Origin of the sequence: Methylosinus sp. LW3 (assembly GCF_000527115.1) — a bacterium.
Taxonomy (GTDB): Bacteria; Pseudomonadota; Alphaproteobacteria; order Rhizobiales; family Beijerinckiaceae; genus Methylosinus.
Window position 1 is genome coordinate 1 of sequence record NZ_AZUO01000001.1, and the last position, 112,478, is coordinate 112,478.

Genomic DNA, 112,478 nt, shown 5'->3' on the forward strand with positions numbered 1-112,478 from the left:
CCCGACTCGACTTCGTCGAGCCACCCTCTCCCGCAAGCGGGAGAGGGGAATCGCGCACATTGTTTCGGCTTGGCTTTTGAGCGTCGCGCTGCTCGCCCCCGCTCTCGCGGTGGAGCCGTCCGAAAAGCTCGCCGATCCCAAGCTCGAGGCGCGCGCGCGCGCCATCGCCAGCGAATTGCGCTGCCTCGTCTGCCAAAACCAATCCATCGACGATTCCGACGCGCCGCTCGCCAAGGACCTGCGCGTCATCGTGCGCGAGCGGCTGAAGGACGGCGCGAGCGACGCCGAGGTGCGCGATTATGTTGTGGCGCGCTACGGCGATTTCGTGCTGCTGCGCCCGCCGGTGAAGCGGGAGACTCTGCTGCTCTGGGCCGCTCCGGCGCTGGCGCTGATCGGCGGCGTCTGGGCGATCTTCGCCGCCGTGCGCCGCGGGCGTCGGCGCATCGATCCAGCGATGCTCACTGCGGAAGAACGCGCGCAATTGCAGGCGCTGGGCGTCGAGCCCCCTCCGTCCCCCGCTGACGCCGGACAGGGAAGCGGCAAAGGCGACGCGCAACCTTCATGAAGCGCCGAGTCCGCCCTCTCTCCCGCATAGCGGGGGAGGGCTGGGGAGGGGGCATGTCGCGGCCTCTCGAATCGCGCTAGACTCGCCGCATGGACAGACCGAGCTATTACGAATTCTTCGCTGGCGGCGGCATGGCGCGCGCCGGACTCGGCGCCGGCTGGCGATGCCTCTTCGCCAATGATTTCGACCTGAAGAAATGCGGGACCTATCGCGCCAATTGGGGCGGCGAGGAACTCTTCCCCGGCGACGTGCGCAAGGTGACGACCGCCGATCTGCCCGGCCGCGCCGATCTCGTCTGGGCCTCCTTCCCCTGTCAGGACCTCTCGCTCGCCGGCGCCGGCGCTGGGCTGAAGGGCGAGCGCTCGGGAACTTTCTGGCCCTTTTTCGAGATCGTCAAAGCGCTGCGCAAGGAAGGACGGCATCCGCCGCTGCTGGTGCTGGAGAATGTCTGCGGCGCGCTGACATCGCATGGGGGGAAGGATTTCGAATCGCTCTGCGGCGCGCTCGCCGGCGAAAACTATCGCTTCGGCGCGCTGGTCATAGACGCCGCGCTGTTCGTGCCACAATCGCGGCCACGCTTGTTCATCGTCGCGCTGCATGGCGATTTCGTCGCTCCCGCCGAGCTGACGACGGCGGAGCCCTCGCCGCTCTGGCATACGCGCGCGCTGCTCACGGCGCAGGAGCGCCTGCCGCGCGCGCTACGCGAGAACTGGATTTGGTGGCGCCTCGCCGCGCCCGCCGCGCGCAACACGCGCCTCGCCGATATTATCGACGACAGGCCGGAAGGCGTCGCCTGGCATGATCGAGAAGAAACGCAAGCGCTGCTCGCCAAGATGAGCGATCTCAATCGCGCCAAGGTGGAGGCGGCGAAGCGCGCCGGGCGGCGCATGGTGGGAACGCTCTATCGCCGCACGCGCTATGGCGCCGATGGCGAGAAGATGCAGCGCGCCGAGGCGCGTTTCGACGATCTCGCCGGCTGCCTGCGCACGCCCGCCGGCGGCTCCAGCCGACAAATCGTGCTGATCGTCGAAAAAGGCCGCGTGCGCTCGCGATTGATTTCCGCGCGCGAGACGGCGCGGCTGATGGGCCTGCCCGAGGATTACCAGCTGCCGCACAATTACAATGAGGCCTATCACCTCACCGGCGACGGCGTCGTCGCGCCCGTGGCGCGCCATATAGCGGCGCAAATTCTCGAGCCGCTGCTCATCGCGCTGCGCGGCCTCTCGAGAGCCGCCGCCTGACGGCGATGGCGGAAGACCCCGCCAAACGCTCCGCCATCATGCGCGCGGTGAAATCGCGCGACACCTCTCCCGAAAAAGCGGTGCGCGCGCTGCTACGCGGCTTCGCGCCGCATTATCGGCTGCATCGCAAGGATGTGCCGGGCAATCCCGATATCGCCTATGTCGGGAGAAAGCGCGCCATATTCGTGCATGGCTGCTTTTGGCACGGACATGATTGCGCGCGCGGCGCGCGAATGCCGAAAACCAACGCCGATTATTGGCGCGCCAAGATCGCCCGCAATCGCGCGCGCGACATTGCGCATCAGGAAAAGCTCGCGCGCCTCGGCTGGCGCGCGCTCATCGTGTGGGAATGCGAGCTGAAGGACCGCGCGGCGCTGGAAGCGAAGCTGCGGGAGTTCTTAGCGAATAGCGAATAGAAGGAAGCTCTATTCGCTACTCCCTACTCGCTATTCGCTCGAATCAATCCTTCGCACGCTCGACGTAAGAGCCGTCTTCCGTCTGGATGACGATGCGCGTGCCGGCCTGAATATGCGGCGGCACCATCACGCGGGCGCCATTGGAGGCGATGGCGGGCTTGTAGGAAGAGGAGGCCGTCTGGCCCTTCATCGCCGGCTCGGTCTCGGTGATCTCGAGCGTGACGCGCGCCGGGAGCTGGATTCCAACCGCCACGCCATTGAACAGCGACAGAATGCAGACCATGCCTTCCTGCAGCCATTGGGCCTGATCGCCGAGCACATCCTTGGGCACGATGACCTGGTCGTAGGTCGCGGTGTTCATGAAGGTGAAGCCATCGTCATCGCCGAAGAGATAGCTGAAATCCTGATCCTCGACGAAGGCGCGCTCGACCTGCTCGGTGGTCTTGTAGCGGTCGGCGACCTTCACCCCGTCGGAAAGGCGGCGCATGTCGATCTGCGTCGTGGGCGTGCCCTTGCCGGGGAAGAAGCTCTCGGCCTTCAGAACGACATAGAGATGGCCGTCCTCCTTCTCGATGATATTGCCCTTTCGGATCGAGCTGGCGATGACTTTCACGTGTTTTATCCTCGATTGCTGGCCGCGTTCGGCCGGTCTATGAACGGCTCGGACCCTTTTCTGATCCGGTCGGATCAAAAAAGGGTCCGATTCGCATTGGAGCGATCAGATCGCTCGAAAAAGGCTCGTCCGCGCCTCTCGCGCGGGACCCGGCCGCCGCCCTCGAACCCTATGGCTCGACGAATGACGCGAGTGTCGCCCTGGTGGGCCAGGGATGTTTACGCCGATCGCAAGCCATTTCTCAAGGCTCGCGCGCGGATCGCCGCAGCCCTGCGGCAGTTTTTCTCTGCCCAAGGCTTTGCCGAGGTGGAGACGGCGGCCCTTCAGCTCTCGCCCGGCAATGAGACCCATATTTCGGCTTTCGGCGTCGATCTCGTCTCCGACGCAGGTGAGGCGAGCCGGCTCTATCTCCATACGTCGCCGGAATTTTCCTGCAAAAAGCTGCTGGCGGCGGGGGAGGAGCGCATCTTCACCTTCGCCCGCGTGTTCCGCAACCGCGAGCGCAGCGCCCTCCACCATCCCGAATTCACCATGCTGGAATGGTATAGGGCGAATGAGCCGCCGGAGCGGCTGATGGAGGATTGCGCCGGCCTGCTCGCCGCCGCGGCCGAGGCGCTGGGCGTCGAGCGATTCGCCTATAGAGGCGCGAGCGTCGATCCTTATGAGGAGCCGGAGGCGATCTCCTGCCGCGAGGCCTTCGACCGCTACGCCGGCATAGACCTCGCCGCGCTGCTCGGCGACCGCGACGGCCTCGCCCGCGCCGCAGCGCTGGACGGGATCCGCGTCGCCGAGGACGATGATTGGTCCGACCTCTTCAGCAAGATCTTGTCCGAGAAAGTGGAGCCGCAGCTCGGCCGGGCGCGCGCGACGCTGCTCTGCGACTATCCGGCGAGCGAGGCGGCGCTGGCACGGCCCAAGGCCGACGACCCCCGCTTCGCCGAGCGTTTCGAGCTTTTCGCCTGCGGGGTGGAGCTCGCCAATGGCTTCGGCGAGCTGACCGACCCGGCCGAGCAGCGCCGCCGCTTCGAAGAGCAGATGGAAAAGCGCGCCCGCATCTATGGCGACCGCTATCCGGTGGACGAGGATTTCCTCGAAGCGCTGGCCCATATGCCGCCGGCGAGCGGCATAGCGCTCGGCTTCGATCGGCTGGTCATGCTGGCCAGCGGGGCGGAGCGCATCGAGCAGGTTTTATGGACGCCGGTGGCGGAAAAGGGGACGTAGCCGCCGCGCCTTTCGCGCTGCCGATCGATGGCGTGGAATGCGAGCAGCGCCGTCGCCAGCGCGAGAGCCAGCAGCGCCTCCGGCGCGCGAAGGCCGAAGATCGCATAGCCCATGATCATCGCCGGAAAATGGAAAAGATAGAGCGGATAGGAGAAGGCCCCGAGATAGGCGGCCACTCCGCGCAGCCGCTGCGGAAAGGCGATCCTGCCGCGAAGGAGAAGCGCGGCGAGCGGCGCGAGAAAAGTGACGACGGCCAAGGGCTCCGGCGTCATCGGCCCGAAGCGCACCGCCGCCGCGCCGAGGACGGCGAAGCCGAGCGTCGCGACGGACCGCTCCCACCACAAAAGAAAGCCGAGCAGCCAGCACCAGAGATAATCCAGCGCATTGGATTTGAGCAGCGCCCGATAGGCGAGGCCGAAATCGGCGCTACGCGGCAGCAGAAAGCAGAAGAGGGACAGAGCCATCAGCGCGAGCAGGCGCTTTTGCTCGAGGCGCCGGAAGAAGGGCGCGAGCAGATAATAGAAGACCTCTATCGCCAGCGACCACAGCGGCCCGTCGAATTGCAGAGGCCGCACGAAAAAAGCCTGCAGGAAAAATAGATTGCCGAGCGCGGCCGAATACTTCTCGCCCTCGATCGAGAAGGCGCCGATCTGGACATGGCCGTTCGTGGCGGCCTCGACCAGCAGCGACAGCGCCACCGCCCCGAGATAGAGCGGATAGATGCGCAGCAAGCGCCTCAGATAGAAGCCTTTTTCCTCGCGCTCCAGCGAGGCGGCGATGGAAAAGCCGGACATCAGCAAAAAGCCGAGCACCGCGGCCTTGCCGCCGAAATCGTCGAATGTCTCGACAAAGCCGCCGGAGGCCGCCGGATACCAGCTCAAATGCCCGGACAGGACCACGAAGGCGAGGAAGAAGCGCAGCAGCGCCAGAATCTCCCATGGCGCGTTTTGGGTGGTGACGGGCATAGGGGCTCGAGAACGAGGGGACGTGCTGCGACACTATAAGCGAATATCCCTCGTCACGGCGAACCGCCCGGGATAGCATCGCCGCCATGCGCGTCATCGACATCCGCGAAGCGAAACGACGCCTCTCACAGCTCGTCGACGAGGCGGCTCGCGGAGAATCCTTCGTCATTGCAAAAGACGGCGAGCCCCTCGTCGAGGTCTCGGCGTTCGCGGCGACGCCGTCTGGCCGAGTCGAAAGGCTCGGCTTCATGGCCGGCCATTTTCAGACGCCCGACGATTTCGATCGCATGGGCGCGCCGGAGATCGAGCGGCTCTTCGGCTCGCGCTCGCGAAATTGAGCGCGTCACGCCGCCGAAAGTCCCGTTGCCACGCGTGAATTCGGCCGTATAAGCGGCCCGATGACCGAGGACAGCGCCCGTTATCGCCTGGAGCGGAGCGACGAGACGATTCTGGTGCCGCAGGGCTCCGGCTCGCCGCGCGCCGCGACCGCGACCTCCGTGGCCGAGCTCGCCGCCGCCGGGCTGGTGGAGCCGGCGCGAGCGGCGGCGCTGGCGGCCGTCGAGGCGCGCTATAGCGTCGCCGTGACGCCGGAAATCGCCGCGCTGATCGACAGCGCCGATCCGGCGGACCCGATCGCCCGGCAATTTCTGCCCGACCTCCGCGAGCTGGAGACGCTCCCGGAGGAACGGGCCGATCCGATCGGCGACGACGCCTTCAGCCCGGCGGAAGGGCTGGTGCATCGCTATCCCGATCGCGTGCTGCTGAAGCTGCTCTCGGTCTGCCCGGTCTATTGCCGCTTCTGCTTTCGCCGCGAGACCGTCGGTCTCGGCAAGGGCGCCATGCTCTCCGACGAAGCCGTGGACAAAGCGCTCGCCTATGTCGCTGAGCGGCCGCAGATTTTCGAGGTCATTCTCACCGGCGGCGATCCGCTGGCGCTCTCGGCCCGGCGGCTGCGCATGGTCGCCGAAAAGCTCGCCGCCATTCCGCATGTCGCCGTGCTGCGCGTCCACACGCGCGTTCCGATCGCCGCGCCGCGCCTCGTCACGCAGGAGCGGCTGGCGGCGCTGAAGGCGAGCGGCAAGGCCGTCTATATGGTGCTGCACGTCAATCACGCCCGCGAGCTGTCGGCCGCGGCGCGCGAGGCCGTGGCCGGCATCCAGAGCGCGGGCGTTTCGACTCTGGCGCAGACCGTGCTGCTCGCCGGCGTCAACGACGCGGCCGACACGCTCGAGCAGCTGATGCGCGCTCTGGTGACGGCGCAGATCAAGCCCTACTATTTGCACCATCCCGATCTCGCGCCGGGCACCGGCCATTTCCGCCTCTCGCTGGAGCGCGGGCAGGCGCTCTATGCGGAGCTGGCGCGACGGGTCTCGGGCGTCGCGCTTCCCTCTTACGTTCTCGACATTCCCGGCGGCTACGGTAAGGTTCCGCTTCAGCAATCTCATCTCGAGCGCGATGCAGACGGCGGCTGGCTCGTCCGCGACCGCGCCGGAGAGCGAAGGCCCTATCCGGCGGGAGATCGCGGCCAATAGATGGCGCCCCGCCGTCGGCGTCGCCGCAAGATTGGCAAATTGTTCGTCTCATTGCGCGTATATGGCTCGTCTCATCAACGAAAGCTTCGCCTTGCGCCGTTTTCTCGCCCTCTGCCTCATCCTCTTCTTCGCCGGCGCCGCTGTCGCCGCGGAGCCCTCTTCCACGCTCGAGCAGTTCAACACGCGGCTCGACGCCGCCCGCGCGACGCTCGAGGAAGTGGAGACCGCCCTCGCCGATCCCTCGCTCAATGACGCCACGCTCAGGAGCCTGCGCGATCGGGTCGATGCGCTGCCGGCCGAGCTGCAGGATGTGATCGACCGGCTGACGCCGCGCCTCGCCGCCTTGCAGGCGCGGCTCGACGAGCTGTCCGGCCCGGCCAAGCCCGCCGGCGAGACGAAGGAGGCGCCCGCGGCCGCCCCGCCGCCGGCTCCGGCCGAGGCGCCGCCCAAGAAGGAGGAGCCCGCCCCCGGCAAAGGCGCGCGCGCGCCCGGCAATGGCAGAGCCATCATCGCCAAAGCCTCGGCCGAGACGCGCTCTCTGCCCACGGCCGTCCCCGCGCCCGCGCCTGCCCCCGCTCCGGCGGTGGATAGCGGCTCGCTGGCGACGGCGAGCGTCAACGCCGAATTCGCCGAGCAGAAAAAGCTCTACGAAGAGGTGGACGCGACGCTGAAGCGCGCGCGGGCGCTGTCGATCGAGACGCGGCAGACCGCTCTGGTGATCCGCGCGCGGCAGCGGTCGCTCTTCGCCAAGACGCTGTTCCTGCGCACCAGCGGTCTGTTCTCGCCCGCACTGTGGAGCGCCGCTCTGCAGGAGCTTCCCTATGACGCCAAGGTCTTCGGCCTGCTGCTGGAACAGCGCGGAGAGGCCGTCTCGGCGCGGCTGCGCAATGGGCAGATCGAGACTTTTCTGGCGACGATATTTTTCACGCTGCTGCTCGGCGTCCCGGCGATTCTCTTCGCCCGCCGCTTCTCGAAGCGCGAGGCGGCGGTCGAGGCGCCGGATCGGTTCCACAAGGCGGCGGCGGCGTTGACGACGACCATTGTGACCGCTGCGCTGCCGATCGCCATCGTCGCGGCCATCGCTTTGGCGCTCGACGGCTTTCAGCTCGAGGACGCCGTTCTCGCGCCCCTCGGCCGGCGACTGTCCGAATCCGTGACTTTCGTCGCCGTTTCCTATGGCCTCGCGCGCGGACTGCTGGCGCCGGGCCTGCCACAATGGCGGCTCGTCGGCTTGGGCGATCGGCTCTCGCGGCGGATGCTCTATCTCGCGGTTCTCATCGGCTTCGTCGCCGCGGCGACGCGTGTTCTGGAGCAGATCGCCGAATTCGTGCAGGCGAGCCTTCCGGTGATCGTGCTGACGCGCGGCGCCGGCGCCTTGTTCATCGCCATCGTCTTTCTCATCGTCACCGTCGCCACGCGCCATGAGACATGCGAGGGCGACCCCGGCGCCGATCTCGAGGGGCGCGACCGGATCTACGCCCTTCGTCTGCTCGCCTGGGTGGAGATCGTCGTCATCACGGGCGCGCTCGCGGCGGGCTATGTCGCCTTCGCCAACTTTCTGGTGTTGCAGCTCGCCTGGCTCGCGGCGGTCGGCACGGCGCTCTTTCTCCTGCTCGCCTTCGTCGAGACCGGCCTTCAGCGCCTCTTCCAGCCGGAGACGCCGCTCGGGCGGACCCTCGTCTCCGGTTTCGGTGCGAGGCAAGAATCGCTCTGCCAGCTCGCTGTGGTGTTGACCGGCGTCGCGACGCTCGGCCTCTACGCCTTCGCGCTCTTCGTCGCGCTGGTGCCATATGGATTCCAATCCGGCGATTTCTTCGGCAATCTGCAGACAGCCTATGCCGGCTTCAAGATCGGCGAAGTCACCATCTCGCCGGCCGGCATGGCGACGGCGCTCGCCCTCTTCGCGCTCACCTATGGGGCGACCAAGGCGCTGCGCCGCTGGCTCGATCAGCGCCTGCTGCCGCTGACGCGGCTCGACATGGGCCTGCGCCATTCCATCGGCGCCAGCCTCGGCTATGCCGGATTCATTCTCGCCGTCTCTGTGGCGCTGGCCGAGCTCGGCCTCAGCCTCGAGCGGCTCGCCATCGTCGCGGGCGCGCTGTCGGTCGGCATCGGCTTCGGCCTGCAGTCGATCGTCAATAATTTCGTCTCCGGCCTCATCCTGCTGTGGGAGCGGGCGATCCGCGTCGGCGATTGGGTCGTGCTCGGCGATGAGCAAGGCTATGTGAAGCGCATCAATGTGCGCTCCACCGAGATCGAGACCTTCGATCGCGCGACGATGATCGTGCCCAATTCCAATCTCGTTTCCGGCGTGGTTAAGAATTGGTTGCGCAACGATCGCATCGGCCGCATCAAAATCGCCATCGCCCCGCATTCGGGCGTCGATCCCGAGCAGATCCGCGAGCTTCTACTCGCCGCCGCCAAGGCGCAGGACGGGCTGCTGCGCATCCCGGCGCCGCAAGTGATGTTCCTCTCCATGGAGCAGACGGCCTTCCGTTTCGAGCTGTGGTGCTATGTCGAGGATGTCGAGCAGGCGACGCGGGTGAAGAGCGATCTGCTCTTCGACATTTATCGCCGCTTCGCCGAGGCGGAAGTGAAGATTTCCGCCCCCGCGCCGGCGCCGGCGGTGGTGCAGGTGATGGGGCTGGAGCCTTTCGCGCCCTCGCCGCGCGTGCTGGAGAGCGGGCGCGAGCGGGACTATGCGGTCGCCGGCGAATGAGTGTAGAAGGCGCGCGCGTTCCGCTTCCTTCCGCTCACAGACAAAAGCGCATGTCTCACTCCCTTCGCTTCCTCGCGCCGGCCGCGGCGCTGCTCGCGCTCGCATCCTGCACGAGCGAGAGCCGTCTGCCGAAAGAGCCCGAGCAGCCGAGCTTCTATCGCTCGCTCGCCGCGCCGAACGCGCGCGTCGACGCCGAGGCGGCGCGGGACATGATCTCGCTCTATCGCAGCAACAATGGGCTCTCGGCGCTGGCGCTGGACGCCTCGCTGCAAGAGGCCGCGCAGGCGCAGGCGAGCGCCATGGCCTCCGCCAATTCGCTGAGCCATGAGGTGCGCGGAACGCTGGACATGCGCCTCACCGCGCGCGGAATGCGCAGCGTCAGCGCGGCGGAGAATGTCTCGGCCGGCTATCACACGCTCGCCGAGGCGTTCTCGGGATGGCGGCAGTCGCCGCCGCACAATAAGAATTTGCTGATGAAGAAAGCGACGCGCATGGGCATTGCGACCGCCTATGCGCCCAATGCGAAATACAAGGTCTATTGGGCGCTGATCCTCGCCGACTGACGGCTCAGGCCCGGCGCTTGCGCTTGCGGCCGCCGCCCGTCGCCTTGCCGCCGCCCCCCGGCGTTTTCGTCGCCGCATCCTCCGGCCGCACATAACGCACGCCGAGAAAGAAAAGTATTTGCGCCTCGCCGACGGCGGGCGGCGCTTGCGGCGCCGGCCGCGCCTTCGAGGAGAAGGCTATGAGCTCGCCCATTTCATCGCCCCCGCAATGAACCGGCCCCCGCAATGAACCGCGCAAATCGCGCGATCGGTCGATAGGGCGATTAGGGGCCGCCGAGGGTTAATGTTGCGTCAATGTCCACGCGCTAAAATCGCTGTTCGTGTATTAAGTTTGCGATTGGTGCGTATATGCCACGAGGCGAAAGCGAAAATCGGAAGGCCGAGGCGGCTCTGTTCCGCGAGATCGTCGACCAGTTCGTCGCGCGTCCGCTGCATCCGGCGGCCGATATAGAGCAGTTCGAGACGCTCGTCGGAGGCTTCATCGATGTGCTCGACGCCGACGTGGTCGCCGAGCGGGCTTTGGAGTTGTGCCGCCATCCGGACACGCCGCGCGGAATCGTCGCGCGGCTGCTGGACAAAGGCGGGCGCGTCTCGCGCATCGCCATAGAATATGCGCCGGTCATTCACGCCGGCCTCGTGCGCGCGCTCGCCGAGCATGGCTCCGCGGAGCTCGCCGTCGCCATCGCCCGCCGCTCCTCGCTGGAGCGCAAGATTGTCGCCGGCCTCGCCTCGCGCGGCGAGAGCGAGGTGCTCTGCGCGCTCGCCGCCAACCGGCGCCTGCATCTCGATCAGGCGGCGCGGCGCTCGCTGCTGCAGGCGGCCCGCGACGACCTGCGGCTCGCCCGCATATTGCTGGACCGCGCCGATCTCGCGGTGGACCCGGAAGCGCTGTTCCTCGCCGCCGATTCCGGCGAGCGCTCACGCATTCTGCTGGAGGCGGCGACGCAGGCTCTCGTCTCGAATGGGCCGGAATATGTCGCGCGGCCCGCGCCCGCGCTGGCCGAGGAGATCGACGCCTGCGCCGTCGCGCGCGATTTCGAGGGTCTGGCCGAGGCGCTGGCGGAAGCGCTCGACTGCCGCAAGTCGCGCGCGCGCGCCATTCTCATGAACAAAAGCGGGGAGGCGCTGGCGCTCGCCCTGCTCGCGCTCGGCGTATGCGAGGACACGGCGATCCGCATTTTCCTCGGCTCCGAGCGCGCCTCGCCGGATGTGGAGCGCATACGCTCTCTCATCGCGCTGATGCGCTCGACGCCGCCGCGCGCCGCGCAAAGGCTCGTCGCCGCCATGACCGGCTCGCTGCGCCAGGAGAAGGAGCGCGCCGCCGCCGCTTCCGCACGCCCCGGCGCCGTAGAGCAGAAGCGCAGGCGCAGGCGCAGGCAGAAGAGCCAGGCCGCCAAAGCGCAGGCGTGACAGCTGCTCGAGAGCGAGCCTCTAAGGCTCGCTCTCGTCTGGCGCGCCCCTAAGGCCGCATCATGCCGCAGCGGCAATTCGTCCTTTATTGACGCTCATCAACGACGTGCGGCGACGCGCCCTTTACGCGACTCTTCGTTCGGTCGCGGCGCGCCTCGATCGAACCAATCATTCGATGGAGGAAAAGGCATGTCGCTCATCACCTGGACGCCAGAGCAATTCGCCACCAACGTCTCCAAGCATGACATAGAGCATCAGGAAATTTTCCGTCTGCTGAATGTTCTCGGCGATGCGGTCGCGAGCGGCGATCGCGACGCCGTCGGCCGCGATCTCGACGCGCTCATCGCTTATGTGGCCGAGCATTTCGCCTCGGAAGAAGCGAATTTCGAAGCCTATGGCTATCCGGCCTTTCCAGGCCACAAGGCCGAGCACGACAAGCTGGTCGCCGCAGCGCTCGATCTGCAGAAGAAGTTCCACGCCGGCGAGGCGGAAGTGACCGCCGATACGGCGGCGTTTCTCGTCGGCTGGCTGACCGATCATATTCCGAAAATCGACAAGCTCTACGGCTCCTTCCTCAATGAGAAGGGCGTCGCGTAAGACGCGCGCGGTTTTCCTCTCCCCGCGCCGACGGGGAGAGGACGAGATCGCCCGAGACGGCCCGGTTTCGGGAATCCGCCTCGCTATGTCATAAGACCCGCGCAATTCACAGATAAGCGCGCGGACATGATACGCCTCGAGAACATCAGCAAGCAGAACGGCCAGCAGCTCCTCTTCATCGAAACGTCGGCGGCGCTGCTTCCCGGCGAGAAGGTCGGACTGGTCGGCCCCAATGGCGCCGGCAAGACGACGCTCTTCCGCATGATCGCGGGCCAGGAGCGGCCGGATGAGGGCCAGGTGTCGGTCGATCGCGGCGTCACCATCGGCTATTTCAACCAGGATGTCGGCGAAATGGCCGGCCGCAGCGCCGTCGCCGAGGTGATGGACGGCGCAGGCCCGGTGAGCGCCGTCGCCGCCGAGCTGGCCGAGCTCGAGGCCGCCATGGCCGATCCCGACGCCGCAGAGAATTTCGACGCGATCCTCGAGCGCTATGGCGAGGTCCAGGCGCGTTTCGAGGAGCTGGACGGCTATGCGCTGGACGGTCGCGCGCGCGAGGTGCTGGCGGGTCTCGGCTTCAGCCAAGAGATGATGGACGGCGACGTCGGCGCGCTCTCCGGCGGCTGGAAGATGCGCGTCGCGCTGGCGCGCATTCTGCTGATGCGCCCGGACGCCATGCTGCTCGACGAGCCGAGCAACCATCTCGATATCGAAAGCCTGATCTGGCTCGAGGGATTTTTGAAAGGCTACCCCGGCGCGCTGCTGATGACCTCGCATGATCGCGAGTTCATGAATCGCATCGTCGGCAAGATCATCGAGATCGACGGCGGCTCGCTCAACTCCTATTCCGGCGATTATGAATTCTACGAGCGCCAGCGCGCGCAGAATGAATTGCAGCAGCAGGCGCAATTCGAGCGGCAGCAGGCCATGCTCGCCAAGGAGATCAAATTCATCGAGCGCTTCAAGGCGCGCGCCTCGCATGCCGCGCAGGTGCAGAGCCGCGTGAAGAAGCTCGACAAGATCGAGCGCGTCGAGCCGCCGCGCCGGCGCCAATCGGTCGCTTTCGAATTCGCGCCGGCGCCGCGCTCCGGCGAGGAGGTGGCGACGCTCTCGCGCGTCTCCAAGCGCTATGGCTCGCGCAGCATTTACGAGGGCCTCGATTTTCAGGTGCGGCGCAGGGAGCGCTGGTGCGTGATGGGCGTCAATGGCGCCGGAAAATCCACGCTATTGAAGCTCATCGCCGGCGCCGCCCAGCCGGACGAAGGCGCGGCGGCGCTCGGCGCCAATGTGAAGATGGGCTATTTCGCCCAGCACGCCATGGAGCTGCTGAACGGCGAGCACAGCGTCTTCGAGGCGCTGGAGGACGCATTTCCGCAAGCGGGACAAGGCGCGCTGCGCACGCTCGCCGGCTGCTTCGGCTTTTCCGGCGATGATGTGGAGAAGAAATGCCGCGTGCTCTCCGGCGGCGAGAAGGCGCGGCTGGTGATGGCGAAAATGCTCTATGACCCGCCGAATTTCCTGGTGCTGGACGAGCCGACGAACCATCTCGATCTCGGCACCAAGGAGATGCTGGTCGAGGCGCTCGCGGCCTATGAGGGCGCCATGCTGTTCGTCTCGCACGACCGGCGCTTTCTGGCGTCGCTCTCCAATCGCGTGCTGGAGGTGACGCCGGAGGGCGTGCATCAGTTCGGCGGCGGCTATACGGAATATGTCGCCCGCACCGGGCGCGAGGCGCCGGGCGTGCACGGGTGAGCATGGCCTCGCTCAGCGCGCGAGATGCCGGTCGAAAAAGGCTTTCATCTTGGCGACGGCGAGGCGCGATTCCGGCGCGTTCGGAATCTGCCCCTGGAACACATGCGGCATGCCTTCATAGACGTCGAGCTTGGCGGTTCCCCCCGCCGCTTCGATCGCCTGATACAGTCGCACCGAATCGCTGAGCAGAATTTCCCGCGTGCCCACCTGAATGAGAGCGGGCGGAAAGCCTTTCTCGAAATCGCCATGGACGGGCGAGACGTGAGGATGCGCCCAATCCTTCTCATCCGCATAGGCGAGCATGGCGTTTTTGATCTGGCGCTCATAGGACATGATCGGATCGGCGTCGCGCAGCGTGACGCGCGTGTCGGCGGCGTTGCGAAAATCGGCCGTCAGCGACCATGTCGCCACGGCGCCCGGCAGGCCGAGGCCTTCGTCGCGCATCTTCAGCGTCGTCGCGACAGCGAGATTGCCGCCGGCGGAATCGCCGAATAGGGCGATGCGCCGCATTTGCGCGCCGCCGGCCAGCAGGCGCTTGACGACGGCGACCACATCTCCCGTGATCTGCGGCCATTTCGCCGCCGGCGCGAGTCGATAATCGACGACGACGATGCGACGGCCGAAGACGCGCGCGAGCTTCGCCATTCCCTCGAGCGCGCCACGCGCGTCGAAATACACGAAGGCGCCGCCATGGAGATAGACGACGACCGATCCGTCATCGACGAGCCCGTTCGGCGCAATATCGAAATAGGAAACGCCGTCGGTCTCGATCCGCGACACGGCGACGCCCTTCGGCCGCACGGCGGCGAGATCGACCTCGCGCGCCGCAGCGGCCGCCGCCTGCAGCCGCGCCCAGCCATCATGATCGCCGGGCTCCGGCAGAGTGGGGATGATGGCGTGATCGCCGCCGATTTTCGCTAGCAGCCGCTTGCCGTCCGTCGAAATCGTTTCGGGAACCCAAGCATAGGCGGAAGTGTGGGCCGGATCGGCCGCCGACGTCGGCCGCAGCAGCGCGACCAGCAGCAATCCCGCCACAGCGCAATGCGCGAGCGATTCCTTCAAGCTTTCACCCCGATCGCAAGACGGGCGGCGCCACGTCTCGAGCGGAGCAGAATGCGCGAGACGCTTTTCTAATTCTTTGCTCGATCGCGATGACTATTTCTATCCGATGACTCGCTGGCGCCGAAAGGGAGGCGCTCGCTCTCCCTGCGAGGAAAACGCGCGGCGAGAGACCCTCGCCGCGCGCCGAATTGCGGAAAGATCACATCCGCCGCAGCACGTCCTTCTCGAAGCACTCGCGGATCGTCTCTTCCTTCAGCTTGCGGCCGATGAAGACGAGGCGCGCGCTGCGTTTCTCGTCGGGGCGCCAGTCGCGCTGCAGATCGCCGTCTAGAATCATATGCACGCCCTGGAAGACAAAGCGCTTCGGCTCGTTGGTGAAGGCGACGATGCCCTTGCAGCGCAGAATATCCGCGCCCTCGCGCTGAACGAACTCGTTGAGCCAGGGCACGAAGACATTGGGATCGAGCTCGCCCTCGTGGAGGATGGAGACCGAGCCCATCTCCTCATCGTGATAATGCTTCAGCCCATGGCCGTGATCGTCGTGATGCGCGTGCGCGTGATGGTCATCGTGCTCGTGATGATCGTGGCCGCAATCCGGCCCGCACTCGTGGTCATGGCCATGCTCATGTTGGCCGTGATCATGATCGTGATGATCGTGATCCTCCGCCTCGAGGAAGCGCGGCTCTATCTCCAATATGCGATCGAGATCGAAAGCATTGCGCTCCAGCACCGCCTCGATCGGCACCTGCGCCTTCACCGCATGATGCAGCGTCGCATAAGGATTGATGGCGCGAATTCGGCCCTCGACCTCGGCCAGCTCCTCGCGCGTGACGAGATCGGTCTTGTTCAGCACGATCACATCGGCGAAGGCGATCTGATTCTTCGCCTCCGGCGCATCGGCGAGGCGCTGCGCCAGAAATTTGGCGTCGGCGAGCGTCACCACAGCGTCGAGCCGCGCCGCCGCCTTCACATCCTGATCGACAAAGAATGTCTGCGCGACCGGCGCGGGATCGGCGACGCCGGTCGTCTCCACGATAATGGCGTCGAACTTGCCGCGGCGCTTCAGCAGACCTTCGATGATGCGGATGAGATCGCCGCGCACTGTGCAGCAGATGCAGCCATTGTTCATCTCGAAGATTTCCTCGTCCGCGCCGACGACGAGGTCATTGTCTATGCCGATCTCGCCGAACTCATTGACGATGACGGCGTAGCGCCGTCCGTGCTGCTCGGTGAGGATGCGGTTCAGCAGAGTCGTCTTGCCGGCGCCGAGATAGCCGGTGAGGACGGTGACGGGAATCTTGTCGGTCAAGGCGGTTCTCCTATTGCGCCCAGGGCAATCGGGTGAACGAGAAATGGCGCCGGAAACGGCGTTTCTACCTCCCCCTCGAGGGGGAGGTCGAGCGGGAGGGGGGACCGCCCGAGTCTTTCGTGTGGAACCCCATCCCGGACCGCTTCGCGGTCCGACCCTCCCCTAGAGGGGAGCGTGAATCGCCATTTCCAGCCTTCACCCGATTTGCGCCGTCTCCTATTGCGCGTTCTTGCGAAGCTGATCGCGCTTCTTCATGAGTTCCTGCATGTTCATTTGTCCGCCCTGCAGCCCCGGCATCACGATGTCGCCCGGCTTCTGGCCCGGCTTGCACGGACCGAGCCACTTCGCCTCGAGCACCATATCCGCGGAGGCGAGGTTATGGATCGGCGGCGTATAAGTGATGTGAAGCTCGCCGCGATAGGCGGAGTCGAAGCTCCCGGTGAAAACGCCTTCCGTCTTCGTCACCGACTTGTCGAGCTTGCAGACCGAGCTGACGCGATATTTATCGCCGTCGCGGGTGAAGCTCAGCTTCTCACATTTCGGCCCGTTTTCGCCGATGTTCTGGCGCAGAATGTCGTCCGTCTTCTCGTCGATGCACATTTCCACCTCGCCGCTCGGCGAGGGCGCGCCCTGCATGACATGCTCCATGCGCCAAAGGCCGGGCTTGCGGCGCGGCGTCTCATCCGCGGCGGCCGGAAGGACAGGCGAAAAGACAGGGAGACAGAGCACGCAAAAAGCGGCGCCGAGAGACAGGTGAAATCGCATGGGACAGGCTCCAGGGCGCGGGATCGCCAGCGCGCCTGAGAATAGTATAAACGAAAATCCGGCCGAAAATCGTCGGGCGACCGTGAGCCTCAGGACGCGAGCGCCTCGGTCAACTGCTTCACATTGAAGCGCATCAGCCGGAGATAGCTCGGCGCCGGGCCGTCCGGCGGAGAGAGCGCGTCCGAATAGAGCGTGCCGCCGACCTTGGCCCCCGTCTCCGCGGCGATGCGCTTGGCGAAGCGCGGATCGACGATATTCTCGAGGAACACGGCCGCGACCTTATGCGCCTTCACCGCATCGACGATGCGGGCGATGTCCCGCGCGCTCGTCTCGGCGTCGGTGGAGACGCCCTGCGGCGCGATGAACTCCACGCCATAGCGCGCCGCGAAATAGCCGAAAGCGTCGTGAGTGGAGACGACGCGGCGGCGCGCCCGCGGAATGGCGTCGATCGCCGCGACGATCTCGGCGTCGAGCGCGCCGAGCGCATGGAGATATTCCGCGGCATTGGCCTTGTAGCGCGCGGCGCCGTCCGGATCGGCCTCGACCAGCGCGTCTCTTATGTTGGCGACATAGATTTTGACATTGGCGACATCCTGCCAGGCGTGCGGATCGACGCCTTCACCCTCCTTGCGCGGCGTGACGGCTCGGCTCGCGGTGACGATGCGGGCTTTGGTCTTGGAGGCGGCGACGAGCCGGTCGATCCAGCCTTCGAAGCCGAGGCCGTTGACGAAAACGAGCTTGGCCGCGGCGAGGCGGCGCCCGTCCTGCGGGCTCGGCTGATAGACATGGGCGTCGCCGTTCGGCCCGACGATGGTCGTGACGTCGATGCGGTCGCCGCCGACGATGCGGGCGAGATCGCCGAGAATGGAAAAGCTGGCGACGACCGGCAGCCTCGGCGGCGGCAGCGGCGCAGGCTGGGCGCGAAGCGGCGAGGCGAGGAGCGCGAGCGTCGCCAGCACGGCGCGACGCGACAAAAGGCAAAAATGCGAGGACGTCGCGCGCGATGATTCCATGCGTCACCCCTCCAAATGTCGCTTGGGCCTCCGCAAGCGAATCACGCCGCCGGTCTTTCCGAAAATCAAAGAGAGGAAATAAGCGCCGCCCGCCATGAGGATGATCACGGGTCCCGCGGCGAGGCCCGTGCGGAAGGACAGGACGAGGCCGAAATAAGAAGAGGCCGCGCCGATCGCCGCCGCCAACGGCAGCGCCCCGGTGAGATCGCGCGTCCACAGACGCGCCGAGGCGGCCGGCAGCATGATGATTCCGACCGCCATCAGCGTGCCGAGCGCATGGAAGCCGGCCACCAGATTGAGCACCACCAGCGCCAGAAAGGCGAAGGGAATCCATTCCCCCAGCGGGCTGACGCGGCGGGCGAAGAGCGGATCGAAAGTGTCCAGCGCCAGCGCCCGATAGGCGAGCGCGAGCGCCGACAGAGTGAAGCTCGCAATGGCGGCGAGGAAGATCAGCGTGGCGTCGTCGAGCGCCAGCACCGAGCCGAACAGCACATGCAGGAGATCGACATTCGAGCCCTTGAGCGAGACGAGCGCGACGCCGAGCGCCAGCGAGACGAGATAGAAAGCCGCGAGCGAGGCGTCCTCGCGCAGGGCCGTCCAGCGCGCCGCCGCGCTCGACGCCACCGCGACGGCGAGGCCGGCGAGCAGGCCGCCGAAGGTCATGGCCGGCAGCGACAGGCCGCAGGCGAGATAGCCGAGCGCCGCGCCGGGCAGAATGGCGTGCGAGAGCGCGTCGCCGGCCAGCGACATGCGGCGCAGAATCAGGAAGACGCCGAGCGGGCAGCCGGAGATCGACAAAGCAATTGCGCCGACCAGCGCGCGGCGCATGAATTCGTAATCGACGAAAGGCGCGATGAAGAGCTCATGCAGCATGGGGAGTCTCGTCGCGCCGGCATTCCTCGGCCTCGCGATCGTACGCTTCGACCATGTGGCTCGCCTGCGCGAGATGCGCCTCGGACAGCGCCTCTCGCGTCGCGCCCCAGAAGATCGGCTCGCGCGCCAGCAGCAGCGCCTGCGGAAAGGCGCGGCGGGCGAGATCGAGCTCGTGCAGAACCGCGATGACGGTGCGGCCCTCCTCCCGCCAGCGGGCGATGATCTTCACCAGATCGTCGATGGTTCGGGCGTCTATGGCGCCGAAAGGCTCGTCGAGCAGAATGACCGGGCAATCCTCGACCAGCAGCCGCGCGAACAGCACGCGCTGCATCTGGCCGCCGGAGAGCGTGCCGATCGCACGGTCCTCGAAACCCGCGAGCCCGACCGCGGCCAGCGCCGCCGCTATGCGCGCGCGCTCCGCCGCGCCGACGCGGCCGAAAAGCCCGATGCGGCGCATCGCGCCCATGGAGACGAAATCCAGCACATCTATCGGAAAGGCGTGATCGATCTCGGCGGATTGCGGCAGATAGGCGATATCGCGCAATGCGAGGCCGTCATAGACGATGCGACCGCCGAGCGGCGTCAACAGGCCGGCGAGCGCTTTGAGCAGAGTGGATTTGCCGGCGCCGTTCGGCCCACAGACGGCGAGCCCCGCGCCGGCCTCGACGACGCCGGAAATGTGATGCACGGCCGGGCGACGCTCATAGCCGAGCGTCACATTCTCCAGCCGGATCGCGCCAGCGCTCATTCGTCGCGCCTTCAGCTCAGCGCCCAATAGACCGCGGCCCAGAGCAGCGCCAGCACGGCGGCCGCGGCGAGAAGCCGCTCGCCCGCCGAAAGGCGCAGCAGCGAGACGCGGCCGTCGGCGCGCTCGCCATGCGCATGAGCGGCGGGCGCGTCCTTTTGAAAAATCGCCGATTGCGGTCGGTTCATTTTCAAATGTTATATTATAACAGATGCGGCCGGCAAGCCCGGAATGCCCTCAACTCGCCCGACCGGGCACGAGAATGACGCGGAAGTCGTTCACATTGGTGCGCGTCGGGCCGGTGACGAGGAGATCGCCGAGCTTCTCGAAAGCCGTATAGGCGTCGTTATTGGCGAAGAGCGCCTTGAGATCGACGCCCTGCGCCGCCGCCCGCGCGAAGGAATCGGCGGTCATGATCGCGCCGGCGTTGTCCTCGCTGCCGTCGATTCCATCCGTATCGCAGGCGATGGCGGAAATGCCGCCGAAGCCCTCGAGCGCCAGCGTCAGCGCCAGCAGGAACTCCGCGTCGCGGCCGCCCTTGCCATTGCCGCGCACGGTGACGGTGGTCTCGCCGCCGGAGATGATGGCGACGGGCGGCGCGATCGGCTGCGCATGGCGGGCGATCTGCCGGGCGATGCCCGCGTGGACCAGCGCGACATCGCGCGATTCGCCCTCGAGATCGCCGAGGATGAGCGGCGTGAAGCCGGCCTTGCTCGCCACTGCGGCGGCGGCGTCCAGCGAGCCTTGCGGCGTCGCGATGAGAATGTTCTCGACGCGATCGAAAATCTTGTCGCCGGGCTTCGGCGTCTCGCAGGCGTCCGACGAAAGATAGCCCAGCACGGCGGCCGGCGCGTCGATCTTATATTTGGCGATGACGGCGAGCGCGTCCTCGCGCGTCGTCGGGTCCGGCACTGTGGGGCCGGAGGCGATGACGGAGAGATCGTCGTTCGGCACGTCGGAGATCATCAGCGCGACGACCTTGGCCGGCGCGGCGGCGCGGGCGAGACGTCCGCCCTTGATGGCGGAGAGGTGCTTGCGCACGCAATTCATCTCGGAAATGGTCGCGCCGCTCTTCAGCAGCGCCTTGTTGACGGCCTGCTTCTCCTCGAGGCTGACGCCGTCCGCGGGCAGCGCCATCAGCGCCGAGCCGCCGCCGGAAATCAGCGCGAGCACGAGATCGTCCTCAGTGAGGCCCTGGACCTTCGCGAGGATGCGTCCCGCGGCGGCGCGGCCGGCGGCGTCCGGCACCGGATGCGAGGCCTCGATCACCTCGATCTTGGAAGTGGGGGCGCCATGCTCGTAACGGGTGACGACGAGGCCCTCGATCGGATGCGGCCAATGCGCTTCGACCGCCGCGGCCATGGAGGCCGCCGCCTTGCCCGCGCCGACGACGATGGTGCGGCCTTTGGGCGGCGCGATCTTCTCGAGGAAGGCCGGCAGGCAGACGGACGGATGCGCCGCGCCGACAGCGGCGTCGAACATGGCGCGGAGAAGCGTGCGGTAGTCGTCAGACATAGACCAAATCCCTGAATCTCGACGTTCTCCCTTCTCCCGCTTGAGGGAGAAGGGAGAGAGCGCTACGACCGTCGTGTTCTCCCTTCTCCCACTTGTGGGAGAAGGATGCGCGCCCGACGATTCGGCTGCTTACGCAGCGCCGATCTGATCCGCCTTGTCGATCAGCGCCTGCGCCATGCGGATGCTGGCGATGTCGATCAGGCGGCCGTCGAGAGACACGGCGCCGCGGCCTTCCTTGGCCGCCTGCTCCATCGCCTCGAGAATGCGGCGGGCCTTCTTCACTTCCGCCTCGGAAGGCGTGAAGACCTGATTGGCCAAATCGATCTGCGAGGGATGAATCGCCCACTTGCCCTCGAAGCCGAGGACCGCGGCGCGCTTGGCGGCGGCGATATAGCCATCCGGATCGCCGAAGTCGCCGAACGGGCCGTCGATCGGACGCAGGCCATAGGCGCGCGCGGCGACGAGGAAGCGCGTCTGCGCCGCATGCCACTGGTCGGCCCAGAAATACTGGCGATTGCCCTCGGCGTCCTTGTCCGAGAGAACGCCATAATCCGGGTTCACGCCGCCGATGACGGTGGTGCGGGCGCGGGTCGAAGCGGCATAGTCGGCGACGCCGAAGGAGAGCGCCTCATTGCGCTTCGAAGCCTGAGCGATCGCCTCGACATTGGCCATGCCGAGCGCGGTCTCGATCAGCAGCTCGAAGCCGATGCGCTTGGTGCGCTTCTTGTAGCTCTCGATCTGCGTGACCAACATGTCGATGGCGTAGACGTCCTGCGGAACGCCGACCTTCGGAATGAGGATCACGTCGAGACGCGGGCAGGCCTCGACGACATCGACCACATCGCGATAGCAGAAATGCGTGTCGAGGCCGTTGATGCGCAGCGTCATGGTCTTGGAGCCCCAATCGATCTCATTGAGGCCCTGGATGATGTTCTTGCGCGCCTGCTCCTTGTCGTCCGGAGCGACCGCGTCCTCGAGGTCCAGGAAGACCTGGTCGGACTTGGAGGTCGCGGCCTTCTCGAACATGCCCGGGGCAGAGCCCGGAACGGCCAGCTCGGAGCGATGGAGACGCGGCGTCGCCTGCTCGATCAAAGTGAAACTCATGATGACTCCCTTTCCCTGTGTAAGAGCTTATCCGGTGGCGCCGAGGCCGGCGGCGATGCAGCTGATCGACAGCAGCAAAGCCGACTTGTATTCCTCCTTCAGCGCTTCCTCTTCGGTGGTGCGGAACAGGCGCAGCAATTCCACCTGCTCGCGGTTGACCTCGTTGATGGTGGCGAGGCGATGCGCGAGCCGCGCCTGATAGTCGGTGAAGCGCGCGCCGATCTCGCCGCCGCCGGTGATGCGCAGCACGCTCTCGCAAGTGAGGTGATATTCGGCCTCGATCGCCGAAAAGATTTTCTTGCGCACGGCTTCGTCGGCGACCAGCGAAGCGTATTGCCGGGCAATGCCGAGATCGACCATCGCCAGCGTTTTCTCCACCTCGTCGAGGATGAGGCGGAAGAGGCGCGAATCCTCGAACATGCGATGCAGCAGCTGCAGGCCGCGCTCGCCGCGCACCTCGATGAAGCTGGTGAGGCCGGAGCCGACGCCATACCAGCCGGTGATGGCGTGACGGTTCTGCGCCCAGGCGAAGACCCAAGGGATAGCGCGCAGATCCGCGAGGCTGCGCGCGCCGAAGCGACGCGCCGGCCGCGAGCCGATATTGAGCAGCGAGATTTCCTCGAGCGGGCTCGCCGCCTGGAAATAGGCGACGAGATCGGGATCGGCGATGAATTTGCCATAGGCCGCGAGCGAGGCGCCGGAGAGCGCCTCCAGCGCATCGTCGAACTCCGCGCGGGGAACGAGCGCATCCTCGCGCTCGGACTTCAGCGCATGGGCGAAGACGCTGCTCGCCAGCAGCTCCAGCTGATAGGAGGCCGTGCCGCGATTGGCGTATTTGAAGGAGACGACCTCGCCCTGCTCCGTCACGCGGAAGCGGCCGCGAATGGAGCCCGCCGGCTGCGCGGCGATGGCGTGTCCGGTCGGCGCGCCGCCGCGGCTGACCGAGCCGCCGCGGCCGTGGAAGAAGGCGATGGCGACGCCCAGCTCCTCGCCGAGGCGCGTCAGCTTGGATTGCGCTTTCGCCAGCTCCCAGTTCGACGACATGAAGCCGCCGTCCTTGTTGGAGTCGGAATAGCCGATCATCACCTCTTGCACATTGCCCTGCCAGCGCGTGCTGCGGCGCACGACGGGCACGCGCAGCAGCTCGCGCATGATGACGGGCGCGGCGCGCAGATCGGGAATCGTCTCGAACAATGGCACGATCGGCAGGGTGCACAGCTCGAGGCCGGCGTCATCGAGATAGAGCCCGCCATGCTTGGCCAGCACATAGGCGCCGAGAACATCGGCGACCGAATGCGTCATGGAGAGGATGAAGCTGCCGAAGGCCTCGCGATCGAGGCGCGAGCGCATGTCCGCGACCAGCGCGAACATGTCGAGCGTATCTTGCGACTCCGGCGCGAGGCCTGTGAGCGGAACGCCATTGCGCGGCTGCGCCAGCTCGGCGATGAGCCAGGCCTGCCACTCGGGCGAGTCGACGTCCGGCGCATCCTTGCCGGTCTTGATGCGATGAATGTCGCGCAGCGCATTATTGGTGCGCGTCGTGTTCTCGCGCAGATCGAGACGCACGGTGCTGAAGCGGAAAATCTCCACCGCGCGCCGCGCCGGCCGCACCATATCGGCGGCGAGCGACGGGCTGCGGCTCTCGATCAACGCCTGCTCCAGAATGCGCAGATCGCGGATCAGCTCGTCGGCGTTGCCGTAGCGCGCCTTGCCGCGACCTTCGCCCTTGGTGGTGAGGATCGTCTCGTCGAGCTTGCGCAGCACGCAGGTGAGATATTGGCGGAAGGCCTCGCCGTGATTGCGCGTCTTGATCCTGTCGGCGTCCTCGACCTGCGCCAGCTCCGCCTCGAGCGCGGCGCGGAACTCGGCCGGGATCGTCACCGAGCCTTCGCTGATCGACAGCACGCGCGCGAGATCGAGAATGCGCTGGCGATAATATTCGAGGCTGGCGAGCGCGTTGACGGTCATCGTCTCGCGCGTCACCGCATTGGTGACGAATGGATTGCCGTCGCGGTCGCCGCCGATCCAGGAGCCGAATTGGAAGAAGGGCGTGATATCGAAGCGCTCATTGGGATAATGAGCGGCGAGCGCGCTCTCGAAGGAGGCGAGCATCTCCGGCGCGAGATCGAAAAGATTTTCGGCGAAGAAATGCAGGCCCCAGGCGACCTCGTGCTCGACGGTCGGCTTCTCGAGATGCAATTCGCCGGTGAGCCACAAAAGCTCGATCTGATCGCCGACGGCGCCGATGCGGCTGGCGCGCTCGCGATCGGTCCAGCGCGAGGATTCGAGATCCTTCAGCAGCAGATAGATCTTGCGATTCTTCTCGAGGACGGTGACGCGCTTGGCCTCGGTCGGATGGGCGGTGATGACCGGGCGAATGCGCAGCGATTTGAGCTGCGCGCGAATCTCGTCGGCGGTGACGCCGGACTTGGCGGCGTCCGCCAGAACATGGGCGAAGGAGCCGAGCAATTCGTCGCGGCCCTTGGCGCGCTCTATGGTGCGGCGGCGGCGCATGGCCGAGGCCTGCTCGGCGATGGAGAGCAGCTGAAACCATATGCCCTGCGCCTGCAGAGCCCGCGCCATCAGCGCCGGCGGCAGGCCGGCGGAGGAGCCGAAGCCGCTCAGCACGGGCGCGATCTCCGGCTGATGGCGCTTCACCACGCCCACGAGCTGGTCGAGCAGAAAAGCCGCCGCCTCTTTGACCGATCGCGTCGCCAGCGCCGAAGGGGCGGCGGACGAGGTCGATTCGGACAAGACCTTCTGGTCGGCGGTCATGCAGTCTCCCTGGCTATGGTGAGGCGGATGGGAGCCTCTCCCCGCGGCGCGGGAAGAGGCGTTTCTCGTGTCACGCGCGCTTCAGCACGGCGGCGACGGCCGAGCCGAACTCGGCCGGGCTCGGCGCCACGGCGAGGCCGTAGGACTTCATGATCTCGGTCTTCTCCGCGGCGCTGTCGCCGGTCGCCGAGATGATGGCGCCCGCATGGCCCATGCGGCGACCCTTGGGCGCCGTGAGGCCGGCGACGAAGCCGACCACCGGCTTGGAGAAATTCTCCTTGATCCAGGCCGCTGCCTCGGCCTCCTGCGGACCGCCGATCTCGCCGATGATGAGCACGGCTTCCGTCTCCGGATCCTGATCGAACAGCACGAGATGATCCAGGAAGGACGAGCCGTTGATGGGATCGCCGCCGATGCCGACCGAGGTCGAGATGCCGAGCCCGAGCTCCTTCAGCTGCGAGGCCGCCTCATAGCCGAGCGTGCCGGAGCGCGAGATGAGGCCGACATTTCCCTGCTTGTAGATATGGCCGGGCATGATGCCGAGCATGGCCTTGCCGGGGCTGATGATGCCGGCGCAGTTCGGCCCGACCATCGTCGGACGCTTCTCGCGCGGATAGCGCAGGAAGTAGCGCTTCACGCGCATCATGTCCTGCGCCGGAATGCCGTCGGTGATGGAGCAGATGAGGCGAATGCCCGCGTCGGCCGCCTCCATGATCGCGTCGGCCGCATAGGGCGGCGCCACGAAGGTGATGCTGGTGGTCGCGCCGGTCTGCTTCACCGCCTCGCGCACCGTGTCGAAGATCGGCACGCCATGCACGGTCTTGCCGCCCTTGCCCGGAGTGACGCCGGCGACGACATTGGTGCCGTAGTCGATCATCTCCTTGGCGTGGAAGCTGCCCTTGTCGCCGGTGATGCCCTGGACGAGGATGGGCGTTTTTTCGTCGATGAGAATGCTCATTGTTTCCTCCCGGCCTCGCCGCTCACTTCACGGAGCGCCAAGCGGCGACGGCCTTTTGGGCGGCGTCGGCCAGCGAATCGGCGGTGATGACATTGATGCCGCTCTCGTCGAGCAGCTTGCGGCCGGCCTCGACATTGGTGCCGGCGAGACGCACGACGAGCGGCGCCGTGATGTTGGTCGCCTTCACCGCGTCGATGACGCCCTGCGCGACCCAGTCGCAGCGATTGATGCCGGCGAAGATGTTGACGAGCACCACCTTCACATTGGCGTCGGAGAGCACGAGACGAAACGCCGTCGCGACGCGCTCGGCCGAGGCGCCGCCGCCGACATCGAGGAAGTTCGCCGGATTGCCGCCCGCGTGCTTGATCATGTCCATCGTCGCCATCGCGAGGCCCGCGCCATTGACGATGCAGCCGATCTCGCCGTCGAGCCCGATGTAGTTTAGCGCATGCTCCAGCGCCTGCGCTTCGCGCGGGTCGGACTGCGAGGGATCATTCATGTCGACGATGTTGCGGCGACGGAACAGGGCGTTGTCGTCGAAGGACATTTTCGCGTCGAGCGCGAGCACCTTGTCGTCCTTGGTGACGACCAGCGGATTGATCTCCAGCATGGTCGCATCATTGTCGCGGAAGGCGCGATAGGCGCCGAGGATCGACTGAACCGCGCGCGACACCTGCTTGAGATTCAGGCCGAGCTGAAATGCCAACTCGCGCGCCTGGAACGGCAGCAGGCCGACGGCCGGCTCGACGATGACCTGAAGAATAGCGTCCGGATCGGTCTTGGCGATCTCCTCGATCTCCATGCCGCCATGCTTGGAGGCGATGACGCGCACGCGCTCGAGCTTACGGTCGAGGACGAAGCCGAGATAGAGCTCGCGCTCGTAAGGGTCGGCGAGCTCGACGTAGACGCGCTGCACCGGCTTGCCTTCCGGCCCGGTCTGCTTGGTGACGAGACGCTTGCCGAGCAATTCGCGCGCGGCCTGCTGAACCTCGTGATAGGTGCGGCACAGCTTGATGCCGCCCGCCTTGCCGCGCGCGCCGGCGTGAATCTGCGCCTTCACCACCCAATGCGAGCCGCCGAGCTCGGTCGCCGCGTAAACGGCCTGATCGGGGCTGAAAGCGACGGTGCCGGGGGGCACGGCGACGCCGCAGCTCGCCAATAATTCCTTGGCTTGATACTCATGGACGTCCATGTTTCCTCTCCCCTTGCAGTTTTATCGCCGGCTCGAGAGTGAAATTACGAGCCGATCTTGTCTCTCACGACCTTGTAGACGGCTTCGGTCTTCTCGGCGGCGGCGGCCAGCAGAGCCTCGACCTCGCCGATCTGTTTCTCTGCGAACTCGCGATCCTTGATCGCTTTTGCATTGATGTAGACGTTGAGCGCGGCGCTCCGCAATCCGGCATTGGCCGCGAGAACGGCGACGCCGGCGTCGCTGATAACGTTGAGATTGCCTTTGTCGGCGGCGGCCTCGGAGAGGACGATCACCTCGAAGCAGGCCTTCACGGCGCGCAGCGGCGCGAGCGTGGCGTCCTTCAGCGCGGCCTGAATGGCGGCCGAGCGCGCGGCCTTGTCCTCATCGGTGGCGCGCGGCAGGCCATAGGCCCCCATCACAGAATTGAAGGCGACGACATCTTCGTCGATCGCGGCGGTCAGCTCGGCGCGAACGCGCTCCGCCTCGGCCCGCGCGGCTTTGAGATCTTCCTCGACGGATTCGTAATTCTTCTTGCCGATGGTGAGATTGGCGACCATCGACACCAGCGCCGCGCCGATGGCGCCCATCACCGCAGCGGCGCCGCCGCCGCCCGGCGTCGGACGCTCGCTGGCGAGATCGTCGAGAAATTTGCCGATCGTTTCGTCCTTGGTCATTCTCGTCGATCCCTCGAAAGTCAGGCGTTCGCCTTGGCCTGCACGTAGATTTCCTCGGCGTCGAGCACCTTGTCGGCGCTCTCGAACAATTGCGCGATGCAGGCGCGATGCAGCTTCAGCTTCAAGCCGCCGACGCCGAGCGCGCCAATGACGATCTTGCCGTGACGCTCCTTCGCCTTGTCGATCGCCTCGACGCCGCCGATTCCGAGCGGCGGCTGCGCATTGACGTCCGCGAGCAGCTCGATCGTCGGATCATTCTGCCAATCCTGCTCTTCCAGCAGCTGCACGCCGATGGCGCCCGCCGCGAAGACGATATTGGTTCCCTTCACCGCCGCGGCGCGGGCGGCGTTATCCACCGCCTCGATCGCGGTGGGCGTGAAACCGAAACGCTCCTGCAGCGCGGCCGCCGCAGCGTCGGCGCGCGACTTCTGGCGCGAGGTGATGGCGACCTCGGCGCCCTCCGAATGCAGGAAGGCCGCGGCGCGCAGGCCGACCGGGCCGGTGCCGGCGAGCACGATGGCCTTCTTGCCGGCGAGCGGCTTGGCCTTGGCGAGCAGCGCCACGCCCGCGGCGGCCGTCGTGTTGGAGCCGTTGGAGTCGAGCATCACGGAGACGCGGAAATTCGAGAAGAAGCGCTTGCGCACCGCTTTGAACAAGGTCTCGCCGGCGACCATATCGCCGCCGCCCACGAAGAGCGCGGTGAACTGCTTCTCCTTCGGACCGCGCGTGTAGATCGCGCCATCGACCAGCGCGCCGACATTCGCAGGCGTCACATTGGCGTAGCCGATGACATGATCCGCGCCGCCGTCATAGGCGACGACCGTGTCGAACACGCTCGGGACCGCATCGGTGTCGAGAAGGAAGAGCAGCTTTTGAGTCATAGCAGTTCCTGTGAAAGGCTGTCCGTCATGGCCGGGCTCGTCCCGGCCATCCACGCCACGAGGCCACGCAAGGCGCCCGACATGCGCCGAGTCATTCCTGTTTCGTCTCGACCGCTCCACCGCCGTTCGGCGTGGATGGCCGGGACGAGCCCGGCCATGACGCCTGGTCGGGCGCGAGACTGCAACTGCGCTTACGCCGTCACCAGATTGCGCGGCGCGCCGGCGACGAAGGCGTCGACATTGTCGATCAGCTGATCGGCCAGCACCTGCATCGCCTCCTTGGAGGCCCAGGCGACATGCGGCGTGACGATGAGATTGGGAATCGTCGGATCGAGCAGAATATTGCCCTGCTTGGGCGGCTCGACGGTCAGCACGTCGAAGCCCGCGCCGGCGATGACGCCATTGCGCAGCGCATCGGCGAGCGCCTGCTCATCGACGATGCCGCCGCGCGCGGTGTTGATGATGATCGACGTCTTCTTCATCGAGGCGAGCTCTTTCGCGCCGATGAGATTCTTGGTCTGCGGCGTCAGGGGCAGATTGAGCGTGACGACATCGGCCTCGCGCAGAATGGTCGGAATGTCGACGATGCCGGGGCCGGGAACGACGTCATTGATGAGCAGCTTCATGCCCAGCGCCTCGGCGCGCGTCGCGATCGACTTGCCGAGCGCGCCATAGCCGATGATCCCGAGCGTCGAGCCGGCGATGTCATAGATCGGATAGTCGAAATAGCAGAACTGGTTCGACTCCTGCCAACGGCCGCGGCGCACCGAATCCACATAGTTCACGAGATTGCGGCGCAGCGCGAAGATCAGCGCGATCACATGCTCGGGAAGCGTGTTGAAGGCGTAATTGCGGATGTTGGAGACGGTGATTCCATTGGCCGTCGTATAGGCCTTGTCGATCACGTCGGTGCCGGTGGCGGCGACGGCGATCAGCTTGAGATCGGGAAGCTGCTTCAGCGCTTCCTCGCGCAGCGGAACCTTATTGGTGATGGCGATGGTCGCGCCCTTGAGGCGCTCGACCACATCGGCCGGAGAGGTCTGCGCATATTCCGTATAGTCGTGCGGGAAATTCGGCTTGCGCAAATTGGCGTCGAGCGTCTCGCGATCGAGAAAGACGATTTTGTGCGACATGTTTGCTGCTTCCCCCGAAGTCGCTCGGCCATTTCGGCTCGACATTTTGCGACGTCGAAACGTCGCGTCTCGTATTGAAGAAGCAGCCTCGCCCGCAATGGGGCGAGGCCGCGAATCATCAGGCCTGGAGGATCGGATTGGCGCGATAGACGGCCTGGGCTGCCGCGACGCCGCTGCCGGCCGTGACCGGAATGCCGACGTCGAGCATCGCCATTTCCGCGCCCGCGATGGCGCCGAGCAGCATCAGCTCGTTGAGATCGCCGAGATGGCCGATGCGGAACACCTTGCCGGCGACCTTGTTGAGGCCGGCACCGAGCGCGAGATTGTAGCGCTTATAGGCGATCTCGATGACCTTGGCTGCGTCGAAGCCTTCCGGCACCACGATCGCGGTCACAGTGTCGGAGTTCCACTTGGCTTCCTTGGCGCAGGGCTTGAGGCCCCAGGCCGCGACCGCGGCGCGCACGCCCTCGGCGAGATGGTGATGACGCGCATAGACCTGATCGAGGCCTTCCTCGAACAGAACATTGAGCGACTCGCGCAGGCCGTAGAGCAGCGGCAGCGCCGGCGTGTAGGGGAAGTAGCCGGTGGCGTTCGCCTTCACATGATCCTGGAAGTCGAAATAGGCGCGATGCAGCTTGGCGGTCTCGCCGGCCTTCAGCGCCTTCTGGCTGACGCTCATGATGGCGAGGCCGGCCGGCAGCATGAAGCCTTTCTGCGAGCCGGAGACGGCGACGTCGACGCCCCACTCGTCCTGCTTGAAGTCCAGCGAGCCGACGGAGGACACGCCATCGACGAAGAGCATGGCGGGATGCTTGGCGTTGTCGATCGCCTTGCGCACGGCGCCGATGTCCGAGGTCACGCCCGTGGCTGTCTCGTTATGGGTGGCGAAGACGGCCTTGATCTCGTGATTCTTGTCGGCCTTCAGCGTCTCTTCGATGCGGTCGGGATTGTTGCCGACGCCCCACTCCTCGTCCTGCTCGATCACATCGAGACCGATGCGCTTGGCAAGGTCGATCCACAGATGGGTGAACTGGCCGAAGCGCTGCGCGATGACCTTGTCGCCGGGCGACAGAGTGTTGGTGATCGCCGCTTCCCAGCCGCCGGTGCCCGAAGCCGGGAAGATGAAGGCCTGAGCGCTCTCGGTCTTGAAGACCTTCTTGAGCTGGGTGAACAGCGGCAGCGTCAACTCGGGGAACTTCGGCGAACGATGGTCCTCGGAAACGACATTCATCGCGCGCAGGATACGGTCCGGAATATTGGTCGGGCCGGGAACGAACAGAAAATTGCGGCCCGGAATTCTGGAATTCGACATGTCTTGGGCTCCCTTCGAGCTCATCGGTTCGAGTTTGTTTTCGTCGGACGCGGGGAACGAGGCCCGGCGCCCGTTGCTTCTTCCCGCGGCGGCCGCGCTCAGAGCGGGCTCTGATCGCTCGAACGAGATCGTTCGAGCGAAGAGCGCTCTAGAACAGGCCGGCGATCCGCCCGTCCGCGCCGACCTCGATATTGTTGGCGGCGGGAACCTTGGGCAGGCCCGGCATGGTCATGATGTCGCCGCAGACGACGACGACGAATTCCGCGCCCGCCGACAGCCGGAGCTCGCGCACCGGGATCACATGACCCGAGGGCGCCCCCTTGGCGTTGGCGTCGGTCGAGAAGCTGTATTGCGTCTTGGCGATGCAGACCGGCAGATGGCCGAAGCCCTCTTTCTCCAGCTCCGCGAAGCGCGTCTTCACCGACGGATCGAGCGCGATGTCCGAGGCGCCATAGAGCTCGCGCGCGATGGTGCGCACCTTCTCCACCAGCGGCAGATCATCGGCGTAGAGCGGCTTGAACTGCGTGGGCTTGGCCTCGATCGTCGAGACGACCTTATGGGCGAGTTCCGCCGCGCCCGGACCGCCCGAGCCCCAATGATCGGCGAGCACGCAATCGACGCCCTCGGCCTGGGAAAGCTTCTGCAGCAGCTCGATCTCCGCCTGCGTGTCGGTGCTGAAGCGGTTGACGGAGACGATCACCGGCACGCCGAACTTCTGCACATTGGCGATATGGCGCTTCAGATTGGCGAAGCCCTTCTCCAGCGCCGCGACATTCTCGACCTTCAGATCATCCTTGGCGACGCCGCCATGCATCTTCAGCGCGCGAATTGTCGCGACGATGACAGTGACGTCCGGCTTGATTCCGGCCTTGCGGCATTTGATGTCGAAGAACTTCTCCGCGCCGAGATCGGCGCCGAAGCCGGCTTCCGTCACCACATAATCGGCGAGCTTCAACGCCGCCTTGGTGGCGATGACCGAATTGCAGCCATGCGCGATATTGGCGAAAGGCCCGCCATGGATGAAGGCCGGATTATTCTCGAGCGTCTGCACCAGATTGGGGGCGATGGCGTCCTTCAGCAGCGCGGCCATGGAGCCCTGCGCCTTCAGCTCGGAGGCGCGGATGTTCTTCTTGTCGCGCGTCTGCGCGACGATGATGTCGCCGAGCCGGCGCTGAAGATCCTCGAGGCTGGTGGCGAGGCAGAAGATCGCCATCACCTCGGAGGCGACGGTGATGTCGAAGCCGTCCTCACGCGGGAAGCCATTGGCGACGCCGCCGAGCGAGGAGACGATCGAGCGCAGCGAGCGGTCGTTCATGTCCACAGCGCGGCGCCAGGAGATGCGGCGCGGATCGATGCCGAGCGAATTGCCCCAATAGACGTGATTGTCGATGAGCGCGGAGAGCAGATTATTGGCCGCGCCGATGGCGTGGAAGTCGCCGGTGAAATGGAGGTTGATGTCCTCCATCGGCACGACTTGTGCATAACCGCCACCGGCGGCGCCGCCCTTCACGCCGAAGCAGGGGCCGAGGCTCGGCTCGCGAAGGCACATGATGGCCTTCTTGCCGATGTGATTGAGCGCATCGCCCAGGCCGACCGTGGTGGTCGTCTTGCCTTCGCCGGCGGGCGTCGGCGTGATGGCGGTGACGAGGATCAGCTTGCCGTCCGGGCGGTCCTGCAGGGAGCTGAGATAGTCGAGGGAGATTTTCGCCTTGTAATGTCCGTAAGGCAACACATGTTCGGCGGGGATGCCGAGCTTCTCGCGGGCGACGTCGACGATCGGACGCATGGACGCCGCTTGAGAGATCTCGATATCGGATTTGGGAGAAAGATGCTGGTTGCCTTTCCCGCTGGCCGGGATGGACGTATCGGACATTACAATTTCTCTCCCCTCGCAGAAAGCGTTTCGCCCGCCCTCGAAGATTTATCCGGGCCGAGTGGCCATGCCCCGCGCAGTGGAAATCCCTGCGCGCGCCGCCAACGACCGTCGGGCCAAGACCGAGAAACCCGGTCTTCGCCGTCATTGTTCCGCGAAACTAGAACCTTCCGATAGTTTCATCAAGAACCACGGCTGGCGGACATTCGGCCCTGCGACATCGTCTCCTGCCCGCAAGACGCCGATCGATATCCGCGGCCCCGTGGCTATGGAGAGATCGAAATTCCTCGTCAAGCGAAAATATCAGGCGATATAGCCCACAGTTTCCGCGGAAATCGAGCGATTGCGACGCTCTCCTCTTCGTTCGGAGTCGCGTCCCGCTCTCTTCGCACATTCGAACAGCCGGGGCCGTCCGCCCACCCTTTACCTATCCGATCAGAGCGTTCGTGATCGACTGGCATGGCGCGCGCGCCGCGGCCGGCTCGTCCCGTATAGGTTTGAAAATCAATATCCAGAGTGGGAAATATAGTCCCGTGCGCCCGCGCTCCCGATCGAAAGGAGCGTATAAGCTCGCGCCAGAGCGTCGTCGCGGCCCACCCGTACCCCTTCGAGCGGGGGAGGGGAGGGTCGCTCGACGAATGGGGTAGCGCCTACCCGCCCGTCACTCGGGAAAAAAAGTCAGGGCGAGGCCATTGATGCAATAGCGAAGACCGGTGGGCGGCGGGCCGTCGGGAAACACATGGCCGAGATGCGAGCCGCAGCGGCTGCAATGCACCTCGGTGCGGGTCATGCCATGGGTGTGATCGACGGAGGTGGCGATGGCGCCGTCGAGCGGATCGAAGAAGCTGGGCCAGCCCGTGCCGCTCGAGAATTTCTGGCGCGTAGCGAAGAGCGGCTGATCGCAGCCGGCGCAGGAGAACACGCCAGGGCGCTTCTCCTGGTCGAGCGCGCAGCTGCCCGGCGGCTCGGTGCCATGGCGGCGCATTATGACATATTGATCGGGAGTGAGGCGCGCGCGCCACTCCTCCTCGGTACGGGTGACGGGGAATTGATCTCCGCTGGTCATGGCGTCCTCCTCGAGAGCGTTCGGTTCGCCGCCGGCGACATGACGAAGCTTATCGGGACCGGGCGTCACGGAGAAGATCGTTTCCGCGCCAGTGGGGAGATTCCATGCGGAAAAGCGCGGCGCCCCGCGGGCCGCCTCCTATGAGCATGATGTTTCGCGCGTGGCGCGAGAGAAGCATGCTCGGGCGCGGAGGCCGCGAAGCTCGCGGCCTTCGACCTCGCGAGCGACGCGTCTTTAGTAGAAGGGCGAGTAGATCGCCTTGCTGGCCTCGGCGACGACATCGCCATTGTAGAGCCGCACCGTCAGCGAGCCGCCGAGCTGCTGCGCCGCCTCGGCGAGATAGCCGGTGGCGTAGGCCTTGGCGTTCTCGAGCGAGTCGAATTCGTAGAAGCCGCCGATTGTGTTGGTGTTGATCCCGCTGAGCCAAGTCTTGCTCTTTATGCCGGGATTTTTCTTCATCGCGACATCGATCTCTTTCCAGGGGATTTGCTCGAAAGGAATCGACACCTGAATTTCAGCGTAGAGAAATATCTTCTCACCCATGCCGGCCTCCGCGAATCTCTCGCGCCTCACGCGCATTCGGCGGCAATTAAAATCATAATCCCACTAGTCTAACAACGCTAATTTTCGTCGTAGCGGCAGCATGGCAATATGACAGTTTTGTTTTATATGCGACAATTCGCCTGCCCAATTTTTATCTCTTGATATTTTCGATATGATTTAGCAGCATCTGCGCGAACCGACGCGGAGGCATTCGTGACCGAGGCTTACTACTCGCAGAAGACCCACGGCCCTTTCGAGACGCAGGCGCTCGGCGATTTCGATCTCGTGAGCGGAGAGAAGATACGCGACCTCGAGATCGCCTACGCCACTTTCGGAAAGCTCTCGCCGGCGCGCGACAACGCCGTGCTGTTTCCGAGCTGGTATTCCGGCTCGTCGAAAATTCTCGAGCTCGCCTATGTCGGCCCCGGCCGCGCGCTCGATCCAGAAAAATATTTCATCATCCTGGTCAATCAGATCGGCGCCGGCCTCTCCAGCTCGCCGAGCAACACGCGCGCACCCTTCGGCGCCGCGCGCTTTCCCAAGGTCGAGATCGCCGACGACGTGCGCGCGCAGCATCGTCTGGTGACGGAGACATTCGGAATCGAGCGCCTCGCTCTCGTGCTCGGCGGCTCCATGGGCGCGCAGCAGACCTATGAATGGGCCGTGCGTTTTCCCGAGGCGGTGCGCCGCGCCGCGCCCATCGCCGGCCTCGCGCGCGGCACGCCGCATAATCGCCTGCTGGTGCAGACATTCATCGACGCGATCACCTCCGATCCCGCCTTCGAGGAGGGCTGGTACGAGCGCGCCTCTCGCGTCCATCGCGGCTTGCGCCGACATTCGCGCGTCTTTGCTGCCTCCGGCTTCTCTCCGGCGCTCTACAACACGCGCGGCTTTGCGGAGCTGGGCTTCACGACGACGGATGATTTCGTCACCGGCTTCGTCGAGAATCACTTCCTGCCGCAGGACCCCAACAATCTTCTTCTGCTGCTGCGCAAGTGGCGCGACGCCGATGTCTCGCGAAACGCCGATGGCGATCTCGCGACGGCGCTCGGCCGAATTCGCGCAGAGACCTCCGTCATCGCCATCGACGAGGACGGATTCTTCCCGCTCGCCGACATAGAGGCCGAGCAGAAGCTCATCCCCAAGAGCCGATTGCGCCGCGTTTCGTCGACTTGGGGCCATCTCGCTCTCTTTGGAGCGGACGCCGCCTATAATTCGGCGATCGATCGCCATCTCGCCGAGCTGCTCGCCGCCTGACGGCGCGCGAATTCCCTGTGCAAGCGTAAAGGAGGAGCAAGCAATGTCGAACGTCACCGCCGAGGCCGTCGTCATTCCCGCCGACCGTCCGCCGATCGATCCCTATCCGCTCAGCCCCTATGTCGCTTGGGCGGGCAATCGCAATCGCGATCCGATCCTCGACGTGTTCAAGGAAATTTTTCCAAAGAGCGGCAATGTGCTCGAGCTGGCCAGCGGCGCCGGCAATCACATCAATTATTTCGCGCCGCACTTCAAGGAGCTGTTCCTGCAGCCTTCTGATTACGACGCCGATGTCTTCGAGACGATCAAAGCCAAGCGCGCGGAAGCCGGCGCCGCCAATGTCGCCGATCCACTGAAGATCGATCTCACCAACTCCGAGACCTGGCCCGATGCGAAAGATCGCCTCTATGACGTGATCTTCGTCGTCAATCTGTTCCAGGTCGCGCCCGTCGCCATCGCCGACGGCATCGCGCAGCTCGCGGCGAAGCTGCTGGCCAAGGACGGATTCGTCGCCATCTATGGCCCGTTCAAGGTGGAGGGCGGATATACGACCGCCTCCAATGAAGCCTTCGATAAGGAAATCCTCGCCGCCCAGGTCTCCGAATGGGGGCTGAAGGATGTGCGGGACCTCGAGAAGGCGGCCACGCCGCATGGAATCGCGCTGAAGAAGATCGTCGATCTTCCGGCCAATAATTTCATCCTGATCTTCGGCCGCGCCTGACGATTTCGAGGCTTCTCCCCGCCGCGAAGCGCGCGGGGAGAAGCGCGCGCCGCTCAGCTGGAATAAGTCTCCACCCGCGTGAAGAAATCGCGGATGCGCGGTACGATGTCGCGGCGGAAGCGCGAGCCGTTGAAGACGCCGTAATGGCCGACGCCCTCTTGCAGATAATGCTGCTTGCGGACTTCCGGAATATTGGCGCACAGCTCTTGCGCGGCGTAGGTCTGGCCGACGCCGGAGATATCGTCCTTCTCGCCTTCCACCGTCAGCAGCGCGGTGCGCTGTATGGCGGAAAGATCGATGATCTCGCCGCGGTGGCGCAGCAGGCCCTGCGGAATCTCATGGCGGATGAACACTTTCTCGACCGTCTCGAGATAGAACTCGGCGGCGAGATCCATGACCGCGAGATATTCGTCGTAGAAGTCGCGATGCTTCTCGGCGGAATCGCCGTCGCCCTCGACGAGATGGTTGAACATATCGAAATGCGCGGCGACATGGCGCTCGAGATTCATCGCCATGAAGCCCGAGAGCTGCAGAAAGCCCGGATAGACCTTGCGCCCGAACCCGGCATGGGGAAAGGGCACGCTGTGGATGCAATTGCGATGGAACCAGTCGACGCCGCGCTCCACGGCGAGGCGATTGACCGCCGTCGGGCTGCGGCGCGGATCGATCGGTCCGCCCATCAGCACCATGGATTCCGGCGCATCGACGCCGCCCTCGCCATCCAGCGCCGCAATGGCGCAGATGAGCGGCACGGACGCCTGGCAGACGCCGAGCGTATGCAGCGGAACGCCATCGTCGCGCTTCGACAAGAGGCGCAGCGCATCGACGAGATAATCGACATAATCGTCGAGACTGAAGACGCCTTTCTCGGTCGGCACGGAACGCGCGTCGCACCAATCGGTGATGTAGACGTCATGGCTCGGCAAAAAGGCCTCGACCGTGCCGCGCAGCAGCGTGGCGTAATGGCCGGACATTGGCGCGACGATCAGCAGCTTGGATTGGCGCGGCGCCTCGCCCTGGAAGATTCGCTGGAAATGCAGCAGCCGACAGAAAGGCCGCTCCCACACCACCTCCTCGACGATGGGCGTCGCCACGCCATCGACGAGCGTCTCGGGAAGATCGAAGACCGGCTTGCCATAGCGGCGCGTCATGCGCTCGAACAATTCCGCCGCCGCCGCGACGCTGCGCCCTACCGACGTATGCGCGAAGGGATTGAACGGGCTCTTGAAGGTCGTGAGAGTCGCGTCCGACATCGCCCGCGCCGGGGCGAAAGCCAGATGCATCATCTCATAGAACTGGTACGATATCCGGTCCATCTCTCCACGCTCCCTTCATGCGCGGCCGCCGCTCATTCGAGCTGTGCTGCGACGCACAAAAAAGAAATTATAGCATAGTCAATGTCTCCTGAAATGAAATCTGGTGATGTTTTGCGCTAGGCGCCAAAAATTTTTCACTTCGCCCGCTCGAGCACCAGCTAATCTGCTCAATTACTGAGCAACACCAGAGCGGCGCCTGCGAAAGCGCAGATCGCCGTCGCCGCGGCGCAGCTGAAAATCCGCAAGGCGCGGCGAATATCCGCCGGCGTCGCCTCTGCGCGGCCCGAGCCGAGCCAGACGCCCGCGACCTCATGGGCGCCATAGGCGCGCGGGCCGCCGAGCCGCAAATCCAGGGCGCCGGCCATCGCCGCCTCCGGCCAGCCGGCGTTGGGCGAGGCATGCGCGCCCGCATCGCGCAGGCAGGTCGAAATCGCGGCCCGGAAGGAGGTCCCCGTCAGCGCGGCGCCTATCGCGATGAGAGCCGCCGAGAGGCGCGCGGCGGGAAGATTGAGGAGATCGTCCAATCGGGCGCTCGCCCAACCGAACGCTTCGTGTCGCATCGTCCTGTGGCCTATCATGCTGTCGGCCGTATTCACGCCTTTGTATATGAGTGCCCCGGGCAGTCCGAACAAGACGGTGGCGAGGGCCGGGCCGATGACCCCATCCGAGAAATTCTCGGCGAGGCTTTCGATCGCCGCCCTGCTCACGCCCGCCTCATTCAGCCGCGAGACGTCGCGTCCGACGATTTTTGCGACGCTGGCGCGGCCGCGCTCGAGCGAGACGTCGAGCTCCTCCGCAACATCCTTCACATGCGAATAGAGGCTGCGCTGCGCATAGAGGCTCGAGGTCAGCACGGCGAGCGGGACAATCCCGAAAGGCAAAGCGAGGCAGGCCGCCTGCAGCAGAAGGCCGATCCCGCAAGCGATGGCGACGACGATGAGGATCGCGCCGACGCCGGCGAGACGACGCAGCAGCGGCGGCGCGCCACCCCGATTGAGCCGGCGATCGAGCGCGGCGATCAGCGCGCCGATCCAAGTGACCGGATGGCCGATGGCGGCGAAGAGCCATTGCGGATAGCCGATCGCCGCCTCGATCGAAAGACCGAGCGCGGCGAGCGCCAAATTATCCGCGAGAGCAGCGAGCAAAGCTCAGCGGCCGTAGAGGCCGGTGAGGCTCGCCTTGGCGAGGACATTCTGATTGACGATGAAGCCGACGAGCGAGGCCGTCGCGCCCTCCGGCGCCTCCACCGTCTCGATGCTCAGCGCATAGATGGTGAAGACATAGCGATGCGGCGGATCGCCGACCGGCGGGCAAGGACCGCCCCAATGGGAAAAGCCATAGTCGTTGCGGATCGGCTTCGCGCCCGCCGGGAGACCAGCGTCGCCCACCGCTCCGGCGCCTTGCGCCAGCGCGCGCGTGGAGGCGGGAATATCGACGACGAGCCAGTGCCAGAAGCCGGCGCCGCCGGTCGGCGCGTCGGGATCATGACAGAAGAGCGCGAAGCTCTTGGTTCCCGCCGGCGGCTCGCTCCAATTCAGCTGTGGCGAGACATTGTCGCCCGTCCCGCCGAAATCGTTGAAAACGAATTTGCGATCGATGGTCGCGCCCTCGGCGATATCCGGGCTGGACAGCGAAAAGCCGCCGCCTCCGGCCTCCGCCGGCGCGAGGAGAATATGGAAATCGAGGAGATTGCGCGTCATTTCGGCCCCCTGTCTCGCTGCTCTGGACGAGGACATTCTTCTAGTCCAACTCGCGCGCAGTGTCGCGCGGAGAGAATGCGGTTTATGTGTCGCCCATGACAGACGCGGACTCGACAAAGCCCCCGCTGCGCCGCGGCTGGACCACCGGCGCCTGCGCCACTGCGGCGGCGCGGGCGGCCTTCGTCGCGCTCGTCTCCGGGCGCGAGCCGCCCGATCCGGTGGAGATCGGCCTGCCGGGCGGAAGACGCGTCGCCTTCGCGCTCGCGCAATTCACCCGCGGCGGGGACTATGCCGAGGCCGGCGTGGTGAAGGATGCGGGCGACGATCCCGACGTCACCCATGGCGCGCTGATCCGCGCGAAGGTGCGGCGCGCGCCGGCCGGCGCGGGGGTGAGCTTTGCCGCCGGCCCCGGCGTCGGCGTGGTGACGCGCCCCGGCCTACCGCTGCCGCCGGGCGAGCCGGCCATAAACCCCGTTCCCCGCGCCATGATGCGGCAGGCGATAGCGGAAGCCGCCGCCGAGCTCGGCGCTGCGCCGGACGCGCAAATCGAGATTTCCGTCGAGAATGGCGAGGAGCTCGCCCGCTCGACCCTCAACGGACGGCTCGGCATTATCGGCGGGCTCTCCATTCTCGGCACGACGGGAATCGTCGTGCCCTATTCCTGCTCCGCCTGGATCGACAGCATCCACCGCGGCGTCGACGTCGCCCTCGCCTGCGGCCTCGACCATATCGCGGCGACCACCGGCTCCACTTCGGAAGACGCCGTGCGCAAGCTCTACGGCCTGCCGGAGGAGGCGCTGATCGAAATGGGCGACTTCGCCGGCGGCCTGCTGAAATATTTGCGCAGGCATACGGTTCCGCGCGTGACCCTCGCCGGCGGCTTCGCCAAGCTGACCAAGCTGGCGCAGGGCCGGCTCGACCTTCACTCCAGCCGCTCCTCGGTCGATCTACCCGATCTCGCGGCGACCGCCCGCGCGGCCGGCGCCGGCGAGGCGCTCTGCGCGGCGATCGAAAAAGCCAATAGCGCGCTGGAGGCGCAGGCGACCGCCCGTGGAGCCGGGCTGGACCTCGCCGCGCCGATCGCGCATCGCGCATGGGACACGGCCGCAGCGGCGCTCGCCAATCCGGCGACCGCGCTCGAGATCATCGTCGTCGGCCGCGACGGCGCCATACTCGCACGCTCAGGCTTTCGCCCAGCGATTCGCGGAGAGGACCCCCAAAAGTGAACAAGCCCGCCGCCGGCTTCTCGCACGCCGATCTGAGTAGAGGCGAGATGCTGCAGATCATGATCGGGCTCGGCCTCGCCATGCTGCTCTCGGCGCTGGACCAGACCATTGTCGCCACCGCTCTGCCGACGATCGGCCAGGACCTCGGCGATTTCGCGCATCTGCCCTGGATCGTCACCGCCTATCTCGTGGCTGCGACCGCGCTGACGCCGCTCTATGGCAAGCTCGCCGATATTCATGGCGTGCGCGTGATGCTGCTGATCGGCATCAGCACCTTCGTGCTCGGCTCGGTCGCCTGCGCCGTGTCGCCGAACCTCACTTGGCTCGCCATCGCGCGCGCGGTGCAGGGCGCGGGCGGCGGCGCGCTCATCGCGCTGGCGCAGACAATCATCGCCGATCTCGTCAGCGTGCGCGAGCGCGGCCGCGCGCTCACCTATTTCTCGGTCGTCTTCGCCGGCGCCAGCGTCGGCGGGCCGATCCTCGGCGGCGTCTTCGCCGAATATCTGCATTGGTCTCTGATCTTCTGGATCAATCTGCCGCTCGGCCTCGCGGCTTTTTTCATGACCTATTTCAAGCTGGCGCGGCTGCCGCTGCGTCGCCATCCGCATCGCGTCGATGTCGGCGGCGCCGCGCTGCTCGTCATCGCGTCGGTCGCCTCGCTGCTCGCGCTCTCCTGGGGCGGCGTGCGCTATCCCTGGGGCTCGGCGCCCATTCTCGCCATGCTGGCCACGGCGCTCGCCGGCTGGGCGATCTTCGCCTGGCGCACCAAGACGGCGGAGGAGCCTCTGATCCCGCTCGCCGTGCTGGCCGACGACGTTATTCGCAACGCCATTCTCGCGGGCGGCTTCGGGCTCGGAACCTTCGTCGCGCTGACCATGTATATGCCGATTTATTTCGAGGGCGCGCTGCGCCTCTCAGCCGACCAATCCGGCCTCGCGCTGATCCCGCTGACCGTGGCGACAGTCACCGGCGCCACCATCTCTGGACGGCTGCTCGGCCGTGTGCGCCATTACAAGGCGGCGCCGCTGACGGCGCTCGTTCTCGCTTTCGTCGCTCTGCTCGCCGCGCGGCAATTTCTCGCCGATCTGCCGCTCGCCGCGCTGGATGCGCTGCTGGCGATCGTCGGCCTCGGCGTCGGAGCCATGCTGCCGGTGACGACGGTCTGCGTGCAGAGCGCGGCGCCGGGGCATAATCTCGGCACGGCGACAGCGGTGATGCAATTCTCGCGGCAGCTGGGCGCGGCGCTGATCGTGGCGATCATGGGCGCGATCGTCATCGGCGCCGGCCATGGCGCTCTCGTGGCCGAAGCCGCCACCCGCGCCGATGTGGAAGCGCTGCGCGAGACCTTCCGCACGGCTTTTCTGGTGGGGGCGATGTTCATCGCTCTGTGCTTCTTCTTCCTCGCGCGCATGGAGGAGAGGAATTTGCACGGGGAGGGGTGAGGGCTGCCTCACCCATCTTGCATATATCTCGCGCCATCGAAAATCGACGGCGCGAGATGTCGGTGTTGCTTTCGTCAGCTGTTCCGGCGCGCGGCCGTGTGGATGATCGTGCCGACATGCTCGCCGCGCAGAGCGGCGGTGAGCCGGCCGGGGACGAGGCCGTTCACGATCTGCACATGATCGATATGGCGCGCGGTCGCCATCACCTCGAGCAAGGCGCGGTCGAAGGGCAGCGTGCCCTTGTGATCGGCGAGCTCGGAGAAGCTCGTCTCGCGGATGAGCTGCGCCTTCTCGCCGTCCGGACCGTTGGGATCGCTCGTGTAGAGACCGTCCACATCCTCCACTATCGTGAGGCCGGCGGCGCCATAGGCGTCGGCGAGCAGGAAGGCGCCCGTATCGGCCCGATGCGGCGGGATGCGCGAGCCCGGGAACTCATGATGGTGATAGGGCGGGAAGCCACTGCCCACCACGGCGCGGGTCGCGCTCAGATGAATCGCCAGCTGATTGGCGATGGTCGGATGCTCGATATAGGAGACGCCTTCCGGCGCGAGCAGCGACGCGAGTATGTGGCCGTTCTGGCCGGCCTCGCTCGCGGCGAGCGGGGCCAGCGAGCCGACCGGCAGGCCGAGATCGAGCCCGACGCCATAGAGGTGACGCGCGCGCACGCCGGCGCCGGTGAGGAAGAGCAGCCGATGCTCGGGCATGAGCTTTCGGATCTCCTCCACCAGCGGCAAGATCGCCTCGGCGCCGCGATCCATGATGGCGCGGCCGCCGATCTTCACCACCTGCAGCCAGGGCAGCACGCGGATCGGCCGCTTGCCGGCGACGGGGCGCGTCAGCTCGGAGTCGAGAAGGGTCTGCCGCGCGAGCGGAGAGGCGACATGCTTGATGTTGTAAGTGTGGGTCATGGTCTGTCTCAGCTCGCGGTGATGATGGTGCCGACATGCTCGCCGGAAAGAGCGCGGGTCATATTGCCGGGCACGAGGCCGTTGACGATCTGCACCTCGCGGATGTGACGCGCGGACTTCAGCAGATCGAGCAGCGGAAATTCGAGGATCGAATCCTGCAGGCCCTGCTCCTTCATCTCGTCGACCGTGATCTTGGGGATGAATTTCGCATTCTTGTCGGTCTTGGGATTGGCGGTGAACAGGCCCTGCTCGTCCTTGACGAAGATCATGGCCTTGCAGCCGAATTGCTCCGCGATGAGGAAGCAGCCCGCGTCGGTGCGATAGGGCGGAATGACGCCCTCGGCCGCCGGACGCATCCAAAGATTATAAGGCGGCATGCCGCTGAACACGACGGCGTTGACCTCCTGCAGATAGAGCGGCACAGCCGAGAGGCCGGCGCCTTCCACCGCGGAAATGCCGTGCTTGGCAAGCAGCTGTCCGAGCATCGCGGCGTTCTGATCGGCGACCGAGGCGCCGAGCTGCGAGAGCACGCCCGCCGGCAGGCCGACGCCCGCCGCTATGGAATAGAGATGACGCGCGCGCGTGCCGGCGCCCGTGCCGATCAGCATCTGATGCGTCTTGCGCGCGGTGACGATCTCATCGACGAGCGGATAGACCGCCGAGCGGCCGCGATCGATGATGCTCTGCCCCCCGATCTTGATCACCGACGCGTCCGGCAGGATGCGAAAATCCTCGGCCTTGTCCGCCGCCGCGAGAAGTTCCACGTCGGTGAGCGAGCGCTGCATGAGGATCGCCTCGAGCTCCGCTGTCGTATGTGCCATCAGTGACGCCTTTCGTCATTGTTGCTGCTGTCGTCGACTACATGCGTGTAGGTAGAACGCGTTGAAGAGTCTCGCAATATGCGAAAACGATGCGCGATTGGCGGGAAAGCCGCAAATTTCCGGCTTCTTCTACTTTGTCGGAAAAAACAACGAAAAACGCGCATTTCTAGACAGTCAGCTAGTTGCGGAGCGGGGCGCGTCAAGCATGCGGCAAAGTCGCACGTCGCCTCGGCGCTCGCGCCCGATAGCGCCACCGCAGTCACGAGAGCTTCATTGCGCAGCCATCGCGCTGAGATCGGGCGTCGCTAGCTTGGCCTGCCGCGACGCTCACGGCGAGCGCCGGCCTCGAGATTGGAAAAGTGCTTTTCCTCTGAAAATGCGAGGGCCACATGAACATACGTCTGCTTTTGAAGAGCGCCTGTCTCGCGACGACGGCGCTCACCGCGACGTCGATCACGATCTCCGCCAAGGCCGATCCGTCCACACGGACGCCGATCAAGCATGTCATCATCGTCGTCGGCGAGAATCGCACATTCGACAATCTCTTCGGCGGCTATCGTCCCGCCGCCGGTCAGAGCGTCGACAATCTGCTGAGCAAGGGCATCATCAAGGCCGATGGAACGCCCGGCCCGCATTTCTCCGAGGCGGCGCAGAACATCGGCTCCGATCTCCATCATTATGAGGTCGTGACGCCTTCGACCGGCGCCTACGCCACGCTGCCGCAGCCCTACACCACTTATGCGGCCGGCGTTCCCCAGGGCGTGCCGGATACGCGCTTCCCGACCGATCTGCCCAACGGGCCTTATCAGATCAGCAAATATGTCTCCTACGCCGCTTACACCGGCGACCCCGTGCATCGCTTCTTCCAGATGTGGCAGCAGTGGGACGGCGGCAAGCTCGACAAATTCGTCTGGGTGGAGAAGACGATCGGCACCGGCTCCAACGGCAAGCCCCCCGCCGGCTTCGATCCCAAGGAGGGCGCGATCTCCATGGGCTTCTTCAACATGAACGCCTATACGGACGCGCATGGCGTCGCGCAGACCGGCGACGCGCCCTATTTCAAATCGCTCGCCGATTCTTATGCGATCAGCGACAATTTTCATCAGGCGGTGATGGGCGGCACGGGCGCCAATTTCCAGGCGATCGTCACCGGCCATGCGGCCTTCTATACCGATCCCGCGCGTCTCGACGGCTCGCCCGCGACGCCGCCCGTCAATCAGATCGAGAATCCCGATCCGGTCAGCGGCACGAATAATTACTACACGCAGGACGGCTATAGCGGCGGCTCCTATGTGAACTGCCATGATCTCTCGCAGCCGGGCGTCGCCGCTGTCGATCAGCAGTTGCGCAGAAACGGGACCTATGAGCGCAAATGCGCGCCGGGGCATTACTACCTCGTCAACAATTACAACATGTATTGGAACGAGAAGCCCTCGGTGACGCGCGCGCTCGGCGCGACGAACTTCACCCTGCCGCCGCAGAAGGCCTCGACCATCGTCGATGTGCTGACCGCGCATGGCGTGTCGTGGAAATATTACAGCGCCGATCGCGGCGACGATCCCACCGTCTTCGCCAATTCCGTCGATGGCGTGAATTTCCCCGTGGCGGGCGGGGCGCCCTTCCACGCCTATTGCGGCATTTGCGATCCGCTCACCGGCTATCTGCAGGTGATGACGACGAGCGAATACGCCAAGCTGCAGAACTATGGCGCTTTCCTGACCGATCTGACCGATGGCGCGCTGCCGGCCGTCTCCTTCGTGCGTCCCTTCGAGGCCTTCGCCGCGCATCCTGCCGATTCGACCAGCCATCTCTATGAGCAATTCCTGAAGACGCTGATCGCGCGCGTGCAGGGCTCCTCCGCCTGGGACTCCACGGCGATCTTCATCACCACGGACGAAGGCGGCGGCTATTACGACTCGGGCTATATTCAGCCGGTGGACTTCTTCGGCGACGGCACGCGCATTCCGCTCATCGTGGTCTCGCCCTACGCCAAGAAGGGCTATGTCGACCATACTTATTACGACCATATCTCGCTGCTGAAATTCATCGAGCGGAACTGGAAGCTGCCGACAGTCTCGCATCTCAGCCGCGACAATCTGCCGAACCCGATTCCCTCGCGCGAGAATCCCTATATTCCCGCCAATCGGCCGGCCATCGGCGATCTCGTCGATCTCTTCGTCTTCGCCGATCGAGATCACGATCACGACGACGATCATGATCACGACCATCACGGCCATCACGATCACCGCCGTGACCGCTGAAGCATGAGTGGAGGCCGCGTCCGCAGCGACGCGGCCTCATGAAACGAAAAAGGCCGCGCCTCTTCGGCGCGGCCGCGTCATTTCGTGAGATCGGTTCTCTTCAGAAGCCGACGCCGACGAGCACGAAGCGAGGGCAGGCGATGGTGTCGCAACGCCGCGGGGCGGGGCGCAGCGCCTCCGCTACAGGCGTCGGAAGGAGGGGCGCGCGCGCCTCTATGCGGCGGCGCGGCGGCGCCGAATGATGCGCGAGCGCGCCGGGCCGCCGGGCGATGCGCCTGACCTTGCGATGCGCGGCGGCCGGCGCCGGCCGCGCGACGACCGAGCGCTCGATCACGGGCGGGAGAGGCGCGACATCGGCGACCGGAGCGGTCTCGGGGACGCGGACGTCGAGCTGGGCGACAGCGGCGGGGGCCATATCCGCCGGGGATGCGGCGGGCAATTCGAGCGCCAGCGCGGAAAAAGATACGCAAGTGGCGAAGATCGCCGCAGCAAGCCGCATGGCCTCATCCTTTCGTCTATGAAGGCGTCGCCTCGGACGTTCCCCGTCCGGGCCTTTGGAAAATTCGTTAAACGGCGCACACGCTCGAAACCGCGTCGATATTACGACGCCGAGAATCCTTCAAAAGCGTTGATGCTCTCGAATGTTCCGGCACACTAGACGATTTCGCCCGCCTTGGCCAGCGATTGGGCAAGGGGGCGGCAGAGTGGCGGTGGGCATGCCGAATTTCGCCGAGGCGCCAAACGCATCGCTTCGAATATCGAGAATGAATCGGCACGCCGTTCAACGATACAGAAGCGCTAGATCTCAAGCATATGGGTTAGTTGCCGGCGTCCCTGCGCCGTCGGTCCAGATGTCGTCGGGAAGGGAGCGATCTCGATGGCAGACCCGATCATGATCCGGATATGTGATTTTATCGATAGGCGCACGCGCGCCCATAACCAGGCAGCGAGTTGGTTGTTCGCTGCGGTTGTGCAGATGGTGGCCAATCGCGACGCCAGCTTTGAAAGCGGCTGCATCGCCAGCGCGGAGAATCGTTTCGGTAGCGCCCTCGATCAGCGTTACTTCGCCTTCCAGGACATAGAGCAACTCGTCCTCAGCGCTGTGCCAATGCTCGAGGGAGGACAGTGACCCGGGCTCGAGGATCTCGATGAGGGCGCCGAACTGCGTCAGCCCCGCCGCTTCACTGATCCAGAGCGTACTCGCTGGTCCGCAGACATCGCCGGGCTTTCGATCCTCGGTCACGAATTGCGTTGGTCTGATAGCGGGCATTGCACACGCTCTTTTTTGCTTCCCATGGGGAAGCGCTCGACCTTGGAGGACCGACGCCAACCTACGCCAATATCCTGTTGGAAGCAGCATAATCCCAAAAGTCTGAAGAGCGAAGGGAGGTATGCGAATTAGACCGCCTCGACACCGCAACGCGCCCAAATCGGAAAGCCGTGACGCGGCCACTGTTTGACCTCGAACACGTTCTGATCCTCGAGGAGCCTGCACGAAATTCTTGTCGATATCGAATGACCGCTCAGGGTCAAAATGCGAATTTCAAAACGGCCCCGATTTCGCCAGAGCGCAGCTCCGGGCGCGCTCAGCGGCCGCCGCGCGGCCGCGAATAGACGCCTGTTCGGCCGCCCTCGAACCGCCGCGACAGGCCGCCCCGCGGCGTGACGGTCAGAGCGAGCCGATCGAATTTCATCGGATCGTCCATGCTCGCCTGAAATTTCGAGACGGCGAGCGTCACCACATCGCCCTGGCGCGACCAGCAGCCGGAGGCGATCTCGTCCAGCGCGCCATAGGCGAGCATATAGTCGAAGCGCCCGTCCGGCCGCAGCAGCAGCTCGGAGCCGGTCTCCATCACGCCGCTGAGATAATAATGGCCGACGAGCGAAGGATCGCCGGCGCCGCAGCCGGCCGCTTCGGCCGCGGGCAGCGTCGTCGCGAGGGCGAGCCAAAAGGCTCGCGCGCGCGCCGCCCGGCGGGGGATCACTGCGCGTTCTTCATCGCGGAGGGCAGCATCGCCGGATCCTCCTCGATCAGCTTTTCTATGCTGCGATCGTCGATCGGCTTGGCGGCCGCCGTGGCGACCGGCTGCGCCTTCAGCCCGGTCTGATCGGCCAGCCATTCCCGCCATTGCGCATGGCTGCCGTTGAATGTGTTCTGATCCACGGCGACGGAGATTCCGGGCACATGCCCGTCGGAGCGATATTGCCAGAAGGTCCATTTGCGGTCGCCATAGCGCACCGCCGGATGATATTTCGTCGAGCGCACCCAGATCGGATATTCCGCCAGCGCGCCGGAATGCAGGATCGCCTGATAGAAATCCACCGAGCTGTAGATGATCGGCTTCTTGCCGTAATGGCGCTCCATATCCTGGAGCATGACGCGCATGTCGCGCAGCACTTCCTCGCGATAGAGCGTGCGCTTGCAGCTGCGGGAGGTGGGCGTCGCCTCCACGTCCAGCACTGGCGGCAGCGCGTCCGGCTCCACCGGCACGACGGATTTGAAGAAGCCGGTCTCCTCATGCGGGGGCCGGCACCAATAGACGAAATGATAAGCGCCGCGCGGCACGCCGGCCGCCTTGGCCGCCGCCCAATTGCGCTGGAACTTGGAGTCGAGCGCGTCGCCGCCCTCGGTCGCCTTGATGAAGGCGAAGCCGACGCCGGACTCCTTCACCGCCTGCCAGTCGATATCGCCCTGATATTTGGAGACATCGACGCCATGCACGGAGAATTCGGCGCTGCGCGTCGCCGGATAGGCGTGCAGCTGCGACTCCGGCACCGCATAGGCGAGATAGGTCGGGTCCTTGCGCGTGTTGACCAGCGGCGCGCTGGTCGCAAAGCGCGGGCGCGCGCTATAGGACGGATCCACGGCGCTGCCGCAGCCGGAGAGGGCCGTGGAAAGGAGGACGGCGGCCGCAGCCGCGAAAATCTCGTTCGATCGCATTGCGCGAAAATATCCCGCAAGCCGGTAACGAAGCGTTAATTCCCCAAAGCCGGCGCGATTCGCCACAGTCTCGGCCGCGCGACTCAACCCAGGCGGAACCATAACGTGGCTATGCCCAGAAAGGAACCATAGCCGACGACATCGGTGACAGTGGTGACAAAGGCGCTGGAGGCGACGGCCGGATCGACTTTCCAGCGCTCGAGCAGCATGGGCACCAGAATGCCGCCCAGCGCGCCGGCGGCGAGATTGGTGAACATGGCCATGGCCATCACCGGGCCGAGGCCGATCGTCTGGAACCAATTGGCCGCGACGAGCCCCGTGATCACGCCGAAAGCCGCGCCATTGAAGGCCCCCGTCGCCAGCTCGCGCATTATGATGCGAAGCGCGTTGGAGCGCGAGAGCTCGCGCGTCGCCAGCGCCCGCACCGTCACCGTCATCGTCTGCGTCGCCGAATTGCCGCCCTGGCTGGCGACGATGGGCGCGAGCACGGCCAGCGCCACCATTTGCTGCAGCTGCGATTCGAAGGTCTTCAGCACGCTCGCCGAGATGAAGGCGGTGCCGAGATTGATGAGGAGCCAGAGAAAGCGGCTCTTGACGATCCACCAGAAGCTGTCGGTCAGCTCCTCGTCCGGGCTGACGCCGCCGAGCGCCTTGATCTCCTCGGAGGCCGCCTCCTGAATGACGTCCACGACGTCGTCGATGGTGATGACGCCGACGAGCCGCTCCGCCTCGTCCACCACGGGAACGGACACAAGATTATAGCGCTCGAAGAGGCGCGCCACTTCCTCGGTGTCCTCGTCGAATTGCACGCGGCGGCGGTCCGCCTGCATGATCTCCTCGACGCGCGTCTTGGGATGGGCGCGCACCAGCGCGTCGAGAAAAACCGTGCCGAGCAGCCGATAGGCCGGATCGACGACGAAGACCTCGAAGAAATTGTCCGGCAGCTCGTCCGGCTCGGTGGCGCGGAAGAAATCCAGCACCTCGCCCGCCGACCAGAAGGGCGGCACGGCGATCAGCGTGGTCTGCATCAGGCGCCCGGCCGTGCCCTCGGCGGCCTCCAGCGAGCGGCGCAGAATGATGCGCTCCTGCGCCGGCAGCGCCTCGAGGACCTCGGCCTGCTCCTTGGGCTCCAGGGTCTCCAGAATGGCGACGGCGTCGTCGCTCTCGAGCTCGCGCATCGCCTCGGCGAGCGTCGCGACCGGCAGCTCCTCGAGGATGTCTTCTCTCGTCGACTCCCCGATCTCGGTCAGAGCGGCGAAATCGAACTCGTCGCCCATCAGCTCGACGAGGCGCGGGCGTTCCTCGTGATCGAGCAATTCGATCAGCGCGCCGACATCCGCCTCGTGGAGCGGGGAGACCAGCTCCTTCACATGGCCGGAATCGCCTTCGGCGATGGCCTCTTCCACCGCGGCGACGAAATCGGCGCGCGGCTCGCCGGTTTCCTCGTCACGAAAATTTCCTTCCGCAGGCGCCGATTTTTCATGGTCTTGCGACATATGGGGGCCTGATCGATGCGCGAGGGGAGCCAACCGGCCGGCGAGACCGGGACAGGGCTCCCATAACGCGCCGCGCCGGGAAAGCAAACCGCCTATGCATGTTCTTTCGACTCTCTTTCGTCTTACTGCGGCTCTGCTCGCCCTCATGCCCGCCGCCGCCGGCGCGGCCGAATGCGGCGCGCAGGCGCTGGGCGTCTCGCGGACGATCGCGATCGACGGAAGCGAGGGATTGGCGCTCGGCCTGCAGACCTATCCGCGCACGCTGGCGCTCGCCGATCACGAGGTCGTCCTCACCTTCGACGACGGCCCGGCCCATGGCGCGACCGAGCGCGTGCTGGATGCGCTGAAGGCGGAATGCGCGCGGGCGACCTTCTTTCTCGTCGGCTCCCATGCGGCGGAATCGCCGGCGCTGGTCCGTCGCATCGTCGCCGAAGGGCATAACGCCGGACATCATTCCTATAGCCACCCCGCCCGCACGCTGCGGCTGATGAGCGAGGATACGGCGCAGGCCGACATAGAAAAAGGCTTCCGCGCCGTCGACGCCGCCGCTGGCTTTCCCACCGGCGAGCCCTCGCCGCATTTCCCCTTCTTCCGCTTTCCCGGCTTCGCCGACACGCCGCAGCTGGTGCGCTGGCTGGAAGACCGCGACGTCTCGGTCTTCGGCGCCGATCTGTGGGCCTCGGACTGGCAGGAAATGTCGCCGCGCGCCGAGCTGGAGCTGGTGATGTCGCGGCTGCAGGCGGCCGGCAAGGGCATCGTGCTGTTCCACGATCCGCGGCCCTCGACGGCGGCGATGATGCCGGATTTTCTACGCGAGCTGAAAGCGCGCGGCTTCCGCCTCGTTCACATCGTCCCCGGCGAAGGGCCGACGCCCATCGCCCATGCGAAGCCCGGCTGGACGTCGGCGACCGAGGCGATCATCGCCAAGACGCTCGGCCCCAAGGGCCTGCGCAGCGAGCCGCAGGAAGAAGGCCGGGGCGTTAAATCGCAGTAAAATCAGAGCTTCCCGCGGTCGCAGGCGTAGAAACCCTTTGCGCCCCAGCAGGGGCCGGTCTGGTAGACATTGCCGAGATCGTGATCCTTGAGCCGCGCGGTCCAGACGCGGCCCTGCCGCAGCTTGATCGTCAGCGGGCCTTCGTCGATCTCGAAGATGATTTCCTTCGGCTCGCGCAGGATGCGGCACGGCTTGGCGGTCACGACGCGGCCCTGGAGCTTCACGAAGCAGCGCGCCTCATATTCGTCGAGCGCGCCTGCAGGAGCGGGAGCCGTATCGGAGGGCGGCGGCGCCGGCTCCTCGGCCTCGGCGACCGGCGCCGGCGCGGCGGCGGCCGGAGGCGGCGCGTGAGCTCGGACCGGGGCTCGGGCGGGAGCTTGGGCTGGAACTTGGACGGGAGCTTGGACGGGAGCTTGGGCAGGAGGTTGGACGGGAGGTTGGGCGGGAGCCGTGGTCGCCGTCTGCTCCGGGTCCGCCGGCAGGACGAAAGGCGCGGCGAGCGGCGGCGCACTGTCGAAGGCGCTGCGCGGCTTGCTCGAAAATTCGCCGAGCGCCGAGGCCGGATAGCCGAGATCGCCCGCCATGGCCGTGGTGGCGGCGAGGCCGGCGGCCAATAGGGCGCCGGACAGCGTAGGTCTGACGCTCATGCCCGCGCTCATGCCCTTGTCTCCTCGCCTCATGTCCCACATTGCCGCGTCTCATCTTCTATCATGCTGGCGCCGAAGACGTTTTCTACGTGAGCGTGGCGGCGAAAAAGGGCGCGAGTTCGGCGCTGGAAGGGCCGCCCCGTGTCTGCGACGCGCAAGTCCGTGAGCGCAGGAGCCGAAGGACGAATCCTCGCCGCATTGGCGAGGGATGATGCGGCCGAGCGGCGCCGCTCGAGCGGGCTCGCAGAGGCCGCGACAGATGAATTGGCTCGATCATGGCCGACTGGAATGCGCTTCTCTATTCGACTTTCGAGACAGAACGCACGCGGCCCGCGCGCGAGCTGCTGGCTCGCATTCCGCTCGAGGCGCCCAGCTTCATCATCGATCTCGGCTGCGGGCCGGGCAATAGCGCAGAATTGCTGGCCGGGCGTTTTCCCACAGCCCGTCTGCTCGGCGTCGATTCCTCGCCCGCCATGATCGCCGCCGCCCGCGCCCGCCTCCCCGCCGCCGACTTCACCTTAGCGGATATCGCCGATTTTCGTCCCGATGCGGCGCCCGATCTCCTCTTCGCCAACGCCTCGCTGCAATGGCTCCCCGATCATCGCGCGCTGCTCCCCCGCCTCGTCGCCGAGCTCGCGCCGGGCGGCGTCCTCGCCGTGCAAATGCCCGATAATCAGGACGAGCCGAGCCATCGGCTGATGCGGGAGACCGCCGTCGCCGGACCCTGGGCGCAGAAAATCGGCGACGCCTCGGCGATCCGCTCGAAAATCCTCGACGCCGAGGCCTATTACGATCTGCTGCACGAAGCGGGCTGCGAGACGGATGTTTGGCGCACGACCTACGCCCATCCGCTGGCGGGGGCGGATGCGATCGTCGAATGGGTGAGAGCGACAGGGCTGCGCCCGTTTCTCGCGCCGCTGACGGAGGGGGAGGCGCGAGACTTCGTCGCCGCCTATCGAGCGTCGCTCGCCAAAGCCTATCCGCGCCGGACGGACGGAAAGATTCTGCTGCTCTTTCCGCGGCTGTTCATCGTGGCGCGCCGCAAATGAGCCGCAGCGAAGACGCCGCGGCTCAGGCGGAGGCGGCGGGCTTGGCCAATTGCGCGGCGCGGGTCGCCTGCTCGCGGCTCGGCACCATGACCCAGGCCTCGCCGTCCAGCACCACCTTGCCGTCGACCAGACATTCGCAATGCAGGCGGGCGCGGCGGCCCTTCTCGATCAGCTCGACGATCTCGACGACGACGTGAATCACGTCGCCGATCTTCACCGGGGCGCGGAAATTCAGCGTCTGCGACAGATAGACCGCGCCCGGACCCGGCAGATACATGCCGATGACGGTCGAGATCAGCGAGGCCGTGTAGAGCCCGTGCACGATGCGCTCGCCGAAGCGCGTCTTGCTGGCGAAATGGTCCGACAAATGGATCGGATTGCGGTCGCCGGAGAGATCGGCGAAGGCGATCACGTCGTCGTCCATGACGGCCTTCATCAAGGTCTCGCGCATTCCAATGGCGAGGTCTTCGAAATAATAGGTCTTGAAGGGCGTCGACATGGATGCGGTCACCGGCCTTTGTCGCCCAGGCGGAAGAGGCCGCTGGGCCGTTTCTCCATCTACCACACCAGAAACGGCGCAAATGCAACCGGTTTGACTCCGGCCCCGGCCAGAAGCGCCCCCATTGCGGCGGCGTCCAGACGGCGGTCCGGCGGCGGGTAGAGCTCGTCGCGATGGACCCCCTCGGTCAAGAACAGCGAGTCGAGGCCAGCGCGGGACGCTCCCAGCAAATCCGTCGCCACTCCGTCGCCGATCGCCAGAACGCGGGCGGGAGCCTCGCCGGCGAGAGCGGCGATGCGGCCGAGAGCGGCGGCGTAGATCGGAAGATAGGGCTTGCCGGCCATCACCACCTCGCCGCCCAGCGCGGCGTAACGCTCGGCCAGAGCGCCGGCGCAATAGACCAGCTCCCCGGCGATGCCGACCACAATGTCCGGATTGGCGCAGAGCATGGGCAGGCCGCGCTCGCGCATGCGCTCCAGCGTTCTCGCATAATCGTCCGGCGTCTCGCGGCGCTCGTCGATGAGCCCGGTGCAGACGACATAATCGGCGTCCTCGAGCGGGACGCGGCGGAATTTTCCGCCGAGAAGCCGATCGGCGGCCTCGAAAAGCCCATTGTCGCGCGGCGGGCCGAGATGATGGCAGGCCTCGCCGTCCCGCGCGACCATCTGCTCCAGCGTCAATTGCCCGGCGCTGACGAGATCGTCATAGGCGGCGCGCGGCAGGCCGAGCCCGTCGAGCTGCCTGCGGACCTCCTCGCTCGGCCGCGAAGCGTTGGTGACGAGCGCCACCTTGCCGCCGCGGGCGCGGAATTTTTCCAGAGCCTCGGCGGCGACGGGAAAATGCGAGCGCCCGTCGATGAGCACGCCCCAGACGTCGCAGAGGATCGCGTCATAGCGATCGGCGAGTTGCGACAGGCCGTCGATCTGCGGGATCGCCATATTCAGAACCGCGGCTGGGCGAAGGCGGCGGCATGGGCCTGCGGGGCGACCTGCGAGAATTCGCCCGTGGCCTCGTCCAGCGCCAGCAGCCTGCCGTCCATCACGCCGAAATAGGCGCCGTGCAGCGAGAGATAATGGCGCTGCTCCAATGTCGCGATCCAGGGGAAGCTGCGCAGATTGGCGACGCCCTGCTTGATCGACTCGAAGGCGAGCCGCTCGACATAATCGGGCGTGAGAGGGTCTGGAATGGCGCCGGCGCGCTCGGCGGCCGGGGCCAGCAGCTTGATCCAGCTGCCGATGAAATCGCCGGCCGAGAGCGGCCGCGTGTAGGGATCGGCCTGGCTCTCCGCATAGGCGCGCACGCCGCCGCATTGGGCGTGGCCGAGGATCACGAGATGATTCACCTTCAGCGCCATCACCGCATATTCCAGCGCCGCCGAGGTGCCGTGATATTGATTGTCCGGCGCATAGGGCGGCACGAGATTGCCGACATTGCGAATGACGAACAGCTCGCCCGGCCCGGCGTCGAAGATCGCCTCCGGCGCGACGCGCGAATCGCAGCAGCCGATCACCATCGTCCGCGGCTTCTGGCCTTCCGCCGCCAGCTCGTGGAATCTCTGCTGCTCGCTGCGAAACCGCCCGGCGAGAAAGGTCTCGTAGCCTTTCTCGAGATGGGCGGGAAGAATGTCGCCGGGCTGCTCTGTCGGGCCGGCTTCGGTCATATTCGCTCCTCGTGACGGCCGGCGATGGCGCGCCGGCGGCGGCTCCTTTATTGTGGAGCGCGACCGACGAGGCAAGGGGAGAAAAAGAGAGCCATGATTTCGCGACCGCGACGCAGCGTGCTGGCCATGCCGGGTTCCAACGCCAGAGCGCTGGAGAAGGGCAAGACGCTCGCAGCCGATGTGCTGATGTTCGAGCTCGAGGACGGGGTCGCCGAGGCCGCCAAGGAGGCGGCGCGCGAGCAGGTCGTCGCCGCGGTGAAGGGCGGCGGCTATGGCTCCCGCGAGATCATCGTGCGCGTCAATGTCTTCGAATCGCCCTGGTATGCCGCCGATATCGCCGCCGTCGCCGCGGCGGGGCCGGACGCCATCGTCGTCCCCAAGGCCAATAGCCGGGACGATATTCTGCGCGCCGCGCGCGATATGAAGGCCGCCGGCGCGCCCGCCCACACCACGCTCTGGGCGATGATCGAGACGCCGCGCGCGCTCTTCGACATTGAGAAAATCGCCAGCGCCGCGCAGGAGGCGCCGCTCTCCGCCATGATGCTGGGGCCGAACGACATCGCCAAATCGACGCGGGCGCGGCTGACGCCGGGCCGTCCGGCGCTCGTCGCCTGGCTCTCCGCCTCGGTGCTGGCGGCGCGTCTGCACAATGTCGATATCATCGACGGCATCTACAATGATTTCAACGATCTCGAAGGGCTGCGCCGCGAGGCGGAGCAGGGCCGAGATCTCGGCATGGACGGCAAGATGCTGATCCATCCAGGCCAGATCGCCACGGTCAACGAGGTCTTCGCGCCCTCGCCGGCCGAGATCGAATTCGCGCGCAAGATCGTCGAGCTGTTCGACGCGCCGGAGAATGCGGCGATCGGCGTCGCGCAGATCGACGGCCGCATGGTGGAGCGCCTGCATCTCGACGGCGCGCGGCGCACGCTGGCGCTCTACGGCGCGGCCTGAGCGGCGGGCTATCAAAGAGGCGGGGGCGACAAGCCCTCGCCTTCCCCTGTTTCGCTTGCCCGCGTTTCGATTGCCCGCGTTTTGCCGTCCAGCAGGCAGCTCACCGTCACATCGCCCATCACATTGATCGCCGTGCGGCAGCGATCCAGCAGCCAGTCGATCGTCAGCAGCAGCGCGATGTAATCCGTCGGCAGCGCGACGGCGCGGAACACCATGGTCATGGTCACGAGGCCGGCCTCTGGAATGCCGGCCGCGCCCACAGAGGCGACGACGGAGGTCAGCGCCACAAGAAATTGCTGCCCCAACGTCAAATGCAGCCCCAGCAATTGCGCGACGAAGAGCGCCGCCATCGCCTCATAGAGCGCCGTGCCGTCATTGTTGAAATTGGAACCGACCAGCGCCCCCATGCTCGCCGATTGCTCGCGCAGCCCCACCTTTTCGCGCAGAAGCTGATAGGTCAAAGGCATGGTCGCCGTGGAGCTGCCGGTCGAAAAAGCCATCAGCAGCGCATCGCGCACGCCGGCGACCACATGCAGCGGGCTCGCCCATGAGCCGAGCCTGATGCGCAGCGCGTAATAGAGGAATTGCAGCGCCAGCGCCGTCAGCACAGCGATGAAGAATCCGCCGAGCGCGAGAAAATCGCGAAAGCCGCTGACGCCGACGATGCTGGCGATGAGGCCGAAGACGGCGAGCGGCACCACATCGATGATCCAATGCAGAATGGTGATGAGGCTCGTCAGCGCCACATGCACGAGATCCTCCACCGTGCGCACCTCATGCGTGCGCAGCCCGCGCAGCGCGATTCCGAAAGCGACGGCGATGAAGATGACGCCCATCACCGCGCCATTGTCGCCGAAAGGCCCCAGAATGCTCTTCGGCACGCTGTCGAGAAATTGCATCAGCGGATCGGCCGCGCCGCCCGCAGATTTCGCCGGGGCGCCGGGGGCTGCCGTCGTCCAGGCGCCCGGCTGCAGCACATTGGCCACCGCGAGTCCGATGAAGATCGCCACCAGAGTATTGGTGAGGAGCAGAGCGACGAGGCGCAGCGCCTGCCCGCCAGCGAGATGCGCGCGCATGAGCGCCTGCACGATGGCGAGCAGGATCAGCGGCGGCGCCAGCGCGCCCAGCAGGCGCAGGACGAGCTTGGCTGGCGTCCCGAGGATATGCGCCGAATCGCCGAGCGCGAGGCCGGCGACGACGCCGAGCGCCACGGCGACGATGATGCGCGCATAGAGCGGAATGGCGCGCCAATGCGCGATGAGGCCGGTCGTCGTCTCTGTCTCGTTCGGTCGCAATCTTTCGTCCTCCAATGATCGCCGACATGAAAATGACGCGAATTGTCAACCTTATAGGTCTATTCCCGGCATCTCGGGAGTCCCATGCTCGGCGCGTCCTACGCTCTCATCGTCAATGTCATGATCGCGGCGCTGTTCGCTGCGAGCTTCGCCTTCGTCGCTCTGGCCAATCCGGCCGACCGCCGGGCGTTGTGGTTCGCTGCGAGCTACATGCTCGGAATGTCGGCTCCGCTGTGCCTTTTCGTCGTTCACTTGGGAGTCTGGCCCGATATCTTCGGCGCGCTGAACTATGTGGGCTTTTGCGCGGGCCTGTTTCTGATGTCGGCCTCTCTCGCCCGCTTCTATGGTCGCGGCCCGCGCTGGAGCGCCGTCGCGGGGCTCTATGGCGCGGCGCTGCTCAGCGGCGCGGCGATCGGCGATCGGCGAATGGCCGCAAGACAGTCTCGCCTTCAACCTCGTCTATCAGACGCCCTATGCTCTGGCGACAGCCTGCTGCGGCTGGATCATCCTGCTCGCGGGCCGACGCGCGGCGCTCGAAATAGCGCTCGCCGGCCTCTATGGGCTGATCGCCGCGCATTTCCTCGCGAAGCCCTTTTTCGCGACCGCCTTCGGCGTCGGCCGCACGCCGAGCGAATATGTCGCCAGCTCTTATGCGATCGCCTCGCAATCGGCGACGGGCGTTCTGCTGATCGCAGCGGGGCTGCTCACCTTGCTCATCGTCGCGCAGGAGGCGATCCGCGAGGCGCGCCGCGCGGCGGAGATCGATCAATTGACCGGGCTCTTGAACCGGCGCGGCTTCGACCTCGCTTGCGCGCCTCGGCTCGCGAGCGCGCAGGCCGAGCGCGATCCGACGACGGTCGTTCTCCTCGATCTCGATCATTTCAAACGGGTCAATGATCGATTCGGCCATGCGGTCGGCGACGAGGTTCTGCAATATTTCGCCGCGCTGCTGCGGCTGACGACCCCCGAAGGCGCGCTCGCCGGCCGCCTGGGCGGAGAGGAGTTCGTCATTTTCCTGGCAGGCGCGCCGCTCGCTCGAGGACGGCGCGTCGCCGAGATGATCCGGCAGGCGGCGGCGCTGCATGTCACGCCGCGCCTGCCCCCGATCACCGTCAGCATAGGCGTCGCCGAAATCGCCGCGGACGAAAGCTTCTCCCACGCCATGCGCCGCGCGGACGAAGCGCTCTATCGCGCCAAGACGCTGGGGCGCGATCGCGTCTGCGTCGCCCGTGGGGCGAGACTGAAGGAGATCCAGGGCTGAGCGCCGATCATCGCTTCGCCCTTCGTCGGTCGCTATATAGTCGCCGCCCCCCGTCGCATCGAAAGGCCGAGCCGGCATGATCCGCGGAATAGCCCTTTCTCTTCTCGCCTTCGCCTCCCACGCCTTCACCTGCCACGCCTGCGCCGCTCCCGCCGCGGAGCCGAAATCGCAATATAGCTCTCTCCAGAACTGCCCCGCGACGGATCGCCTGAAGCTCGCGAACCGCACGCTGGAGAGGAGCGGCAGGACCGCGATTTTCCACTGCGCCGGCGTCGGCGGCTTTTCCGTCTATGTCGTGGACGATGATCCGCGCAGCTTCCTCGTGCTGGAGCGCGGCAAAACGCTCTATTCGCTGGAACGGCCCATGGCCTCGGCCTTCTCGCTCGGCAATTTTCCCAATGTCACGGGCGCGAAGCAGGCCGAATGGCGGCTCGATCCCGCCGGCGCGCCGGCCGGGCTGATCGTGCGCGTCGCCTATCAGCGCGCCGACGGCGCCGCGGCCTCAACGCTCATGGTCTTCGATCTGCGCGGCGAGCCCATGATCATCGGCGCGGCGAAGACGAATGAGGAGGCGCGCGACCTGATCGACGGCCTGCTCGTCGCCAGAACGCTGGAGGAAAAACTCTCGCGCGAATGCAATGCGATCTATGTCTCGCTCTGCAAGGGATTTCCGCCCGGCCCGGAAATGCTCGGCGGCTGCTTCGACGCGCGGCCCGAGATCGCCGACGAGGTTCCGCAAAAATGCGTCGCCGATTTCCAGACCAATGTGGAGAATTATCACGAGGCCAAGGGCGGCCACTGACCGAGGCTGTCGGGCTCGTCGCGCATGAGCGCGACGAGATCACGCCGCCTTCTTCTTCTCCGCGATCGACACCAGCGTGCGCAATATGCGGCGCGCGCCCTCGAGACGGCTCTTCATATCGGCGAAATCGCGGATGAAGACGATCTTCATATCCGGGCGCACCTTTGCCTGCGTGCCCGGCTCCATGACGAAGCGCGCGAGCCCGGCCGGATCGGCGAAATTGCCGTCGCGGAAGGCGACGATGACGCCCTTCGGCCCCGCCTCCAGCTTCTCCACATGCGCGCGGCGGCAGAGCGCTTTGATGGCGACGATCTTCAAGAGCAGCTCCACCTCCGGCGGCGTCGGGCCGAAACGGTCGATCAGTTCCGCTGCGAAGGATTCGATGTCCTGATCTGTCTCCAGCGTCGACAGACGGCGATAGAGCTGCAGGCGCAGAGTGAGGTCCTGCACATAATCTTCCGGTATCGTCACCGGTGCGCCGATGGCGATGGTCGGCGACCAGGCCTCCTCCTCCGGCTCCTCTATGCCGGCCTTCAGCAGCGTGATCGCATCACCCAGCATCTGCTGGTAGAGCTCGTAGCCGACCTCCTTGATATGACCGGACTGCTCCTCGCCCAAGAGATTGCCGGCGCCGCGAATGTCGAGATCATGGCTCGCGAGCTGGAAGCCGGCGCCCAGCGTGTCGAGGCTCTGCAGCACTTCGAGACGCTTTTGCGCCTGCGGCGTGATCGTCTTATTGGCGGGCGTGGTGAACAGCGCATAGGCGCGCGTCTTGGCGCGGCCGACGCGCCCGCGTAGCTGATAGAGCTGCGCGAGGCCGAACATATCGGCGCGCCAGACGATGAGCGTGTTGGCCGTCGGAATGTCGAGGCCCGATTCGACGATGGTCGTCGAGAGGAGAATGTCGAATTTCCCCTCATAGAAAGCCGTCATGCGCTCTTCGAGATCGCCGGCCGCCATTTGCCCATGCGCCATGACGAATTTCGCCTCCGGCACAGCCTCGCGCAAAAAGGCGGCGGCGTCTTCGAGGTCCTCGATGCGCGGACAGACGAAGAAGGCCTGGCCGCCGCGATAGCGCTCGCGCAGCAGCGCCTCGCGCACGATGAGCGGATCAAACGGAGAAACGAAGCTGCGCACGGCGAGGCGATCGACCGGCGCCGTGGCGATGAGCGACAATTCGCGCACGCCCGTCATGGCGAGCTGCAATGTGCGCGGAATGGGCGTCGCGGAGAGCGTCAGCACATGCACCTCGGCGCGCAGCTCTTTCAGCCGCTCCTTATGGCCGACGCCGAAATGCTGCTCCTCATCGATGATGACGAGGCCGAGATCCTTGAAGGAGATCGCCTTGCCGAGCACGGCATGGGTGCCGACGGCGATGTCGACGGTTCCATCCGCAATGCCGGCCTTGGCGAGGCGCATGTCGGAGGCGTGCGTCATGCGCGACAATTGCGCGACGCGAATCGGCAGGCCGGAGAAGCGCGCCGAGAAAGTCTTGTAATGCTGGCGCGCGAGCAATGTCGTCGGCACGACGACAGCCACTTGGCGGCCATTGATCGCCGCGCAAAAGGCGGCGCGCAACGCCACTTCCGTCTTGCCGAAGCCGACATCGCCGCAGACGAGCCGATCCATCGGCCGTCCCGAGCCGAGATCGTCCAGCACCGCCTCGATCGCCGCGGCCTGATCCTCCGTCTCGTCGTAAGGGAAGCGCGCGCAAAATTCGTCGTAGAGCCCTTCCGGCGGGACGAGCTTGGTCGCCTGCCGCAGGCTGCGCTGCGCAGCGATCGCGATGAGGCCCTTGGCCATCTCGCGAATGCGGTTCTTCAGCCGCGCCTTGCGCGTCTGCCAGCCGACGCCGCCGAGCTTGTCGAGAACCGCCTCCGTATCCTCGGAGCCGTAGCGCGTCAGCAGCTCGATATTCTCGACCGGCAGATACAGCTTGTCGCCGCCCGCATAGTGAATCTCGAGGCAGTCGTGCGGCGCGCCGGCGGCGGTGATCGTCTCCAGGCCGATGAAGCGGCCGATGCCGTGATCGACATGCACGACGAGATCGCCGGCCGAGAGCGCGGCGACTTCGCCGAGCAGATTTTCCGTATGCTTGGTCTTGCGCCGGCGGCGCACGAGGCGGTCGCCGAGAATGTCCTGCTCGCCGAGAATGGCGAGGCCTTCCGTCTCGAAACCATGCTCCACGCCGAGCACGGCGAGCGCCGCCGCGCCCTTGCCGAGCGCCAAGGCCGCCGGCAGAGAGGCGACGGTTTTGAGATCGCGCAGCCCATGCTCGGCGAGCACGCTGCCGAGACGCTCGCAGGAGCCGTCCGACCAGCCGGCGACGACGACGGTTCTGCCGGCGCCGCGCAGCGCCTTCACATGCTCGACGGCGACCTCGAAGACATTGGTGTCCTCATTATTGCGCTCGGGCGCGAAATCGCGGCCGGCGCGGGCGGCGCAATCGATCGTCTCCTTGCCGGCGCCGTCGGGCGCGGCGAAGGGCGAAAAGGTCGCGAGGCTGCGGCCCTCGAGCTTGCCGCGCCATTCCTCTATGGTGAGATAGAGCTGATCCGGCGGCAGCGGCTTGTAGTTGGAGTCGGCCGGCGCCGCGTCATAGGCGAATTTGCGCGCGTCGTAATAATCGGCGATCTGCGTCAGCCGCTCGCCGGCGGCTTCCTCGACCAGCGGATCGAGCAGCAGCGGCGCCTCGCCCACATAATCGAAAACACTGCCCATGCGCGCATAAAAGAGCGGCAGCCAATGTTCCGCGCCCTGATGGCGGCGGCCCTCGCTGATCGCCTCATAGAGCGCGTCGCCGCGCGTCTGTCCGCCGAAGCGCGTGGTGTAGGCCTGGCGAAAGCGCCGCATCGTGTCGCTGGTGAGCCGCAGCTCGCTCATCGGCACGAGATCGAGCGAGCGCAGCTGCCCGATGGTGCGCTGGCTCTCGGGATCGAAGCTGCGAATCGATTCGAGCGTGTCGCCGAAGAAATCGAGGCGGATCGGCCCCGGCATTCCCGGCGCATAGAGATCGACGATGCCGCCGCGCTGGGCGTATTCGCCGGTCTCACGCACGGTGGAGGAGCGCAGAAAGCCATTGGTCTCCAGCCACAGCGCCAGCTCGTCGAGATGCACGACATTGCCGGGCGCGGCGGAAAAAGTATCGGCGGCGACATTCTCCAGCGGCGGCACGCGCTGCAGCAGGCAGTCCACCGTGGTCATGACGACTCGCGGCCGCTCGGCCGAGGATTTGGAGCGGGCGAGACGCGCCAGCGCCGTCATGCGGCGGGCGGAAATGGCGGCGTTGGGCGAGACGCGATCATAGGGCTGGCAATCCCAGCCGGGAAAATCCAGCGCCTCCACCTCGGGCGCGGCGAATCGCAACGCCTCGCGAAAAGCCGCCGAGCGTTGCGCATCGCGCGCCACATGGACGAAGACGGCCGGCCGCCCCTCCGCGACGCGGGCCAGCGCGCGGGTGAGATCGGCGGCGACGAAAGCGTCGAAACCGTCCGGGACATTCACGAAGCGGAGCTTGTCGCCCTTTTCCAGGCGGGCGACGGCGGATTTGAGATCGGTCATCGGAACGTCGGGGCCGTTTGGAGCTGTTTGAACTCGCATATTCTCTTCCGAAAACCGCTTCGCGCCTTTCGGGAACATGCTCTAAAGATCGATCGGCTTCTCATGCGTGTGGAAAGCTGCGATCCGGCGGAAGAGGGGCGTGTCGTAGCGCGGGGGAACCGGCTCGGCGCGCGACAGCCAGCGGAAAACCACATCATCCTCGGCGTCCAGCAGCGCTTCGAGATCGTCGAGCTCGGCCTCGGGCAGAGAATCGACCGTGGCGTCGACGAAACGGCCCATCAATATGTCCATCTCGCGCATGCCGCGGCGCCAGGCGCGAATTTTTATGCGCTTGCGGCGGATGTCGGAATCGTCTGGCGTCGAGTGGCTCAAGGGCGGAAATCCGCGGGCGGACAGGGGCCGAGTACAAGAATTCGCGCGCCGGGCCGCCATTTCGGGCGCCGGCGCGAGACCGCAGGGATTAGCGCAGCCGGCGGCGAAAAGATAGATCATCCACAGCCTGTGCGAAGCCGTTCGAGACTGTCGCCGAGACAGTTGCAATCACGCTTCGATTACGGCATAAGGACCCCCGTCGCGTCGCCGCGACACGGATGCGGGTGTAGCTCAGGGGTAGAGCACAACCTTGCCAAGGTTGGGGTCGAGGGTTCGAATCCCTTCGCCCGCTCCAAAGATCATCGCTTCAGATGATAGGCGACTTGCTTACGGGCGCCGTCCCGTTGTCCGCGGCCTAGGCCCGCGGCCCTCCTCACCCACAGGACAAAAATCCCCGACGCTCTACGCAGCGTTTTGCCGCGCCGACCGCGCGGCGCCCGATTCGGCGGGCTCGAGCCGGAAGGACCGCGGCCTCTCGAACAAAAAGCGGAATCGCCCCCGCTCGGTCACGCGATGCAGCAGCAGCGGGAAGGTGACGCCGGCCATAGTGACGATGAGCGAGGCCAAGCCCACGCTATCCACGAGATCATGATCGACGATCAGCTTGCGGGCGGCCGCCATCGGCAGAAAGAATCCGAGATAGATGGCCAGCGAATTGGCGCCGCAGTAGCGGAGCCATTCCATCGACGGAAGATCGGCGAGCAGAGCGGCCCCGGCGATGACCGCCGCAGCGCCGGCGAAGCCCGTGACGAGGCTGACCAGCGGCAGCGAGGCGAGATTCGGATAATCCGCCGAGGGCGAGGGCGAGGGCGAGAAAGCCAGAGCCGTGTCGGCCATAGCCCAGCCGAGCAGCCAGCAGAGCGCCTCGCGCGGATGCCGCCGCGCCGATTCGGCCAGAGCGAAGACCTGCGGCGCGAACAGATAGCCGGACAGGAAGTAGACATAGCGGGCGGCGAATTCGTCGGGAACCGCCCAGCCGGTCTCGATCGGCGCCATCTCCAGCAGAGCGGCCGCCAGCAGCATGATCGGCGTCGGAACGAGGCGCAGCAGCTTGGTGGCGACGAAAAAGATCGGCAGCAGATAGATGAACCACAAGGTTCCGAACGGCTCGACCAGGGCGAGCGCCAATTGCCCGAGCGCGGTCAGCGGATCGGCGCCGGGCCGCAGCGCGCTCTTGAACAGCCATTGGATGAACAGCCACAGGCAATAGAAATAGGCGAAATGCGCGACCTTTTTGTCGAGATAGCTCCGCCAGTCCTGATCGATGGCGCGCGACAGAAAGAGCCCGGCGATGAAGAAGAAGCCGGGAATGCGAAACGGCTTGGCGAAAGCCACCAGCCAATGCAGCAGCCCCTCGCCCCCCATGGCCTCCCCGACGCCGAGCGCGGAGTGCATCATGACGACGAGGATGACGCTTATCCCTTTCGCATTATCGATCCATGCGATCCGAGCTTCTCTCATCGGCGCCCACCTCCACGCGTCTGGCAGGCGCAGCAGAAATGCGCGCGCTTCGCGGAGCGAGTTCGCTGAATAGCCGAGGAAAGTTACGGAAGTCTCCGCATAAGGCGCAGCTCACCCGCGAAGAGGCGAGCGTCGCGCTCATTCGGCGAAGGGCGATTCAGTGGCGGCGAGAGCTTGGGTTGCGTCCGACGAAGATAAGAACTGCAACTGCACTTATAGTCCTATGATGCCACTTGGCTTCGTCCGTCCGCCGCGTTCATGCCATCCAGGGAGGCCAGCACGAAATCGGCACGCGCCGCCGTAGTGCTCTTCGGCAGGTGCAACACCTCATACTCCAGCGCCGGATAGGTCTCCATGAGGCGGCGATACTCGACCACCGCCGCATCGAACCCGTGCTTGCGATCCGTATCGGTCACATAGATGTCGGGCCAAGGCGGCGCCATGAACATGCGGCGATGATAGCGATGCGTTATACACAACGGACGCAGGACCGGTTCGCCGATCAAAGCTTCCAATGCCGACGCCGCGTCGACAAGGCCGCGATCGAAGAACACCCAGCCCTTTTGCTCCACCGCCGCCACGTGGTCCGCCAGCGCCATGCCGATTGCGCGACGCAGAAACATCGCGAGATCGCCCCACGGCAATGCGCTGCCACCGCTGGCCGTTTCCTCGGCGATGATGCGGCGACCAGGTTCTTCCACGACAATATGGCCGCGAGCCTTCAGCTCGGCCAGGAGGGTCGACTTCCCTCCACCCGAACAGCCAGAAATCACGACAAGTCGATTTTTCAAGAGGTATCATCCTTTCACCGGAATGGGCACATAGTATGGAAACTCCATGTCTTCTCGAATCCTGACCCGTCGTACCGCGATCGCCTCGATGACAATGGCTGTCGCAGCGCCGCTGTCGACCTCTTCCAATGCCCTGAGCAGCCCTCGAGGCATCGAAGCCGAGCTCGAGGAGCTCGAAGCGCGCAGCGCTGGGCGGCTGGGGGTGGCCATGCTGGATTGTGCGACCGGTCGGATCATAGGTAACCGAATCGACGAGCGCTTTGCCATGTGCAGCACAATGAAGGCGCTGGCCGTCGCCCATGTCCTGGCCCGTGTCGACCTCGGAAAGGAAAGGCTCGACCGGCGCATCGTCTTCACCGAGCGTGACCTGGTGACCCCTTACAAGGCGACCCACCCTCATGTCGGCCCTGAAGGCATGTCGATCGAGGCGCTTTGCGAGGCGGCTATCACCGTCAGCGACAGCACCGCCGCCAATCTGTTGCTGAACAGTTTTGGCGGTCCGACCGCTCTTACCGCCTATTTGCGATCCCTCGGCGATCATGTCACGCGGTCCGATCTCTTCGAATTGGCGCTCAATGTCGTAAAGCCGGGCGAAACGCACGATACGACGACGCCCCGCGCCATGGTCGGGACATTGCGCCGGCTGCTATTGGGCGATGCCCTTTCCCAAGCGTCGCGTGCAAGGTTGACGAGTTGGATGGTCGAGGCCAAGGACGCGGCCACGCGACGCTTGCGCGTCGGACTGCCTGCCGGATGGCGCATTGCGAACAAGCCCGGCACTTGGGAGGGAATTTCCACCAACGATATTGGTGTGATCTGGCCGCCCGGTCGTGAGCCGATCGTGGTCGCCGCCTATCTCGGAAACGCGCCAGGCTCCACTGCGGCGCAGGAAGGCGTTTTGGCGAGTGTCGCCAGAATAATGGCTGAACGAGCGTAGCGTAACCCTACCGCCGGACGGCGATCGGCCGTTTTAGGCTGCAACAACGTCAGGCGATGGAATGGAAACGGCGGTTCGCCACGCCGCTTGCGGTCTTGCGGCAAGAATATCGGACCGAAGAGGAAAATCGGCCGAACTGGCGGAGGGGGCGGGATTCGAACCCGCGATACGGTTTCCCGTATACACACTTTCCAGGCGTGCGCCTTCAACCACTCGGCCACCCCTCCATCGACCCTGGCCGGCTCAGATTCGGCCCCGGATCGGCGCGCACTATATTCACAAGCCGCCAGAGTGCAAATCTTTCCGTAGGGAAATCCACGCCGAAGCGACATTCTCTCGCCTCGTGGCGGCCCGGCGTGGACAGACGGCCCGGCGCATTCTATTCATCAGCCTCCCCTTGGGGCTCGAAACCGCCATGCTGAGATTGATTGTCCGTTTTCTCGGTCTCCTCCTTTTGGCCGGGGGATTTGCGGCCCTCATCGTCGACGGCACGCGCTCGCTGGCCGGGGACGGGCTGCATGTCACCCCGCTCAGCGAAGGCGCGGCCGATCTTTTTCCGGCGCAGATGAAGGCCTTTCGCATCGCGCTGGAGCAGAAGGCCCCGCAAATCTGGGGCTCCATCGTCTTCGCTCTGCTGCTCGCGCCTTTGAGCCTCACGCTCACCGGCCTCGGCGGCCTGCTCATTGCATTGAGCCGCAAGCGCCGCCGGCCGATCGACTATCCCTTACGCTGACCGGCCTTTCGGCGCCGGCGCCGCGGGGCCATATCGGGGGCTCGGCGCATATCGAGCGAAAGGTCGACAAAAATGACCGATCACTTCGTCAATCATCATCCTATCGAAGCCCCCTTTCCGCCGGGGCTGGAACAGGCCGTCTTCGGGCTCGGCTGCTTCTGGGGCGCGGAGCGCCGCTTCTGGAAGCTGGGCGAGAGCGTCTATACGACGGCCGTCGGCTATGCCGGCGGGACCACGGAAAACCCCACTTATAAGGAGGTATGCACGGGCCGCACCTTCCATGCGGAAGTGGTGCTCGTCGTCTTCGACCCGGCGAAAATCTCCTATGAGGAGCTGCTGCGCGTCTTTTGGGAGAGCCACGACCCGACGCATGGCAATCGGCAGGGCAATGACATAGGCACGCAATATCGCTCGGCGATCTTCTGCTATTCCGACGAGCAGCTGCGGATCGCCGAGGCGTCCAAGCGCGCCTATGGCGAGGCGCTGGCGGGCCGAGGCTTCGGGCCGATCACGACGCAGATCGCGCCGGCCCCGCGCTTCTATTACGCCGAGGAGTATCACCAGCAATATCTGGCCAAGAACCCCGACGGCTATTGCGGCCTGGGCGGGACGGGCGTCGCCTGCCCCGTAGGGCTCAGCGTCGATCCGAGCTGAATTCGATTCATCTATCGCGCCTTCAACACCTCGCGGCATTCGCCGGGCAGCTTGGCCATCGTCATGGGCGGCCAGGTCTTGGTCGATTTCTTGGGGTGCAGCGCCTCGTCGGTGAACCACCAGGCCAGGGATGAATCGCAGCCGTCGCCCGCCGGCACGGGGTCCTGATCCTTGCAGCTCTCCGCATCCTTCGGGCAATAGAGCCGGATGTGGAAGTGGTAATTGTGCCCGAACATGGGGCGCACCTTGGCGAGCCAGGAGCGGTCGCCCGTCGCCTGCCGGCACAGCGCCCTTTTGATGGCCGCGTTGACGAAGATGCGCTGCACCTCCGGCGCGCGCGCCGCCGTGCGCAGAACGGCGAGATGGCCCTCGGTCCACACGCTCGGATCGATATCGAGCCGATCCTCGCGCACCATATCGGTGGCGGACATCTCCTCCCGCTCGGCGCGGGACAATTCGCGCTGCGGCATGGGGGTGAGCCAAATATCGGCGTCGAGGCCGATCTGATGCGAGGCGTGGCCGGTCAGCATAGGCCCGCCGCGCGGCTGCGAGATATCGCCGACCAGCAGGCCCGGCCAGCCGGAGGCCTGCGACGCCGCCGGCGCGAGGCGCTGCAGAAAGCCGATGAGCGCCGGATGGCCCCAGAAGCGATTGCGCGACAGGCGCATGATCTGCCAATTCGGGCCGTTCACGGGTAGCGCCTCGGCGCCGGCGAGGCAGCCATGCGAATAAAAGCCGATCGGATCGGGATCGAGCGGGGCGGGACTGGCAGCGCGGCCGAAGAGCTCCTTGGCGGGCGTCGACGGATCGTCTGGATGGGCGAGCGGCGGCAAGGGCTTAGGGTCCAACGTGCCCCTGTCCTGCGCGACGGCCGGGGCGATCGCGGCGAGCCAGAGAACGAGTGCGGCCGATCTCGATTGGATCATTTCTGCGGCTTTCGTGGCGAAGTGAGGGAGCGGAAGCGTGAATCAGTCAGATTCTGGGCGCTTTTCGGTCTTTTTGCCAGTCCGCGCAGCATCGGAAAGAGAAGGCGAATCGATTCGCCTCGTTTTTTGGCTTTCGCGTCAACCTTACCCTCGGATATAGATTGCCCCTACGTAGGCGGCGCCTTTTTATGCCGCCCTAACTGTGCGGCGTGTGTCTCGTGTTCGTCGGGGAGTGTTGTGATGCGTTGTTTCAAAGCCCTCGGGCTCGTTCTCGTTGCGATGTTCGCATCGATCGGCGCGGCGCAGGCGACCGTGCAAATCCATATCGATCTTTCCACCCAGAGAATGCAGGTCGAGTCCTCCAAGGGCTCGTATAGCTGGCCGGTCTCGACCGCCCGCGCGGGCTATGTGACGCCGCGCGGCACCTATGCGCCCACCGGCCTGCAGAAAATGCATTATTCGCGCAAATATCACATGTCGCCCATGCCGCATTCCATCTTCTTCAGCGGCGGCTACGCGATCCACGGCACCAATGCGACGGGCGCGCTGGGCCGTCCCGCCTCGCATGGCTGCGTGCGCGTCTCGCCGGCCAACGCCGCGACGCTCTACAAGCTGGTGCAGGAGGAGGGCGCGCAGATCTCCATCACCGGCTCCTCGCCGGCGACGCGCTACGCCGCCCATAAGCCGCATCGGACCCATGTCGCGGGTCTGCATCATCGGCCGCATCGCTCTCACGCGCTCGCCTATGGACCGGGACAGCGCTATCGCTCCGTCACCAGCGTGAAGAGCTGGCAGTCGGCGCCGATGACGAGCCCCTTCGGCAACTGACCGCGCTTCGCGGCTGTTTTCAGCCGCGCGGTAGACCGGACGGCTCGGCGGCGAATTCGGCGACGACCCAATCCTTCAGCGCGGCGACCGCCGGCCGGTCTTCGGCGCCGAGGGGATGGACGAAGTCATATTGCAAGCCGTCGAGCACCGGGCCGAAGGGCTGCACCAGCGCGCCGGAGGCGAGCTCGGAGGCGACCAACGACAGGCTGGCCAGCGCCACGCCCTGACCGGCGACGGCGGCGCGTATGGCGCTCTCCTCGTCCGCGACGACGGTTCCGACCTCCGGGTCGAAGCTCTTGGAGCCGCGCTCGTCGGCCCAGCGGCGCCAGCTCGGCAGACGCGGGCCATTGGCGTGCGGCCCCCATTCGCGGTGAATGAGCGTCGCCCCGGCCAGATGCTTGGGGCGGCGTATGTCTAGCCGCGGGCTGCACACGGGCGCGTAGCGGTCTGTGAACAGCGGCGTCGCCACCTGGCCGGAATATTGGCCGACGCCGCAGCGGATCGCCGCATCCGCCTCGCCAGCGCGCAGATTGGCCGGGCGGTCGGAGGCGTGCAGCCGCAGATCCCAGCCCGGATTCTGGCCGCGGAAGGATTCGGCGCGCGGCGCCAGCGCCCGTGAGGTGAAGGCGACGGTGGCGGAGAGGGTCGCCGCCTGCTTGCGCTCGCTCGGCCGGCGCGCGCGATCCACCGCCTCGGCCATGGAATCGAAGGCGACGCGCAAATCGAGATAGAGCGCAAGACCTTGCGGCGTCAGCGCGACCTCGCGCGCCTTGCGCGTGAAGAGACGCAGGCCGAGCTCGGTTTCGAGACCCCGGATCTGATGGCTGATCGCCGTCGGCGTGACGCCGAGTTCCGCAGCGGCGAGCTTGAAGCTCTCGCGCCGCGCCGCCGCCTCGAACGCGCGCAAGGACACAAGCGAGGGCAGAGCCCGCATCGCCGCCTCCTATGGATGAGAATTATTCATCTCATGGAGCCGATCGGGCGGCTTGTCAAAAGCTTTGCCGTAAGATGATGAATGAATTCAGCTCATCTATCAGGACGGGCGTGCTCCCTTCTCCCGTTCACGGGAGAAGGTGGCCCCGCGAAGCGGGGGTCGGATGAGGGTCCCCGCAGCATTCGCGCTTTTCCGCAGCGCGCGGCAGTCCCTCGAGCACTCATCCGCCCCTCGCTGACGCGAGGGGCGCCTTCTCCCACGAGTGGGAGAAGGAAGAGCGGCGAGGTTCCGCATATCAGCCGGCGAGCTGGCGCAGAACGTAGGGCAGAATGCCGCCATTCTTGAAATATTCGAGCTCGTCCAGCGTATCGATGCGCGCCAGCAGCGGCACGCTCAGCTGCTTGCCGTCCGGATAGACGATCTCGGCGTGGAGCGTCTGGCGCGGGGTCAGCGTGTCGCCGGCGAGACCGTGGATCGTCACCTTCTCCGCCCCGGTGAGGCCGAGCGAGGCCCAGCTCGTCCCCGCCTCGAAGGTCAAAGGCAGAATGCCCATGCCGACGAGATTGGAGCGGTGGATTCGCTCGAAGCTCTGCGCGATGACGGCGCGGACGCCGAGCAGCATGGTCCCCTTTGCCGCCCAGTCGCGCGAGGAGCCATTGCCATATTCGGCGCCGGCGAAGACGACCAGCGGCGCGCCCTCCTCGGCATATTTCGCCGCGGCGTCGCAGATGGAGAGCGTCTCGCCATCGGGGAAATGCTTGGTGGCGCCCCCCTCCGGCGTATTGCCCGCCTCATCGCGCAGAATATGGTTCTTGATGCGGATGTTGGCGAAAGTGCCGCGCATCATCACCTCGTGATTGCCGCGGCGCGTGCCATATTGGTTGAAATCCGCCGGCGAGACTTGGCGCTCGGTGAGCCAGTGTCCCGCGGGCGAGGCGGCTTTGATCGAGCCCGCCGGCGAGATGTGGTCGGTGGTGATCTTATCGCCGAACAGCGCCAGAATGCGCGCGTCGACAATGTCCTGGATCGGCTTGGGCTCTTTGGTCAGCCCCTCGAAATAGGGCGGATTGCGCACATAGGTGGAGCCGCCCGACCATTTATAGGTCTCGCCCGAGGGGGCGTCGACCTTGCGCCAATGCTTGTCGCCCTCGAAGACATCCGCATAAGTGTCGCGGAACAGCGAGCGCGTCACATTCTTGCGGATGTATTTCTGAATGTCGGCGTTGCTCGGCCAGATGTCGCGCAGGAAGACCGGCTCGCCCTTCTTGTCATGGCCGAGCGGCTCCTTGGTCAAATCCTTTGCGACCGAGCCGGCCAGCGCGAAGGCGACGACGAGCGGCGGCGAAGCGAGGTAGTTCGCCTGCACATCCGGATTGACGCGGCCCTCGAAATTGCGATTGCCGGACAGCACCGCCGCCGCGACGATGTCATGATCGTTGATCGTCTTGGAGACCGGCGCCGGCAGCGGACCGGAATTGCCGATGCAGGTGGTGCAGCCGAAGCCCACGAGATTGAAGCCGAGCTTGTCGAGATCCTTCTGCAGGCCAGCCTTATCGAGATATTCGGCGACGACGCGGCTTCCCGGCGCGAGCGAGGTCTTCACCCAAGGCTTTACCTTGAGGCCGCGCTCATGGGCGGCGGCGGCGAGCAGGCCGGCGCCGATCAGCACGCTCGGATTGGAGGTGTTGGTGCAGGAGGTGATCGCCGCGATCACCACATCGCCATGGCCGAGATCGTAATTCGTGCCCTCGACGGAGAAGCGCTGCGTCACATCGCCGGGCTTTTTATATTCACTCGCGAGCGCGCTCGCGAAAGCGGTTCCCACATCCTCGAGCGCGACGCGGCCCTCCGGGCGCTTCGGCCCGGCGAGGGACGGAACAACGGTCGAAAGATCGAGCGAGATCGTGTCGGTGAATTCCGGATCGGGCGTGTCGGCCTCGCGGAAGAGCCCTTGCGCCTTGGCGTAGGCCTCGACGAGATCGATGCGTGAATTGGAGCGGCCGGACATTTTCAAATAGTCCAGCGTCTCCTCGTCCACGGGGAAGAAGCCGCAGGTCGCGCCATATTCCGGCGCCATATTGGCGATGGTCGCGCGATCGGCGAGCGAGAGATGCGGCAACCCCTTGCCGAAGAACTCGACGAATTTGCCGACGACGCCCTTCTTGCGCAGCATTTGCGTGACGGTGAGCACGATATCGGTCGCGGTGACGCCCTCTTTCGGCTCACCCGTCAGCTCGAAGCCGACGACCTCGGGAATGAGCATCGAAAGCGGCTGGCCCAGCATGGCCGCCTCCGCTTCGATGCCGCCGACGCCCCAGCCGAGCACGGCGAGACCATTCACCATTGTGGTGTGCGAATCGGTGCCGACCAGCGTGTCGGGATAGGCGTATTCGATCGTCTCCTTCTTGCCGTCGACGTTGCGGCTCTTCTCCTTCTTCGTCCAGACGGTCTGGGCGAGATATTCGAGATTGACCTGATGACAAATGCCCGTGCCCGGCGGCACGACGCGGAAATTGTCGAAGGAAGATTGGCCCCATTTCAAAAAGCGATAGCGCTCGCCATTGCGCTCATATTCGAGCTCGACATTGGCCTCGAGCGCTTTTCTAGTGCCGAATTCGTCGACGATAACGGAGTGATCGATGACGAGATCGACCGGCACCAGCGGATTGATCTTCTGCGGATCGCCGCCGAGCGCGACGAAAGCGTCGCGCATCGCCGCGAGATCGACGACGGCGGGAACGCCGGTGAAATCCTGCATCAGCACGCGGGCCGGGCGGAAGGCGATCTCACGTTCGGCCTTGCCCTTCTCGGTCAGCCATTTGGAGAAGCCTTCGATATTCTCCTTGGTGACGGAGCGACCGTCCTCGTTGCGCAGCAGATTCTCGAGCAGCACGCGCAGGGAATAGGGCAGTCGCGAGACGCCCTCGAGGCCATTGGCCTCGGCCGCCTTCAGCGAGAAAAAGTGATAGGTGTCGTCTCCGACCTTTAGCGTCTCTAGGGCTTTGAAACTGTCGAGTGACGGCATTTCGCGCTTCCTTCGCTTGGAGTCGATGACAGGCGCGGACAGCCGTCATTGCGAACGAAGCGAAGCAATCCAGAGCCGTGGGCCGCGGCTCTGGATTGCTTCGTCGCTTCGCTCCTCGCAATGACGGGACGTCGCGCCATCCGCGAACCTTGTAGAGAATTTCGGGCCAGCCGGCAAAACGAAACGAGGGACGCGTCGCCGCGTCCCTCGAATAATATGAATAGGCGAAAGCCTCAGCCCGCTCTCATCGCCTCGGGCTTGGTCTTATTGCGCTTGACCATCAGCTTGTTGAGCGCCGCCACGTAAGCGCGCGCCGACGCGACCAGCGTATCCGGATCGGCGCCGCGGCCCGTCACCGATTTTCCGTCCTCCGACAGACGCACGGAGACTTCCGCTTGGGCATCGGTGCCTTCGGTGACGGCATGGACCTGGAACAATTCGAGCGAGGCCTCATGCGGCGCCAGCGCTTTGATGGCGTTGAAGATCGCATCGACAGGACCATTGCCGGTCGCCTGATGCGTCTTCTTCTCGCCGTCTATGTCCAGGGTCAGCGCCGCCGTCTGCGGCCCGGCCGTGCCGGCGATGACGGTGAGCGCCGCGACCTTTATATGGTCATTGGCGGTCACGATCTCGTCGTCCACCAGCGCGACGATATCCTCGTCATAGACGAGCTTCTTGCGGTCGGCCAAATCCTTGAAGCGCTTGAAGGCGTCCTCCAGCGCATTCTCGCCCAGCTCATAGCCCAGCTCTTTGAGCTTCTCCTTGAAGGCGTGACGGCCGGAATGCTTGCCCATGACCAGCGAGGTCTTGGACACGCCGACGCTCTCCGGCGTCATGATTTCGTACGTATGCGCATTTTTGAGCATGCCATCCTGATGGATGCCGCTCTCATGCGCGAAGGCGTTCCGGCCGACGATGGCCTTATTATATTGCACCGGGAATGACGTCACCGCCGAGACGAGTTTTGACGCGCGAGTCAGGAGTTTCGCGTCGATATTGGTGCGGAAGGGCAGCGCATCGGGGCGCGTGCGCATCGCCATCACCACTTCTTCCAGCGCTGCGTTGCCGGCGCGCTCGCCTATGCCGTTGATGGTGCATTCGATCTGCCGCGCGCCGCCGCGCACGCCGGCCAGCGAATTGGCGACCGCGAGGCCGAGATCGTCATGGCAATGGACCGAGAAGATCGCCTTGTCGGCATTGGGCACGCGCTCGCGTACCATGCGGAACAGCGCCTCATATTCCTGCGGCGTCGAATAGCCGACCGTGTCTGGAATATTGATCGTCGTCGCGCCGGCGTCGATCGCCGTCTCCACGCAGCGGCACAGGAAGTCATGTTCCGTGCGCGTGCCGTCCTCGGCCGACCATTCGACATCGGCGACATGATTGCGCGCCCGCGAGACGGAAGACGCGATCATCTCCAATACTTTTTCCGGCTCCATCTGGAGCTTGTATTTCATATGGACCGGCGAGGTGGAGATGAAGGTGTGGATGCGCGGATTGCGGGCGTGGCGCAGCGCCTCGGCGCAGCGGTCGATGTCCTTGGCGGCGGCGCGGGCGAGTCCGGCGATGGTCGCGTTCTTCACGCGCTTGGCGATCTCGAGCACCGATTCGAAATCGCCCTGGCTGGCGACGGGGAAACCGGCCTCGATGATATCGACGCCCAGCTCGTCCAATATGTCGGCGACCTCGAGCTTCTCCTCGAAGTTCATGGAGGCGCCGGGCGACTGCTCGCCGTCGCGCAGAGTGGTGTCGAAAATGACGACGCGATCGGCGTCGCGGGCGGCGGAAGGATTATTGTCGGTCATGGCTTCGTCCTGAACTGCTCGGCCCGCTCTGCAGGCGCTCTCGTTTCGTCTTAGCTCGGCAGTCCCCTGAATGCCTGGGCCGGGCGGCCCTGGGGGCGTTCAGGGGCGACTAAGAAGCAGCAGGCTCGAAAGAAGACGCGCGGTCTCGAGCGCCGAGGAGCGCGCCGCGTCAATCGTGATGGTGGCCATTGCCGCCAAAGCTCAGTTCCTCGGTCTCATCGGCGCTGCGCCGATCCGATGATGAAAATACGCGCCTTCGCCTCGGGTTGCAAGCATGAGCGCGCGAGCGGGACGAAGCCCGCGTCAGCCCGCCAGCTTCGCCAGCGCCTCGGCCAATATGCGGGTCTGCGTCCAGTCCAGAAATATTTCCGGCCCGTCCGTGGCCTTCACCGTGACGCCATCGTCCTGGACCTGCGCCTCGAACTCGTGATCGCTGGCGATCGGGCTCATGAAGATGGTCTTTTCCGCGCTGGAGCCATTGGCGACCGCCGCCAGCGCGCGGGAGAGAATGCCCGCCTCGTTCGGGGTCAGCCGCCGCAGCGGCTGCTCGCCCACGCGAATCGTCACCAATGCGCCAAAATGCCGATGCTCGGCGGCTGCGACTTCGACAATTTGCGACATCGGTAGGCTCCTTTTGTTCGAGCCGTTCCCAAACCGACACGGCTGCATTTAACTATCAGACTGATTTTGCTGGCGCCGATCATTTTTTTGCGGCGCAGCGAACAAGGCACGATCCTTGAATCCCCCTAGGCTGCGTGTCGGGATCCGATCGAGTGGCCGACAATCAAAATCCATACCTTCCCCGTCTCTGCGGCGGGGAGCGGGAGCGCTTATGAGCTTCGACGATCGCGATACCATGCCGACGGAAATTCGCGGCTACCATCGGCGCACCAAGCATGCGCCGAACCGCTATGCGATGGGTCCGGGCTTTCTCGATTGGACGTCGCAGCCCTCGCCCTTCCGCCTCTTCGAGGGCGTGCGGCAGACGCCGCTGCCCATCATCGAGGAGACGCCCTCCTTCCCCGGCCCTGCGCCGCAGCCGGCGGCGCTCGATCTTCGGGCGCTCGGCCTGTTCCTCGAGCTTTCCTTCGGCATAAGCGCCTGGAAGAGCTATGAAGGCTCGACCTGGGCGCTGCGCAACAACCCCTCCTCCGGCAATCTGCATCCCACCGAAAGCTATGTGCTGCTGGATGCGGTGGAGGGGCTCGGCGCCGGCGCCGCACTCTATCATTATGCGCCGCTGCTGCATGCGCTAGAGGAGCGCGCGACCTATACGGCGCCGCGCGTGCTGCCCAAGGGCGGGTTTCTGCTCGCCCTCTCCTCCATTCCCTGGCGTGAGGCGTGGAAATATGGCGAGCGCGCCTTTCGCTATTGCCAGCTCGACGCCGGCCATGCGATCGGCGCCGTCGCCCAGGCCGCCGCCGCGCTCGGCTGGCGCGCGCAGGCGCTGGCCGATCCTTCCGACGGCGAGATCGCCGCGCTCGTCGGCCTCGATCGTGACGACGCCTGGCACAAGCGCGAGCCGGAGCATCCCGATCTGCTGATGTGGATCGCGACCGAGCCGGGGCCGGCGACGCCGCTCGATCTCTTCGCTCTCATCGACGCGCCGCGCGAGTTCCGCGGCCAGGCCAATCGGCTGAGCGAGGATCACGACGGCTGGCCGATCATCGATCTCGCCGGGCAATTCTGCCGCAAGCCGCGCCAGCCCAAGCCCCCGGCGCCGACGCGCGCGCAATGGCCGGCGCCCGGTTTCGAAGGCGTCTCCATCGGCGCCGCCGTGCGCAAGCGCCGCAGCGCGCAGAAGATGGACGGAACCACCTCCATCTCGCGCGAGGCCTTCGCCGCGCTGATCGCCTCGACGCTGCCGAGCGAATCCACCCTGCTCTCCGCCTTCCCCTGGGGCGCGGCGATCACGCTCATTCTCTTCGTGCATCGCGTCGATGGCCTGGAGCCCGGCCTCTATGCGCTGCAGCGCGACAGCGATGTCGCCGCGCGGCTGCGCGAAGCCTCGCGCAAGGACTTCGAATGGGCGCTGGTCGAGCTGGAAGGTCTGCCGCTCTATCGGCTCTATGCGGGCTCTGTGGAAAAAGAGGCGACCAAGCTCGCTTGTCTGCAGCCCATTTCCGGCAAGGGCTGCTTCAGCGTCGCGATGATCGCCGAATTCGACCGCGCGCTCGCGGCGGACGGCGCCTTCGCCTATCGGCGCCTGCATTTCGAGGCCGGCCTCATCGGCCAGGCTCTCTATCTCTGGGCCACCGCGGCGGGCATCGCCGGCACCGGCATCGGCTGCTTCTTCGACGACACGGTCCATGAGCTTCTGGGCCTGACGCCGGGCGATATGCAGTTCCAGGACGTCTACCACTTCACCGTCGGAGGGCCTGTCGAAGACACGCGCATTCTGACGCTTCCCCCCTATCCCGATGACAGGCGAGAGCGGCGATGAATATTCAAATCGAACGCCAATATGTCGAATCGCTGATGGCGCGATTCCCGGCCCGTGCAGGGTTCGCGGAACAATTGCGCTTCAGCGACAGAGTCGAGGTCGAGTTCTCTCATCTCTCCGACGAGGAGCTGACCTTCCTCGAGGATCTCTATCGCGCGGCCGGCCCGGACATGCGCGCCCGCGCTGCGCAGCTCGCGACGCTGCGCGGCGCGCTGAAGGCCGGCGGCAAGCGCTTCGAGGCCACCGAGCTCGAGCTGGTTCTGCCGGCGATGGTGCGCTATCTGACCGCCGACGCCATTCGCGGCTGGCTGTTCACGGCGAGCGTCGCCTCCAAGCCTCTGCCTTACGTCATCACCCGCTTCGATTATGTGCCGGCCTCCAACGACGAGGCGGGCAAGGTGATGATCGAGCTGAAATCCAACGCCAAGGGCGTGCTGACCACCAACGCCATTCGCATCATGGCGGCGGAGATCGCGGGCCGCACGATCAACGAGATTCTCGCGGTCAAAGGCTTTATCCGCGAGACGCCCGAGCTGATCGCGGCCTTCGACACTGCGACCGAGACCTATTTCGATTGGCGCGGCCGCTATGGCCAGCAGTTCACCGGCCGCGGCACCGGCTTTCACGCCGAGGACCCCAACGCCTCGCATCGCGACACGGATTGGTCGCGCAAGGATGTCGTGGTGCTGTCGACCAGCGGCGGCGACGCCCGCCTCGTCAATGACGAGGCCATTCTCTCGGCCCGCAGCCTGACGCTGGAATCGCCCGGCGACGTGCTCGGCAATTTCATCCGCAAAGCGTCGAAGAGCAATAAGTTCACCGTCGAGGACGAGCTCGCGGTGATGCAGCAGCAGATTCCGGAACATCTCTTCAAGCGCATTCCGGTGCACCCTTACATTCTGATGTTCCATCTCGATCTGCATCACCATGTGTGGGTGCATGTCGACGAGATGAAGCTCTATGAATATAAGCCCGCACTGAAGCAGAAGCTGGTGCTGCCCGCCGAGCAGACCGATCTCATCGACATTCTGACCGCCGAGATGGACGTGCTGATGGACGATATCGTCGCCGGCAAGTCGGGCGGCACCACAGTGCTCTGCGCCGGCCCGCCCGGCGTCGGCAAGACGCTCACTGCGGAAGTCTATTCGGAGATTATTCAGCGGCCGCTCTATCGCGTGCATTCCGGCCAGCTCGGCCTCAATGTCGCGACGATGGAGACCGCGCTGAAGGAAATCCTCACCCGCGCGCAACGCTGGGGCGCGGTGATGCTGATCGACGAGGCCGACGTCTATATCAAGCGGCGCGACGACAACATCGCCATGAACGCCGTGGTCGGCGTGTTCCTGCGTGTGCTGGAATATTTCAACGGCCTGCTGTTCCTGACGACCAATCGCGTCGATGATATCGACGAGGCGATCGTCTCCCGCTGCATCGCGCTCATCAAATACAGCCCGCCGGACGATGACGCGAAGCGCCGCATCTGGCGCGTGATGTCGGATCAGTTCGAGCTGAAGCTCGCCGATGCGCTGATCGACGATCTCGTCACCGTCTTCCCCTATGCGACGGGCCGCGACATCAAGGGCCTCGCCAAGCTGACGGCGAAATTCTGCCATCAGAAGCAGGTCAAGCCGGATATCGCCGTATTCCAGCGCTGCGCGATCTTCCGCGGATTGGATGTGGTGCGCGCGGAGGAATTGAAGACCGCCGCGGAGTGACCGGCGCGTCATTGCGAGCCGAAGGCGAAGCAATCCAGGAGCCGCCCCGCGACTCTGGATCGCTTCGCTCCGCTCGCGATGACGGCGAGGAATCGAAACCAAAGAGCCGCGTGATGCCTCCCTCGTGCTGAGCCCCGCGCAAGCGGGGCGTCTCGAAGCGCGAACAGGTCCAGAAGGCGGCGCATGACGGCTTCAAAAAAGAAAACGCCCGCTCTCTGAAGAGAGCGGGCGCTGAGAACAGAGCGAGGGAAAGCGCTTTCCCTCGATCGTCGTCTTACTTCTTCGGCGCTTCCTCGCGGGCCTTGAGGGCCGCGCCGAGAATGTCGCCCAGCGAGGCGCCCGAATCGGCGGAGCCGTATTGGGCGATCGCCTCCTTCTCCTCGGCCATTTCCAGCGCCTTGATCGACACGGCGACCTTGCGCGCCTTGCGATCGAAGAGGGTGATGCGGACATCCACCTTCTCGCCGACGGCGAAACGCTCGGGACGCTGGTCGGCGCGGTCGCGCGCCAGCTCGTTGCGCTTGATGAAGGTGGTGAGGTCGGTGCCGAGGATCTTCACCTCGAGACCGGCTTCCTTCACCTCGAGCACCTCGGTGGTGACGACAGCGCCCTTCTTCACCTCGCCACCCGCGCCTTCTTCGGCGACCGAGGCGAAAGGATCATTGGCGAGCTGCTTCACGCCGAGCGAGATGCGCTCCTTCTCGATGTCGACGTCGAGCACCTGAGCGGTGATGACATCGCCCTTCTTATACTCTTCGATGACCTGCTCGCCGGGGCGATTCCAGTCGAGATCGGAGAGATGGACCATGCCGTCCACATCGCCATCGAGGCCGATGAACAGGCCGAACTCGGTCTTGTTCTTGACCTCGCCGGAGACGGTGGAGCCCTGCGGGTGCTTCTCGGCGAAGGCCTCCCACGGATTCTGCAGCGTCTGCTTGAGGCCGAGCGAGATGCGGCGCTTGACCGGATCGACCTCGAGCACCTGAACGTCGACTTCCTGGCTCGTCGCGACGATCTTGCCGGGATGCACGTTCTTCTTCGTCCAGGACATTTCCGAGACGTGGACGAGGCCCTCGATCCCCGGCTCCAGCTCCACGAAGGCGCCGTAGTCGGTGATGTTGGTGACGCGGCCGTGGAATTTGGCGCCGATCGGATATTTCGCCTCGATGCCCTGCCACGGATCCTCGAGCAGCTGCTTCATGCCCAGCGAGATACGATGCGTCTCGTGATTGATCTTGATGATCTTCACGCGCACGGTCTGGCCGATGGTGAGCACTTCGCTCGGATGATTGACGCGGCGCCAGGCCACGTCGGTGACATGCAGCAGGCCGTCGATGCCGCCGAGATCGACGAAGGCGCCGTAATCGGTGATGTTCTTGACGACGCCCTCGATGACCTGCCCCTCTTCGAGGTTGGCCACAATCTCGTGACGCTGCTCGGCGCGGCTCTCCTCGAGCACGGTGCGGCGCGAAACGACGATATTGCCGCGGCGGCGGTCCATCTTCAGAATATGGAAGGGCTGCGGCACGTTCAGCAGCGGGCCGACGTCGCGGATCGGACGAATGTCCACCTGCGAACGCGGCAGGAAGGCCACGGCGCCGTCGAGATCGACGGTGAAGCCGCCCTTGACCTGATTGAAGATGACGCCTTCGACCTTCTCATTGCTTTCGAAGGCCTTCTCGAGCTTGACCCAGCTCTCCTCGCGGCGCGCCTTGTCGCGCGAGATGACGGCCTCGCCGAGCGCGTTCTCGATGCGCTCGAGATAGACCTCGACCTCTTCGCCCACCTTGGGAGCCGGGTCGCGGCCGAAGCCGGTGAATTCCTTGAGGGCGACGCGGCCCTCGGTCTTGAGGCCCACATCGATGACGGCGACGTCCTTCTCGATGGCGACCACGCGGCCCTTGATGACGGAACCCTCGAAAGCTTCGTTTTCTCCGTAGCTTTCTTCGAGCAGGGCGGCAAAGTCCTCGCGCGACGGGGCGCGCTCAGTAGCAGTTGACATGAGTTCTCCTGGAATGCCCTTTCGGGCGCGGCGCCGGCATGGGGTTGGCGTTGCGGATCGGGCCTCCTCGATCGGAAGTCCCCTCCCGCCGCCGAAGCGAGGCCTGGAGGAAACGAGAGTTCTGCTCAGAGAACTGGCCGGCGCGGCCCGATCGAAAATGCCCGTGTTTTCAAAAACGGAGAGGCTGGAAGGGAAACCCCGCCAGCCATCCACGCCCTATCTAGCAATTCGCCGCGCCGCGAGCAAGCCGCGCGAACGCGTCTCGATCACCGCGACGGCAGATCGAAATGATAATTCACGCCGACGCGGACGGTGTGAAAATTGGCGCCGCGCGCCGCGCCCGGATCGCCGCCGCCGTTCTCGCCGAGATCGTTGAAGAGATATTCGGTCTTGACCGACCAGCGCGGCGCGAAGGCCCATTCGACGCCGCCGCCCGCGGTCCAGCCTTCGCGGACCGATCCGCCGACGTCGCCATAGGCGAAGCCGCCGGTGCCGTAGAACAGCACGCGGGAATCGAAGCCGGTGACGCCGAAGCGCCCGCGCAGCGTCCCGAACCAGGGCAGCGAGCGCGCCCCCTCGGGTCCGCGCAGGCCCAGCGGATCGGGTCCGCGACCACCGCCGGAGAGGCTGGTCCCCGAAAAATCAGTCTCGAGGCCCACGACGAAGAGCGGGCCGATCCGATGATTATAGCCGACGAGCCCGCCGCCCGAGACCCCGGCGTCGGACGTGCCGGAGGCGAACGCGCCGGCGCCGATATCGAGACCCGCATAGACGCCGGTCCATGCGAAAGCCGGCGGCGGCGGGGGCGGCTGGAAGACCCGCTCGCGCGACGGCAGATCCGCCGCCTGCGCGCCAGCGGAGAAAGCTGCGGCCAGAACCAGAGCCGTGATGACTGGCTTCATGAAAAATCCTCGTTTCGACGACGCCCCCGCTTCGGCTTCGTCGATAGGGATTTCCTCCGTTTGTCCGAGAGGTTCGAGATGTTTCCGGCTCGCGGCGAAGTCGCGCCGAATTTTTGGCGCGCCGCCGCAAACGGAATGCAAACGGAACCCTGGCCATTGTGAACAAAGCGCTTTCACGCTAGAACGCGCCGTCGCTCACCAATGGATTGCCGACCATGAGTTTTGCACGCATCGCTTTATTGGCGGCCGCTCTCGGCCTTTCCGCCTGCAATACCGGCCCGCGCGCCTATATTTACGCTGGCGGCAGCCAGGCCTCCGTGCAGAGGACGATTTCTGTCCCGCGCGGCTCCACCGCCTCGCTCGGCTTTGCCGCCAAGATCAATCCAGACTGCTCGCGCGCCGACAGTCCCGATCGCGTCACGCTCACCCAAGCCCCCTCACAGGGCCGGGTCGAGATTCGGCGCGAGGCCGGCTATGCCTATTTCCGTCCCGGCAATCCGCGGTCGCGCTGCAACACCCAGCGCGTGCCCGGCACCAAGCTCTTCTACCACGCCGGCCCCAACGCCTCGGGAACCGACACATTCTCCTATGACTGGTATTCGGGCTCGGGCGGGATCGCGCATATCACCGTGACGGTGAATATTCTCTGACGCTTTTGCCAAAAGCGGTTTCCGCTTCCTGCGCGGAAGCCGCTTTTCGCCGGATCAGAAATAGCCGAACTTCATCCCCTGCATGTTCAGCAGCAGGCTCGAATCGAGCCCGAAGCTCGATCCGGAGCCGGACGTATCGAACAGCGTCGAGAGCAGGGAGCTCTGCGAATTGGCGTCGCCGCCATTGTTGTAATCATATTGGGCGGCGAAGCGGGCGATGAACTGCTGCAGCTTCTTCGGGTCCTTGAAGTCGTCGACATTCACCTTCGACGACAGCAGCCGATATTGCGTGTCGATCGACTGCGACGAGGTGCTCGACGAAATGCCGAGCGCCGTCTGCACGACCGTCAAAATATTGCTGTCCGCGAGAATGCCGTAGGCGCTCGTCAAATCCGGCGCATGCTGCTGGAAATAGAGCGCGAGCTGCACGCCCGGATTCTGCTGGCCCTGGCTCGTTTCCAGCGCCTGCTCCGTGTAGCGGCTCACCACATTGTCGACGAGCGTCGAGGAAGTGGTCGTGGTCTCGCCATTGGCGGCGAAGTCGAATGCCTGCGCGAAGGCCTTGATATTGGCGCTGCTGATGGTGTTGGCGAGCGCCGAGTTGCTGGAGACGCCGCCTTCGAGCACTTTCTGCATCAGGCCCTTGGCGTAGGTCATGCTGCCGAGGCCGAACGCGGTCATCGCATAATTGAAGAGCCGCGAGTTCTTCATGAATTCGTCGATCGACGTCACCTTGCCGATATTATCCTCGAAATATTGCGTCTGAGTCGCGACGTCCGGCGATTTGGCGGTCATCGCCTGCCATTTGGACTGATTATTGGCGATCTGCAGATAGGTGGCGAGCGTCGTCATGAACATATTCCGAGGGACTGGCCCGCGATCATGCGCTCGAGGTTCTTGACGCAATGTTAAGTTTCAGCCGACCTCATTGCCCTCTATCGTGAGCCGCGGATATTTGGCCGCGGCGCCCGGCCGCGCGACGTCTCCCGGCAGAATGTCCTGACCCGCGATCGCGGCTATCGCCGCCTTTTTCGCTCCGATGATCTTATTGCGCGCGATGACCGCCGGCCCGACGCCCTCGCCGATCTGAAAGGTCACGCCATAATCATTCTCGACGAGCGCATTGCCCTCGACGCGAATATTCTGCCGATAGCCGCCACAGCGCACGCCCATCCAGCCGCCGACCACAGTGTTGCCGGCGATCTCCACATTGCTCTCGGCCTCTATGCCGGTGAGCCAGCTCATAATCGGGCCGAACTCGTCATCGGGATGCGTCTCGTGCAGGCCGGTGATCCGATTGCCGATCACGAAGCCTATGTCCGTGCCCCGCTCGGCGTTGGCGAGCGCGATTCCGGCGCCGGCGTCGTCGATTTTATTGTCGCGGAAGCTCGCGCGCTTGGCGCCGAACTCCGCATACATGGCGCGCTCGCCGAAGCCGGCGCAATCATTGCCGACGACCTCGACATCATGGCCGGCGTTGTTGCGCACCGCCGTATAGGCGCAGCGGCGAATGACATTCTTCTCCACCCGCACGAAGCCGGAGCCCCAAATGCTCACGCCATTGCCATAGGCGCCGTCGCCGCCGGAGAGATTGCGAATATCGACGATCTCATTATTGCGGACGCGCGAGCCCTCGTAACGGCCGGCGGTCGTGGTCCACACTTGCACGCCATTGTCGCCGCAGCGGCGCACTTTGTTATTGTCTATGTCGACGCCGAGCCCATCGAGCGAGAAATAACCGGCGTCGCGCACATCCTCGACGATATTCTGCGCGAAACGCCCGCCGCAGCGCAGGAGATTTATTCCCCTGCCGCCCGAGCGGCGGATCGTGCAGCCATGCACGGCGAGCTTTGGAATATCTGTGAGATCGAGGAGGCCTTGGCGGCGATCGGCAAAACGTGCGCCGCCTCCATCGAAGCGCACATTCTCCAGCGTCAGCGCCGGTATATTGGCGGCGCGCAGCAACGGGCCGGCGCCGCTCGCCTGCAGCACAGAGCCGCCCGCGGCGCCGATGATCGTGATTTTGTCCTCGATAAAGAGGGAGCGGATGCGCAGAACGCCGGCCGGCAACCGCAGGGCGCCTCCGGCGCGGGCAGCCTCGCGCAGGCGGCGCTGCAGCCATTCGGTCGCGTCCGGCGCGGCGGCGCTAGCGCGCGCGGCGCCGCCGAGAGTGGCGAAAGCGCCCGCTCCAAAGCCTAAAATCTCTCGTCGAGTCGGTCTGGTCACGGCCCGGATCAGCTGGAGGGCGAAGATGCGTCGAGCGCGAATTGCCGGTTGTTTATGCATAGCGGCCGCGCCAAATCGGGCATTGCGCCCAATTTATGTAGTTGCATTACATAACGAGCCGAGGCATAAAGAGAACGCCCAAACGGGCAATCGTCTTGCAAAGAACAAGTCAAGGTCCCGCCTCCACAGCTCTGCGACTTGCGACATCGCTTGGTTCGTTGAGGCGGTTCTCCTTGCTGCGACGCTCTACCCCTCCGGAGCGCGGCCTCATCCGTCGAGGTCGGTCCTTTGCGGTTCAGGTTCTCACGGTGTTGTCCAACTCCCCGTTTCGCGTACGCGCGGAACGGGGAGCCCCTTTTTATGCCGAAGCCCGTCGCACGGGAAGAGAGAAGAGCGCTCAGCGCCAGTCTCTCGCCGAGACCATCGTGACGCCCGGGCTTCGCGGTCGCTTCGTCGTTTTTGAAGAACCGGAGTCTTCCTATGCCTCTCGCGGTCGACGATCTCTTGCGTCGCTGGGTCGAGGAGCGCGCCGCGAGCCTCGAGCCGGGCGACGGCGAATATGCGCAATTCATCGCCGATTGGCTGCCGCTCGCCTCCAGCGACGACTGGCACAGAATGATGCTCGGCTTTAATCGCGAGCTCGGCGACGCTCCCTTGTTCTGGATCATGCGCCAGCCGCGCTGCGAGAAGGCGACCGCGCTCGGCATTTTCTACCTCGCCCGGCCGGGCCTGCTGCTCGCCTATGGAATAGATCGCGCCAGAGTCCCCGAGCCGATGCGGCGCGCCTATGATTTGATCGGCGAGATCAGAATGCGCTATGTCAACGGCTTCTATCGGACGTCCACGCTGCGCTTCGACACGGTGGAGGCCTTGGCGCGCGAGGCCCGCCTGCCCGCGCGTTTCGACCAGAAGGCGCTCGACCTCCTCATTCCGCCGGAAATGCGCGTCTCGATTCCCGGACGAAAGCTCGGCCTGCAATATGGCGTCAGAAACCACTTCCGCCTCGATGCGCCGCTCGGCGCGCGCTGAGCGCCCGGCGGCCCCCGACCAATCGTTTTCCGCGCTCGCTTTCATCCACGCCGCATCAAAGGCGCCGCCCACGCCGGGCGCCTATGCGCTGCTCATCGCGCTATCGCGCCCGCTCGAGGCCAGCGCAGGACGTCGCACGGCGACGCTCGCGCCGGGGCTCTATCTCTATTGCGGCTCGGCCAAAGGGCCGGGCGGGCTGCGCGCGAGGCTCGGCCGGCATATGCGGCAGGGCAAGCTGCGCCGCTGGCATATCGACCAGCTGACCGAGGCCGGCGAATCGCTCGGCGCTTGGATCACAGAGACGAAGGGCGAATGCGATCTCGTCGCGGCGCTCTCCGCGCTGCCGGTTCCGCTCGAGGGATTCGGCAGCTCGGACTGTCCCCACTGCCGCAGCCATCTGCTGTTCTGGCCGAGGGGCGACGCCCCGGCTTTCCTCGCCGCGCAAAAATGCTAGGAAGAGCGCCGAAAAGGCGCACCCAATGTCAGACCAGAAGAAATCCAAGATAGAGGCCCGCTCCCCGCGCGGCCTCGCCGACCGCGACGCCGCAGAGCTGGCCGCCACCGGCCGCATGCTCGACGTGATTCGCTCCGTCTATGAGCTCTATGGCTTCGAGGCGCTGGAGACCCCGGCGATCGAATATACCGACGCGCTCGGCAAATTCCTGCCGGACCAGGACCGCCCCAATGAGGGCGTGTTCTCCTTCCAGGACGACGACGAGCAATGGCTGTCGCTGCGCTATGACCTCACCGCGCCGCTGGCCCGCTATGTCGCGCAGAATTTCGACCGGCTTCCGAAGCCGTTCCGCAGCTATCGCTTCGGCAATGTCTATCGAAACGAAAAGCCGGGGCCGGGGCGCTTCCGCCAATTCATGCAATTCGACGCCGATACGGTGGGCGCGGCCTCGCCGGCCGCCGACGCCGAAATCTGCATGATGGCCGCCGACACGCTGGAAAAGCTCGGTATTCCGCGCGGCGATTACGTCATCAAGATCAACAGCCGCAAGGTGCTGGACGGGGTGATGAAGGCCATCGGCCTCGAGGGCGACGAGAACGCCGGCCGCCGCCTCACCGTGCTGCGCGCCATAGACAAGATGGACCGGCTCGGCCCCGAGGGCGTGCGCCAGCTGCTCGGCCCCGGCCGCAAGGACGACAGCGGCGACTTCACCAAAGGCGCCGGCCTCGCCGATGACGCGGTGGCGACGATCCTCTCCTTCACGCTCGGCGGGCAATATAAGGACGGCGAGCCGCGCTTCGGACTGTTCGAGCTGCTCGGCCGCAGCAATGTCGGCGCGGAAGGCGCCGAGGAATTGCTGGAGATAGAGGATCTGGTTCGTGACGCTGGCTTCGGCCCGGAGCGCATCCGCATCGACCCCTCCATCGTGCGCGGACTCGAATATTACACGGGGCCGGTCTTCGAGGCCGATCTCACCTTCGAGACCAAGGACGAAAAGGGCCATCCGGTGCGCTTCGGCTCGGTCGGCGGCGGCGGGCGCTATGACGGGCTCATCGGCCGGTTCCGCTCCGACAACACGCCGGCGACGGGCTTTTCCATCGGCGTCTCGCGCCTTTATGCGGCGCTGAAGCTGGTCGGCAGCCCGGTCGTTTCGGCGGCAGCGCGGCTCGGCCCGGTCGTCGTGCTGGCGCTCGACCGCGACCATATCGCCGATTATCAGCGCATGGTCGCCGCTCTGCGCAACGCCGGCGTTTCGGCGGAGCTCTATCTCGGCTCCTCCGGCATGAAGGCGCAGATGAAATATGCCGATAAGCGCAACAGCCCTGCCGTGGTGATCCAAGGCTCGGACGAGCGCGCCAGGGGCGAGGTGCAGATCAAGGACCTCATAGAGGGGGCGCGAGCGAGCGCCGCAATCTCCACCAATGAGGAATGGAAATCCGCCCGGCCCGCGCAATTCTCCGCGCCGGAGAGCGAGCTGGTCGAGCATATAAAGGCGCTGCTCGCCCGCCAGGGATGAGCGGCGCCGCCGCCCGCGCCGGAAATTCCCGTCTCGGCGCGGCTCGAACGCAGCGGCGGATGTTTCGCGGAATGTCCGCCTCGTCTATAAGGGGCTGCGGCGAGGAGCCCCTAGCACATGGCGCAGCACGACAAAGACCCCGCAGCGGATAGCCACGCGGCCGGCGAATCATCGGCGAATGACGCTTGGACGGCGACGAGCGTCGACCATCCGGCCGAGGCCGAGCGCATGGTGAGCGAAGCAATTTCGGCGCCCGCGAGCGGGGCCGCGCCGGCGCAAAAGCCGCGCCGCAAAAATTGGCATCGCTTCACGCTGCTGGCGGCGACGCTCGGCCTGCTGGCGACCGCGGGGTCGATCGCCGCCTATCGTTTCCGCGACAAGAATGAGAAGCTCGCGGCCTTCGCCACTGTCGTGGACGAGACTTTCGCGCGGCCGGAAAAGCTGATCGCCACGCTGCGCGAGACGATCGTGAAAGCGACCGGCAAGCCGGAGAAGCCGGCAGACAAGCCCGGCCCGGCCAAGCTCGCCGAGCCCCTGCAAAAATCGACGCCCGCCCCTGTCGAGACGAAGCCGGCCGAGCCCGCCGTTCCGCCGCGCTCCGGCGGCGATCACATCACCTGGAACGCGCCCAGCGCGACGCCCGCGGCGTCACCCGCGCCCGTCCCGGCCCCTGCGGCGCCGGTCGTTGCAGCTCCTCCCCCGGCGCCGCCCGCTCCCGCCAAGCCGGCGGCGGCGGAGGCCAATCCGGTTTCCATCGCCCAAATCGAGGCGCTGACGCGCCGTCTGGACGAGCTGGAGCGCATCGCCCGCTCGGCCCTGGCGCTGGCGGAGCAGGCCCGCAATGGCGCAGAACCCGCCGCCGCCCCCCGCGCAGAGGCGAAGGTCCCGGACCAGAAGGTGCAGGACGTCGAGGATAATGTCAGCGGCCTCGAGGGCCGGATCGACTGGCTATCCGATGAGGTGAAGGCGCTGCGCGACAAGCTCGACGCGGCCAAGGACGAGACCCGCGCCCCGCGCGAGGTGGAGCCGGCCCCGCCGCCGCCCGCGCCCGTGGCCGCCGCGCCGGAGGAGAAAGGCCCCAATCCGGCGACCGTCGCCGTGGTGGCGCATTCGCTGCAACGGGCGCTGGACCGGGGAGCCCCCTTCCCGTCCGAATACGCCATTCTCTCGGCCCAGGGCGCCGATTCGCAAGCGCTGGCCGCGCTCGCGCCTCTGGCCGAAAAGGGCGCTCCCGATGCGCGCGCGCTGCGCGCCTCCTTCCATCCGCTGGTGCGCAAGCTCGAGGCCTCCGCCGATCTGAAGCCCGACGCCCCCCTGGCCGACCGGCTGCTGCAAGGCGCCTCCAGACTGGTGAAGGTGCGCAGCGCCGCGGAGAAAGAAAAAGCCACGATCGGCGACATCGCCGACAAATTGGAGGCGGCGCTCGACCGCGGCGAGATCGAGACGGCGCTGGCCGCTTTCGCCGAATTTCCCGACGCCGCCAAGGCCGTCGCGCGCGAGTGGGAGACACAAGCCCGCCAGCGCGTCGAGGCCGAAAAGGCGGCGGCCTCCATTCTCGCGGGCGCGCTGGATGCGCTCGCAAAACCCAAGAACTGAGCAGGGCCAGACAATAATCCTGCTGAAACAAAAAATCTAAGCAGGCGCGCTTAGAGCCGAGGCGAGGATCGACGACCCATGATTCTGCTGCTCTTCTTCATTGCGGCGCTGGCCGCTCTGTCCATCGGCCTCCACTGGCTCATCGAGCAGCCCGGCTCGATCGCGCTCGACTGGGGCGGCTATCACATAGAGACGACGCTCGTCGTCGGCGCAGCGGCGCTGCTCGCGACGATCGCGGCGATCATCGTCGCCTGGGCGATCATCGTCTATTTCTTCCAGGCGCCTGCGCGCTTGAAGCAGAATTCCCGCGCCAAGCGCCGCGAGCGGGGCTTTCAGGCCCTGTCGCGCGGCATTGTGGCGGCCGGCGCCGGCCATCTCGCCGAGGCCAAGCACGCCGCCAAGGAGGCGGTGAAAAATCTCGACAAGGAACCGCTGACCTATCTGCTGCGCGCGCAGGTCGCCCAGCTCGAGGGCGATCGCGTCGGCGCCGAGACCGCCTTTCACGAGATGACGCAGCTCTCGGAGACGCGCCTTCTCGGCCTGCGCGGCCTGCACATAGAGGCCAAGCGCCGCAAGGACGACGAGGCGGCGCATCATTTCGCCGATCAGGCGCATCAGCTCACGCCGCTGCCCTGGGCCGGCCATGCGCTGCTCGAGCATCACGGCGCCCAGGCCAATTGGGAAGAGGCGCGCATCGCCGTCGAGGCCAATCTGAAGGCCAAGGCCATCGATCTGCCGACCGCCCAGCGCCTGCGCGCCGTGGTGGAGACCGCCCTGGCGCTGGAGAAGCAGGCCGAGCATCCGAGCGAGGCGCTGCATCTCGCCCGCCAGGCGGTGAAGCGCGCGCCCGATCTGGTTCCGGCGATCGCGCTGATCGGACGTCTGCTCGCCCGCCATGGCGACAGCGCCAAAGCGCTGAAGCTGCTCGAGAAAGCCTATGCCGAGCATCCACATCCCGATATCGCCGAAGCGTTTCTCGAGACCGCGCCGAGCGAATCCAACGCCGAGCGTCTGGCGCGTGTGAAGAAATTCGCCTCCTCCGTTTCCCATTCGCCGGAGGCGGGAATTCTCGTCGCGCGCGTGGCGCTCGCGGCGCGCGATTTCGGCGCCGCGCGCAAGGCGCTGGCTCCGCTGGTCGCCGAGGGCAAGACGCCGACCGCCCAGGTCTGCCTGCTGATGGCGGAGCTCGAGGACGCCGAGAACGGCCCCAGCGGGCCGGTGCGCGAATGGCTGGCCCGCGGCTCACGCGCGCCGCGCGATCCGGCCTGGATCGCCGATGGCGTCATCTCGCGGCGCTGGGCGCCGGCCTCTCCCATCACCGGCAAGCTCGACGCTTTCGTCTGGGCGACCCCGCCCGAGCCCGTCCGCGGCCCGACCGAGGACGCCCGCGCCGATATTCCGGCGGCGTTCCTGACGCGGCCGGAGCGGCTGCTGGAAGCCAAGATCGAGGAAGAGAGCGCGACCGCCTAAAAACGCGAGCGCGCTACCCGCCGATCAGCACGGTCGGCAGGCCCATGACGATCTTGTTCGGAGGGCCGACCGCCTCGACGATGGTGTCGCCCTGCCGGCAGGCGGGCAGGCCGTTGATGAAGACGCTGGTGGAGCCGTCCACCACCACGCCCGGCCCATGCGGCGGGATCGGCAGCGGCGTCGCGCACATGTGAATGTCCGCGCCGCCGGCGGCGCCGCTGATCATCGATCCCATGCTGGCTGCCGCCGCGGCCTTGGTCGCCTGCTCGGCCGCCAGAGCGGCGGGCGCGCCCGGCGTGCCGGCGGCGGCGAGCGTCGCCGCCTCAGCGGCCTGGATCGTCGCATCGGAGACCGATTTCGCGGATTGAATGGCCGCAGCCGCCGCGCCGCCGACGCCGCGCCAGGCCGGCAATTGGCCGATGAACACATTGAAGCTGCCGGGGCCAGGCGTCAGCACCGGAGGCAGAGGATGGGCCACAGGATCGCTCACGCGCGCAGCCGGCCGTCCCATGATCCGCTCCCTCTATGATCTCGAGCAATGCATATCAGCCTATTCGATAGGCCATCGCCGTCAATCGCGCTGTGCGCCCGCCCATATCGCTTTCGCGCCGGAGACGATATTCTCGCGCGCATTCGCAATGAAAGGCGGCTTTCGATGAATTTTCTTTTCCCCCGGAGCGCCGGATTGGCGGCGGCGGTTCTGGCGCTCGGCGTTTGGGGGGCGCGGGCGGAAGAGACTCTTCAGGAGCTGGTCCATCGCGGGCCGGAGCTCGCCGGGCTCGAGGCGGCGGGGCTCGTCGTCGAGCAGATGGAGCTGACGCTCGGAGCGCAGAACAGCTCGCTGAAATATCGCATCGTCAATCCGACCGCAGCGCCGGCGCGGACCACTGTGACCTTCCCTCTGCCCGAGATCGATTTTTCCGATCCCGATGCGGCCTGGTCCATTCCGGGCGCCGACCCTGTCAATTACATCGGCCTCGCCGCGACCATCGATCAAAAGCCGGCGCCGCTCGCGGTCACGCAGAGCGCCTTCGTCGACGGCAAGGATGTGACCGCTGCGCTGCGTCGCAGCGGCCTGCCGCTGGTTCCGATCGGCTTTTTTCACGACAAGCTCGCCGCTCTGACGCCGGACGCCCGCGCGCGGCTCGTCAAGGACGGGCTCATCGCCGAGAATGGCGTCGATCAGGCGGGACATCCGATCTACGCGCCGCGCTGGTCGGTGCTCGGCGCGGCGACGCGCATGCTCGATCTCGCGCCCGGACAGAGCGCGCTGCTCGATTTTCGCTTTCGCTCGAGCGTCGGCGTCGCGCGCGACAGCGTGCTGCGCGAGCCCTTGCGCTCCTCCAAGGAGCTGGCGGCGGAGGTGGAGCGCCGCCGCGCCGATTATTGCCTCGATCGCGCCTTTCTCGCGGGCGTCGACAAAATGGTCTCCGCCGCTGCGGCGCGGCGCTCGGCGGCGCAGGAAGCCGCCGCGCTTCCGCCGGACGAGGCTATAGCGGCGGATGCGCCGAAAAAGCCGCAGCCCGTGGCGCGGATCTTCCCCGAGGCCAATGTCGCCGAGCTGCAGGAGCGCCGCATCTCCTTCGATCTCGGCGCCGGCGCGCCGGCCGCGCCGGTTCGGCAATTCCGCCTCGTGGTGGACAAGGGCAAGCCGACGCGCCTCGTTAGCTTCTGCCTCGCCGATCTGAAGAAAATCTCGCCCACCGCCTTCGAGATGCGCGCCGCCGATTTCCGGCCGACCGGCCTGCTGCGCGTGCTGCTCCTCGGCCCCAAGGACTGAGCGGGAGCAACGCCGCAAGGCGATCGGGTGAAGGTTTCCTCATCCTGAGGAGCCGCGAAGCGGCGTCTCGAAGGACGAGGAAACCTTCATGCGCAGCCATCTGGAGCTCCCCCTCGCGCTTCGAGACGCCCGCTTCGCGGGCTCCTCAGCATGAGGGGGAGGATTGTTGCCCGCCTATTGACGCGCGCCGCCCCTCTCGCCACATCGGAGCGGGGCCTCGAGGGGCGGCCTGCTGAAACTGGTCGGAGCCGATGCGCATCTTTTCCCTCGTCTGTCTCGCCGTGCTTTTTTCCGCCGCCGCGCGGGCCGAAGCCCCCGCCGCCGAGCCCTCCCAGAGCGAGGCCGGCCGCTTCGCCATGAGCCCGGCCGAGGGCGGCATGCTGCGGCTCGACAAGCAGACCGGCGCGGTCTCCTTCTGCACGGTGGACGGCGGGCTCTCCGTCTGCCGAGTCGCCGCAGAGGAGCGCGCCGCGCTGCAGGGAGAGATCGAGCGCCTCGCGCGTGAGAACGCGCAATTGCGCGCCAAGCTCCCCGGCGCCGCGCCCGAGGCGACCGCCCCCCGCAAGGGCCTGCCCGGAGAGGAAGAGTTCGAGCGCGCGCTCTCCTTTACCGAGCGATTCCTGCGGCGCATGATGCAGCTCTTCCGCGAGGAGGCTCCCAAGGGCGACAGCCTCTGATAGAATTTCGCGTGATCGTTTCGCGGCGCGCCTTCTCCCTCTCCCCGCGAGCGGGGAGAGGGAGAGCGCGAAGCGAGGCGATCGGCAGGGACCGCAATCGAGAGCGAAGGACGCATGGCCTCCAATAGTCGACTCCAGGATTTTCTCGGCGGCTCGCCGCTGCAAGTGCTCGTCAAGCTGCTATTCGTCTCGCTGGTCGTCGGCGCGCTGCTGATGTGGCTGGAGATCGAGCCCATGGATCTCGTCCATGGCGCGCGGCGCTTCTTCGACCGCATCTCCTCGCTCGGCTTCGGCGCGGTGCACACGGTCATCGGCTATGTGATCACCGGCGCGGTCATCGTGGTGCCGATCTGGTTCTTGCTGCGGCTCTTCAATTCCGGGCGGCGCTAGAGAAAATCCTTGCGCGATGCCGCGGGCGCGAAGATGACGGCGCGAGCGCCCGGGCGAATCGCCCGCCGGCCATTCGAGGGGTCACAATGTCCGCTACTCTAGGCAAGAGATCGACCGTCTATCGCTATCTGACCGGTCCCGACGATGTGGAGTTCTGCAAGCGCGTCACCGAGGCGCTGAGCCTCGGCTGGTCGCTCTACGGCTCGCCGACGCTGACCTTCGACGCCACGAAAGGCAAGGTGATCTGCGGCCAGGCGATCACCAAGGACGTCTATGATTTCAAATACACGCCGGATGTGAAGCTCTCCGAGCTGTGACAGGATAGATGGATTGGCGGGACGAAGGGCTCGTCATCGGCGTCAAGCGCCACGGCGAGTCCGCGGTCATATTGGAGCTGATGACGCGCGCGCATGGCCGCCACGCCGGCATGGTGCGCGGCGGCGCCGGCCGGGCGCTGCGCTCCGTGCTGCAGCCGGGCAATAGCGTCGAGGTCGCCTGGCGGGCGCGGCTCGAGCAGCATCTCGGCGCTTTCGCCGTGGAGCCTCTGCGCTCGCGGGCGGCGCGACTCATCGACCGCGCCTTCGCTCTGCATGGCGTCGGCCATCTCTGCGCGCTGCTGCGTCTTCTGCCGGAGCGCGATCCGCATGGCGAATTGTTCGATATGGCCGAGGTCATCGCCGATCGGCTCGATTCGCTCGATCTCGCCCCGGCGCTGATGGCGCGATTCGAGCTGGCGCTGCTGGCGGCGCTGGGCTTCGGCCTCGATCTCGAGCGCTGCGCATTGACGGGGGAGACGGCCGATCTCGCCTTTGTGTCGCCAAAGACGGGCCGCGCCGTCGCCCGCGCGGCCGGCGCGCCCTGGCGCGACAGGCTGCTGCCCTATCCGGAGTTTCTGCGAATGCCGGCGCCTGCGCCGGCCGATGCGGTGGAGCTGGCGGCGGCCTTCCGCCTCACCGGGCATTTTCTACAGCGCGACGTCTTCGGCCCGCGTGGGCTTACGGCGCCGCAGGCGCGCGCGCTCTATGTGGCCGCTGCGGCGGCGTCGTGATGCGAGCCTGAAGGCTCGCGGTCCAACGCGCCCCCAGGACCGCGAGCCTTCAGGCTCGCTCGAAGTGCGTCACTCCTGCTCGCACACCACCCGGCGCTCATGACGGCTGACGCCATAGCCTTCGTCGACCGGCACCTCGACTTCCTTGCACAGCGCCTGCGGCGAGCCGTGACGCACGTCTTTCTTCTCCGCCGCATCCTCATGCAGGAAGGGCAGCCAATCGAACAGCGAGGCTTCTAGCGCCATGGAGCGGGCGCTGGCCCCCGCGAGGGCGGCGGCGACAAAAAATGCGAACAGGAGAGGCTTCTTCATGAGATGCTGCTCGAAAAGACGGCGCTGCGACGGGACGCCGAAAGCTCGGCTGTCTTAGTGGAAGCGCGGAGAGACGGCAATGGTTCACGCCAGAGTCGTGACGGGATATAAGCGCACGCAGTAAACGCCGAAAGGGCGGGAGTCGGCGATATGGCGAAAAGCGGAACGACGACGACGGAAGACGGCGGCGGAGATGCGCTGCCGGTCGAATTGCGCACGGCGCTCGAGGAGCGATACCTCACTTATGCGCTCTCGACGATCACCGGACGCGCGCTGCCGGATGCGCGCGACGGCTTGAAGCCGGTGCATCGCCGCATTCTCTACGGAATGCAGATGCTGCGGCTGGACCCGAACACGCCATTCAAGAAATGCGCGAAGATCGTCGGCGATGTGATGGGCTCCTTCCATCCGCATGGCGATCAGGCGATCTACGATGCGCTTGTGCGCCTCGCGCAGGATTTCTCCTCGCGCTATCCGCTCGTCGACGGGCAAGGCAATTTCGGCAATGTCGATGGCGACGCCGCCGCGGCCTATCGCTACACGGAAGCGCGCATGACCGCGGTCGCGCGGCTGCTGCTCGAGGGCATAAACGAGGACGCCATCGATTTTCGCCCCAATTATTCGGGCGAGGAGCAGGAGCCGGTGGTGCTGCCGGCGGCCTTCCCCAATCTTCTCGCCAATGGCGCGCAAGGCATCGCCGTCGGCATGGCGACCTCCATTCCGCCGCATAATCTCAATGAGCTATGCGACGCGGCGCTCTATCTGATCGCCCATCGCGACGCCAATGCCGAGCAATTGCTCACCTTCGTGCAAGGGCCGGATTTTCCGACCGGCGGCATTGTCGTCGATCCGCGCGCGCAGATCGTCGAGACCTATCGCACCGGGCGCGGCTCCTTCCGCCTGCGCGCGCGCTGGCACAAGGAGGAAACCGCGCGCGGGCAATGGGTCGCGGTCGTCACCGAGGTTCCCTATGGCGTGCAGAAGTCGCGCCTCATCGAGAAGCTCGCCGAGCTGATCGTCGAGAAGAAGGCGCCGCTCGCCGGCGATGTGCGCGACGAATCGGCGGAGGATGTGCGCGTCGTCATCGAGCCGCGCACGCGCGCCGTCGATCCAGCGCTGATGATGGAGACGCTGTTCAAGCTCTCCGAGCTGGAGGTGCGTTTCCCCGTCAATATGAATGTGCTCGTCGACGGCGCGGTGCCGCGCGTCGTCTCGCTGGACGAGGCTTTGCGCCAATGGCTCGATCATCGCCGTGAGGTGCTGGAGCGCCGCTCGCGTCATCGTTTGGCGGAGATCGTACGCCGGCTCGAGGTGCTCGAGGGCATGATCATCGTCTTCCTCAATCTCGACGAGGTGATTCGCATCATCCGCGAGGAGGACGAGCCCAAGCAGGCGCTGAAGGCGGCTTTCGAGCTGACCGACGTGCAGGTCGATTATATTCTCGACACGCGCCTGCGCGCCTTGCGCAAGCTGGAAGAGATGGAGCTGCGCAAAGAGCATGCGAAGCTGCTCGAGGAGAAGACGGAGGTCGAATCGCTGCTCGCCGACGAGGGCAAGCAGTGGAAGACGATCACCACGCAGATTCGCGAGCTGAAGAAGACGATCAGCGCCGACGCCAAGCTCGCCAAGCGCCGCACGACTTTCGAGGATGCGCCCGAGGCGACCGATATCGATCTCGCCGAGGCGCTGATCGAGCGCGAGCCGATCACCATCGTCGTGACGCAAAAGGGCTGGATACGCGCGCTGAAAGGCCATGTGGCCGATCTGACGCAATTGCAGTTCAAGGGCGACGATGCGCTGGAGACGTCCTTCTTCGCGCAGACGACATCGAAGATTCTGGCGCTCGCCTCCAATGGCAAGGCCTATACGCTGGACGCCGCCAAGCTGCCGGGCGGGCGCGGCCATGGCGAGCCGATGCGGCTGATGGCAGATATCGACGAGGATGCGGCGATCGTGAAAGTGCTGCCGCAGACGCCGGATGCGCTGCTGCTGCTGATCGCCGACGACGGCCGCGGCTTCGTCGTCTCGCAGAACGATCTCGTCGCGACGACGCGCAAGGGCCGCGCCGTCTTCAATGTGGAGCCGCCGTCCAAGCTGAGGATCGTGACCCCGGCTGAGGGCGATCACGTCGCCATCATCGGCGAGAATCGCAAGCTTCTGGTGTTCCCGCTCGCCGAGGCGCCGCAAATGGCGCGCGGCAAGGGCGTGCGGCTGCAACGCTACAAGGATGGCGGCGTCGCCGACGCCAAGGTCTTCGCGCTCGCCGACGGGCTGACCTGGGTCGATTCGTCCAGCCGCACCTTCACCGTGGACAAGCGCGAGCTGAGCGAATGGATCGCCCATAGGGCGGAAGCGGGGCGTCTGCCGCCGCGGGGGTTCCCGAAGAGCAATCGATTCGGGGGGTGAGCGCGTGATTTCAGTCTCGCCCTCATGCTGAGGAAGCGGCGAAGCCGCTGTCTCGAAGTGAGGGTGAGCCGCGAGACTCCGGCCGCTCCTCATGAGGAAAAGTTGTGGAAGTCGACTCTTCTACAACCCCGGATCATGCGACTCGTCGATGATCTGATCCATCGTCAGCGCCGGCTCGGCCGCGCCCACATCGCCGATGACGCGGGCTGGCACGCCGGCGACCGTCTTATGCGCCGGCACCGACTCCAGCACCACCGAGCCCGCTGCTATGCGCGCGCGCTCGCCGATCTCTATGTCGCCGAGCAGCTTGGCTCCCGCCCCGATCAGCACGCCATGGCGCACCTTGGGATGGCGCGCGCCGCCGGCGGTGCCGGAGCCGCCCAGCGTCACCCCATGCAGCATGGAAACGTCGTGCTCTATGACGCTGGTGGCGCCGATCACCACGCCGGTTGCGTGATCGAGGAAGAAGCCGGCGCCGATTCGCGCCTGCGGATGGATGTCGGTCTGGAAACGCGCCGAGGCGAGGCTCTGGAGCCAGAGCGCGAGATCGCTGCGGCCGGAGCGCCACAGCCCATGCGCCAGCCGATAGGTCTGGATGGCGTGGAAGCCCTTGAAATAGAGCGCCGCCTCGAGCAGCCGCGTGCAGGCCGGATCGCGGTCGAAAACGGCCATGAGATCGGCGCGCAGCGCCGCGCCCAGGGCCGAATCTCGCGCCATCTGATCGTGGCAGAGCCGCTCTATGACGGTCGCCGGCAGCTCCGGCGCCGCGAGACGCTGCGCGATACGATGCGCGACCACGGCCTCGAGGCTGTCTTGCGCCAGAACCGCCGCATAGAGAAAGGCCGCCATATTGGGCTCGCGGCCAGCGGCGGCCTCGGCCTCCGCCGAGAGGCGGGTGAAAAGCGGATCGACGCCGGAGAAGGCGACGAGCCGAGCGGGGCCGCTGTCGGTCATGGCTTGGCTCCGCGGCCTATTCCCGCTGCGCGAGGAAATCGAGCACCGCCTGCTTGAAGACGCGATCGCCGACGGCGCGATTGTGATCGCGGCCGGGAATATCGACGATATGGGCGTCCGGGAACAGCGGCTCGAGCGGATGCGGATCGCCGGCCACCTCGTCGCGCGTGCCGACGCAGATCAGCACGGGCACCGTGATCGCGGCGAGCCGGGCGCGATCGACGGTCTGATTCGGGCCACGCGCGCAGGCGGCGAGAGAGGGAAGATCGGCGCGCGTCGCCTCGGCGAAGCCGCGGAACATCTTCAGCAGCGGATCGTCGATATCCTCTATGCGCTCGGCCTCCATGGCCTCGGCCAGGCCGCGCGGCAGACCGGTGGTCACGAGATTGGCGCCGATGCCGCCGAGCACGAGGGAGCGGACGACCTCGGGATGGTCCAACGCCAGCGTGACGGCGATTCGCGCGCCCATGGAATAGCCCATCACATCGGCGCGCGCGACGCCGAGGCTCGCGAGCAGATTGGCGACGTCCCCGGCCATCATCGAGAGATCATAGGCCGTAGGATCGTGAATTTTCTCCGAGCGGCCATGGCCGCGATTGTCCAGCACGATGACGCGCCGTCCATCCTCGGTCAAAGTCTTGACCCATTGGGGAAAGAGCCAATTCACGGCATGCGTCGAGGCAAAGCCATGAATGAGAACGATCGGCTCCTCGCGATCCTCCGTCAGCGGCGGAAAATCGATATAGGCGATCTGCACGCCATTCGACCCGAACTCGTCCATCATCAATCCTATTTTATTACATTCAAGGAGCGTCGGCATCAGGATCGTCGGTAATTATCGCAGCCGTAGGGCAGCGCAAGCGTCTTGGCGGGGGAAATATCTTCCTATTGCCAAGCGGCCTCGTAGCCGCTAAACGACCTCTCCACCGGTTCGACGCATCTTCGTGACGCGGAACGGACCGTAAGGCGCCCGTAGCTCAGCTGGATAGAGCACCAGACTACGAATCTGGGGGTCAGGAGTTCGAATCTCTTCGGGCGCGCCATTTTTCGATAGATCGGGACGACATCGCCGGCCGCGGGCGCTTTGGCGCGGGCTCTAGAGCTGTTCACAGCCTGTTTCCAGCGCCGAATCAGCATCCGCTTCGGCTGGAGAGGGCGCTTTGCGATCGAACGGAATCGTTCGATCGAATCAGAATTCGTCCCCGAGAAAGTCCTGAGAGCATCGACTGGTCAGCGACGCAGCAAACGGCGGCGGCGCGCGAGCGCCGGCGTGAACTGGAGGCTTTGGCCGCTGAAGGCGGCCCGTCACGGATAAGAGAAGTCGAAGGTCTGCGTGAAGCCGTTCGGCAGGCTGAAGAATGAATTGGTCGATGTCGGCGCCGGCTCGAGCACGATGCCGGCGGCGTTCACGAAACTCAGCGTGTCGCTGCCGCTGACGGTGAATGAGGTCGGCGCGCCATTCGCCGAGACCGTGCCGGACCAGCTCAGATTCTCGTTGATCGCGAAATTATAGGTGTTCGTCTGCACCGCGGCGCCGCTCTCGGGATGATAGGCGATGGTGGCGCCGAACACGCCGCTGAAGGACGCCGAGGTCTGGCCCACGACATAATTGATGCTCGCCGCATCCACCGAGAGGGCGATCAGGAAATAGCCATATCCTGGAAAGGTCGCCTGCAGCGTGATGGTGGTCGTCGTTCCCGAGACGCTCTGCGAGACGAAAGTCGGCGTCACGCAGCCCCACACGCAAAATCCACCCGCGAATAGCGCGCCCACCGCGCCGCTGGTGGGATTGCCGGGATCGATCGTCACGCCGGAGGAGGCCGTCCCGCCGCCCGTGACGGCGTGCTGGGCGTGCTGCGCGGCGACGATGGCGACGAGAGCCTGGTGCGTCTGCGTCGCGACCGTCTGATTATTCGTCTGCGCGCGGCTCTGCGCTATGCCGGCGCCGCCCCAATGCGCGCCGATCGCCCCGAGCCCGGCCCAAGGCGTGCGATCGGGCTCCCGAAGAGCCCCAAGATGCGCGAGCGCCTGCGCGCCCGTCGGCAGCGAGCCGAGGCTCGCGCCGCCGGTCTGGCCGGGCAGGCTGGCGAATTGCTGGTCGAAGCCTTCGATCGAGGCCTCGCCGGCGGGCGCCGGATCGGACATCTCTTCGCCACCCGAGCCGATGACCACGCCATAGCCGGGACGGGTCAGACGGATGCGACGACCTTTCGCAGTGACAATGGTGGCGACGCCATTCAGCAGCACGATCTCGTCGCATCCGCCCGCTCGAGCGATATCGCGGCAATCGGCGCCGCCGACGCGCACCAGCACCATGCCGCCGCGCACGGCGATCGTCGCCGAGGGCGTCTTGATCTCCATGCCGACGCCATGGCTCACCTCGCCGCCGATGAAACGCAGCGCGCCCTTGGTGATGGACAGGCTCTGCTTGCCGGCGCCGGCGGCCGAATCGTAGACGAAACGATCGATCGTCACCGAGCTGTTCGCTCCGACGCCGAGCGTCGATTTGTCGAGAAAGACGATCTGCGCGCGGCCGTCGGTCTTGGTGTCGATGCGCTCGCGATCGACGACCCCATAGCCGAGCGTCAATCCTTTGGCGGATCCGCCGGGCGGCGTTCCTTGCGCCGCTGGATTGACGGCGCCGACATTGCCGACGACATCCGCGCGGACATTCGTCGCGCAAAGACCAAAGAGCGCGAGGAGCGCCACGCCGGGCAGATTTCGCATCGCCTCCCCCTTGTCAGAATTTCGCCGTCGGCCCGAAGGTCAAGGAGACATTCTGCATCTTGAAGCTCGATATGTTCGAATCGTTGCGCAGAAACTCGAGATGGCCGGAGACGCCCAATTCCGCCGTTATCGGCGCGTCCAGCGCGAGGCCATAGGTCCAGGCGTCGTCGCGTCGCACGCGGAACGGATCGAGCGCGGGATTGGCGATGTCGAAGGCGATCTGCGTGAATCGCGCGTAAGGCGCGATGGTCCATCGGCGCGGCATTTCCGCGAGCGGCGGATCGACCTCCAGGCGCAACATCGCCTGCAGGTCGAATTGATCGGAGGCCTGCATCGCGACATAGGCCGCCGCGCGCGAGAAGGCGCCGCGTCCCTCGAGACGCACATTGTCGAAAATGCGCAGGCTGACGCCGAGCGAGCCGGTGAACACATCGCCGCTCGCGATCGTCGCCACCGTCTGCGCGCCACTTCCCGACGCGGCGCCCGAATTGACCCAGAGCCGCGACCATTCGAAGCCCGGCTCCAGCGACAGCCGATCGCCGAAGATCTGACGCAGGCTGACGCCGGCGCCGCCCGTGTTGAGATAATTCAGATTGCCGACGAGCGAGGCCGAGCCCGAGACATGGGGCCTCACCGAAAGGCCCGGCGCGACGTCCGATAGGCCGAAGCGCGGACCCGTGGAGAGCGAGAACAAGGCGACGTTATATTGCGACAATGCGAATTGCTGCGTCGCATAGGCCAGCCCGCGCGTCTCCAGCGTGTCGCCGCGCTGATTCTGGAAATCATAGTCGTGCGTCAGCTGCGCCTGCTCGAAAGTGTTGGCGTCGGATTGTCGTCCGGTGACGCCGCCCGGCGTCTGCACGCCGCCGACGTCATAGAGGCCGCTCGACGGCAGATAGGCGGCGTTGGACTGCGTGCGAACGCCGATCTGCAGATTTCCCGAGAGGCGGCTCGCCTGCGTGCGTCTCTCGATATCGGGAAGCTGCGCTTCGATCTGCGCTTTCTGCGCGGAATCGAGATCGGCCGATTTCAACGCCGCACGCAGATTGTAGAGCGCGCTCTGATAGGCGCCGATGCGCGCATAGAGAAAGCCGAGCTCCTTGCGCGCGCGGCCGAGCGCGGGATTATACATCAGCAGGCGCTCGAGCGCGCCGATCGCGGCCTCGTCGTGCAGCTCCGTCGCGAGCCGAATATAGGCGTAGGTCTGCTCGTAATCGGTCGGATGCGTGCGGACGTGAGCCGCCAGACGCTCCAATTCCGATTGCTCGGGCGCCGGCTCCGAATGCGCGGAAGCGTCGAAGCAAGCAACGCACGCGGCAACGACGAGAGCGCCGATTTTAGTCTTTTTCACGAACGCTCGCCCCGACGCGCATTACGCACAAATGTCTATTCTGTTGCTAAAGCTTTGCTCAAATGCGACATTTTTGGGGCTGCGTCAAGAGCCGCGGCCTTGGCCATGAGGGCGCTCGGGTGTAGGACGATAATCCTCCTCCTCATGCTGAGGAGCCCGCGAAGCGGGCGTCTCGAAGCACGAGGGGGAGCTCCAGATGGCAGCGCATGAAGGTTTCCTCGTCCTTCGAGACGCCGCTTCGCGGCTCCTCAGGATGAGGAAACCTTCACCCGAGCGCCCTGCCTCGGCCACAAGCCCGCCGAGGCGATCCGGAGGTCGGCTCTCACCGAGAATTATCGCGTCCGCTCGGGCGGACGCTCATCTCCATTCGAAGCCGAACGCCCCCGCGCTCACCGTCACCCGCGCCTCGCGCAGCTCCTCCTTCGCCAGCGAGCGCTTCAGGAATTCGCGCGAGAGCGACGGCAGCAGCGTGTTGGTGATGATGTTGTCGATGATGCGCCCGCCGGAATCGGGATCGTTGCATTGCGCGACGATGTGATCGACCACGGCGTCGTCATAGACGAAGGCCGCCTTGTGATTCTCCTCGATGCGCTTGCCGATGCGGTTCAATTGCAGCCGCACTATGCCGGACAACATATCCGGCGACAGCGGGAAATAGGGAATGGTGACGATGCGCCCGAGCAGCGCCGGCGGGAAGACGCGTTGCAGCTCCGGCCGCAGCGCGGCGGCGAGCGCTTCCGGATCGTCGTGATAAGCGGGATCGGCGCCGAGCTCCATGATGAGATCGGTTCCGACATTGGAGGTGAGGATGATGAGCGTGTTCTTGAAATCGATGCGCCGCCCCGAGCCATCCTCCATCTGCCCCTTGTCGAAGACCTGGAAGAAAATCTCATGCACGTCGGGATGCGCTTTCTCGATCTCGTCGAGCAGCACGACGCTATAGGGCTTGCGCCGCACCGCCTCGGTGAGCCGGCCGCCCTCGCCATAGCCGACATAGCCGGGAGGCGCGCCTTTCAGCGTCGAGACCGTGTGCGCCTCCTGAAACTCCGACATGTTGATGGTGATGATGTTCTGCTCGCCGCCATAGATTGCCTCGGCGAGCGCCAGCGCCGTCTCGGTCTTGCCGACGCCGGAGGGGCCGCACAGCATGAAGACGCCGATCGGCTTATTGGGATTGTCGAGCCGCGCGCGATTGGTCTCGATGCGCTTTGAAATCATCGCGAGGCCATGGCTCTGGCCGACGACGCGCTTGTTCAATATCTCCGGCAGGCGAAGGATGTTCTCGATCTCGTCCTTCACCATGCGCCCGACCGGAATGCCGGTCCAGTCCGACACGACGGCGGCAACCGCCTGCTCATCGACATGCGGATAAATGACGCGCGTCTCGGGATCGAGCGCGGCCAATGCGCCGAGCTTTTCCGTCAGCTTCGCGCGCTCGTTCTCCTGCGCGGCTTCGTCTTCCGTCTGGCCGAGAATCTCGCGCAGCGAGCGCACGTCTTCGACGATGGATTTCTCGTGGTCCCATGCGCTCTCGAGCAGGCCGAGCCTGTCCTTCGCCGCCGCTATCGCATCGTCGATCTCATTGACCCGCGCGCGCGTGTCGGCGCCGAGATCGCGATCGGCGAGCAGCGACGCCTTCTCCTGCGCGAGATGGTCGATCTCGACGCGCTTGTCGGCGATGGCGGCGGGCGTCGTCGATTGGCTGATGGCGACGCGCGCGCTCGCCGTGTCGAGCAGGCTCACCGCCTTGTCCGGCAATTGCCGCGCGGGGATGTAGCGCTGCGACAGAGCGACGGCTGCCGTGATCGCGGCGTCGGAAATGCGCACGCCGTGATGCTTTTCCATAGGCGCGAGAATGCCGCGCAGCATCGCCGCCGCGCGCGCGGCGTCCGGCTCGTCGATCTGGATCGGCTGGAAACGCCGCGTCAGCGCCGGGTCCTTCTCGAAATATTGGCGATATTCGCTCCAGGTCGTCGCGGCGATGGTGCGCAGAGTTCCGCGCGCGAGGGCCGGCTTCAGCAGATTGGCGGCGTCGCCCGTGCCGGCCGCGCCGCCGGCGCCGATCAGCGTATGCGCCTCGTCGATGAAGAGAATGATCGGCTTCGGCGATTTCTGCACCTCGTCGATGACGGAGCGCAGCCGCTGCTCGAACTCGCCCTTCATCGACGCGCCGGCCTGCAGCAGCCCGACATCGAGCGCGCGCAAAGTGACGTCGCGCAGCGGCGGCGGCACGTCGCCGGAGACGATCGCCTGCGCGAATCCTTCTACCACCGCCGTCTTGCCGACGCCGGCCTCGCCGGTGAGGATCGGATTATTCTGCCGCCGACGCATCAGCACATCGACGATTTTTCGGATCTCCTCGTCGCGGCCCAATATGCGATCCATCTCGCCGGAGCGCGCTCTCGCGGTCAAATCCTGCGAGAAGCGATCAAGCGCCGTCTGGCCGCGCGTATCGCCCGCCGCGCCGCCGCCGCCGCCGCTCGCCGGCGCGAGGCCGCTCCCGTCTATGGGGCGAAGATTCTCTTCGTCCGAGCGCGCGAGAATCTTCTTATGCTCGTCGAGCAGCGCATCGACGGCGATCTTGCCGAATTCGCGCGAGACGGCGAGCAGCGCGGCGCGCAGCCGATCCGTCTTCAGCACGCCGACGAGCACATGGCCGGTGCGAATCTGCGCCTCGGCGAAGAAGAGCGTGGAATAGTGCCAGCCGCGGTCGAGCGCCTCGATCACCGCGCCGGAATAATAGGGCGTCTCCGTCTGGCTCGGCGTCAGCGCGCCGATCGCGCGCTCCACGTCGAGGAGCAGCTTGGCGCGATCGAGGTTGAAATGATCGGCGATCACATCGACGTCGGAGCCGGTCTTCTCCAGCATATGCAGCAGCCAATGGGCGAGTTCGACATAGCGATTGCCGAGGCTTTTCGCTTGGCGATGCGCTTTGGCGATCGTCTCGAAGCCGACGAGATTGAGCTTGCCGGTGACTGTCTCGAGTCCAATGTCGGTCATGGTTTCATCGCCTCCGCTTCGCGTCTGGCTTTTTCGCGCTCATGCCTCTTGCGCTCCGCAGGCTGGAAACGCGCATCGGCCCGATAGCCGTCTTTCCTCGATGCATTTTCGTCGACGAGCCAGCTCGTCCAGCCGAGCCGCGCGCCGCCCGCAGGCCCCGCGGCGGAATCGGATGTGAGCCGAATGGGCTCGACGCAGCGCGCCGGCACGGCGAGCTCGACATCCCAATCGATCTCGTCGCCGACGTAAAAAAACAAAATATCGACGAGCCGATCGCAATCGTCGCCGACCGGCAGGAATTTGCGATATTGCGCCATATCGGCGACGAACAGCCGCACGCGAATCTTGTCCTGCACGCTGAAGGACGCGGCGCCGACGAGGAAATCCACGCCGAGCGTGCTGTTGCGGCCTCCGAGATGCGAACGCTCGCGCGCGTCGAACTCCAGCCAGGAGCCGATGAATTCATCGATCTCCATCTCGACGTGCAGCATCCCGCGAATCGCTTGGCGCAGACGCGAGGCCGATTTCACCTGTGGGCCGAGCAAGCCCGCATAGAGCCCGACGCCCTCCGGTATGAAGCTCTCGCGGCGCGCGCCATCATGCTTCGCCGGCGTGGTGTCGAAGGCCTGCGAGCCGACGCCGATCATGGAGGTCACATAGGCGCCGAAGCGATCATATTCCGGCCGGTCCGCCTGCACGATGGGACGCGAATCGGCCCAGGCGCGGAAGAACAATTGGATGAAGCGATTGTTGAAGAGATCGAGGAAATGGACGAAGGACGTATCCTCCGCCTGCACATAGGCGAAGGCTTCCTCTGTCAGATGATAAGGCAGCGGCCCCTGCGGGCCGAGCAGGCCGAGAAAGGCTGAGACGATATGCACGCGCTCGGCGGGCGTCTCCGCCCGCGCAATGACGTCGGCGGGCGGCAGCGGCCGGTTCCAGCGCGGCGCGATCTCGCGCAGCGTCGAGCCTGGAAAAGCCATCCAGGCCTCCTGCCCGAAGGAGACGGCGACCTCGCGCGCAAATTGCTCCGAGCCGAGCCGCACGACCTCGTCGCGGCGCGTGGCGCTGTCGCCGATGCGCGGACGCGGCTGCGCGAACACGCTGTCGCCCTCGAGCCGCTGGCCGAGGCTGCGTTCGACGCGGCGCATCATGTCGAGAAAATCATAGCGCCAGGGCTCGCGCCGCATTTTTTCGAAATAGCTCAAAGCGCCCTCCGCGCGCCGAGCCGCGCCGGCCAGCGCATGATCTCGCCACGCTCGGTCGTTCGCAGAACGAGCTGGGTGAAATGATTGAAGGCGGCATATTCGCAATAGAAGCGATCGAGGATCGCGCCGAGCAGAAAGGCGCCGGTTCCTTCGAAGGCCTTCTCGTCCAGCGTGACGCTGACTTCCGTGCCGCGCGCCGGACCGACGCCGCCGCCGCAACGAATGCGCCGCACGACCGGCCGGCTGTCCACCGACAGCACGCCGCGCACGCGCCTCTCGCCAGCGGCGTCATTGGGCTCTGTGAATGTGGTCAATATCTCGCGCAGCGCGCGCGCATTATCGCCCGCCTCGCGTTCCGTGAGGCCGAGATGATTGAGGCTCAGCATATTGATGAGCCGCCAGGAGACGGTCCCCATATGCGCGGTCTCGGCGCGGCGGCGCTGATAGGAGACGAGCGGCTCGCCCGGCCGCGTCGGACCGGCGACGCAGACGAGATCGAGCTCGACGTCATCGGTGAGGCGAAAGTCGACGCGGTTCTGGCCGATCGGCAAATGCTCGGGCAAATGACGGTTGGAGCAGAGCGCGCGAATGCTCAGCTCCGCGACGCCGATAGTCTCGTCCAGCGCGCCGGTGTCGCTCAGCGAGATGAAGAGATCCGTGCCGAAATAATCGCCCGCCGGTCCGTAGCGCTTCTCCTCGATCGTGCGCCGGCGCGGCGTGCGGCGAATGGTGTATTGCAGCGCATTCTTCTCGCGCAGATCGGTCGATGAGGCGTAGAGCGGCCGCACGGGACGCTTCTCGACGCTGCCGGGAAAATGCGCGAAGACGTCGATGAGCCGATGCGGCTCATAATCGAGATAGCGGCTCTTGTCGGGCACGACATGATATTCGTGCTGATTGGCTTTGATGGAGACGCGATCGGTCGCCATCTCGAAGAGATTGACCGCCGGCGCCGCATAGAGCGCGAACATGTCCTTCTGCACGCTGGCGGCGAGCGCGCTATTGACCTCGTCGAATCCGAAGATGATGTCGATCACGCGCGAGGGTAGGCGGCTCGTCACTTTCTCGCGATCGAGCGCGAGCTCGAAGCCGAGAAACTTGCGCGAGAACATGAAATATTCATGCAGCAGATCGAAGCCGCGGAAGATGCGATCGTCGCGCGGCAGCAGCGATTCCTGCTCATCCATGCCGAGCTGCCGGAGACAGTCCTTCGGCGCCTCTATGACGGTGGCGTCATTATTGGCGTCGACGTAGCGGAACCACACGCCCGTGCAATGGCCGAAGATCTGCTCATAGATCGCATTGGCGTGCGCCTCGGCGCCGGCGAGATGGAAGGGCAGCTCCGTCGCCTTATTGTCGCTGAACAGCGACCAGGGTTGCGGCGGCGCGGCCTTCTCGCGCGCGTCATCGGCGGGGTCCGACGTCGCGGCGACGGCGAGCGTGATGCGCATGCCGGCGACCGTCTCGCGGCGCACATTGATCTTGAGCGGCTGCAGCGCGGCGGCGCTGGTAAAATATTCGGCGGATTTTATGTAGAAGGGCCAAAGGCGGATCGGCGCCGTCAGCGTGTAGCGGCAGGCGATCTCCTTATCCGCCTCGAGATAGGTGGCGTCGATCTGCGAGCCGCGCGGAAACAGGCGACCGTCGGCGAGCGCGGAGTCGCCATATTTCGGCAACGCCTTCACCAGCATGGCGGAGGGCGTCGGCGCGAGATAATGCGGAACCAGCTGCTCCAAGAGATTATTGGCGAATTCGGGAAACTCGTGCTTGATCTTCAATTGCACGCGCGCAGCGAGAAAGGCCGCGCCTTCCAGAAGGCCGGCGGCCATGGGATCGGTGCGGTCGCGAATGAGCCCGCCGAGACGCTTGGCGATCTCTGGATATTCTTCCGCGAATTCGGCGGCGTGCTCGTAGAAGAGATCGAGCTCGCGATTATAGAGATCGAGGAATTCGCGATTCATCGCTCAGCGCCGCGTGAGATGCAGCTTGCCCGTCGTTTCCTCGAATTTGGCGACGAACTCGATGGGAACGTTCAGCGGCTGGCAGAGGAGATGGCCGTCGACGATATAGCGAATCTCCTGCAGCGCCTCCGGCGAGCGGTCGCGCGTGACGCGCACCGAGCCGGGAATGAGGCGCGGCTCATATTGCTTCAGCACGGCAATGATCTCGCCATGGAGATCGCGCGCCTCCAGCTCGTCCATGGTGCGATTGGCGAGATCGGGGAATCCGTAATTGAGGATGGAGCCGCGCACGCGCGCGAAGGACGAAAGATCGATCGTCGAATCCATCGAGACGTGATTCATCAGCGCGGCGACGTCGTGCTCGACCTCCGCCTTCAGCTCCTGCTCATTGATGGGGGCGCGCTGCGGCCGCGTCTTGCGCTCCGGCTCCGGCGTTCCGCCCTCGCGGGCGAGCGCCTGGCGTCTTGCCGTCTCGCGCGCCTGCTCGCGGCGGTCGCGATTCGCGGCGCGAAACACATGCATGAGAGGCGGGCTGAGCCGGTCCGCCGGGCGAACGCTCGTCGTCGAGGAGGTCATTGAGCTTTTCCCGCGCGGCGTCGCGTAGCGGCGAGCGATGCGACATACGGTCGGCGGCCCCGTCGCGCGAGCGCCGCCGACACGTCATTCATTGTCAGAACGACTTGTTCTCTTTCACATTGTAGCCGCCGCTGATGCTGGGCTCCAGCGAGCCGTCGGCCTTCTGCGGGCTGTATTCCAGCTTCACCTTGGTGAAGTTGAGCGTGAAGCTCTCCGACGGCACCGCGCCGCTGTGTCCGTCGCTGTGATAGGAGGTGATGAACACATCGTTGAGCGTGATCTTGAGATATTCCTGCTGGCCGCCGCCGGCCTTGCGGACGGTGATCAGCGCCTCCTCGAAATGCTTGCCCTCAGCGGTGAATTTGAGAAGGTTCGGCGTGGATTTGTCGACGGATTTGGTGAAATGCAGATCCTGGAAATCCGCCTTGCCGGCGCCGGCGCCGCCGCCGTGACCAGAGGTGCCCTGGTTGGTCACGCCAAATCCATAGCTCGAGATCTCGATCTCGCCCTTGTGCTTGCTGTCGGAAGATTCGCCTTCGACCTTGGAAGTGAACTTGAGGAAAATATCGGTAGCCATTGTCTATATCCTTTGATCGCGTTCGAAAGATCGATGCATGAAATCGCGTTTCGCGATCCTCGCCGTCTTCCCTATTTGATCGGGAGACGGGAAACGAGGCGCATTCCGATATTCATGCCTTCCAGCTGATAATGGGGCCGCAACTCGAATGTCGCGGAATAATATCCTGGATTTTCCTCATTCGGGACGATGGTGATCTTCGCTCCGGCGAGAGGCTTCTTGCGCTTCACCTCGTCGGACGAGTTCGTCGGGTCGCCATCGACATATTGGACGATCCAGTTCTGCAACCATCTCTGCAGCTCCTCCTTCTCCTTGGTGGAGCCAATCTTATCGCGCACCATGACCTTCAGATAATGTGCGAAGCGGCACACTGCGAACATATAAGGAAGGCGCGCCGCGAGATTGCTGGAGGCGGTGGCGTCCGCGTCATTATTGTATTCCTTCGGACGCGCCAGCGATTGCGCGCCGATGAACACCGCGCGATCGGTGTTCTTGCGATGGATGAGCGGCATCAGGCCGGCCTTGGCCAGCTCCGCCTCGCGGCGGTCGCTGATGGCGATCTCCGTCGGGCATTTGAGATCGACGCCGCCATCGTCGGTCGGGAAAGTATGCGTCGGCAGATCCTCGACCTCGCCGCCCGATTCGACGCCGCGAATGCGCGAGCACCAGCCATGGTCCTTGAAGGCGCGGGTGATGTTCGCCGCCATCGCATAGGCGGAGTTCATCCAGGCGTAATTCTCGCCCTTGTGGCCGTCCGTGTCTTCCTCGAAGCCGAACTCCTCGACCGGCTCGGACGCCGCGCCATAGGGCAGGCGCGCCAGCACGCGCGGCAAAGTGAGGCCGAGATATTTGGCGTCCTCCGAATCGCGCAGGCTCTTCCAGGCGGCATATTCCGGCGTGTCGAAAACCTTGCCGATGTCGCGCGGATTGGACAGCTCGTTCCAGCTGTCCATGCGCATCAGGCTCGGATCGGCGGCGGTGATGAAGGGCGCATGGGCGGCCGCGGCGATCTTGCTGAGATCGCGCAGCAGCTGCACATCGGTCGGATGATGGCTGAAATAATAGTCGCCGACGAGCGCGCCATAGGGCTGGCCGCCGAGCTGGCCATATTCTTCCTCATAGACCTTCTTGAACAGCTCGCTCTGATCCCATTTCGCTTTTGGGTAGTCCTTCAGATGCTGATAGAGCTCGGTCTTGGAGATATTCAGCACGCGAATCTTCAGCGTCGCGTCCGTCTCCGAGCTGTAGACGAGATGATGCAGCCCGCGCCAAGCGCTCTCGATCTTCTGAAACTCCTCGGCGTGGATGATCTCGTTGAGCTGCGCCGTCAGCTTCTCGTCGATGGAGGCGATCAGCCGCTCGATCGTGTCGAGCACATCGTCCTTGATGACGGCGTCCGTGTTGGACAACGCCTGATTGACGAAGATCGAGATCGCGTCCTGGACGCGCGCATTCTGCTCCTTGGCCGCCGATTCGTCCTTCGGCGGCTTGAAGCTCTGCTTCAGCGATTGCAGAAATTCGTCGAGTTCGCCGCCCGTCGTGGCGACAGCGGCTTCGGTCTGTGTGAGCTCTGTGGTCACTTGCGCCTCGCTCATTTGTCGCCCGATTGCGTCGCCGAGAGGAATTCCTTAAGCGCTTCCATCTTTTGCGGGTCCTTCAGCAGAGCCCGCAATTGCTGGTTGGCGGCGTCCTTGCCGTCCATATAGACGCGCAGATTGGCGAGCTTCTGCCGCGCCTCGAGCAGCTCGGCGAGCACCGGCACCTGCTTGGCGACGGCGGCGGGGCTGAAATCGGCCATGCTCTTGAAATCGAGCTTCACGCTCAGCTTCTCGCCCGATTGCTCGGAA

101 protein-coding genes, 3 tRNA genes and 1 pseudogene (1 of these 105 running past the window's edge) are annotated in these 112,478 nt (G+C 65.5%); 41 read left to right on the forward strand and 64 right to left on the reverse strand.

Annotated features, from left to right (window positions below):
- Positions 1-49: 49 nt before the first annotated feature.
- The 3 genes from METLW3_RS0100005 to METLW3_RS0100015 all read left to right on the forward strand — a co-directional run bounded on the left by METLW3_RS0100005 (position 50) and on the right by METLW3_RS0100015 (position 2,222).
- A complete protein-coding gene (locus tag METLW3_RS0100005; protein ID WP_024877985.1) occupies positions 50-565 on the forward strand; it encodes a cytochrome c-type biogenesis protein in 516 nt (171 codons plus the stop codon).
- Between the two features lie 89 nt (positions 566-654).
- Entirely contained in the window at positions 655-1,806 is a 1,152-nt protein-coding gene (locus tag METLW3_RS0100010) for a DNA cytosine methyltransferase (protein WP_024877986.1), read from the forward strand.
- 5 nt (positions 1,807-1,811) lie between these two features.
- The gene (locus METLW3_RS0100015) at positions 1,812-2,222 is read left to right on the forward strand and encodes a very short patch repair endonuclease (protein WP_024877987.1); all 411 of its coding nucleotides are present in this window, start codon (positions 1,812-1,814) and stop codon (positions 2,220-2,222) included.
- Positions 2,223-2,265: 43 nt separating this feature from the next.
- Here the strand turns inward: METLW3_RS0100015 and efp are convergent, their stop codons facing one another.
- Positions 2,266-2,835 (reverse strand): elongation factor P, encoded by a 570-nt coding sequence (efp, locus tag METLW3_RS0100020; protein WP_024877988.1) that lies wholly within the window; start codon positions 2,833-2,835, stop codon positions 2,266-2,268.
- Between the two features lie 183 nt (positions 2,836-3,018).
- Here efp and epmA point away from each other — a divergent pair, with 183 nt between their 5' ends.
- On the forward strand, positions 3,019-4,056 hold the full coding sequence (gene epmA / locus METLW3_RS27260; protein ID WP_084484752.1) for an EF-P lysine aminoacylase EpmA: 1,038 nt from the start codon (positions 3,019-3,021) through the stop codon (positions 4,054-4,056).
- Positions 4,057-4,112: 56 nt separating this feature from the next.
- Here epmA and METLW3_RS29015 read toward each other — a convergent pair.
- A pseudogene (locus METLW3_RS29015) lies at positions 4,113-5,021 on the reverse strand (acyltransferase); the annotation flags it as partial.
- An 86-nt stretch (positions 5,022-5,107) separates the two neighbouring features.
- Here METLW3_RS29015 and METLW3_RS0100035 point away from each other — a divergent pair.
- The 4 genes from METLW3_RS0100035 (at position 5,108) to METLW3_RS0100050 (ending at position 9,835) form a co-directional block, all read left to right on the forward strand.
- Entirely contained in the window at positions 5,108-5,359 is a 252-nt protein-coding gene (locus METLW3_RS0100035; RefSeq protein ID WP_024877991.1) for a type II toxin-antitoxin system prevent-host-death family antitoxin, read from the forward strand.
- Between the two features lie 60 nt (positions 5,360-5,419).
- On the forward strand, positions 5,420-6,553 hold the full coding sequence (locus tag METLW3_RS0100040; RefSeq protein WP_024877992.1) for a lysine-2,3-aminomutase-like protein: 1,134 nt from the start codon (positions 5,420-5,422) through the stop codon (positions 6,551-6,553).
- 61 nt (positions 6,554-6,614) lie between these two features.
- The gene (locus METLW3_RS0100045) at positions 6,615-9,272 is read left to right on the forward strand and encodes a DUF3772 domain-containing protein (protein WP_024877993.1); all 2,658 of its coding nucleotides are present in this window, start codon (positions 6,615-6,617) and stop codon (positions 9,270-9,272) included.
- Between the two features lie 50 nt (positions 9,273-9,322).
- Positions 9,323-9,835 (forward strand): CAP domain-containing protein, encoded by a 513-nt coding sequence (locus METLW3_RS0100050; protein ID WP_024877994.1) that lies wholly within the window; start codon positions 9,323-9,325, stop codon positions 9,833-9,835.
- A 4-nt stretch (positions 9,836-9,839) separates the two neighbouring features.
- Here the strand turns inward: METLW3_RS0100050 and METLW3_RS0100055 are convergent, their stop codons facing one another.
- Positions 9,840-10,028, reverse strand: a complete 189-nt coding sequence (locus tag METLW3_RS0100055) for a hypothetical protein (protein WP_024877995.1) — start codon at positions 10,026-10,028, stop codon at positions 9,840-9,842.
- 155 nt (positions 10,029-10,183) lie between these two features.
- Here METLW3_RS0100055 and METLW3_RS0100060 point away from each other — a divergent pair, with 155 nt between their 5' ends.
- From METLW3_RS0100060 to METLW3_RS0100070, 3 genes are all read left to right on the forward strand, one after another.
- Positions 10,184-11,245 (forward strand): hypothetical protein, encoded by a 1,062-nt coding sequence (locus tag METLW3_RS0100060; RefSeq protein ID WP_024877996.1) that lies wholly within the window; start codon positions 10,184-10,186, stop codon positions 11,243-11,245.
- Positions 11,246-11,434: 189 nt separating this feature from the next.
- A complete protein-coding gene (locus METLW3_RS0100065) occupies positions 11,435-11,842 on the forward strand; it encodes a bacteriohemerythrin (protein WP_024877997.1) in 408 nt (135 codons plus the stop codon).
- 126 nt (positions 11,843-11,968) lie between these two features.
- Positions 11,969-13,591: an ABC-F family ATP-binding cassette domain-containing protein gene (locus METLW3_RS0100070; RefSeq protein ID WP_024877998.1), complete on the forward strand. Its 1,623-nt coding sequence runs from the start codon at positions 11,969-11,971 to the stop codon at positions 13,589-13,591.
- A 12-nt stretch (positions 13,592-13,603) separates the two neighbouring features.
- Here the strand turns inward: METLW3_RS0100070 and METLW3_RS24915 are convergent, their stop codons facing one another.
- From METLW3_RS24915 to METLW3_RS0100175, 19 genes are all read right to left on the reverse strand, one after another.
- Positions 13,604-14,653 carry an alpha/beta hydrolase gene (locus METLW3_RS24915; protein WP_024877999.1) on the reverse strand — a complete coding sequence of 350 codons (1,050 nt, stop codon included), beginning with the start codon at positions 14,651-14,653 and terminating at the stop codon, positions 13,604-13,606.
- A gap of 199 nt (positions 14,654-14,852) precedes the next feature.
- Positions 14,853-15,962, reverse strand: a complete 1,110-nt coding sequence (locus METLW3_RS0100080; RefSeq protein WP_024878000.1) for a GTP-binding protein — start codon at positions 15,960-15,962, stop codon at positions 14,853-14,855.
- Positions 15,963-16,178: 216 nt separating this feature from the next.
- The gene (locus tag METLW3_RS0100085) at positions 16,179-16,727 is read right to left on the reverse strand and encodes a DUF3617 family protein (RefSeq protein ID WP_024878001.1); all 549 of its coding nucleotides are present in this window, start codon (positions 16,725-16,727) and stop codon (positions 16,179-16,181) included.
- A gap of 89 nt (positions 16,728-16,816) precedes the next feature.
- Entirely contained in the window at positions 16,817-17,740 is a 924-nt protein-coding gene (locus METLW3_RS0100090) for a metal ABC transporter substrate-binding protein (RefSeq protein ID WP_024878002.1), read from the reverse strand.
- 3 nt (positions 17,741-17,743) lie between these two features.
- Positions 17,744-18,613, reverse strand: coding sequence for a metal ABC transporter permease (locus METLW3_RS0100095; RefSeq protein WP_024878003.1), 870 nt, complete (start codon positions 18,611-18,613; stop codon positions 17,744-17,746).
- Positions 18,603-19,361, reverse strand: coding sequence for an ABC transporter ATP-binding protein (locus METLW3_RS0100100; RefSeq protein WP_024878004.1), 759 nt, complete (start codon positions 19,359-19,361; stop codon positions 18,603-18,605). Before METLW3_RS0100100 ends, METLW3_RS0100095 begins: the two co-directional genes overlap by 11 nt.
- A gap of 11 nt (positions 19,362-19,372) precedes the next feature.
- Positions 19,373-19,546 carry a hypothetical protein gene (locus METLW3_RS28000; protein WP_157096070.1) on the reverse strand — a complete coding sequence of 58 codons (174 nt, stop codon included), beginning with the start codon at positions 19,544-19,546 and terminating at the stop codon, positions 19,373-19,375.
- Positions 19,547-19,595: 49 nt separating this feature from the next.
- The gene (locus METLW3_RS0100110; RefSeq protein WP_024878005.1) at positions 19,596-20,873 is read right to left on the reverse strand and encodes a glycerate kinase; all 1,278 of its coding nucleotides are present in this window, start codon (positions 20,871-20,873) and stop codon (positions 19,596-19,598) included.
- Positions 20,874-21,002: 129 nt separating this feature from the next.
- The gene (locus METLW3_RS0100115) at positions 21,003-21,977 is read right to left on the reverse strand and encodes a CoA ester lyase (protein ID WP_024878006.1); all 975 of its coding nucleotides are present in this window, start codon (positions 21,975-21,977) and stop codon (positions 21,003-21,005) included.
- Positions 21,978-22,004: 27 nt separating this feature from the next.
- Entirely contained in the window at positions 22,005-24,752 is a 2,748-nt protein-coding gene (locus METLW3_RS0100120) for a phosphoenolpyruvate carboxylase (RefSeq protein WP_024878007.1), read from the reverse strand.
- 70 nt (positions 24,753-24,822) lie between these two features.
- Positions 24,823-25,710 (reverse strand): succinate--CoA ligase subunit alpha, encoded by an 888-nt coding sequence (gene sucD, locus METLW3_RS0100125; RefSeq protein ID WP_018267462.1) that lies wholly within the window; start codon positions 25,708-25,710, stop codon positions 24,823-24,825.
- Positions 25,711-25,732: 22 nt separating this feature from the next.
- On the reverse strand, positions 25,733-26,902 hold the full coding sequence (locus METLW3_RS0100130) for a malate--CoA ligase subunit beta (protein WP_024878008.1): 1,170 nt from the start codon (positions 26,900-26,902) through the stop codon (positions 25,733-25,735).
- Positions 26,903-26,946: 44 nt separating this feature from the next.
- Positions 26,947-27,576, reverse strand: a complete 630-nt coding sequence (gene fchA / locus METLW3_RS0100135; RefSeq protein WP_024878009.1) for a methenyltetrahydrofolate cyclohydrolase — start codon at positions 27,574-27,576, stop codon at positions 26,947-26,949.
- A gap of 20 nt (positions 27,577-27,596) precedes the next feature.
- Positions 27,597-28,457, reverse strand: a complete 861-nt coding sequence (locus METLW3_RS0100140) for an NADP-dependent methylenetetrahydromethanopterin/methylenetetrahydrofolate dehydrogenase (RefSeq protein WP_024878010.1) — start codon at positions 28,455-28,457, stop codon at positions 27,597-27,599.
- Between the two features lie 191 nt (positions 28,458-28,648).
- Positions 28,649-29,590 (reverse strand): D-2-hydroxyacid dehydrogenase, encoded by a 942-nt coding sequence (locus METLW3_RS0100150; RefSeq protein ID WP_024878011.1) that lies wholly within the window; start codon positions 29,588-29,590, stop codon positions 28,649-28,651.
- Positions 29,591-29,708: 118 nt separating this feature from the next.
- A complete protein-coding gene (locus tag METLW3_RS0100160; protein WP_024878012.1) occupies positions 29,709-30,902 on the reverse strand; it encodes an aminotransferase class V-fold PLP-dependent enzyme in 1,194 nt (397 codons plus the stop codon).
- A 148-nt stretch (positions 30,903-31,050) separates the two neighbouring features.
- Complete coding sequence (locus tag METLW3_RS0100165; protein ID WP_024878013.1) at positions 31,051-32,775, reverse strand: formate--tetrahydrofolate ligase; 1,725 nt, start codon at positions 32,773-32,775, stop codon at positions 31,051-31,053.
- Between the two features lie 661 nt (positions 32,776-33,436).
- Complete coding sequence (gene msrB / locus METLW3_RS0100170; protein ID WP_026599704.1) at positions 33,437-33,841, reverse strand: peptide-methionine (R)-S-oxide reductase MsrB; 405 nt, start codon at positions 33,839-33,841, stop codon at positions 33,437-33,439.
- Between the two features lie 234 nt (positions 33,842-34,075).
- Complete coding sequence (locus METLW3_RS0100175) at positions 34,076-34,384, reverse strand: YdhR family protein (protein ID WP_018267453.1); 309 nt, start codon at positions 34,382-34,384, stop codon at positions 34,076-34,078.
- Positions 34,385-34,597: 213 nt separating this feature from the next.
- Between METLW3_RS0100175 and METLW3_RS0100180 the strand changes: the two genes are divergently transcribed.
- Both METLW3_RS0100180 and METLW3_RS0100185 read left to right on the forward strand, forming a co-directional pair.
- A complete protein-coding gene (locus METLW3_RS0100180) occupies positions 34,598-35,641 on the forward strand; it encodes an alpha/beta fold hydrolase (protein ID WP_024878015.1) in 1,044 nt (347 codons plus the stop codon).
- A gap of 43 nt (positions 35,642-35,684) precedes the next feature.
- Entirely contained in the window at positions 35,685-36,362 is a 678-nt protein-coding gene (locus METLW3_RS0100185) for a DUF938 domain-containing protein (RefSeq protein ID WP_026599705.1), read from the forward strand.
- 53 nt (positions 36,363-36,415) lie between these two features.
- Here the strand turns inward: METLW3_RS0100185 and phaZ are convergent, their stop codons facing one another.
- From phaZ to METLW3_RS0100200, 3 genes are all read right to left on the reverse strand, one after another.
- The gene (gene phaZ, locus METLW3_RS0100190) at positions 36,416-37,678 is read right to left on the reverse strand and encodes a polyhydroxyalkanoate depolymerase (protein ID WP_024878017.1); all 1,263 of its coding nucleotides are present in this window, start codon (positions 37,676-37,678) and stop codon (positions 36,416-36,418) included.
- A gap of 167 nt (positions 37,679-37,845) precedes the next feature.
- A complete protein-coding gene (gene cbiB / locus METLW3_RS0100195) occupies positions 37,846-38,823 on the reverse strand; it encodes an adenosylcobinamide-phosphate synthase CbiB (RefSeq protein WP_024878018.1) in 978 nt (325 codons plus the stop codon).
- Positions 38,824-38,826: 3 nt separating this feature from the next.
- Complete coding sequence (locus tag METLW3_RS0100200) at positions 38,827-39,378, reverse strand: YbhB/YbcL family Raf kinase inhibitor-like protein (protein ID WP_024878019.1); 552 nt, start codon at positions 39,376-39,378, stop codon at positions 38,827-38,829.
- 95 nt (positions 39,379-39,473) lie between these two features.
- Here METLW3_RS0100200 and METLW3_RS0100205 point away from each other — a divergent pair, with 95 nt between their 5' ends.
- Together METLW3_RS0100205 and METLW3_RS0100210 are read left to right on the forward strand one after the other, a co-directional pair.
- On the forward strand, positions 39,474-40,604 hold the full coding sequence (locus tag METLW3_RS0100205) for a cobalt-precorrin-5B (C(1))-methyltransferase (RefSeq protein ID WP_024878020.1): 1,131 nt from the start codon (positions 39,474-39,476) through the stop codon (positions 40,602-40,604).
- Positions 40,601-42,046 (forward strand): MDR family MFS transporter, encoded by a 1,446-nt coding sequence (locus METLW3_RS0100210; RefSeq protein ID WP_024878021.1) that lies wholly within the window; start codon positions 40,601-40,603, stop codon positions 42,044-42,046. Before METLW3_RS0100205 ends, METLW3_RS0100210 begins: the two co-directional genes overlap by 4 nt.
- A 74-nt stretch (positions 42,047-42,120) precedes the next feature.
- On the opposite strand, the gene METLW3_RS0100215 is transcribed toward METLW3_RS0100210, so the two are convergent.
- Positions 42,121-42,954 carry a molybdenum storage protein subunit alpha gene (locus tag METLW3_RS0100215; RefSeq protein WP_024878022.1) on the reverse strand — a complete coding sequence of 278 codons (834 nt, stop codon included), beginning with the start codon at positions 42,952-42,954 and terminating at the stop codon, positions 42,121-42,123.
- A gap of 8 nt (positions 42,955-42,962) precedes the next feature.
- Positions 42,963-43,775, reverse strand: coding sequence for a uridine kinase (locus tag METLW3_RS0100220; RefSeq protein ID WP_024878023.1), 813 nt, complete (start codon positions 43,773-43,775; stop codon positions 42,963-42,965).
- 389 nt (positions 43,776-44,164) lie between these two features.
- Here METLW3_RS0100220 and METLW3_RS0100225 point away from each other — a divergent pair, with 389 nt between their 5' ends.
- Positions 44,165-46,036, forward strand: coding sequence for an alkaline phosphatase family protein (locus METLW3_RS0100225; RefSeq protein WP_024878024.1), 1,872 nt, complete (start codon positions 44,165-44,167; stop codon positions 46,034-46,036).
- Positions 46,037-46,136: 100 nt separating this feature from the next.
- Here the strand turns inward: METLW3_RS0100225 and METLW3_RS0100230 are convergent, their stop codons facing one another.
- The 5 genes from METLW3_RS0100230 to mgtE all read right to left on the reverse strand — a co-directional run bounded on the left by METLW3_RS0100230 (position 46,137) and on the right by mgtE (position 50,473).
- Positions 46,137-46,535 carry a hypothetical protein gene (locus METLW3_RS0100230; protein ID WP_024878025.1) on the reverse strand — a complete coding sequence of 133 codons (399 nt, stop codon included), beginning with the start codon at positions 46,533-46,535 and terminating at the stop codon, positions 46,137-46,139.
- 306 nt (positions 46,536-46,841) lie between these two features.
- Complete coding sequence (locus tag METLW3_RS27265) at positions 46,842-47,306, reverse strand: cupin domain-containing protein (RefSeq protein WP_084484753.1); 465 nt, start codon at positions 47,304-47,306, stop codon at positions 46,842-46,844.
- A gap of 316 nt (positions 47,307-47,622) precedes the next feature.
- Positions 47,623-48,021, reverse strand: a complete 399-nt coding sequence (locus tag METLW3_RS24920; RefSeq protein ID WP_024878027.1) for a hypothetical protein — start codon at positions 48,019-48,021, stop codon at positions 47,623-47,625.
- Entirely contained in the window at positions 48,018-48,977 is a 960-nt protein-coding gene (locus METLW3_RS0100250) for a GH25 family lysozyme (protein ID WP_024878028.1), read from the reverse strand. The genes METLW3_RS24920 and METLW3_RS0100250 overlap by 4 nt, the downstream gene beginning before the upstream one ends.
- A gap of 83 nt (positions 48,978-49,060) precedes the next feature.
- Entirely contained in the window at positions 49,061-50,473 is a 1,413-nt protein-coding gene (mgtE, locus tag METLW3_RS0100255) for a magnesium transporter (RefSeq protein WP_024878029.1), read from the reverse strand.
- Between the two features lie 94 nt (positions 50,474-50,567).
- On the opposite strand from mgtE, the gene METLW3_RS24925 reads away from it, so the two are divergent.
- The gene (locus METLW3_RS24925) at positions 50,568-51,467 is read left to right on the forward strand and encodes a polysaccharide deacetylase family protein (protein WP_024878030.1); all 900 of its coding nucleotides are present in this window, start codon (positions 50,568-50,570) and stop codon (positions 51,465-51,467) included.
- A gap of 2 nt (positions 51,468-51,469) precedes the next feature.
- Here METLW3_RS24925 and METLW3_RS0100265 read toward each other — a convergent pair whose 3' ends face one another.
- Entirely contained in the window at positions 51,470-52,114 is a 645-nt protein-coding gene (locus METLW3_RS0100265; protein WP_157516501.1) for a hypothetical protein, read from the reverse strand.
- A gap of 275 nt (positions 52,115-52,389) precedes the next feature.
- On the opposite strand from METLW3_RS0100265, the gene tam reads away from it, so the two are divergent.
- Positions 52,390-53,163: a trans-aconitate 2-methyltransferase gene (gene tam / locus METLW3_RS0100275; RefSeq protein WP_024878033.1), complete on the forward strand. Its 774-nt coding sequence runs from the start codon at positions 52,390-52,392 to the stop codon at positions 53,161-53,163.
- 22 nt (positions 53,164-53,185) lie between these two features.
- Here tam and METLW3_RS0100280 read toward each other — a convergent pair whose 3' ends face one another.
- The 3 genes from METLW3_RS0100280 to METLW3_RS0100290 are packed head-to-tail and all read right to left on the reverse strand — an operon-like array spanning position 53,186 to position 55,322.
- A complete protein-coding gene (locus tag METLW3_RS0100280) occupies positions 53,186-53,662 on the reverse strand; it encodes a MaoC family dehydratase (RefSeq protein ID WP_024878034.1) in 477 nt (158 codons plus the stop codon).
- 59 nt (positions 53,663-53,721) lie between these two features.
- Complete coding sequence (locus tag METLW3_RS0100285; RefSeq protein WP_024878035.1) at positions 53,722-54,600, reverse strand: TIGR01459 family HAD-type hydrolase; 879 nt, start codon at positions 54,598-54,600, stop codon at positions 53,722-53,724.
- A gap of 2 nt (positions 54,601-54,602) precedes the next feature.
- A complete protein-coding gene (locus METLW3_RS0100290) occupies positions 54,603-55,322 on the reverse strand; it encodes a carbonic anhydrase (protein ID WP_024878036.1) in 720 nt (239 codons plus the stop codon).
- 93 nt (positions 55,323-55,415) lie between these two features.
- On the opposite strand from METLW3_RS0100290, the gene METLW3_RS0100295 reads away from it, so the two are divergent.
- A complete protein-coding gene (locus METLW3_RS0100295; RefSeq protein WP_024878037.1) occupies positions 55,416-56,276 on the forward strand; it encodes a CoA ester lyase in 861 nt (286 codons plus the stop codon).
- An 11-nt stretch (positions 56,277-56,287) separates the two neighbouring features.
- Here the strand turns inward: METLW3_RS0100295 and METLW3_RS0100300 are convergent, their stop codons facing one another.
- A complete protein-coding gene (locus METLW3_RS0100300; protein WP_024878038.1) occupies positions 56,288-57,571 on the reverse strand; it encodes a dicarboxylate/amino acid:cation symporter in 1,284 nt (427 codons plus the stop codon).
- 382 nt (positions 57,572-57,953) lie between these two features.
- On the opposite strand from METLW3_RS0100300, the gene METLW3_RS24930 reads away from it, so the two are divergent.
- Together METLW3_RS24930 and METLW3_RS0100310 are read left to right on the forward strand one after the other, a co-directional pair.
- Complete coding sequence (locus METLW3_RS24930; protein WP_051465354.1) at positions 57,954-58,832, forward strand: GGDEF domain-containing protein; 879 nt, start codon at positions 57,954-57,956, stop codon at positions 58,830-58,832.
- A 76-nt stretch (positions 58,833-58,908) separates the two neighbouring features.
- Complete coding sequence (locus tag METLW3_RS0100310) at positions 58,909-59,634, forward strand: hypothetical protein (RefSeq protein WP_024878039.1); 726 nt, start codon at positions 58,909-58,911, stop codon at positions 59,632-59,634.
- Between the two features lie 39 nt (positions 59,635-59,673).
- On the opposite strand, the gene mfd is transcribed toward METLW3_RS0100310, so the two are convergent.
- Together mfd and METLW3_RS27270 are read right to left on the reverse strand one after the other, a co-directional pair.
- Positions 59,674-63,195, reverse strand: a complete 3,522-nt coding sequence (gene mfd / locus METLW3_RS0100315; protein WP_024878040.1) for a transcription-repair coupling factor — start codon at positions 63,193-63,195, stop codon at positions 59,674-59,676.
- An 81-nt stretch (positions 63,196-63,276) separates the two neighbouring features.
- Entirely contained in the window at positions 63,277-63,567 is a 291-nt protein-coding gene (locus tag METLW3_RS27270; protein ID WP_024878041.1) for a succinate dehydrogenase assembly factor 2, read from the reverse strand.
- A 220-nt stretch (positions 63,568-63,787) separates the two neighbouring features.
- Here METLW3_RS27270 and METLW3_RS0100325 point away from each other — a divergent pair.
- A tRNA-Gly gene (locus METLW3_RS0100325) sits at positions 63,788-63,862 on the forward strand.
- Positions 63,863-63,969: 107 nt separating this feature from the next.
- On the opposite strand, the gene METLW3_RS0100330 is transcribed toward METLW3_RS0100325, so the two are convergent.
- Positions 63,970-65,028, reverse strand: coding sequence for an acyltransferase family protein (locus METLW3_RS0100330; protein WP_024878042.1), 1,059 nt, complete (start codon positions 65,026-65,028; stop codon positions 63,970-63,972).
- A 221-nt stretch (positions 65,029-65,249) separates the two neighbouring features.
- On the reverse strand, positions 65,250-65,819 hold the full coding sequence (locus METLW3_RS0100335; protein WP_024878043.1) for an AAA family ATPase: 570 nt from the start codon (positions 65,817-65,819) through the stop codon (positions 65,250-65,252).
- Positions 65,820-65,865: 46 nt separating this feature from the next.
- Here METLW3_RS0100335 and bla point away from each other — a divergent pair, with 46 nt between their 5' ends.
- Positions 65,866-66,756, forward strand: a complete 891-nt coding sequence (bla, locus tag METLW3_RS0100340; RefSeq protein ID WP_036308515.1) for a class A beta-lactamase — start codon at positions 65,866-65,868, stop codon at positions 66,754-66,756.
- A 137-nt stretch (positions 66,757-66,893) separates the two neighbouring features.
- Here bla and METLW3_RS0100345 read toward each other — a convergent pair.
- Positions 66,894-66,983 (reverse strand) — tRNA-Ser (locus tag METLW3_RS0100345).
- A gap of 188 nt (positions 66,984-67,171) precedes the next feature.
- Here METLW3_RS0100345 and METLW3_RS0100350 point away from each other — a divergent pair.
- The gene (locus METLW3_RS0100350; RefSeq protein ID WP_024878045.1) at positions 67,172-67,489 is read left to right on the forward strand and encodes a hypothetical protein; all 318 of its coding nucleotides are present in this window, start codon (positions 67,172-67,174) and stop codon (positions 67,487-67,489) included.
- 72 nt (positions 67,490-67,561) lie between these two features.
- Complete coding sequence (gene msrA / locus METLW3_RS0100355) at positions 67,562-68,143, forward strand: peptide-methionine (S)-S-oxide reductase MsrA (RefSeq protein WP_024878046.1); 582 nt, start codon at positions 67,562-67,564, stop codon at positions 68,141-68,143.
- An 11-nt stretch (positions 68,144-68,154) separates the two neighbouring features.
- On the opposite strand, the gene mepA is transcribed toward msrA, so the two are convergent.
- Positions 68,155-69,069, reverse strand: a complete 915-nt coding sequence (gene mepA, locus METLW3_RS0100360) for a penicillin-insensitive murein endopeptidase (protein WP_024878047.1) — start codon at positions 69,067-69,069, stop codon at positions 68,155-68,157.
- Between the two features lie 240 nt (positions 69,070-69,309).
- On the opposite strand from mepA, the gene METLW3_RS0100365 reads away from it, so the two are divergent.
- On the forward strand, positions 69,310-69,897 hold the full coding sequence (locus METLW3_RS0100365; RefSeq protein WP_024878048.1) for a L,D-transpeptidase: 588 nt from the start codon (positions 69,310-69,312) through the stop codon (positions 69,895-69,897).
- Positions 69,898-69,916: 19 nt separating this feature from the next.
- Here the strand turns inward: METLW3_RS0100365 and METLW3_RS0100370 are convergent, their stop codons facing one another.
- The 4 genes from METLW3_RS0100370 to METLW3_RS0100390 all read right to left on the reverse strand — a co-directional run bounded on the left by METLW3_RS0100370 (position 69,917) and on the right by METLW3_RS0100390 (position 76,282).
- Positions 69,917-70,831 (reverse strand): LysR substrate-binding domain-containing protein, encoded by a 915-nt coding sequence (locus METLW3_RS0100370; RefSeq protein WP_024878049.1) that lies wholly within the window; start codon positions 70,829-70,831, stop codon positions 69,917-69,919.
- A 295-nt stretch (positions 70,832-71,126) separates the two neighbouring features.
- On the reverse strand, positions 71,127-73,856 hold the full coding sequence (gene acnA / locus METLW3_RS0100375) for an aconitate hydratase AcnA (RefSeq protein ID WP_024878050.1): 2,730 nt from the start codon (positions 73,854-73,856) through the stop codon (positions 71,127-71,129).
- Positions 73,857-74,089: 233 nt separating this feature from the next.
- The gene (locus METLW3_RS0100380) at positions 74,090-75,661 is read right to left on the reverse strand and encodes a 2-isopropylmalate synthase (protein ID WP_024878051.1); all 1,572 of its coding nucleotides are present in this window, start codon (positions 75,659-75,661) and stop codon (positions 74,090-74,092) included.
- 303 nt (positions 75,662-75,964) lie between these two features.
- Complete coding sequence (locus METLW3_RS0100390; RefSeq protein ID WP_024878052.1) at positions 75,965-76,282, reverse strand: hypothetical protein; 318 nt, start codon at positions 76,280-76,282, stop codon at positions 75,965-75,967.
- A gap of 235 nt (positions 76,283-76,517) precedes the next feature.
- On the opposite strand from METLW3_RS0100390, the gene METLW3_RS0100395 reads away from it, so the two are divergent.
- Both METLW3_RS0100395 and METLW3_RS0100400 read left to right on the forward strand, forming a co-directional pair.
- On the forward strand, positions 76,518-78,104 hold the full coding sequence (locus METLW3_RS0100395) for a SagB/ThcOx family dehydrogenase (RefSeq protein ID WP_036309080.1): 1,587 nt from the start codon (positions 76,518-76,520) through the stop codon (positions 78,102-78,104).
- A complete protein-coding gene (locus tag METLW3_RS0100400; RefSeq protein ID WP_024878054.1) occupies positions 78,101-79,819 on the forward strand; it encodes an ATP-binding protein in 1,719 nt (572 codons plus the stop codon). Before METLW3_RS0100395 ends, METLW3_RS0100400 begins: the two co-directional genes overlap by 4 nt.
- A gap of 274 nt (positions 79,820-80,093) precedes the next feature.
- On the opposite strand, the gene rpsA is transcribed toward METLW3_RS0100400, so the two are convergent.
- Complete coding sequence (rpsA, locus tag METLW3_RS0100405; RefSeq protein ID WP_024878055.1) at positions 80,094-81,821, reverse strand: 30S ribosomal protein S1; 1,728 nt, start codon at positions 81,819-81,821, stop codon at positions 80,094-80,096.
- Positions 81,822-82,087: 266 nt separating this feature from the next.
- The gene (locus METLW3_RS0100410; protein WP_024878056.1) at positions 82,088-82,723 is read right to left on the reverse strand and encodes an outer membrane beta-barrel protein; all 636 of its coding nucleotides are present in this window, start codon (positions 82,721-82,723) and stop codon (positions 82,088-82,090) included.
- A gap of 215 nt (positions 82,724-82,938) precedes the next feature.
- Here METLW3_RS0100410 and METLW3_RS0100420 point away from each other — a divergent pair, with 215 nt between their 5' ends.
- Complete coding sequence (locus tag METLW3_RS0100420) at positions 82,939-83,373, forward strand: hypothetical protein (RefSeq protein ID WP_134187976.1); 435 nt, start codon at positions 82,939-82,941, stop codon at positions 83,371-83,373.
- 54 nt (positions 83,374-83,427) lie between these two features.
- Here METLW3_RS0100420 and METLW3_RS0100425 read toward each other — a convergent pair whose 3' ends face one another.
- Complete coding sequence (locus METLW3_RS0100425; RefSeq protein WP_024878058.1) at positions 83,428-84,225, reverse strand: DUF1217 domain-containing protein; 798 nt, start codon at positions 84,223-84,225, stop codon at positions 83,428-83,430.
- Between the two features lie 63 nt (positions 84,226-84,288).
- Positions 84,289-85,599: a TIGR03808 family TAT-translocated repetitive protein gene (locus tag METLW3_RS0100430; protein WP_245267189.1), complete on the reverse strand. Its 1,311-nt coding sequence runs from the start codon at positions 85,597-85,599 to the stop codon at positions 84,289-84,291.
- A gap of 480 nt (positions 85,600-86,079) precedes the next feature.
- Between METLW3_RS0100430 and METLW3_RS0100435 the strand changes: the two genes are divergently transcribed.
- From METLW3_RS0100435 to METLW3_RS0100455, 5 genes are all read left to right on the forward strand, one after another.
- On the forward strand, positions 86,080-86,628 hold the full coding sequence (locus tag METLW3_RS0100435; protein WP_024878060.1) for a DUF4274 domain-containing protein: 549 nt from the start codon (positions 86,080-86,082) through the stop codon (positions 86,626-86,628).
- Positions 86,579-87,082, forward strand: coding sequence for a GIY-YIG nuclease family protein (locus tag METLW3_RS24935; protein ID WP_245267191.1), 504 nt, complete (start codon positions 86,579-86,581; stop codon positions 87,080-87,082). The genes METLW3_RS0100435 and METLW3_RS24935 overlap by 50 nt, the downstream gene beginning before the upstream one ends.
- Positions 87,083-87,107: 25 nt before the next feature.
- Positions 87,108-88,598 carry a histidine--tRNA ligase gene (gene hisS, locus METLW3_RS0100445; RefSeq protein ID WP_024878062.1) on the forward strand — a complete coding sequence of 497 codons (1,491 nt, stop codon included), beginning with the start codon at positions 87,108-87,110 and terminating at the stop codon, positions 88,596-88,598.
- Positions 88,599-88,715: 117 nt separating this feature from the next.
- Entirely contained in the window at positions 88,716-90,194 is a 1,479-nt protein-coding gene (locus METLW3_RS0100450) for a hypothetical protein (protein WP_024878063.1), read from the forward strand.
- 78 nt (positions 90,195-90,272) lie between these two features.
- Positions 90,273-91,664 (forward strand): heme biosynthesis HemY N-terminal domain-containing protein, encoded by a 1,392-nt coding sequence (locus tag METLW3_RS0100455; protein WP_024878064.1) that lies wholly within the window; start codon positions 90,273-90,275, stop codon positions 91,662-91,664.
- A 13-nt stretch (positions 91,665-91,677) separates the two neighbouring features.
- Here the strand turns inward: METLW3_RS0100455 and METLW3_RS0100460 are convergent, their stop codons facing one another.
- Positions 91,678-92,175, reverse strand: a complete 498-nt coding sequence (locus tag METLW3_RS0100460) for a PAAR domain-containing protein (protein WP_024878065.1) — start codon at positions 92,173-92,175, stop codon at positions 91,678-91,680.
- Positions 92,176-92,319: 144 nt separating this feature from the next.
- Here METLW3_RS0100460 and METLW3_RS0100470 point away from each other — a divergent pair, with 144 nt between their 5' ends.
- The 5 genes from METLW3_RS0100470 (at position 92,320) to recO (ending at position 95,559) form a co-directional block, all read left to right on the forward strand.
- Positions 92,320-93,444, forward strand: a complete 1,125-nt coding sequence (locus METLW3_RS0100470) for a DUF4424 family protein (protein WP_024878066.1) — start codon at positions 92,320-92,322, stop codon at positions 93,442-93,444.
- Positions 93,445-93,695: 251 nt separating this feature from the next.
- Positions 93,696-94,121 (forward strand): hypothetical protein, encoded by a 426-nt coding sequence (locus METLW3_RS0100475; protein WP_024878067.1) that lies wholly within the window; start codon positions 93,696-93,698, stop codon positions 94,119-94,121.
- Between the two features lie 114 nt (positions 94,122-94,235).
- On the forward strand, positions 94,236-94,511 hold the full coding sequence (locus METLW3_RS0100480) for a DUF6460 domain-containing protein (RefSeq protein WP_024878068.1): 276 nt from the start codon (positions 94,236-94,238) through the stop codon (positions 94,509-94,511).
- 86 nt (positions 94,512-94,597) lie between these two features.
- Positions 94,598-94,828: a DUF1737 domain-containing protein gene (locus METLW3_RS0100485; protein ID WP_024878069.1), complete on the forward strand. Its 231-nt coding sequence runs from the start codon at positions 94,598-94,600 to the stop codon at positions 94,826-94,828.
- Between the two features lie 8 nt (positions 94,829-94,836).
- On the forward strand, positions 94,837-95,559 hold the full coding sequence (gene recO / locus METLW3_RS0100490; protein ID WP_024878070.1) for a DNA repair protein RecO: 723 nt from the start codon (positions 94,837-94,839) through the stop codon (positions 95,557-95,559).
- 69 nt (positions 95,560-95,628) lie between these two features.
- Here the strand turns inward: recO and METLW3_RS0100495 are convergent, their stop codons facing one another.
- Complete coding sequence (locus tag METLW3_RS0100495) at positions 95,629-95,871, reverse strand: hypothetical protein (protein ID WP_024878071.1); 243 nt, start codon at positions 95,869-95,871, stop codon at positions 95,629-95,631.
- A gap of 150 nt (positions 95,872-96,021) precedes the next feature.
- Here METLW3_RS0100495 and parC point away from each other — a divergent pair, with 150 nt between their 5' ends.
- Positions 96,022-98,277 carry a DNA topoisomerase IV subunit A gene (gene parC, locus METLW3_RS0100500; protein ID WP_024878072.1) on the forward strand — a complete coding sequence of 752 codons (2,256 nt, stop codon included), beginning with the start codon at positions 96,022-96,024 and terminating at the stop codon, positions 98,275-98,277.
- 120 nt (positions 98,278-98,397) lie between these two features.
- On the opposite strand, the gene cysE is transcribed toward parC, so the two are convergent.
- Both cysE and METLW3_RS0100510 read right to left on the reverse strand, forming a co-directional pair.
- Entirely contained in the window at positions 98,398-99,231 is an 834-nt protein-coding gene (gene cysE, locus METLW3_RS0100505) for a serine O-acetyltransferase (protein ID WP_024878073.1), read from the reverse strand.
- Between the two features lie 16 nt (positions 99,232-99,247).
- Positions 99,248-100,012 carry an alpha/beta fold hydrolase gene (locus tag METLW3_RS0100510; RefSeq protein WP_024878074.1) on the reverse strand — a complete coding sequence of 255 codons (765 nt, stop codon included), beginning with the start codon at positions 100,010-100,012 and terminating at the stop codon, positions 99,248-99,250.
- A 185-nt stretch (positions 100,013-100,197) separates the two neighbouring features.
- Here METLW3_RS0100510 and METLW3_RS0100515 point away from each other — a divergent pair.
- Positions 100,198-100,274: transfer RNA gene (locus METLW3_RS0100515), tRNA-Arg, on the forward strand.
- A 262-nt stretch (positions 100,275-100,536) separates the two neighbouring features.
- Here the strand turns inward: METLW3_RS0100515 and METLW3_RS26655 are convergent.
- The 9 genes from METLW3_RS26655 to tssB form a co-directional block, all read right to left on the reverse strand.
- Positions 100,537-101,958 carry a FecR family protein gene (locus tag METLW3_RS26655; protein ID WP_024878075.1) on the reverse strand — a complete coding sequence of 474 codons (1,422 nt, stop codon included), beginning with the start codon at positions 101,956-101,958 and terminating at the stop codon, positions 100,537-100,539.
- A 13-nt stretch (positions 101,959-101,971) separates the two neighbouring features.
- The gene (locus METLW3_RS0100525; protein WP_024878076.1) at positions 101,972-103,309 is read right to left on the reverse strand and encodes a tetratricopeptide repeat protein; all 1,338 of its coding nucleotides are present in this window, start codon (positions 103,307-103,309) and stop codon (positions 101,972-101,974) included.
- 357 nt (positions 103,310-103,666) lie between these two features.
- Positions 103,667-106,309: a type VI secretion system ATPase TssH gene (gene tssH / locus METLW3_RS0100530; protein WP_024878077.1), complete on the reverse strand. Its 2,643-nt coding sequence runs from the start codon at positions 106,307-106,309 to the stop codon at positions 103,667-103,669.
- Positions 106,306-107,517, reverse strand: a complete 1,212-nt coding sequence (gene tssG / locus METLW3_RS0100535; RefSeq protein ID WP_051465355.1) for a type VI secretion system baseplate subunit TssG — start codon at positions 107,515-107,517, stop codon at positions 106,306-106,308. The genes tssH and tssG overlap by 4 nt, the downstream gene beginning before the upstream one ends.
- A complete protein-coding gene (tssF, locus tag METLW3_RS0100540; protein ID WP_024878079.1) occupies positions 107,514-109,478 on the reverse strand; it encodes a type VI secretion system baseplate subunit TssF in 1,965 nt (654 codons plus the stop codon). The genes tssG and tssF overlap by 4 nt, the downstream gene beginning before the upstream one ends.
- 3 nt (positions 109,479-109,481) lie before the next feature.
- On the reverse strand, positions 109,482-110,054 hold the full coding sequence (locus tag METLW3_RS0100545; RefSeq protein ID WP_083967406.1) for a GPW/gp25 family protein: 573 nt from the start codon (positions 110,052-110,054) through the stop codon (positions 109,482-109,484).
- A gap of 94 nt (positions 110,055-110,148) precedes the next feature.
- Complete coding sequence (locus METLW3_RS0100555; protein WP_018267378.1) at positions 110,149-110,631, reverse strand: type VI secretion system tube protein Hcp; 483 nt, start codon at positions 110,629-110,631, stop codon at positions 110,149-110,151.
- 71 nt (positions 110,632-110,702) lie between these two features.
- Positions 110,703-112,226, reverse strand: a complete 1,524-nt coding sequence (gene tssC, locus METLW3_RS0100560) for a type VI secretion system contractile sheath large subunit (protein ID WP_024878081.1) — start codon at positions 112,224-112,226, stop codon at positions 110,703-110,705.
- A protein-coding gene (tssB, locus tag METLW3_RS0100565; protein WP_024878082.1) for a type VI secretion system contractile sheath small subunit crosses the window boundary here: on the reverse strand, positions 112,223-112,478 show its 3' portion. Its footprint extends 284 nt past the window's final position; the window shows 256 of its 540 coding nt (coding positions 285-540); its start codon lies beyond the right edge, outside the window; it ends in the stop codon at positions 112,223-112,225. Before tssB ends, tssC begins: the two co-directional genes overlap by 4 nt.

Excerpts from the sequence above, each read along its gene's own strand:
- METLW3_RS0100010 (WP_024877986.1), top strand. The coding sequence starts at position 655 with ATGGACAGACCGAGCTATTACGAATTCTTCGCTGGCGGCGGCATGGCG.
- METLW3_RS0100015 (WP_024877987.1), top strand. The coding sequence starts at position 1,812 with ATGGCGGAAGACCCCGCCAAACGCTCCGCCATCATGCGCGCGGTGAAA.
- epmA (WP_084484752.1), top strand. The coding sequence starts at position 3,019 with ATGACGCGAGTGTCGCCCTGGTGGGCCAGGGATGTTTACGCCGATCGC.
- METLW3_RS0100035 (WP_024877991.1), top strand. The coding sequence starts at position 5,108 with ATGCGCGTCATCGACATCCGCGAAGCGAAACGACGCCTCTCACAGCTC.
- METLW3_RS0100040 (WP_024877992.1), top strand. The coding sequence starts at position 5,420 with ATGACCGAGGACAGCGCCCGTTATCGCCTGGAGCGGAGCGACGAGACG.
- METLW3_RS0100045 (WP_024877993.1), top strand. The coding sequence starts at position 6,615 with ATGGCTCGTCTCATCAACGAAAGCTTCGCCTTGCGCCGTTTTCTCGCC.
- METLW3_RS0100050 (WP_024877994.1), top strand. The coding sequence starts at position 9,323 with ATGTCTCACTCCCTTCGCTTCCTCGCGCCGGCCGCGGCGCTGCTCGCG.
- METLW3_RS0100055 (WP_024877995.1), bottom strand. The coding sequence starts at position 10,028 with ATGGGCGAGCTCATAGCCTTCTCCTCGAAGGCGCGGCCGGCGCCGCAA.
- METLW3_RS0100060 (WP_024877996.1), top strand. The coding sequence starts at position 10,184 with ATGCCACGAGGCGAAAGCGAAAATCGGAAGGCCGAGGCGGCTCTGTTC.
- METLW3_RS0100065 (WP_024877997.1), top strand. The coding sequence starts at position 11,435 with ATGTCGCTCATCACCTGGACGCCAGAGCAATTCGCCACCAACGTCTCC.
- METLW3_RS0100070 (WP_024877998.1), top strand. The coding sequence starts at position 11,969 with ATGATACGCCTCGAGAACATCAGCAAGCAGAACGGCCAGCAGCTCCTC.
- METLW3_RS0100085 (WP_024878001.1), bottom strand. The coding sequence starts at position 16,727 with ATGCGATTTCACCTGTCTCTCGGCGCCGCTTTTTGCGTGCTCTGTCTC.
- METLW3_RS0100090 (WP_024878002.1), bottom strand. The coding sequence starts at position 17,740 with ATGGAATCATCGCGCGCGACGTCCTCGCATTTTTGCCTTTTGTCGCGT.
- METLW3_RS0100095 (WP_024878003.1), bottom strand. The coding sequence starts at position 18,613 with ATGCTGCATGAGCTCTTCATCGCGCCTTTCGTCGATTACGAATTCATG.
- METLW3_RS0100100 (WP_024878004.1), bottom strand. The coding sequence starts at position 19,361 with ATGAGCGCTGGCGCGATCCGGCTGGAGAATGTGACGCTCGGCTATGAG.
- METLW3_RS28000 (WP_157096070.1), bottom strand. The coding sequence starts at position 19,546 with ATGAACCGACCGCAATCGGCGATTTTTCAAAAGGACGCGCCCGCCGCT.
- METLW3_RS0100110 (WP_024878005.1), bottom strand. The coding sequence starts at position 20,873 with ATGTCTGACGACTACCGCACGCTTCTCCGCGCCATGTTCGACGCCGCT.
- METLW3_RS0100115 (WP_024878006.1), bottom strand. The coding sequence starts at position 21,977 with ATGAGTTTCACTTTGATCGAGCAGGCGACGCCGCGTCTCCATCGCTCC.
- METLW3_RS0100120 (WP_024878007.1), bottom strand. The coding sequence starts at position 24,752 with ATGACCGCCGACCAGAAGGTCTTGTCCGAATCGACCTCGTCCGCCGCC.
- sucD (WP_018267462.1), bottom strand. The coding sequence starts at position 25,710 with ATGAGCATTCTCATCGACGAAAAAACGCCCATCCTCGTCCAGGGCATC.
- METLW3_RS0100130 (WP_024878008.1), bottom strand. The coding sequence starts at position 26,902 with ATGGACGTCCATGAGTATCAAGCCAAGGAATTATTGGCGAGCTGCGGC.
- fchA (WP_024878009.1), bottom strand. The coding sequence starts at position 27,576 with ATGACCAAGGACGAAACGATCGGCAAATTTCTCGACGATCTCGCCAGC.
- METLW3_RS0100140 (WP_024878010.1), bottom strand. The coding sequence starts at position 28,457 with ATGACTCAAAAGCTGCTCTTCCTTCTCGACACCGATGCGGTCCCGAGC.
- METLW3_RS0100150 (WP_024878011.1), bottom strand. The coding sequence starts at position 29,590 with ATGTCGCACAAAATCGTCTTTCTCGATCGCGAGACGCTCGACGCCAAT.
- METLW3_RS0100160 (WP_024878012.1), bottom strand. The coding sequence starts at position 30,902 with ATGTCGAATTCCAGAATTCCGGGCCGCAATTTTCTGTTCGTTCCCGGC.
- METLW3_RS0100165 (WP_024878013.1), bottom strand. The coding sequence starts at position 32,775 with ATGTCCGATACGTCCATCCCGGCCAGCGGGAAAGGCAACCAGCATCTT.
- msrB (WP_026599704.1), bottom strand. The coding sequence starts at position 33,841 with ATGACCAGCGGAGATCAATTCCCCGTCACCCGTACCGAGGAGGAGTGG.
- METLW3_RS0100175 (WP_018267453.1), bottom strand. The coding sequence starts at position 34,384 with ATGGGTGAGAAGATATTTCTCTACGCTGAAATTCAGGTGTCGATTCCT.
- METLW3_RS0100185 (WP_026599705.1), top strand. The coding sequence starts at position 35,685 with ATGTCGAACGTCACCGCCGAGGCCGTCGTCATTCCCGCCGACCGTCCG.
- phaZ (WP_024878017.1), bottom strand. The coding sequence starts at position 37,678 with ATGGACCGGATATCGTACCAGTTCTATGAGATGATGCATCTGGCTTTC.
- METLW3_RS0100200 (WP_024878019.1), bottom strand. The coding sequence starts at position 39,378 with ATGACGCGCAATCTCCTCGATTTCCATATTCTCCTCGCGCCGGCGGAG.
- METLW3_RS0100205 (WP_024878020.1), top strand. The coding sequence starts at position 39,474 with ATGACAGACGCGGACTCGACAAAGCCCCCGCTGCGCCGCGGCTGGACC.
- METLW3_RS0100215 (WP_024878022.1), bottom strand. The coding sequence starts at position 42,954 with ATGACCCACACTTACAACATCAAGCATGTCGCCTCTCCGCTCGCGCGG.
- METLW3_RS0100220 (WP_024878023.1), bottom strand. The coding sequence starts at position 43,775 with ATGGCACATACGACAGCGGAGCTCGAGGCGATCCTCATGCAGCGCTCG.
- METLW3_RS0100225 (WP_024878024.1), top strand. The coding sequence starts at position 44,165 with ATGAACATACGTCTGCTTTTGAAGAGCGCCTGTCTCGCGACGACGGCG.
- METLW3_RS0100230 (WP_024878025.1), bottom strand. The coding sequence starts at position 46,535 with ATGCGGCTTGCTGCGGCGATCTTCGCCACTTGCGTATCTTTTTCCGCG.
- METLW3_RS27265 (WP_084484753.1), bottom strand. The coding sequence starts at position 47,306 with ATGCCCGCTATCAGACCAACGCAATTCGTGACCGAGGATCGAAAGCCC.
- METLW3_RS0100250 (WP_024878028.1), bottom strand. The coding sequence starts at position 48,977 with ATGCGATCGAACGAGATTTTCGCGGCTGCGGCCGCCGTCCTCCTTTCC.
- mgtE (WP_024878029.1), bottom strand. The coding sequence starts at position 50,473 with ATGTCGCAAGACCATGAAAAATCGGCGCCTGCGGAAGGAAATTTTCGT.
- METLW3_RS24925 (WP_024878030.1), top strand. The coding sequence starts at position 50,568 with ATGCATGTTCTTTCGACTCTCTTTCGTCTTACTGCGGCTCTGCTCGCC.
- METLW3_RS0100265 (WP_157516501.1), bottom strand. The coding sequence starts at position 52,114 with ATGAGCGTCAGACCTACGCTGTCCGGCGCCCTATTGGCCGCCGGCCTC.
- tam (WP_024878033.1), top strand. The coding sequence starts at position 52,390 with ATGGCCGACTGGAATGCGCTTCTCTATTCGACTTTCGAGACAGAACGC.
- METLW3_RS0100280 (WP_024878034.1), bottom strand. The coding sequence starts at position 53,662 with ATGTCGACGCCCTTCAAGACCTATTATTTCGAAGACCTCGCCATTGGA.
- METLW3_RS0100285 (WP_024878035.1), bottom strand. The coding sequence starts at position 54,600 with ATGGCGATCCCGCAGATCGACGGCCTGTCGCAACTCGCCGATCGCTAT.
- METLW3_RS0100290 (WP_024878036.1), bottom strand. The coding sequence starts at position 55,322 with ATGACCGAAGCCGGCCCGACAGAGCAGCCCGGCGACATTCTTCCCGCC.
- METLW3_RS0100295 (WP_024878037.1), top strand. The coding sequence starts at position 55,416 with ATGATTTCGCGACCGCGACGCAGCGTGCTGGCCATGCCGGGTTCCAAC.
- METLW3_RS24930 (WP_051465354.1), top strand. The coding sequence starts at position 57,954 with ATGGCGCGGCGCTGCTCAGCGGCGCGGCGATCGGCGATCGGCGAATGG.
- METLW3_RS0100310 (WP_024878039.1), top strand. The coding sequence starts at position 58,909 with ATGATCCGCGGAATAGCCCTTTCTCTTCTCGCCTTCGCCTCCCACGCC.
- mfd (WP_024878040.1), bottom strand. The coding sequence starts at position 63,195 with ATGACCGATCTCAAATCCGCCGTCGCCCGCCTGGAAAAGGGCGACAAG.
- METLW3_RS0100330 (WP_024878042.1), bottom strand. The coding sequence starts at position 65,028 with ATGAGAGAAGCTCGGATCGCATGGATCGATAATGCGAAAGGGATAAGC.
- bla (WP_036308515.1), top strand. The coding sequence starts at position 65,866 with ATGTCTTCTCGAATCCTGACCCGTCGTACCGCGATCGCCTCGATGACA.
- METLW3_RS0100350 (WP_024878045.1), top strand. The coding sequence starts at position 67,172 with ATGCTGAGATTGATTGTCCGTTTTCTCGGTCTCCTCCTTTTGGCCGGG.
- msrA (WP_024878046.1), top strand. The coding sequence starts at position 67,562 with ATGACCGATCACTTCGTCAATCATCATCCTATCGAAGCCCCCTTTCCG.
- mepA (WP_024878047.1), bottom strand. The coding sequence starts at position 69,069 with ATGATCCAATCGAGATCGGCCGCACTCGTTCTCTGGCTCGCCGCGATC.
- METLW3_RS0100365 (WP_024878048.1), top strand. The coding sequence starts at position 69,310 with ATGCGTTGTTTCAAAGCCCTCGGGCTCGTTCTCGTTGCGATGTTCGCA.
- METLW3_RS0100370 (WP_024878049.1), bottom strand. The coding sequence starts at position 70,831 with ATGCGGGCTCTGCCCTCGCTTGTGTCCTTGCGCGCGTTCGAGGCGGCG.
- acnA (WP_024878050.1), bottom strand. The coding sequence starts at position 73,856 with ATGCCGTCACTCGACAGTTTCAAAGCCCTAGAGACGCTAAAGGTCGGA.
- METLW3_RS0100380 (WP_024878051.1), bottom strand. The coding sequence starts at position 75,661 with ATGACCGACAATAATCCTTCCGCCGCCCGCGACGCCGATCGCGTCGTC.
- METLW3_RS0100390 (WP_024878052.1), bottom strand. The coding sequence starts at position 76,282 with ATGTCGCAAATTGTCGAAGTCGCAGCCGCCGAGCATCGGCATTTTGGC.
- METLW3_RS0100395 (WP_036309080.1), top strand. The coding sequence starts at position 76,518 with ATGCCGACGGAAATTCGCGGCTACCATCGGCGCACCAAGCATGCGCCG.
- METLW3_RS0100400 (WP_024878054.1), top strand. The coding sequence starts at position 78,101 with ATGAATATTCAAATCGAACGCCAATATGTCGAATCGCTGATGGCGCGA.
- rpsA (WP_024878055.1), bottom strand. The coding sequence starts at position 81,821 with ATGTCAACTGCTACTGAGCGCGCCCCGTCGCGCGAGGACTTTGCCGCC.
- METLW3_RS0100410 (WP_024878056.1), bottom strand. The coding sequence starts at position 82,723 with ATGAAGCCAGTCATCACGGCTCTGGTTCTGGCCGCAGCTTTCTCCGCT.
- METLW3_RS0100420 (WP_134187976.1), top strand. The coding sequence starts at position 82,939 with ATGAGTTTTGCACGCATCGCTTTATTGGCGGCCGCTCTCGGCCTTTCC.
- METLW3_RS0100425 (WP_024878058.1), bottom strand. The coding sequence starts at position 84,225 with ATGACGACGCTCGCCACCTATCTGCAGATCGCCAATAATCAGTCCAAA.
- METLW3_RS0100435 (WP_024878060.1), top strand. The coding sequence starts at position 86,080 with ATGCCTCTCGCGGTCGACGATCTCTTGCGTCGCTGGGTCGAGGAGCGC.
- METLW3_RS24935 (WP_245267191.1), top strand. The coding sequence starts at position 86,579 with ATGGCGTCAGAAACCACTTCCGCCTCGATGCGCCGCTCGGCGCGCGCT.
- hisS (WP_024878062.1), top strand. The coding sequence starts at position 87,108 with ATGTCAGACCAGAAGAAATCCAAGATAGAGGCCCGCTCCCCGCGCGGC.
- METLW3_RS0100450 (WP_024878063.1), top strand. The coding sequence starts at position 88,716 with ATGGCGCAGCACGACAAAGACCCCGCAGCGGATAGCCACGCGGCCGGC.
- METLW3_RS0100455 (WP_024878064.1), top strand. The coding sequence starts at position 90,273 with ATGATTCTGCTGCTCTTCTTCATTGCGGCGCTGGCCGCTCTGTCCATC.
- METLW3_RS0100460 (WP_024878065.1), bottom strand. The coding sequence starts at position 92,175 with ATGGGACGGCCGGCTGCGCGCGTGAGCGATCCTGTGGCCCATCCTCTG.
- METLW3_RS0100470 (WP_024878066.1), top strand. The coding sequence starts at position 92,320 with ATGAATTTTCTTTTCCCCCGGAGCGCCGGATTGGCGGCGGCGGTTCTG.
- METLW3_RS0100475 (WP_024878067.1), top strand. The coding sequence starts at position 93,696 with ATGCGCATCTTTTCCCTCGTCTGTCTCGCCGTGCTTTTTTCCGCCGCC.
- METLW3_RS0100480 (WP_024878068.1), top strand. The coding sequence starts at position 94,236 with ATGGCCTCCAATAGTCGACTCCAGGATTTTCTCGGCGGCTCGCCGCTG.
- METLW3_RS0100485 (WP_024878069.1), top strand. The coding sequence starts at position 94,598 with ATGTCCGCTACTCTAGGCAAGAGATCGACCGTCTATCGCTATCTGACC.
- recO (WP_024878070.1), top strand. The coding sequence starts at position 94,837 with ATGGATTGGCGGGACGAAGGGCTCGTCATCGGCGTCAAGCGCCACGGC.
- METLW3_RS0100495 (WP_024878071.1), bottom strand. The coding sequence starts at position 95,871 with ATGAAGAAGCCTCTCCTGTTCGCATTTTTTGTCGCCGCCGCCCTCGCG.
- parC (WP_024878072.1), top strand. The coding sequence starts at position 96,022 with ATGGCGAAAAGCGGAACGACGACGACGGAAGACGGCGGCGGAGATGCG.
- cysE (WP_024878073.1), bottom strand. The coding sequence starts at position 99,231 with ATGACCGACAGCGGCCCCGCTCGGCTCGTCGCCTTCTCCGGCGTCGAT.
- METLW3_RS0100510 (WP_024878074.1), bottom strand. The coding sequence starts at position 100,012 with ATGGACGAGTTCGGGTCGAATGGCGTGCAGATCGCCTATATCGATTTT.
- METLW3_RS26655 (WP_024878075.1), bottom strand. The coding sequence starts at position 101,958 with ATGCGAAATCTGCCCGGCGTGGCGCTCCTCGCGCTCTTTGGTCTTTGC.
- tssH (WP_024878077.1), bottom strand. The coding sequence starts at position 106,309 with ATGACCGACATTGGACTCGAGACAGTCACCGGCAAGCTCAATCTCGTC.
- tssF (WP_024878079.1), bottom strand. The coding sequence starts at position 109,478 with ATGAATCGCGAATTCCTCGATCTCTATAATCGCGAGCTCGATCTCTTC.
- METLW3_RS0100545 (WP_083967406.1), bottom strand. The coding sequence starts at position 110,054 with ATGACCTCCTCGACGACGAGCGTTCGCCCGGCGGACCGGCTCAGCCCG.
- METLW3_RS0100555 (WP_018267378.1), bottom strand. The coding sequence starts at position 110,631 with ATGGCTACCGATATTTTCCTCAAGTTCACTTCCAAGGTCGAAGGCGAA.
- tssC (WP_024878081.1), bottom strand. The coding sequence starts at position 112,226 with ATGAGCGAGGCGCAAGTGACCACAGAGCTCACACAGACCGAAGCCGCT.